The following is a 115,343-nucleotide window of genomic DNA, read 5'->3' on the forward strand; positions in this document are numbered from 1 at the left end:
ACTATGCATACAGACCATTGGATCAATAACGATCCCGACGCTCAACAAAAATTAGCACAGGGATTAACTGCTTATTTAGCCATGAGTGATGCTTACCAAAGCATAGCGTCTCGCGTGCATTTGATTAGAAAAGCACAATATACACTTGATTTGCAATACTATATTTGGGCCGATGACTTTATTGGCAATTTAATGTTAGAGGAATTATTAGCTGCTGCGGATCGTGGAGTGAAAGTTAGATTATTAATTGACGATCAAAATGGCACAAAAATAGATCGACAATTAAGTGCCTTGATTACACATCCCAATATTTCGATCAAATTTTATAACCCATATAAATTCAGAAATTTCAGAGTACTTGATTATATTATTCGCGCAAATCGTTAACCATCGTATGCACAACAAATTGATCATTGCAGATGGTGCTATTGCGGTAACTGGTGGACGTAATATTAGCAGTGAGTATTTTGATGCGAGTGAATCTTTCCAGTTTACCGACATGGATATTTTATTTTTAGGGAATGCTGTACTTAATGCCAACCGTGTATTTCAAAAATTTTGGAACTTTGAACTGAGCTATCCTGTTGAAACTTTTATCAATAAAGGTTCAAAACAAGATTTATTGGATTTACGTCAAACATTTGTGAAATTAGGTCAATCTAACCATCCAACAGATGCCAAAGTAAATTTAGAGCAAAAGGAATTGGCCAATGAATTAAATCAAAACAAAGTAGATTGGGCCTTTGCGGAATTTCTTGCTGACTCACCGAATAAAACGCTTGGGGAAGCTCAAGATGATGAACTCATTTATCATCAAATCCGCAATCATATGGGGGATCCAAAACAAGAGATGGATTTAATTGCTGCTTATTTTGTTCCTACAAAAAACGGTACAAGTTTTATTAATCAATTTCCTAAACAGAATGTAAACGTCAGGATTCTCACCAATTCATTTGTCGCCAATGATGTTGCTTTAGTGCATGCTTTTTATCAAAAATACCGTGTGGATTTACTCAAAAATGGCGTTCAACTTTATGAATTCAAACCGTATATTGAGCGTAAACGCCGTACATGGTATGAAGTTGTGACTGGAAATGTAATTCCTAAAAAAGGCAAAAATAAATCAAGTTTACATGCAAAATTTATCGATATTGATGACAAAGTTTTTATTGGTTCATTTAACTTAGACCCACGTTCATTTAACCTCAATACCGAAGTAGGCTTGGTGGTTAAATCTGATCCGCTTCAAGAACAAATTTCAAATTTACTTGATCGAACCTTAAACACGGTTGCCTACGAATTAAAACTGAATAATCAAGGTGAAATCATATGGTTAGATCATCGTCCAGATGGTAAAACTATCGAATATAAAACAGATCCTGAAACGACCCGTTTCCAAAGACTCATGATGCATAGTGTATCTTATTTACCTATCGAGTGGATGATGTAATCAATAACCCAAATGTAATTCTTTTGGACCTACTTTGTCATTACAAAATTGATTATTTCTGTTTGATTCGTTCATCTGCTCAATATTTTTAGGATAAGCTTATTTTTAATAACCAATTAAAACTCAGTTTTATAATCTCAAATTTTACACTCAAATAAACATAAACCTTTGTAATCTTTAATCAAGATCACTTGTTTATAGGCTGCTTTTTCCAAACTTTGGAAATGTTCTTCCACTGACATATAAAGTTGATTATTTTGCATAGCCTCTGCTGCAAAAACATGATCACAAACAAAATAAACTGCATCATCTTTCAATAATGCTTTTACTTGCTGATGGAACAACGATGCATAAGCTTTATGGCGTAACTCATGTAATGCCTGATGAATAATCACCACATCAAATTGTCCGAGGTCTTTGTACCAATCCACTTGTTTAAAATCTGCAATTCTATATTCTACTCGTTCTAACTCATTGGTTAGCAACTTACTTTTTGATAGCTCATGCATGGCTTGAGAAAAATCAACAGCGGTATAATTGATCTCATGGCAATGCTGCAATAAGTGTTTAGCAAGAAATCCTGGACCTGAACCAATTTCTAACACTTGGATATTGTGTTTCTCCAAGTTTTTAATTTTATGGACATAAAGGTCAAAAAAATCATAACGCCAAGGTCGTTTAACATTGACCTCATTTGCCCATTGCAATGCCGCTTGTGGATCTTTTAAATCTATAGGACTCGCGACTTCTAGTATTTCCGTGTTTTTTATTTGATTAATCAGATTATCCATAACAGTTCTATAGCCAAGTTATTGTTTGGTATGAGTGAAATCACTACCGTCAGCCCCTCTTAAAACACAATCAATAATTATATAAATAATGCAAAAATAATACCGAGAAATGCGATACAAATACTGAACATATATAGCTTTAAGGTCATAAAGTACATGGCTTGAGCATCATCATAGGTTTTATTACTCAATAATCGATAGACAACAACTAACATGACAATTAAAGAGATTAAGAGCGTTATAACAATCACCCAATCAGACAAACTTTCTAATGCAGGATGCTCAGGTGTCCCTTCGATTGCCCATCCCGCTAAAAAATTAAGAATAAACCCCATCATAATGCCTAATGACGTGATCATGGGTTGACGAAAGTCTTTGATATCACCTGTAAAACTCATATTAGATCCTTATAATAAATCGTTTTAATAAAGTTATTTGAATTAATACTTATTTTATAATCGGTGTTTCTTATAATATCAATAGATTCTGCATGAAGTTTCAAATCACATGAAAAATTAACGAGCTATTCAAAAGAACCAAATTTAAAAACATCAAATCAATAAGCAACTGTCTTTCTACAGGTCAAATGAATAAAATTCTGATTATTCAATGAAATTTTGCAATATTTTCAGTCACTATCAATCAGTCAAAATGATCATACCCTCGAATCCCTTCTAGAAATTAGTTTAGTACAGCAAAGAATTAAGCCACTAAAATGGACTAAAGGTAGTCAGCTTATTTGGTCTGATTTTAGTCATGTACGGACTTTTAAAATCAAGGGTTATAAATGGATACAATACCCAACAATGATGCCCTGAATAGAACATATAAACCTACTTAAAGTAAGCCAATTTCTTTAAATAAGTTCTGATATGCTTCAGCTTTTTTATCTAATGCAAGTGGATAAGCTCTTGAAGATGAAGGCATTCTATATAAAGTAATCTCTCGATCTGCAAATATTGCTTTAGATGAATGGCCTATTTGCGGTTTTTCAGTCATTTCAGGCATCGATAACATCAATGTATCTGTGGCTTTATCACCCGTGGTCATAATGTTGTGACAATTTGGCATTTGATCTAAAAGTTGTTTGATGTCTGTTGCGGTTTCTATTTGTAAAAACTTATCTGCTGCATTGCCTTTTAAACGGATGATTTGATACGACGTATCAAAAATAGCGATACCCTTTTCAATCAGAAAATCTTTAATCAATTGTTCTTTAAAATTTTTATTGGGTAAATCTAAAAAATAATCCTTATTATTAAAAAAAATCACGCCAAAAATCCGCCACATATCGTTTTGATAATTTGGATAATAAAAATCCATTTTCCAACGTTCTTTAGGTGGTGGAAAGCTTCCTAACATCAAAAGCTTGGCATTTTGAGGTAAAAAAGGTTTGAGCGGATGGGTTTCTATTGTTTGTTCAGAACTTGACATAAGCACACATTATTCAGGTTATCATAGGTATTGTGGACTTAAATCATTTTATTTCAATATCAAATTTAACGGTTTAATTTTTCAGGTTAATATTTTACTAAAATATTAGCCTACTGTTTTCTTTATATTCTTCCATTATAATAAAATTATGAATAAATATTATACGATTTAAATATGAAAATCCTTGTGTTTCAGTTGAGTTAGTATCGTGTTCATCCACATATGAATATTTAAATTTACTTGTTATTTTATTTAAAATATTCAACTTTATAGAAATACTTCTATTCACCTCATGTTTATATACCATGGATGAGTAGCTTCCGACATCTAAAAGTTTTTTATCAGAATAAACTCCGCCTCTTAAATTTGGAGATAGTAATGATTGCTTCAACACCATTAAAGAGTGAATAATTGAACTCTTACCAGATGAATTCGCACCATAAATTAATGTAATAGGAGCCAAATCAATATTTTGAAAATCAGCAAAAGCCTTAAAGTTTTCGATACCTATTTGTTTAAGCATTACTAAATATACCCTTTAATTAATTATAAAATTTAATACTATTTTCTAAAACCACACTTGCCATCTGCTCAAGATAATGATTATCCATATAATCATAAACCGCTAAAGCCAAGCCCAGTTCATTCACGACTGTTTTAAGCCCCTGATCATGAGAAATAATGGCTGTTGCATTGTTGGCAAGTGCTATCCCAATAATTTGAATATCAACTTTAACTTTTTGACGTGGATCTTGAGACTTTCTATTCTTTGGCAAATTGCGGTATTCGCGATAAACTTTGGCAGCACTTAATGCGGCTTTTGCATCAAAATCTAAATTTTTAAATTTAGAGTTTGGTTTAAGCAAACTCAAAGAACGTGCTTCATTGTCATCACCCGCAATAAACTCAGAAATTGCAGGCATCGGCAAAGCCATAGTGAAATTTTTACCTTGATTTAGGAAAGCAACGAGATTCTTATATTCAGCCTGATCTTTGTCTTTCATCAATAATGTAATTAAGGCATTTGTATCTAAGATAATCAATCTTGTCGCTCCTTCAACCACTCAGCTATCGGGTCATCGTGTGTAGACCAATTCGATGCACCTTTTGCTCTAAAGTCATCAATCCACTCTTCTAAGCTGATATCCTCAATGACATGGAACTTATTGATGATGTATTTCTTAAGTGTCAATTGATAAGAATTAGATTTCGATAAGTAGGTTGCTTCTCCTTCAAATCTTAAATTAGTGTCTTTATCAAAATATGGGAGTAGTTCTGTTAATAGCTTTTTAGTACATTCAGCAGGTACTTCATTACCATTATTCATAATAATCGTGATGTGATCTGATCGGTCTTTGCCCTTTTGCAAACGAGTTAAACGACCATCCAAAGATTCTTCTTGTTTGAATATTTCTTCACTTTCAAGCTCTGGGACGACATATAAAATTTCTTCAGGTTTATAAACTTCGCCATCTTTTAAAGTACCATATGAAATTTCAGCACGACGATAGCCATACTTACCCAGTTCTTTTTGTATACGAGCAATTTGTTTACGCTTGGCTACGGTATCTTTTATCACATTAGACATAGCTAATGATCTACTGTCGTTCGGGACTGTAACAGCTATCGTTGTAGAACCTTCTTTAATTGTATTAAAGCTCGCTTGTTTAATACCAACAATTTGACCGAATGCAGATAGCAAATTAGCAATACTGGAAATTTCTAGATCATGTAAATGTCCATCATGGATTTTTAAAACAAAATCAAGATTGCCAACTTGTTCTTGTTGAACGGTTGGATCAAATAGATCAAGACTTTGTTGGGCAACATTGCCCTTTTTACCCATTTTCGACATTACAAATTATATTAAAATTTAATAGTTTACATTATAGAACAAAAGAAAGATAACTTACATATTAATTCTATTTTACTTTTAAAACTAATCTTATGATTTGTCAACTGAAAAGCTATAGTTCTATAGATATAAATTAAAACTCTCAATTTTAAAATTACTGAATGCTTTTGGATTAAATTGAGTTGTGAAAATGACGCATTAAAAACAGCGATGATTCATTGAAATTTATTGAGAATACTCTGTGAAATTTCTTTGGCCCATAGCTGATAAATCTCTTGACTTGGATGAAATCCATCTTCAGCCATTTGCAAATTTAATGCTTTAAAATGAGCCAAATCAAATCGAATCAATTGATAATGTGGTTGTGTTTTTACAAATTGATGTAGTTGCTTATTCATCGCACTTGAATATTGCCCCAATAGCCATCCTAAAGGATTAGGAAGTGCTGGAAATAAATGCATCGGTGGAACACCTGTCACCACAACCTGTTTAGGTGAAAATCTAGACTCAATTTCGGCATAAAATTGTTGCTGTTGTAAAATCCATTTTTCCGGTGAGATTAATTTGGTCACATCATTTACCCCAACAGATGTAATGACAACATCAAAGGATTGATGATTCAGTTGTTTTGTTCTCTCTAAAACCTGTAAAGTGGTATCACCTGTTTTAGCTTCCAGTTGATAATGGATTTCAAAATCATGTTTTAATTCATTTAATAATGATCCCAGTAAAGCATTTGTCTGATCTTGTACTCCTACACCTGCCGCTGCTGAATCACCTAAAATTAAAATAGATAAAGCTGTGCCCTTGCCAATAGTACCTTGTCGTTGTCCACTCGCCTCTTCTAATCGTGGCGTATATTTTTTAACACGATACCCTTGAATAACAAGAGCTGGTATTAACAGCAATGTCGATAGTTTCAAAAACATAGTGTAGCCATAAATACTGATTTAAACTCTATTAATCAATTAAAACATGATGAATAGAGTTTCAAACTTTTTGATCTTTACATATTTCACGCTGTTCTATTGAATCCATATCTAGAAAGATCGATGTGTCAATAAAACAGCGTAAATAAAAATGTTTACACATTTGATTTTAAATAAGAATTAACCCAGTTTATTCACCAATTTTAAAGGCAAGATTTTCATCGCTAAACCCAGTGGTAACCACGGCCACTGTGGGACATATGCTTTAACAGGTTGTTTTTCAATTGCTTTAACCAAAAGATGTGAGCCAGTTTCTACATCGACTTCAAACGGTAATTTTTTTGCACCTTCATTAATTTCAGTACGAATATAACCTGGGAAAATCGTTGATACTTTGATTTTAGTATCGATCAATTCAGCACGGATTCCTTCTGCCAAAGCCGCCACACCTGCTTTACTTGCACCGTAAGCGGTTAAATGTTTTGGCATGCCACGGATAGCGCTCATGGATGAGATCACCACCAAATGACCAAATTTTTGCTCTCGGAATATTTCAACAGCAGCTTCACATTGTGCTAAAGCAGAAATAAAATTCGTTTCTACCGTCGCGCGATTAATTTCAAACTTACCATTACCAATACGACGACCGTCACCTACACCTGCATTGACAATGATTCGGTCAATCGTGCCAAATTCTTGTTTAAACTCACGAAAAACTTGAAAAACTTGTTCGTAATTGGTTACATCTAACACTTTAGGCAAAACTTTGACGCCATATTTAGACTCAAGCTCTTGTTTTAAATCCTCTAATCGTCCTAAACGACGTGCACACACAGCTAAATTATAGCCTTTTTGTGCAAATTCACGTGCCATACCCGCACCAATCCCCGAACTTGCACCCGTGATTAAAATTGTCTTTGCCATGCTATTTTCCCTTATATTTGTTTGATTATTAGATATCTTACAAAAGTCGAATTGTGATGAACATTTATTAATAGAGAGAGGATTTATATGATAAATCTCCCTCATCCTAACCTTTTCCCTGAGCTATATATGGCGTAAGAGAAGGGACTCTCAACATTAAGTTTCGATCACTTTTGACTTATGCAAGAAGTCTATTCTTCAGATATCAATCGTTAAATCCACGTGAGTAATTGTGGGTCTTCGGCTTTAATAAAATGATGTTCATTTAAACTGAGTAATTGTGGTTCATTTCCAACCAAACGTAAGGTCGTTAAACTTGCATTGGCAATTGCCCAGTTCAATGCAAAGGTCTTATTCGGACTCAGTTCCAATAATTTTCCAGCAGCTACGGAAATCACCCCACCAGAAGTAAAGACTACAGCATAACGTGGCTTAGTTTTTGCTAACTCATCGCATAAATTTTGTAATGCTGTCTCTACACGAAGTTTGAAATCTGGCCATGATTCATCATATTCATGGTGAAAATCACCACCTATCCAACGATCGATTGCGCCTTCAAAAATTTTGGCTAAATAAGCACGTGGGCTACTTTCTTTCGCCACATCTTGTTGCAGCAAATGAGGGTGATTAAATCGTGAATCATACTGCGCAAATACTTGTTGATGATTAAATTCATTCCAAGCAGGATCGGTAATGATCTGAGTTTCAGGAAAACTTTCAGCCAATGCAAATTGTGCCGTTTGCTGATGTCGTTGCATTGAACCAGCCACCACATAAGGTGCTTCTTTCAAAATTTTATTGAAATATTGCCCCAATAATTTGGCTTGTAATTCTCCATTTGGAGAAAGCTTGTCATAACTCTCTGCGCCAAAAGATGCTTGCCCATGACGTACCAAATAAATTGTGGTCATTTTCCTAAAATTTCCTTAAATTTTTCCATGTATTTATGTGCAATTTCATCGGCTTCTAATTTATGCACGCCTATCAATTTTAATGCACGAATATGTAAAGCATGAATCACAATCCAAAAGTCTTTAAATGCAGGATTATCCGTTTGTTTATGATAATAGCGATAATAGATTTGCTGTGCGATTACAGCCAAACGGAAAATTCCGAACACTTCATAAAATGTCCAATTTTCAGGTTGCAGCCCTGTTTTTTCTAAATAATAGTCAACGACTTCTTTACGTGTAAACATACCCTTTAAATGGGTGGGTTGACGACGTGTCGATTTGAAGATCTGATTGTCAGTATCTTCAACCCAATATGCCAAAGCTGAACCTAGATCCATCAGTGGATCACCGATCGTCGCCATTTCCCAATCCAAAACACCTATCACTTTTGCAGGCTGTTGTGGATCTAAAATCACATTATCAAAACGCCAATCATTATGGATAACACAACTGGTTGAATCAGCGGGAATATTTTCATGTAGCCATTTTCGAACGAACTTGAAACTTGGTACATTGATGGTATGCGCTTTCTCATAACGCTGATCCCAACCTTCCACTTGACGACGACAATAGCCATCGCCTTTACCGAGTTTTTCCAGTTCTGTACCGTGGTAAGGAACTTGATGTAATTCAATTAATTTATCAAGTACATTCACACACAATTCATGCACTTGCTTTTCATTGAAATTTAATTCAGGGGGTAATTTTGCACGAGGAATAATGCCTTCAATGCGTTTCATCACATAAAAGTCACAGCCGATCACGGACTCATCCTGACAAAGTGCAACCATCTCAGGAAGCACAGGATAATAAGGTGCAAGCCATTTTTGCACATTATATTCGCGTGTCATATCATGTGCCGATTTTGCTTTTGTTCCTTTCGGTGGACGACGTAAAATCAAATCTGCATTGTCATATTTTAAGCGATATGTCCAGTTTGATGCACCACCAGAATACTGTGTAACTTCAACTACACCTGAAATTTCCGATCCATTTTCAATAAGCCAATTTCCAACAGCACGAACGTCTAGCTCCTCGCCTTCACGTACATTTCCACCAATATCAATGACTGACATGTTATTTTCCTGAATCTTACGTATTCTAAAAATCAATGATGTTTCAACGAAATAATAGCATTTCGTTTTAAACTGTCTTAGATATTATCTCTATACTAAGACAGTTATTTTTCAATACTTAAACTGTTACTTTTTACGTGAATCATATCCACGTTTTTTCAATTCTAATTTAGCAATCATGCCTTTATGTACTTCATCAGGACCATCAGCTAAGCGTAAAGCACGTGCTTGAGCAAAAAATCCTGTTAATGGTGTATCCCTAGATACGCCCTCGCCGCCGTGAATTTGTATCGCCATATCGACCACCTTTTCTAAGACAGATGGTGCAACAACTTTAATTGCAGAAATTTCAGTCAGTGCCGCCATATTGCCTTGAGTATCCATCTTATAAGCTGCGTATAAAGTGAGTAATCTTGCTTGATCAATGGCAACCCGTGCTTCTGCCACACGTTCTAAATTTCCACCGAGTTTTAATATTTCTTTGCCAAAAGCTGTTCGGCTCATCCCGCGATCAATCATTAATTCCAAAGATTTTTCAGCAGCACCAATACAACGCATACAATGGTGAATACGACCAGGACCTAAACGACCTTGTGCAATTTCAAAACCTTGTCCTGCACCACCAATAAAGTTGTTTATAGGCACACGAACATCATTAAAACTGACCTCACCATGACCATGAGGAGCATCATAATCACCAAAGACTGGAAGCATACGCTCGATTTTAACCCCTTGTGTATCTACAGGGACGAGTACCATTGAATGTTGATGATGACGATCTTTGGTTGCATCGGGTGTATGTGCCATAAAAATAATAATTTTGGCATTTGGATCGCCTAAACCTGAAGACCACCATTTACGACCATTTAAAACAATTTCATCACCTTCAATGACCGCAGTGGCTTGCATATTGGTCGCATCGGAAGATGCAACAGCAGGCTCAGTCATACAGAAAACAGAACGGATTTTTCCTTCAAGTAAGGGTTTAAGCCATTGTTCTTTTTGAGTTTCTGTTCCATAGCGCCATAAGACTTCCATATTGCCACTGTCAGGTGCATTACAATTGAATACTGTTGGCGCAATTAAACTACGACCTGAAAGTTCTGCAATATGTGCATATTCCTGTACAGATAAACCTGCACCTAATACTGGATCTGGTAGGAACATATTCCAAAGCCCTGCCGCTTTTGCCTTGTTTTTTAATATTTCCAACTGTGCAGGCCATTGCCACTGCGTCCAATCACCACCTTGATTGAGATGATGAACTTCATTCCAAAACGCCGTTTCTACAGGTTCAATTTCGTTTTTTATAAATGTTTTGCTACGTTCAATAAAATCTTGTGCACGTGCTGACAGTTCAAACATGGTCATCTTCCTTTTAGTGCTGTACATAGATTTTTATCATGCTAAAAATCAATACATTTGTTTATCACGCTTTACAACACATTAACTGAAAAACTATTATGAACAAAATGGTTTAATTCAATAGCTAACTATGAATATAATTCATCATAAAACCAATATCGATGTGGCACTTTTTAACCATATTGATATTAATTTATACCCGCTTTTTATTGCGATTTATGAGCAGAAAAATATTTCTAAAGCCGCTCAAATACTTTGTATAAGCCAATCGGCAGCAAGTCATGCTTTACAACGTTTAAGACAACATTTGCAAGATGATTTATTTGTACGTGCAGGTTCAAAAATGTTGCCCACGCCTTTTGCCGAACAAATTTATCAACCGATTAAAAGTGCTTTATTTTCAATCCAAAACATTTCAAAACAGAAGCAGAAATTTGATCCGAGTCTGATTCAGACATTGAAAATTGCAGTCCATGATGAAATTGAACCCATTATTTTTCCTCAGTTGATTCGTCATTTTCAAAATTTAAAACTCGATATTCAATTTCTAAGCTCCAAGCTTGATCGTAAAAATGTAGTCGCTGATTTAGCTTCGCAACAAGTCGATTTTATTATTGATTTGGAACAAAATTATGGTGATAAAGTTCAATATCAAAGTCTTGTTGAAGACCATTTCGTGGTATGTACTCAGCAAAATAAAATGAATAGTGAGCTATATTTTTCTGCTTCTCATATCGGTGTTTCTTCAAGACGCACAGGTATGTTACTTGAAGACATTCATCTGAACCGTAAACAATTTAGTCGCCAGATTTTTTTAAGATGCCAACATTATTCAACAGCATTACAAGTTTTAGCCCAATATGGTGATGCCATGCTCACCATCCCTAAGCAGATCTTGCAACATATGAAGATTGATAAAAATGTACAGATCTATGAACATCCTATTGAATTACCAAGTTTAAATATGGGGATTTATTGGCATAAGGATTTACAAGATAATTCTCGAAATGAGTTTTTAAGATTAGAAATTATAAAAATCTTTACTTAGGCTATTTTATCGTGTTTTTAAAATTTTGCTTGAGAATTTGTCTATAAATTTCCCATGTTTAAAGCGCCATTGTAATTGGTATGCAGAAACGAAACTGCCAATAAAGACTGGAGATTTATCAATTGGAGATTTCACTTTAAAATAATTTTTTGCAACTGACCAATCATAGCTTGAAATATCCAAAGGATATTCCATAATCACGCCCGATAAAGCGTTTTCATAAACCCATGTTTGCGCTAATTTGTAGGATGAAAATACAGCCGAAGTATATGTCGCATTCTCAGCTTGAAATAAAAATACAGAAGTTCTTTTCATCGTTCTACTCCTGATTTATCATATTGTTTAATAAGATTTTTTGCCTAAAATCTAAAATTAAATCAGTCACTACAATTATGTATATTTCTCTTTTTTAAACATAATTTTATGTATTTGAAATACATTCATTATTATTTTAGCTACATTTGATATTTGCATTGTTTTTATTTAGTAAATATGAGCACATTGACACTTAGCTATATATTTATAAATGATATCTGCCCTTCTATAATTTTAAATATCAAATGACCAATTTCTATGCATATGAATAATATTATGATTTAAAATTACTCTAAATTCACCCAACCTTTGACTTGTGATGACTTTTCTTCTTTCCACGTTCGTTTAGAAAATAAATCTCCAAAGCTAATATCTAAATTCCAATTACTTAAAATGATTGCTGCATTATGATCTAAATGTATATAGCCTTCTTTCGTTCTGTTGGTATCAACATCACCATTATTTAACTTTACTTTTATCTCTTTGTATGGAATTAAAAATCTGATTACTCTTTCTGAATTAGAACTAATCTTTAATGAATCACCACTTAACTCTTCTTGATTTAAGTCTTCTTTAATTAAGTATTTAGGAAGCAATGTAAAATGCATCCAACAGCCTTCACCTTTATATAATCCACCAATATTAAGTTCGTACCATTTTTTTTCATATTTTTCATAAAATTCATCTTTTAGAATATCTTGCCACTCTTTAGGGTTGGATAGTGTGACATCAAAAGGTCCTACATTTTTTAAGGTTAAAACCACTAATAACCCATAATCTTTAGGGATAATATTTGTTATTCCATAAAAGTCTGCAAATTTTACTTTATCTTTTGAGTATCCAATATCAACTAAATCAAAAAAATATTGGCTAATCGCTTGGCTGTTTTTTTCTTTTAAGTTGTGTGATTTATTAGAGCTTTCTGTTTTTGCATGATCATCAACTTCAAAATCTTTAAGTAAATTTTGTTTTGTGAGCTCCGAATGATTTACATCTAATTTGTACCAAAAATCGCCATTAGGGTTATTTGTAATTAAAATTTTTTCAATATGAGGTAGCCTTAATAATCTATTAATTTCAAGCATTCTATTTTTCATTTCAATTGATAAAGGTGTTTTAAATACGCCAAAATCATCATTACTCACCTTGCCATTTATTTCAGCAGTAATAACATCATTATCAGTGGAAATTGCGATTGGAAAACGCGCCGTAGACATTGGAGGAGTATATATTCTTACGATTGGTACATATATATGTTTAATTTGAAAATCATCTGCATAACTCGTTATTGTTATTCCAAAAAATAAAAAGAAACTCAATAGTTTTTTATGCATAGGACTCAACCTTTATATAAGTTCTAATGATTTTATATAATTCATTAATATTACTTTTTTATAACTACTCTAAATTCACCCAACCTCTAACTAAAGAAGTTTTTTCTACTTTCCATGTTCGATCTGAAAATACACCACCAAAATTAATATCAAAGTTCCAATTACTATCGAGTACACCTGCTTGATAGTCTAATAAAACATAACCTTGTTTCGTTCTATTTCCATCAATTTCACCAGTATTTGAACGAAATTTAATATCCTGATAAGGTATTAAAAAACGTAATACTCTTATTGAATTAGATTTGATAACAAAATCGCCATGTAACACTTTTTCAGATTGAATTTCATCTTTAATCAAATACTTACTCTCTAAACCAAATCGAGTCGTCCAAGATATATCTTTATACAACCCGCCAAAAACGATTTCATACCAAGTATGATCTGTATTTACGTCCTCTCCAACTTTGGGAATTTCACCCCACTCTTTAGGATTGGTTATAGTGACATCAAAAGGTCCTACATTTTTTAAAGCTAAAATAACTTCTAAACCATTACTTTTAGGAAAAATATTAGTTGTTCCGTAAAAGTCTGCAAATTTCACTTTGTTTTTTGAAATACCATACAGAACTAAATCCATAATAAAATCATTAACTTTAATGGTATGCTGTGCTTTATTTCGTTCTTGCTGTGTATTAAAATTATTTATATTTTCATTCCTTTGTAGCCCTTGAATAAATTGACTTTTCATTATTTCAGGTTGATCAACATTCAATTGATACGAAAAACCTCTTTCTGGATTATTTGTAATTAAGTTCTTCTCAATATAAGGCATTCTCAATAGCTTATTTACATCAAGCATTTTTTGTTTCATTTCAGTATTCAATGGAACTTTAAATATTCCAAACTCATTACTTTGAATTTCAAATATACCTGATAGGTTGTCAGTGATTACATCATTATTGCTAGAAATCACTATAGAAGAAGAAGAACTTGATATATGATGACTTAAAATATAAGTATTAATAGTATATATATGTTTAATTTGAAAATTATCTGCATAATTCATTGTTGTTATTCCAAAAAATAAAAAAGAAATGAGTATTTTTTTTATTAAGTACTTAATTTTTTGATTTCCCATCTCACACCTGTTTTATTTTCAAAATATTGTCTAAAGCGCTCATAATAATAGGGAGGAATGATCGGCATTTGTCCAGGTATGGCTGTAGACATCAAATGACCATCGACTTTACGCTTCCAGTCATTTAAAGGTTCAGGCAAATGGATATCTACCGTTTGAGTATCAGCTTTAATATACATATTGTGTACTGCACCACCACCTTCAAAATATTCATCAGGAAAACCAAATAAATGTGCAATTTCATGCAAGAAAATAGCTGTAGCCTCCCTTGCATACTCAACCTTTTCTTTAGGTTTTTCCCCAATTTTTGTCGGTACTCCATTTATGACTCGATAGATTGCTTGAGCTTCTCTTGTTTCGCCTTTTAGTTCCACTTCCCCCCAATTGCTCGCATCTGCACGAGTAGTAGAAGGAAATAAATTGATCACTTTTGCATAAGGATGTTGAGGCTCATTAGCATGTTGTACTAGCATAGATACTTTTAAAATCACAGGAACAATACAGTTACAACCCGTTGTAACATTACAATCGCTTGGGCTTAAGTAATAACCTGCGTAATTGATTAATGCATTGATCTGTTTGTGCTTTTCTTGAATAAAATTTTGAGTTTCCTCTGTGACTTCTCGATCTAAGATTTTATATGGTTCTTTAGCTGATTTCTGATTCTCATATGGATATTCCTTTCCATCATCTAAATTTTTAACAACTTTGGGTATAAGAATAATTCTACGAGAACAAACTAAAACATTGTTTTTAGAGTCAAATTCAATATCTATATTTTGAAACCCATCAGAATAATTATAAAAAGGAACAACTTGCTTTTTACCATCTAATTCAATCATTTTTAATTGATTGAGGATTCCATCGTGTTGTTTTGGATCATATTCAACTGCATCATAAGACCCATCTGCTTTGGTTTTATAATAGCTTCCCGACAAACTATCAAACCCTTTGCCAATCTTTAAAAGCAGGAATTCTAGAACAGGTATGTCCTTGTCGTTTGGAAAAATCAGGTAACTGAACAGTAGGTAACTTATTGACAGGTGGCGTATTTACATCCTCACCTTTTGAGTTTGGGTAAGGCTCAGCAGGTGATTTTTGATCATTATATTGAAGATAGTTTGAATCTACAGACAGTGTTTGTTGTTGATTTACTTTACTTTCTAATCGTTGATTTTCAGGAGCAGTATTTTCACCAAAACGACTTTTTAAAGGACATAAGGGGTTGCCTGCATAAAAAGGCAAAATAGGAATTTTAAAATCAAGCTTCTCGCCTGATTTAAAAACATGCTGACCTGCGTGAACAACAAAGCGACCTGACATAATATAAGCTCTTTATTCTTTATCTATTATATGATTTAATAAATTTATAAATTATAACTAAACAATAACACATCTTATGACTTTACTTGTTGGATTGCAAATACAAGATTATATTTTCCTTGCCTCAGATCAGAGACTCACTGTTAAATGTGAAGCGTTCACTGGGCTGCCACCAGTGTTCTATATCGATGAATTTAAAAAATATAGGATATGGAATTATGGCGTAATGATTTCTTCAGGAAGCGTAATTTTTCTTGAATATTTTTACGGTTTGATCAAACGAAAAACCCATTACTCTGAAGATGCAATGCAAGATTTCAGTAAAATGGCGACAACTGCAAAGGAACTATGTTTAACTGGGCATGGAATTGGTTTTGATCAATCCACGGCGACTATTTTTCTAACTGCTCGCGTTAAAGGGAAATTTGAATTAATTCAACTCAATATAAGAGAAGATTGTTTCCAATACTTCGTCATTGAACCAATGCATATCGCACTTTCAATGTTTGCAGGTGTCCCAGATGATCCAACATATCAAGTTGTAGCCGATGCATTACGTCCAATCAGTGCATTCAAAGATTACCGAGGGTTTTATGAATACCATTTGCAACTGATCGATTTATTTTTTAAAAGACAATATTCTTTTGATGAATCGATTACTTCAAAATTTGATCTCATTGTTCAGAATACCAGAAAAGGTACTGGGTCCATTGTAGAAATAAATGAAAACGAGCCAATGTTATTGAGTCGTTCGTATTTGTCGAATCAATAAACGTTGATAAGCAAATAAATCTAATCACTTAGGCTATTTCATATACCTATTTGAACTATTCCGTTATTTCCCCTCGATTTATAGCGTATCTAAGAACAAAAAAAGAGGCCTATAAAGACCTCATTTCCGAGTAGAAAATGTTTAATCAATAAGCCAACTGAATTAACATTCTAAAAAATCCAGCAATAATGGCCAAAGTAACAAAACCACCAATCCAAAGTAAAATAAACCACTGAGTTTGAGAAAGCTTCATTGATTTATACCCTCCAAATTCAAAATTGAATAAATGAATATTATTGAATGGCTTAGGCTATTTTGTTGTATAACCTAAGCCATTGTCATATAAAACTTTATATGCTTATAAGACTGCAACAAATCATCACATTAATGATATCCATCATCACCTATACGGACTTTGTCACGAAAAACCCAGTAAGAGAGCGCTGTATAAATTAAGATAATTGGAATCAAAATCAATGCACCAATTAAAGTAAATAATTGACTGCTTTGTGGCGATGCAGCTTCCCAAATTGTAATTGACGGTGGAATAACATAAGGCCAAAGGCTAATCATAAAGCCGGTATAAGCTAAAAATACCAATGCCAATGTATAAAGAAATGGGCTCAATTCATAACGTTTTTTGCATGCACGAAGCACCAAAAAAGTAAAAATAACCACTAAAATTGGGACAGGACTAAAATACATCAATTGTTGAGGATTAAACCATCGTTCTGCAATTTGTGGATGTGCCAATGGTGTATAAATACTGACTGCTCCAAAAATTACAAATAAAGCAATGATCAATTTAGGCATCAATTGATACATACGATTTTGCAAATCCAATTCAGTTTTAAAAATTAACCAACCACAGCCAAGTGCTGCATAAAGTACAACAACCCCAACCCCTGTAAAAATCGTAAATGGTGAAAGCCAATCGAGTCCCCCGCCTGCATACATATGATTTTCAACTTTAATACCTTGGATATAAGCACCTAAAATCATCCCTTGGAAAAAACTTGCAAAGAATGATCCACCAATAAAGGCTTTATCCCATAAATGCTTGGTTCTATTGGCTTTAAAGCGGAATTCAAAAGCAACTCCGCGGAAAATAAGGGCAACCACCATTAAAATGATCGGCATATACAATGCAGATAAAACCGTGGCATAAACCATGGGGAATGCAGCATAAAGTGCAGCACCGCCTAAAACCATCCAAGTTTCATTACCATCCCAAACTGGTGCGACAGTATTCATCATCACATCGCGTTCATGTGAATCTTTAACGAATGGAAATAGGATACCTAAGCCTAAATCAAAACCATCGAGTACCACATAGATAAATACACCAATGGCAATAATTACAATCCAAATCAGAGATAAATCAATCATTATTTACGCTCCTGTTCATTGCCATTTTCAGGTTTATCCGTATCTACACTTTCTTCAACAGTCGTTAATGGACGTTTAGAGGCAAGGATGATGGCTTCTTCAGTATGAGCCACACCTTCTGGTGTTGAGTAAATAAACTGTGGTCCTTTATGCATAAGCTTCAACATATAATAAATGCCGATCCCAAAAACAACGCAATACACCACCACAAAAATGATTAAAGTAATACCGACTTGTTCTGCTGAAACTGGAGATAAAGCATCTTTGGTACGCATCACACCATATACAACCCACGGCTGACGTCCGACCTCAGTCGTAAACCAACCTGCAAGTAAGGCAATAAATCCAGATGGTCCCATGACAAAGGCAAAGCGGTGTAACCATTTATTTTCATAAATTTTACCGCCTTTGCGTAAAACCAAAGCCATAAATGCGAGCAAGATCATCAGTATGCCTAAGCCCACCATGATACGGAAACTCCAAAACACAACCAGTGAATTTGGACGATCTTCAGGTGCGAACTCTTTAAGCCCTTTAACTTCTCCATCCAAGGTATGCGTCATAATCAAGCTACCTAGATTAGGAATACCGATCGCATATTTGGTTTCTTCCGCTTCCATATCTGGAATACCAAACAAATATAAAGGCATACCTTCACCTTTATTGGTTTCCCAATGCCCTTCAATGGCAGCAAGTTTGGCAGGTTGATGCTTTAAAGTGTTCAGACCATGATTATCCCCAATCACGACTTGCAATGGTGCAAGTACCAAAATCATCCACATCGCCATTGAGAATGATGTTTTGACTAAAGCATCACGGCGACCTTTGAGTAAATGCCATGCCGCTGTCGCTGCAACCAATAAGGCTGAAACTAAAAATGCCGCAACAGCCATATGGGCTAAACGGTATGGAAATGATGGGTTGAATACAATTGCAAACCAGTCTTGCGGCACAATGATGCCATTTTCAATGCTAAAACCTTGGGGTGTCTGCATCCAGCTGTTTGAAGACAGAATCCAGAACATTGAAATACAGGTTCCCAGTGCGACCATTGCCGTTGCAAAAAAATGTGCTCGTGGCCCAACACGCCCCCAACCAAACAACATAATACCTAGGAAACCTGCTTCTAAGAAAAAGGCACTGAGTACTTCATAAGTAAGTAATGGCCCTGTAACAGAACCTGCTACACGTGAAAATTCACTCCAGTTTGTCCCAAACTGGTAGCTCATCACGACACCTGAAACGACCCCCATCCCAAAAGCAACGGCGAAAATTTTAACCCAGAATTTAAATAAGTCTTGATAAACAGGATTATTGGTTTTTAACCAACGCCATTCTAAAACAGCAAGAAAACTAGCTAAACCAATCGATATTGCAGGAAAAATAATATGAAAAGACACCGTGAATGCAAATTGTATCCGTGCCAATTCAAGTGCGGTAAATCCTAAACTCATAGCATCACCTTATCCATTTCAAAACCATAAAAAGCAGCATGGTTCAATTGAAAAGTATTAAAACGATTAAAGAAAGAATAGTGTTTAATACGTGTTCTTAGCATTGTTTCTAAAGCATAAACTTGTACAGAATTAGCTGTCTGTAGTTTATTTATTACGGTTTTATTCAACAAATTTTTAGGGTGAATCAGTTCAATACCCTGAATCCATTGATTTAAGAATAAATACATATTTAATCTCTACATAAGATAATGTTTATTCATAAATAATTTTTAACGCATATTTATGAGTGAAACTTAAAACTTATGCAAAGCTTGGCGGGGCTCGACCTTGAGGAATCAGATATAAGCGCTGAAGCTGAAAGTAAACATGCTGAGAATTTTCAATAAAAGCCAACAAGCGAACTTGAACACGAATCAAAGCTTCTTGAATGCCTAATTCAGGTGGCATGATGAGGTGACCATAAAAATTGCAATATGGACACTGGTGATTTGGATCATGTTGATGATAATTGTGTTTATTATTCAGTTCATTTGCGTTTATATGATGATCATGTGAATTGTGTTGTTCAGAAGAGATCAAAGAAGACTGCGGCGATAAAACTGGAGTGATAAGTTCACATACCGGAGCAATTTGATATTGCTGAGGCAATAACGGTTGTAGAAAAACCGCGAACTGTAAAAATACTGTTGCAAATGCAATCAGTAAACCACTTCGTCTTAACACAATTGATTGCTCATATTGAGAAAAAAGCAAAAAGTGAGTACTTCGCTTGTGAATTGATCTTCGACCAATTGATTAAAAACCAAGCTTAACGCTCAACTTTATTTGTTCCACTATAGTGCATTTTTATATTAATTTAAAGCACATTTAACGATTACTTCCAGATACTTGTTGCCCCACACCTTATTTTTGTTCAAAAGATGAAACGTCTATAGCGCAAGATATAAATATGAATGAATGCAGTAACTTATTAAAATTATCTTTTCGTGATTTTAAAATACCAACTCATCAAGATTTATTTTCAGTATAAATCGCTGATGACAAAACTTTGAGAATTTTCAAATTTGAAGCTTGTTCTTATGTCCAATCCTCTTTGCATCATTATCCATTTCCAATATTGTAAAACCATCCTAATAAATAGATTACTTTTCCACTAAAACCTTGGATATATCCCCGAGAGATTTTGATCACCCTAGAAAAATAATGAAGATAATCTAAACAAACAAGAAACGGGCTTAAAACTGCATAAAAAAGACAGATCATCAAGATCTGCCTTTAATTTAACGATTAAGTCAATAATAATGAGTGAGTTTTAAAATTATTTAAATACTTTAAAACGTATAGCATTATCAATAAATGATTTCTCACCTGCTGGCGCTTCAATTGAACCAAATACCAATTGCGCACGTAATTTCCAGTTTGAAGGAATCTCCCATTTTGCATGAACTTGGTCATCAATAATTGGGTTGTAATGTTGTAGTGACGCACCTACCCCGTTTTCAGCTAATGCAGTCCATACAGCAAATTGTGCGATCCCCGTTGAATGCTCAGCCCAAACTGGAAAGTTATCTGCATATAGGGCAAATTGTTCTTGTAAAGACTTCACAACATCCATATCTTCAAAGAATAAAACCGTACCGACACCTGCTGCAAAACTATTAATTTTACCTCTCGTCGCGGCAACAGCTTCATCCGTTGGTAAAAATTCTTTTAATTTATCAAAGACGATTTCCCAAAAAGCTGTATGTTCTGAACCAAATAATAAAACCGCACGTGAAGTTTGAGAATTAAAGGCTGAAGGTGCATGTACAATTGCATTTTCAATTATTTCGACTAATTCATCAGTACTTTGTTTAACATTTTTGCCTATTGCATAAATTGTGCGACGGTTTTCGATAAGTGCTTGAAACTGATTTGACATTTTCTCATTCCCTATTGTTATTCATAAAGTTAAGCACATAAATTATAAGGGATATTATTTTTGGAATTCATGATTTTTATCATACTTTTTGTAGATAAATATTGCTTTGCTGTATAAAGACAAATTTAAAGAATCAATCCCTTAAAATGAACTAAAACGAAAAAGGGACAGTTATTAACTGTCCCTTGGATAACACCTATAAATCAATCAAATCTTGCATTCAAAACTTTACTTGAAACCGTGCTTTTCCAAAGATCGCGCAGTACAGGTAAATAGAACTTCTCACCAAGTTCAACCAATTCCGCATCGATCAATGCATGTATTTCATGCATAAATAAATAATCTAATTCTACTGTGGTCAGTTGTTTCTGCTGTTTTGAGAATTCTTTACGTTTTGCTTGAGCCTTTTTAACCAATTGATCTGCATAGTTTTTGTCTTTATATTGGCTAATCGCTTGTAAGCGTAGCTCGATCACGCCCCAACCTGTAAGTAATTTCTTAAAGATTTCAAAATCTTGTGTATTGGATTCCCAAATCATTTTTTCCAAATCTTCATCATTTGGAAGTACTGGAAGCAATAACTCCATAACACTTGGAAATATTTTCTTGAAATTTAAAATAAATTTAACAGGATGCTCACTTGGGTAATCCTTAAATTGCACATTTTCCTGAACATCCGTTAAATAAATATCTAGCATAACCATCATCAACAATAAAACTCTAATGCATATTGTACGCACTTCGAATCGAGATACAAACTATTGCTGATGATTTATGTTCAATTGTTTAATGCTTTACTTTGAATAATACTGTTATTTTACGTTAGGATGAACCATTTTTGCAGGTTGAACCACTTCATCAAACTGCTCAGGTGTCACTAACTTCAATTCAACAGCAACTTCTTTTAAGGTTTTACCCTGTTTATAAGCTGTTTTCGCAACCTTAGCCGCATTTTCATAACCAATCACTGGATTTAAAGCCGTGACTAACATGAGTGAGTTATGTAAGAAATAATCAATTTTCTCACGATTTGGCTCAATACCTACCGCACAGTGTTCATCAAAACTATTACATGCATCGCCAAGTAGCTGTATAGATTGAACTAAATTATAAGCAATTACAGGCATATAAACGTTTAATTCAAAATTACCTGCTGCACCAGCAAAGTTAATGGTGGTGTCATTGCCCATCACTTGTGCAACCACCATGGTCATGGCTTCACATTGTGTCGGATTGACTTTTCCAGGCATGATACTCGAACCTGGTTCATTTTCAGGAATAGATAATTCACCAAGTCCACAGCGAGGGCCACTGGCTAACCAACGAATATCATTGGCTATTTTATTTAAACTTGCTGCCAAGGTTTTTAATGCACCTGAAGCGAATACGGCAGCATCACGACCTGCTAAAGCTTCAAATTTGTTTGGGTTAGTTATAAAAGGGAGACTCGTCAGTTGTGCCAATTGCTCAGCGGCTTTTTCTGCATAATCAGGGTGGGCATTTAGACCTGTACCAACTGCTGTACCACCTAGAGGAAGCTCATACAACCATACCAAAGCTTGTTGTAGGCGTTTTAAACCATGCTCGAGTTGCGATACATATCCACTGAATTCTTGCCCTAAGGTCAACGGCGTAGCATCTTGTAAATGGGTACGTCCAATCTTCACAATATCGTTAAATTCTTCAGATTTACGTTGCAATGTATCTCTTAAACGTTTTACCGCTGGAATCAGTAATTCGTTGATTTGCAATGCAGCAGCGACATGGATGGCTGTCGGAAATGAATCATTGGTCGATTGAGCACGATTAACATGATCATTGGGATGTACTGGCTTTTGTGAACCTAAAGGATTACCGAGTTTTTGGTTGGCAATATTGGCAATAACCTCATTGCAGTTCATATTGCTTTGCGTACCTGAACCTGTTTGCCAAACAACGAGTGGAAATTGTGAATCCCATTTCCCAGAAATCACTTCATCTGCAGCATCGACAATATATTTAGCCAGTTCTTGTGGGATTTGATTTAATTCTGCATTGGTGATTGCCGCCGCTTTTTTCACTAAGCCCATCGCACGAATCATCGGGCGTGGCATATGCTCAGTACCAATTTTAAAGTTTTCTACACTTCGCTGCGTCTGCGCACCCCACATCGCCTCGCTTGGTACTTTAACATCACCCATCGTGTCATGTTCAATACGTGTTTGCATAACAACCTCAATCTTATCTAAGTACTTGTATTAAAATCGTATAATCTACAAATCATGATGCATAGCCAACCCAAAAGCATGCTTTAAATATTCCAAGATAAATACATCTCGATCAATTTAAGTATCGGTCAATTGATGCTTCAAGCAATATTTGAATATCTAGCCGTTACTTTTCCATACTAAATCATGGATTGTATTTACACCATGCTAAACATTATCCATAAAAATGTAAATGATAATTATTTGCAATAATATAGACAAACGACTTAGCGATTATTTAAGGTGTTTTGGAAAAATCTCCATTCATCTTCAATCATTTGTTTGAGTGAGCGTTTTGGCTGCCACTGCAATATGTCAAATGCTTTGCTGCTATTGGATGCAACCTGATCAAGTGCTTGCATTTGATAAACTGCAACAATCTGTGGAATATCCGTTTCTGTTACTTCTTCAACAACTTTTATCAAATTCTTGATTGAGGATAAATGTCCTGCAATATTAAAACTTTCGCAAACGTTTTGCTGCCCTTGTAGCCAAAGTATACTGGCTTGCACGGCGTCACATACATCAAGCACATGTACAAAGCTGCGCTCTGTTGTTCCATCCTCAGTCTGTGCATGTTGTTGTAATTCAATCGCTTCACGTTGTTGTGCTGCAACTTGTAAGATCAATGGCACAATGTTTTTCGGCATGGGAACGACAAACTCACCCAGTACGCCATGCTCAAAAGCACCCACTACATTTGCAACGCGTAAAATCGCAATACGCCATTCACTATCGGTTCTAAAGGTATCTTGAATGATTTCTTCAATCATTTGTTGTGATTTGATATACGGGTTTGGATAAGAATAGTTAAAAGCGGTATTTTCATTCAGTTTGGTACTGGACTGCGCATAAACAGCTAAACTTGAAATATGCACTAAATTTCGCACACCTGTTCGTTGCATAGCGCGTAATAAGCTCATGATACAACTGACATTATCATTATAATATTCAAGGGGTTTAAGCACAGATTCTTCTATCGATTTAAACCCAGCACAGTGGATGACAGCATCAATCGAATATTGTTCAAACACTTTATTTAACGCAGGCGTGTTTCGAATATCAATTTTGACAAAAGGAATGTACATTCCCGTAATATATTCTAGGCGTTCTAAAGACTGTAAATTTGCATTGGCTAAGTTATCAACAATGACGACCTCTTGCCCTTGAGCAAGCAAGCTTAAAACCACATGCGAGCCTATAAAGCCTAAACCACCAGTCACTAAAATCATTGTATACTACCTATTTATTATCAAGTTTGAATGTTGCAAAAGTCGCCTTCCATTCTCCAAGTGAAATTTCAATGAGTACATTATTGCTAATCACCTCTGCGCCAAATTCGATCCATGCATGGCATGCTTTAGGTCTTGCGCAAGCTTTAAAAAGCAAAAATCAACATTTCCGTGTTTTCTTCTACCAAGACGGTGTACAAGTTGCGAATAGTTTGCAATGGATACCAGATGATCAACGCAACTTAACGACCGAGTGGCAAAAATTAGCAATCAAATTGCCTGTCTGTGTCAGCGCTGCTTTAGCGCGTGGGATCACGGATGAGGAGAATGCTAAGCGCCATCAAATTCACACTGCTAACCTGGCTCAAGGATTTGAACTTGTTGGTTTAGGTGAACTTGCAGACGCTGTTCAATCTACAGATCGCTTAATTCAATTCTAGGTTGTTATTTTTATTCAATTGTTGCATTTAAAAGGTAAATTGTGTGAAAACTGTACTCGTCATATTAACCCAAGCCAATTTGAATAGTTTAAATGTGCATGAGAGCCTTTCTGCAACCATGGTTTTAGCAACTTTTGGCTGTGAAGTCAAAGTGTTACTACAAGATGCAGCATTGAGTTTATTGCATGCAGAAGTGGCATTTGATGGCTTAAAACATGCCTTCAAAGTGGCATCAAACATGGTGGATAGCTTTGAGTTTTACGATTTATCCCCTGTTTTAGTAGAAAATAAGGATAAAAACTCAAATTTCGTTACGCAATCACAACAAGAACTCGCATTTATTGATTTAAATGCTGAATTTATTCAATCATTTGATCATGTGTTGTATTGGTAAAAGGCTCATTCAGGTAATCGTTCATGTCAGATAAAACACTGTATTTAATTCAATCTTCTTTTCAGCATACAGATGCTGTTTTAAACCAATTAGAAAGCATCTATTCAATACATGATTCTGTGGTTTTAATGGGTGATGCTGTTCTATTTGCTCAAGACCCACGTGTTTTAAATAAACAACGTGTTGCTGTATTGGAAAATGATGCAGAAATTTTAGTTGGATCTTTACCCGATCAAATACAAAAGCTCTCATATGATCAATTTGCAGACTGGGTTTTAGACTTTAAACGCTGTATTCGTTTAAACTAATACGATCTACTGTTTTGTAATTCCAATCTATTTTGATTTGATTGAAATCATTGGATGTAATCTATTCATTCATCATTTTATGAACAAAACATAAAGCGATGATTCAATTTGCTTAGGCTATTTTATGCATTTAGAGTTAGAAGAGTTGGAACTAGATCAAGACGGTCATTTACTTGATTACACCATTTGGAATGAAGATGTCGCACAAACTTTAGCCAAAACATTAGACTTAGAATTAACCGCATGGCATTTTGAAGTGTTACAAGCTGTGCGCCAATTCTATGCACAATTTGGGCATTCTCCTGCAACACGCCCATTGATTAAATTTTTAATGAAAACAGTGAGTCCTGAGATTAATAATGCTGTTTTACAAGAGAAATTTAATACAGGTTTAGTGGCTCGTCATTTAAGCCGTTTAGCGGGAGTTCCAAAACCTGCAAATTGCTTATAATCCACATTTGATTAAACTTGGATTTTCAAATAAGCCCTTTTAAATAAGCAGTAAATTAAAAATTTAGACTTTTTATCAGCGTTAAAAGTGAGTTTTCAAAGGATGCTTATCAACAACTAAATGGTTGTAACTTAATACAATTAAATCCTAAATACATTTGAATCACTATTTTGATTTTTATTTCCAAATCACTTCAATTGTTCATTTTATTTTTGTAGGATAATCATAGATTTTTATCGCAAATTTGATAGAAAGACGCAACGCTATTCAGCAACAATATAAATTTGAAAATATGTGATTCGTAGAGATCCTACAAAACCTCAAAACAAAAAAGAGTTTGATAATGAATACCACGACTTCCGAAATAACCGTTCATCAACAAGACCTATTGGTAATCTTGCAACGCCTTTTGAAGAAAAAGGATTTCACGCTTAAAAATTTAAAGCAAGAAGAATTTCAGACTTGCTTAGGACTGGCTTCATTGACCATTCCATCATCCCAAATACTCAATGAAAAAGATGTCAACCAAGCGCTGAAACACTGGTTAAATAGTACTGGAAGCATACTGTGGATTGATCATGTTGAATTACGTAGAACATTGATCGATTATGGATTTTTGCATAGAAATTTGGCTGGAAACGAATACCAAAGATTACAGCTTTTAGATAAACATCCTGCAAAAACCTATATAGATTTATTGTCGACTATGGATATTGATGTCACTGTGTTTAAAATCAAACAGCAGCTTGAACAGCAAAAATTGGAAAGAATGAATCAGCATATGAAAGGCGCTCATTAGCATTAATGCTAATAAGTTAAGCCTTTTTAAATCCTCCCTTGCGGGGCTATGCTCCTCACCTTTGAAAAAGGAGGGATGAGCAGCACAGCAGCGCAAGAGAATCTAAAATTTTTAAATTCTCAATATTTCCCCTCTTTTTCCTTGCACCATATACGGCTCACGATTAGGGGAGATTCTTAGATGAGTAACGACTAAATTACTCCTAACTGGCTGACATTACTCATTAGCATTACTATTGACTACAGGGGAATCTCACAAAAGCGGAGCGTTAAGAGTAGTTGTATAGGTTGGTTAAGTTGTATGTTGGGGAAACCCTCGCAGAGATACCGCCATACTTCGACAGGGAGCGTGTGGGGAGAGGTGCAAGACCTTTAGTCCTTGTCTGCATAGTTTGCAAAGCTATGTGCGGATACGACCGATATACGTGGCTCCGAAGCCAAAAGAATATGCGGTAAATCGGCAATACTTAAAGGATGCGTCATTTTTTTAAATGACCGCCTTTAGGGAGAGTATTGCCGAAACTCTCTCAACGTTCACCATCTGCCCCAAGCGAAGCGACGGCAGTGGTGATCTTGAGAGAGTAAGCGCATTGTTTTAAATTATTTTACTTTCTTGAGTAATTATACTTTCTGCAATAAATCTAAGTAATGGTATTTCTTTTATTAAGTATTTATCATGCTTAAAAGGTTCATATTTTTTCTTCTCTCCATCTTTACTATGTACCAATGAGTTTCTAGTGTAATAAATTCTTTTTGCTAAGGTTGATATTACATTTAATTCATCATTATTATTTAAATTAACTTTGTCACCTTCAGAAAAATATACTGTATTATTTTTATAAAAATCAATTAACTCAGGTTTGTAAGCAGTTATTTTATCTAAGATATCTTCTTTAATTTTAATATATTTTTTTAAACATAATTTAAGAGAATCGAACTCATTATAGTTTAAATCATCATCTATAATTTTTTTCATGTAAAAAGATTTTATTTTATCTACAGCACGCATGATATCTTTATCTTTTTTATAAGAAAAATTTTCTGAAGTAATGATATCTCTAAAACAACTAGTTATTTCCTCATCAGATATTTTATTAAAAAAATGTTCAATAACATGATAATAGCTTAGATATTGAATTACTAAATTATCACTGGAAATAGCAAGTATGTAATGACTTACTATATCCTCATTATAAAATTTTTTGGGAATATCCAAGTCTTGGATATCTTCTTCACGCATACTTCTAATTCGGTTAGATCCCAAAATTTCTTCTAAGAATCTTTGCGGTATAAGTGTTATGTCTAGATTATATGCTAGATGGAATTTATAAGATGTTTCATATTTATTGATATTATTTTCATTTAATGATTCTTTTTCAGTACTGATTTTTATTGAATATAAGCGAAGAGAATCACAGAGTAACTCATTGAAGTTATATAAACCATTTTCTAATTTTAGACTTTCATCTATCCAACTTCTTCTTCCCATTCTAATCAAGTGATTTATTTCTGTTTTATTAACAATAGAAATTAAATGAAGAAGAAAGGTAAAACTTACTTTTCCAAATGAGTATGATATTTCATTATTAGATATAGAAATATCACTTCTAAAAAATGGTATTTTACGATTTTCTTGTAAGGCAACAACTTCATAATTTTTCTTATCATATATTAATAATTCATCAACTTGTTTCATATTAGAAAGCTGTTGTACACATTCTTTGAACTCTTTCAAATTAAAGCAGAGTTGCTCATCATCTAAATCTTTAATGATTCTATTTGTTATTCCTACTTTTTTTACGGAGCAGGTATCATCTTCATAGTTTCCAATAAATTCAATTCTGAATAACTCTTCTAATTTCTTTAAAAGTTCATGATTATCACTTAACAACTTTAGCTCCTTATCTTGTTAGTAATTTTAAAATTAACATAATGCACGTTATACGAAATACTCTAGATAATTTGTTTTAAATCAAGGCATTGATATCCACTAAAAAGCTCCATTTGATTAAATGGTTTTTTAGTAGACTTTTCATGCAATGTGAGTATTTTTCAATCATATTTATTTGGGATTGTAAACTAAACCTAAAATTAACTACTTTAAAAAACAGTAGATATCTAGTCTTAATCTTCGCTATTTCTTTCTTCCAATTCATCTGTGAGGTCTTTGTTCTCAGAAGCGAGTTTAGCTAGAGTCAGCGGTTGCTCTATGGCTCCATATGCTGGTACAGATATGACTATTCCATCGCTTACTCTTGAAATCTGCGTTGCAGGAAATTTCTCTTTAATCGTTGTACTATAACCATCAAATACACTGTCTCTTACCACTCTTCGACCTGTTATCTCTCTAATGTTTTCTTTAGTGATTTTGAGCGAAAAAGCTTTACTTTCTTCATCATGATCAGTTTGCAATTTTAAATTAACATTATCAATTAATTGGGCAGTAATACTTTCTATTACTTGTAAATCTGCTGATGGAACTTTTTTCATAGTCTTTCTTGTAATTTAATTTCGTAAATTTATATTAGCATATTTTTAATTGAGTGGTTATGAGTAATTATGAGTGGTTATAAATTTACTTAAAAAGTGATGTTTTATTAAGGTGAAGATATGACTTCTCAAACCTCAATGCTACACGTTCGAATTGATAATCATACGAAGCTACAGGCACAGTAGGCTCTAAAATCAATGGGTATGTCTGTTTCTGATGCTGTACGAATCTTTTTAACTCGTGTTATGGCAGAACAAGCTATACCGTTCGATGTCCGTGTGCCGAATGCTAAAACTGTTTCTGCTCTTAATGAAGCAGATGAGCTGATCCAAGCGAAAAAAGCCCGTTTTGAAAATGTAGAAGACTTGTTTAATGACCTCGAAAAAAACAGCTAAATCTAAGCGTGCCGTTTTACCTCGATCATCGGACTATACCAAAGAGTTTCTAGCAGATTGGCAAAGGCTTTCTCGTAGCGGTCGCTATGACATGGTGAAGCTCAAGGAAGTCATGATGCTGTTAAGGAATGCTTAAATCCTTCTGTTACGAAGTATGCTCCTTGAATTTTCTAAAGGCGGTTAGCAAAAAACAACCTAAGAAATCTAAAAATCCCCTCCTATTTCAAAGGAAGGGATTTTTTAAATCAGTTACACAATCAATAAAATGTCTTAAACTTCTTGTTTTGATGTATTTAATAACTGATCAATCACACCAAACTTTTTAAACAAACTTGCACGGCGTTTTGGGTAAATATTGGCTTTATTCAAATCGCCTTGATAATGATCAAACACACGCTTATCCATGATTTTAAACCACCAAGAAGGAATCAATGCAGGTAATAGCATACTTGCATAACCACTCGGTAATTCAGGCGCTTCATCAAAGTGGCGCAATGCTTGGAATGGACGTGTCGGATAAGCATGATGATCTGAGTGACGTTGTAACTGATATAAAAATAAGTTCGTTACAATGTTGTTATTATTCCAACTATGCTCTGGCATGGTACGTTCATATTTACCATTTTCATTTTTTTGGCGTAATAAACCATAATGCTCAATGTAGTTAATAATTTCAAATAAACCAATACTATAAGCCGATTGAGTGACTAAATAAGGTAATATGCCTTTTCCAAATAAACCAATCATTGAAGCATGGAAAGTTGTACTCATTCCCCAACCTTGTAGTAATTCGTTGTCTTTTGACCAAAAGCCTAAACCTTTACGTTTTAAACGATTGGTTTCAATTTCTATTGCAGATTTGAATGAACCAATCACTGTGCGTGGCAAAAACTCATAGAACGTTTCACCCATTTTTGAAGAAGCTGGATCTTCTGGAGTTGCTGCACGTTTATGATGCCCATAAGGATGTTCAATACGGAAATGGTTATAACCTGAAGGGACTAATGCCAAATGTGAAAGGATATGGTCAATACGGTCATGTTTATGACTTAATTCATGTGCAGTATTAATGGCAATGCCGTTAATCGCTCCCATGGACATGCCTAATAAAACTTTGTCCAGTAACGACGTTTGTTTACGGCTCACTAAATAACATGCATAGACATTGGCAGCATATTGAATCGGGATAAATGATTTCACCAAACGCGCATAGTAAGGGTCTTGCTCGAGTAATTTTACATCTTCAGCCGTTGGATTATTTTTATCTTTGCCAATCAGTGAATCAATGGTTGGAATAATCACGTGCAAAACAATTGGACCACCCAGTGCAAAGACCTTTTTCAACGGTTTCGGTGCAACGTGATAGCCCGCTAAAATACCTAAACCAATCACAGGCAATGATGGACTAATCATCCATAAATATCTTTTTTTATCGAGCTGAAAACCTGACTTTTGCTTTACATCCTGAAGCTGTAATTCAGTCATTTGTACTGGAGCATTCATAACTTCACCTTTTAATGCCTTATTCTTACGTATATATTTGTTTATTCAGGCATTGAACAACAGTTGTGATCGTCCAAAAAAGCTATGTAAAAGTCTTTGGCACATTCAACCTAGAAATTGTCCTATTCGCACATGCTCTAACACGTTATGGGTTTTATAATCATCGCTATGGGATATTGAAATAAGTCTATGGATGCATTGAGTAAAATTTTTGATGATATTCATCTAAATCACTCTGAATATATCTATTTGCAGGCTCAAGGTACTTGGGCTTTTGAATACGCAGAACAATCCGCCGTCATTGCACATATTATTTTATATGGTCAAGCACATGTAAAAATTCATCATCAAAGTTTAAATCTAAATACTGGCGATATGTTGCTGATTCCTGCTGGACTACAACACCAAGTCATGGCAACAGCAAATCAAAAACTAGTTGAAGTATTAAGTATTCATTCACTCTTTAATGGTTTAAGACAAGATGCAATTGAATTTGGTCAAGGGGAAAGCGAAAAGACCTTAATCCTCACCGTAAGATGCCAACTCAATGCAATTATGGCCAAACCTTTGGTCAATGCTTTACCATCCTATTTGCATATCCAAAATGCATTGAGTGATGAAGCACCTGAGTGGTTACGCATTGGATTATATTTTGTTTCAGCAGAGACTCGTCGAACCATGGCGGGTAAAAACAAGATCATGGATCATGTAGTCAGTATCATGGTGATTGAGTGTGTCCGTGATTATATTGAACAAATGCAGCATCAGAACAATTGGCTCAATGCCTTAATTCATCCTGAGCTTTCCAATGCGCTTGCTGCCATTCACAGCCAACCCGAATTAGGCTGGACGGTTGAAGCTCTGGCTGAAACCTGTTGTATGTCACGTTCTAAATTTGCCAATTTATTTAATCAGATTGTTGGAGAAACACCTTTGGCTTATTTGCAACAGCATCGGCTTCGTTTAGCCAGCCAATTGCTGAAACAAGGTCAACTTTCTATTCAACAAATTGCCCATCAAGTCGGTTATTCTTCTGAAACAGCATTTAGCCAAGCTTTTAAAAAGCAATTTGAACTCAGTCCTAGTCAATATCGTAACCAATAAGCTGAACTTTGATGAGTATTCAATTACTTAACACATATTAAACGATGATAGTCTAATTCTTTTAATTTTCTTCATAATGATTAATGGATACGCGAAAATGTCATCTGCTATTGTTTGAGGCAGGAGGAATATATTCCGCAAGAGCTGTAATATACTGTTTTTGCGATATATTAGGTACTTGATAGTATCTGTGTCGAGTTGGCGACTCTTGCGCTGCTTTAATCACAGCTCAGGTTTTGCCCTTGCGTGGCAGTGCCACTCATCCCGAAAGCCTTGCGAGGTAGTTCCTCTCAGGTCGAGCCGAAGGCTTATTCCTAAATATAAACCTTACATGTAAGACTCTGTTAAAGATTTATTATTTTAAACATTTAGATCATACATATTGCTTCAAAAGTCTAACATCAGTTATTTAAGTATTATCATGACAAAATAGAAGCAAATGTGCTTACAACAAATACAGACTCACTAAAGCGGTTAAATACATTAATGACTAAAATTTATTTTCAAAGTTTAAATATCGACCATGCAAATCTACTGTTTGAATATTTACAAGATGATGCACTTTACCACTATATTCCAGATCAAAAGTACGCATCTATACAAGCACTTGAAGCAAGATATTCACGTTTAATTCAAGGTTCAGCCACTGCTGATGAAATTTGGATGAACTGGGTTATTTTCAATGATTCAGTACACAAACAACCGATCGGAACTTTACAAGCGACGCTTTTCCCTCAACAAAAAACTGTTCAAATTGGCTATGTTATTTTTAAACCATTTTGGGGCAAAGGCTACGCTTCCAAAGCTGTTGAATGGCTTGAAACACATTTAAAAGAAACGTTCCCTATTCAATATCTTGAAGCTTATGTCGATCCACAAAATACCGCTTCAATCAAAGTATTAGAGAAAAATCTTTTCAGTTTTATCAAGTTAGAAGACAATGATTTATATTATTCAAAACACATAAGTAATCAATAAATTGAAGTACCGATCTTAGAATGTATAACTGATTTTTATAGAATAATTTTATTGATGTTGCAAAGTCTATTTAGTGACGCGCCAATAAGTCTTCTAAATGGGCTTTCACATTTTCCCACTCAGCTTGGATAATACTATACATGACCGTATCTCGAATCGTGCCATCCTTACGTAAAGCATGACCACGAATAACACCATCCTTTTTAGCACCTAAACGTTCAATCGCTTTTTGGCTTTTAAAATTAAATTGATCTGTACGCAGCCCCACAGTATTGGCTTGAAGTTGTTCAAATGCGAATTTCAGTAATAGTAACTTACAGGTCGTATTTACATGCGTTCGCTGTACCGATTTTGCATACCATGTATAACCAATCTCAAAACGTTTTACTGCTAATAAAATATCGTGAAAACTGGTGGTTCCAATAACCTTCCCTGTACTTTCCTCAATCACAACAAAGGGATAACGACTTCCCTGCGCTTTTTGCTCTAAGGCTGTTTCGATATAATTTTTAACTTCTGAAAAATGTGGTGCCGAAGTAATTCTTAAATTCCACAACTCACCATCTTTACAGGCTTCCGCAAGCCCGTGTTCATGTGCATAGGATAAAGGAATAAGACGTACATTATTTTGTTTCAAATCTACATCTATAAATAATTGTTCTAATTCACTCATTTGAATATTCACTTTTTTAAAATATCGATATATTGGAAGTCATCAAATCACGGGGTTTAAAACTTAAATATCCTTCAACACTTAATATTCATTACACTTAACTTTTATGGCATTTAATGGTTTGATATTTTTGATAAAAATACCACCATATGATGAAGTCGTTATATCATTTCGGACAACATATACTTCATCCAATTGGATTTCGGCTTTGCCATTATAGAAACAACCATGTTTAAGTGCTTTATTGGGGAGTCTTAATGATTTTTGAAGTCTTTTGGAATCATCACTCACCAAAAACCGTGTATGTCCTAAGTAAGTCTGTCGAATATCTTGCTCTGAAAAAAGTATTCCAAGATTATTTTCATCATGATCAGAATCATAACCATACGAATATTCAACTGTTAATGGTACAGCTGATTGATAGCTATATGTCGTTAACGGCGGATTATCACGATCTCCTTTCTCATGCTCAGTTTCGACCAATTTTAAAGAAGTTGCGGAGCTATTCATCGCAACCAATAAACCGACAACTAAAATATAAAGTTTTTTCATCATTCGTTTCTCTTTTATTTCTCTCTTGTTTTGTATTCAATTTAAAAAATTAGATCGCCAAAGCCAAACACATTACGCCTGCAAGTCCTAAAACAAGACCAAGTATTGTTATATTATTCAGCTTCTCTTTAAAGATGAATAAGCCTGCAATCACACCAAACAGTACCACAAGAATATTCATCCCTGCAAAAACAATGGCAGGAGAATCTTTTAATAGAATATGAGCTTTTACATATAACGCGATATTGGCAAAATTTAAAAAACCTAACAATAAACCCGCAATGATATTTTTTATTTTCCATTGTGCTTTTTGAATAAGAAGATAAATGATTGAAACAATAAAAGCACAAATAAACATTAAAGTTAATATAACAGGAAATTGTAGCCCTAAACTGGTGGTGTATTTTAATAAAATATCGACGATGGCATAGCCAACCCACACGCTCAGTAGAAATAACATGCCTTTGCGGTTTAAAACCGTATTGGAAGAAGCTGATTGGGAAAAAATAAGACACAGCACAGCGGAAATACCCAGTACTACCCCGATTATTTTCAACTGACTAAACTGTTCTTGAAATAAGAAATAAGCAGCTAAAAGCGACAATACAACCGATAGTCGTTGTGCAATTTCAGTTTTTAGAATCCCTGCGGCCTGTAAAGACTTCGCCAAACACAAAAAAATACTGGGTAATAGCATCCCTAAAACAACAATCAACCACCACGGTGTCGCTGAAACCGAAATATGGGCTAAATTAGGGTTAAACCATAAATAACTTAAAATACTGGCAATCGCATAATTCCAAGCAATCATCTGTAATGCATCGAACCCTTTATTTTTGGCAAGTTTTAAAAGGATCGAGACCAATACACTACACAATGCTGCTGAAAATATAAGTTCCATTGTTATCTTCTTTCATCAATTGATTCATCAAGAAAAAGCCCACAAAAAGTGGGCTTCTCCTATATAGCACTGTATAAATAACCTTAATTATTATTTATAACGATCAACCATTTTCTCTAAAGAAATTGGACGGATCTTGTCAGCATTGCCCGCTGTACCAAACGACACATAGCGATCTACGCAAATTTGTTTCATTGCATCAACAGTTTTTGCAAAGAATTTACGAGGGTCGAATTCGCTTGGTTGTTCAGCCATCATACGACGCATCGCACCAGTAGACGCTAAACGTAAATCTGTATCAATGTTGATTTTACGCACACCATGCTTGATCGCTTCAACCAATTGCTCAACAGGAACACCATAAGTTTCTTTGATGTCGCCGCCGTATTGATTGATTACAGCTAACCATTCTTGTGGAACAGAGCTTGAACCATGCATAACAAGGTGTGTATTTGGAAGCGCCGCATGAATTTCTTTAATGCGGTCAATCGCCAAAATGTCACCTGTAGGTGGACGTGTAAATTTGTACGCACCGTGTGAAGTACCTACAGCGATTGCCAAGGCATCTACATTGGTATCTGCTACGAATTGACGTGCTTCTTCAACTGAAGTCAAAAGTTGAGAATGGTCAAGAACGCCTTCTGCGCCCACACCATCTTCTTCACCTGCCAAACCAGTTTCAAGGCTACCCAAGCAGCCAATTTCACCTTCTACAGAAACACCACATGCATGCGCCATTTCAACAGTACGGCGAGTTACATCTACGTTATATTCATACGTTGTCGGTGTTTTACCATCCGCACCTAGGGAACCATCCATCATTACAGATGAGAAACCAAGTTGGATAGAACGCTGACATACATCTGGATCTGTACCATGATCTTGATGCATTACCACTGGAATATGTGGCCATTCTTCAATTGCTGCCAAAATAAGATGACGTAAGAATGGAGCACCTGCATATTTACGCGCACCAGCAGAAGCTTGCACGATTACAGGTGAATTCGTTTCGTCTGCGGCTAACATGATTGCGCGCATTTGTTCTAAGTTGTTTACGTTAAACGCTGGAACGCCGTAGTTATGTTCACCGGCATGATCCAAGAGCTGGCGCAATGAAATAAGTGCCATAATATCCTCCCAGGTAATGCCCAATATTCTACATGGGGAATTATTTCAATTCAGCAACAATATTCACTATTTCATAAAAAATCCCTGCTTTCGCAGGGATTTTTAACAAATAACAACAAAGCTAAATCAATTATTGTGCTTTTGGAGCTTCCTCTGCTGTTGCAGGAGTTGCAACATCGGCAGGTGCATTGGCTTTTTCAGCAGGAACATCGGTATTCTTTTCATCCAAAACAGGCTTATCAATTGCGTCAATTGCTGCTTGTTGTTCAGGACTGACTGTTTCTGACTCAGTAGCAACACTTGAAGCTGGAGTCTGTTCAGATGCAGGTGCTTTGTCTTGTTTACTACACGCCGTTAAAGCTAAAGGTGCAAGAATAAGTGCAATCAGTGCAAATTTAAATTTCATCACATTTTTCCACAGCTGGTGATTTAATGCTCACGATTTTATTGCAGATATATTTCATTTTGATGACTTAATTGTGAATCGCTGAATAAAAAAGGCTGACACAGCTTCTAATGCAGATTAGTTAAGTATTTTTAAATCCTCCCCCTTGTGAAGCATACTCCTTACCTTTAAAAAGTAGGCAGCAGTTCCCCTCTTTCAAAAGAGGGGTTAGGGGAGATTCTTAAGTGAGTAATCACTCTCACTCTTAACTGATCAACTTAAACACTGTGGCAGCCTTTATAAAACAGTTCTTTACTTAAATACTCACAATGAATATTAAATAAACACAATTCTATTATGCACGCTCTAACAATACTGCAACTGCTGGAAGTGTTTTACCTTCTACAAATTCAAGGAATGCACCGCCACCCGTCGAGATATAACCAATTTTGTCAGCAACTTCATATTTATCAATAGCAGCCAAAGTATCACCACCACCTGCAATAGAGAATCCAGCTGATTCAGCAATCGCTAAAGATAAAGTTTTTGTGCCTTCACCGAATTGATCAACTTCAAATACGCCCACTGGGCCATTCCAAAGAATCGTTTTAGATGTTTTCAGGGTTTCAGCAAATGCTTTTGCTGTTTCTGGGCCAACATCTAAAATCATGTCGTTATCAGCAACATCTTCAACTTTTTTCACAGTTGCTTTTGCTTTTGCCAAAGAACCCAAGAAGTCAGAAAAATCAATTTCAGCAGCATCGGCAACTACAACATCTGTAGGAAGTGGTACAGATACTTTAGCAGCAATGGCTTTAGCCGTATCGATTAAATCATTTTCACACAATGATTTACCAACATTGAAGCCAGCAGCAGCCAAGAACGTATTGGCAATACCGCCACCAACAATTAATTGGTCACAAATATCAGAAAGTGAAGTTAATACATCAAGTTTTGTAGAAACTTTAGAACCTGCAACAATGGCAACCATTGGTTTTTCAGGTGTTTGTAATGCACGACCCAGTGCATCTAATTCCGCAGCCAATAATGGACCTGCAGCAGCAACTTTTGCTAAACGCGCCACACCTTCAGTTGAAGCTTCTGCACGGTGCGCAGTACCAAATGCATCCATCACAAATACATCGCAAAGCGCTGCATATTTTGCTGCAAGTTCAGGATTATTTTTCTTTTCACCAACGTTGAAACGACAGTTTTCAAGTAGAACAACTTGTCCTGCTGCAACGTCAACACCTTCTAAATAGTCTGTAAATAATTTTACTTCTTGTCCTAAAGCTTCCGTCAAATACGCTGCTACTGGCGCAAGTGACTGCTCTGGTTGTGGTTCACCTTCAACAGGACGACCAAGGTGAGAATAAACCATTACAGCTGCACCTTTTTCTAGTGCTAGCTTAATTGTTGGTAATGCTGCACGTAAGCGTGCATCACTTGTAATCACACCATTTTTAACAGGAACGTTTAAATCTTCACGAATAAGAACACGCTTGCCCGTTAAATCAAGGTCAGTCATACGCTGAAAATTCATGTATAGCTCTCTTTATAGATATTAAAAATCGCGTAGATTCTAAATGATTACGCAAAAAAAGGTTAGATACTTTTGTAGAAAAGCTGTAGAAATATTGAGATTTGATTATCATAGAGCTATCTTCGAAAATTTGTACGCTTATGTCTTTTCATCCAGATCCTAAAATTAATGGTTTAAATGTATTAGGTGAGCCTTTGGCAAGCTGTTGTTATTCACCTATTACAGGTTATTTCCGTAATGGTTTCTGTCATACAGCACCATCTGATATTGGTCAGCATACCGTTTGCGCTGAAATGACTTCTGAATTTCTCAATTATTCTCAAAAAGTGGGCAATGATTTAATTACCCCTTTGCCTGAGCATGGTTTTCCTGGTTTAGAACCTGGTGACTTTTGGTGTCTGTGTGTGACGCGTTGGGTGGAAGCTTATCAAAATGATATGGCGCCACGGGTTAAATTACAGGCATGCCACCAAGCCGTTTTGTCGTATGTCCCACTTGACATTCTTATGGAATATGCGGTTTAACTTTTCATGAATCATGTAAAAATTAATGGCTCAAAAATAGATTTTCCTGACATCATTTTGGCATCTTCGAGCCAAACCCGTAAAGATTTGATGAATCGTTTACGATTAGATTATCGTTGTATTTCCCCTGATATTGATGAATCGGTTCAGGGTGAAACACATGCAGACGATTTGGCTAAACGTTTGGCTTTTGAAAAGGCACAAGTGATTGCCCAAGAAAATCCAAACGCTATTGTGATTGGTTCAGACCAAGTGGCTTGGCGTGAACATGCGCCACAAGAATTTATTGGTAAACCGTTATCTGTAGAAAAAGCCATTCAACAGTTACAAGCCAATTCAGGAAAAAATGTCTTTTTTAGTACAGCGTTAAGTGTGCAACATTTGGCTTCTGGTTTTGAGCAAACCTTAGTTGAGCATTATCATGTTAAATTTCGTGATTTAAGCCTTGATGAAATTGAGCGTTATATCGAAATTGATCAACCCTTACATTGCGCAGGCAGTTTTAAGTGTGAAAGTTTAGGTATTAGTTTATTTGAACAAATGATTGGTCAGGATCAAACTACTTTAATGGGCATGCCAATGATTCAATTGTGTAATATTTTAAGAAAGTTAGGGAAGAACTTGCCTTAATTAATCACTACATAAGCACGGATGCTTTGTCCAAATTAAAATTTAAAGAATCTATTTATTAAGCGCAATAATTTTAGTCTCTTTTTTTCCATTACGTAAAATTTCTACTTTCACAAAACCTCTTTTAAGAAAATTAGTTGTTTCTATAAAACCTGTAACACTATGTATGATTTGACCATCTATTTTCAAAATAATGTCTTGTTCATAAATTATACCAAAAGCAGGAAATCCCTCTTTAATAACGATAGCTTTAACTCCTCCAGAAGATTGCTTAGCTATTTGTCTATCAAGGTCTGTTAATTCAGTTGGGTATATTCCAGTTCTAGAATTAAACCTTATCAAATAATTACTCATGTATTCTGTCCAACTGTATTCACGGACAAAAGATCCCATATAAGTACCATCCATGTTGTCTTTTGCTAATCTATTATTATAAATATCATTTTCTTTATTTGAGTTACTTGTTTGATGATTTATTGTCTGAACTGTTCTCTGTTCAGATATACTAGAGCCTTGATTATCATTGCTAAATAGAATGACTTCTGCACCTAGCTTTTTAGCTTTATTTTTCATTTGTTCCACGGCTTGGTTATAGCCGTAATCTCCTGTATTTATTTTAAAAACTTCTGACTTTATCGATACATAACCTTCTTCTAGTAATTCTTTAAAATTTTTATCAAAATCATCTGTTTTAATAACTCTGATTTTAGTGCCATACGTACGTTTTCCTTTATTTTTTAATATCTGATTATCCTGATCTTTTGCATTTAAGCTCGTAAAAAATGCATTTACATTGGTAACAGAACCCAATAAAGCCAAACAAAAGATAAAACGTATAATGTTCATTATGACCTTTTTTAAATTTTCTATCTGAAATATAAGAGAATTAATTTTCAACTAAATTTATATTTATTTGATTTACAAATCAACTTGCACCATTCACTTCCTCATAAGACAATATACCCAATATTGATTCAAATTTGCTTAGGCTACTTTCATGTCGCAACCTTTAGATGTTTTAGGCGGGATCACCGCTGAACAATTCCTCTCAGAATACTGGCAAAAAAAACCATTATTGGTTCGTAATGCATTACCTGAAATTGCCCATATTTTAGAACCCAATGATGTTATGGAATTGGCACTCGATGAAAATGTCACTGCACGTTTAATCAAACAAAAAGACAAAGATCCGAATCAATGGACAGTTAAAAATTCACCTCTCATCAAAGGTGACTTCCAAAAAATGCCAAAGCTTTGGACATTACTGGTTCAAGCTGTTGACCATTACGCTTTTGATTTAGCTGAACTTTGGAAAAAATTTCCATTTATTCCACAGTGGCGCCGTGACGATATTATGGTGTCTTATGCGCCTCAAGGCGGTTCTGTTGGAAAACATTTCGACTTCTATGATGTATTTCTAGTACAAGGTTATGGACACCGTCGTTGGCAATTGGGTCAAATGTGTGATGCAGATACAGACTTTATTGCAGGACAACCACTTAAATTACTTGCCGATATTGATGTACATTTTGATGAAGTATTAGCACCTGGTGACTTACTCTACGTACCACCAGGTTTGGCACATTACGGCGTTGCTGAAGATGAATGTCTCACCTTCTCTTTTGGCTTCCGTATGCCAAATGTGACTGATATGATGGATCGAGTTTGTGACAAATTCTCAGAAAATCAAAGTTTAAAAAATCCTTTGATCGATATTATTCGTGATCAAGTTTCACGTGCTGGCGAAGTGACGGAAAATGAATTAGCGTATTTAAAGGCAGAGATTTTGACTCAGCTACAAAATTCGATTGTCTTAGATGATGCAATAATGAGCTTAATGTCGGAGTCCAAGTATCCTGAAAATATTCCTGAAGCAGAAGAAATTGGCACAGGTGATTTAGAGGAAGCATTCGATCAGGGCTATTTAATTCAATTAGAGCCTGCTTCTCGTTTACTCTACTCAGATCAAGACGATCAAGTTTTATTTTGGGCGAATGGCGAAGCTATTTGTATTTCTGAACAATTTACGCCATTTTTACAACAAATTGCAGATGGTCAAAGTGTTGCTTTGAATCAAAATTTAGCAGATGAGGAAATTTTAGAAGACCTCAGTCTACTTTTAAATGAATCTATACTCATGCTTATTCCAACAGAACAATAAAATAGAGTTTAAAGTATAGTGCAATGAGTCTAAGCGAGATATTTAAGTTTAACTTTTAACTTGAAGATCGAGTTTAGACTCAGTTTAAAATTAAATAAAAGGAGTGGTATATGAATGATTTACGTTGTTATCAACAACTTCCTATCTGGCAGTTTACGACCATTCCTCAAGGCTTTATGCGCCCTCATAATACCCAGCAAGGTACATGGGCGAAATTAAATATTATTCAAGGCACCATTCATTTTGCAATGCTGAGTGAAACTGGCGAAATCCTTTCTGAACATGAGTTTAATACAGACTCTCAGCCTCCATTTATCCCGCCTCAAGCTTGGCATAAAATTGTATCTGCATCCGAGGATGTAGAATGCCAACTCAGTTTCTATTGTGAACCGAATATTTATTTTGAGAAAAAATACAAATTAACAGCGACACATTCTGAAATTTTAGCAGCAATACCGTATATTCCTAAAGGTACAGCATTGGATGTTGGCTGTGGTACAGGTCGAAATAGTTTATATCTAAATCAACATGGTTTTCAGGTAGATGCCTTTGACATAAATCCGCAAAGTATAAAAATATTAGATGATATTATTCAGGCTGAAAATTTACAAAATATTCAAACCGACATTCGCGATTTAAATACAGATCAGCATATAAACTCAACTTACAATTTTATCTTTTCAACCGTTGTCATGATGTTCTTACAACCCCAAACCATTCCTACGCTCATTCAAAATATGCAACAAGCAACGCATTTACATGGATTTAATCTGATTGTTTGCGCAATGGATACTGATGATTATCCTGTATTAAGTGATTTTCCTTTTAGTTTTAAGGAAAATGAACTGCTTGATTATTATCAAGGTTGGAAAATTTTAAAATATAATGAAAATGTAGGTGAATTGCACCGTGTCGATGAACATGGTCAGCGTATTAAACAACGCTTTGCGACTTTATTTGCACAAAAGCTCTAAAGGTATTTCCTATTTTTTAATAATTTTTTGAATAATCCATTGGATGCTTAAATGTTTATTGATGCTTTAAAATAGAATCTTTCTTATTTCTAACAAATCATCACTTGAGAAAAATACTTAAAATTGGCAACTTAGTCACCAAGATCGTATTCAGTTGGATCATTTATTCATATGGCAAGCCCTGCTCAAGCAATAAGAAGTAAGTTCTTAAATACATTTTTTTCAAGATATTCCGTTTGGTTTCTATGTCTGTTTATTTCAATCTATCTGACATGGATTATTTTCTTTTATGAAACACATATTATTTATTACTTCTTTTCAGATACTTTTCTGAACGTGATTTGGCTAGTGACCATCATACTGAGTATTGTAGGTATATATGACATTATCCAAAGCAAACATGCTATTTTAAGAAATTACCCAATTATGGGGCATTTCCGTTTTTTCTTTGAAAGCTTTCGTCCAGAAATTCGACAATATTTTATCGAATCTGATGAGGATGCTCTCCCTTTTTCACGCTCACAACGTAGTTTAGTTTACCAACGTGCAAAAAATGAAAATGCAGATAAACCTTTTGGTTCAATTATTGATGTTTATCAGGAAGATTATCGTTTTTTAACCCACTCTTTAGCACCGAAAACACCTGCTGATTACAATAGCTTTAGAATTAGTATTGGAAATGCGCAATGCTCACAGCCTTATAGTGCATCAATAATGAATATCTCAGCGATGAGCTTTGGTAGTCTAAGTGCGAATGCAATTCGTGCACTCAACAAAGGGGCTAAAATGGGCAAGTTTTACCATGATACAGGTGAAGGTAGTTTAAGCCCTTATCATCTTGAATATGGTGGTGATATTGTATGGGAGCTTGGCAGTGGTTATTTTGGATGTCGTACTTTAGATGGAAAATTTGACCCAGAAAAATTCCAAAAACAAGCCGTGCTGGATTCAATCAAAATGATTGAAATTAAACTGTCTCAAGGGGCTAAACCCGGACATGGCGGAATTTTACCTAAAGATAAAATCAGTGAAGAAATTGCACAAATTCGTGGTGTGCCACGTGATCGAGACTGTGTTTCCCCTGCGGCACATTCTGCTTTCAGCACACCAATTGAAATGATGTACTTCATCCAAAAACTACGTGAATTATCCAATGGCAAACCTGTAGGCTTTAAGCTTTGTATCGGACAACCGTGGCAATTCATGAGCATTGTAAAAGCCATGCTTGAAACAAAAATTGTTCCTGATTTTATAGTGGTTGATGGCTCTGAGGGTGGTACAGGCGCAGCACCGATCGAATTAATCGACCATATGGGAACACCACTACGTGAAGGCTTACTCTTTGTACACAACACCTTAGTGGGTGCGGGTTTACGTGATCAAATTAAAGTCGGAGCAAGTGGCAAAATTATCAGTGCTTTTGATATTGCCAGCATCATGGCAACTGGTGCAGATTGGGTCAATTGCGCACGTGGTTTCATGTTTGCAGTGGGTTGTATTCAAGCGCAAAGTTGTCATACCAACCAATGTCCAGTCGGTGTAGCAACACAGGATAAAGAACGCCAGAAAGCACTTGATGTACCTAACAAATCTGAACGAGTCTTTCATTTCCAAAGAAATACTTTAAAAGCTTTAGCGGAAATGATTGCAGCCGCAGGTTTACAGCACCCCGCTGAAATTAAAGCACACCATTTGGCACAACGTATTAATGACCGTGAAATTAAAACCTATGCTCAACTTCACTTTTGGATGAAAAATGGAGAATTATTAAATTGTGAAAACAAAGATGATGAAAATTTCTATTTTAGGATGTGGAATTTAGCATCTGCTGAAGCATTTTAAACAGCGTAAGACCATGAGAATAGTCAGTTCTCATGGTCTTATGACTAAACTTCTCGTTATAATCTTCCTAAAAATCAAAAAAATGGTTAATTCAAGTGCTTTTAATGTGGTAAATACGTTACCTAAAATATTATCTTTATTCAAAATCAATAAAATAGCCTCTAATTTAAACTAAGAGGTTTTACTTTTGGAAAAATATGAATTCATCCAAAATCTTAGAGATTGGTCAGATCAATACCCTTGGTTAGAAATGCTGACATCTTTAAGTTTGCTTATTATATTTGCATTGGCAGCGAATTTTATTGCCAAACAAGTGGTTGTGCGTGGAATTCGTAAGCTTATTTCCAAAATAAAATTTGCCAATAATGAAGTTTTCTCGCAACACAGCGTGATTCGCCGTATTGCCAATATCATCCCAGCCATTGTGATTATGAATGGTATTGTAACCGTTCCACATCTGTCTGAAAAAGTCATTTCAATGACTCAAATGTTGGCTCAAGCTTTCATTTTCTTAACCATTGCTTTGGCGATCAGTGAATTTTTAAGCGTCTTTAATATTATTTATCAACGCAATCCCAAATCTCGAAATAAGCCAATCAAAGGCTATTTACAGTTAGTTAAACTGATTATTTTTATTGTTTGCGGTTTGATGATTTTAGGAACATTCTTACAAAAAAATGTGTTCACGCTATTAGCAGGTTTTGGTGCTATGGCAGCCGTGTTAATGCTGGTTTTTCAAAACACCATTTTATCTTTAGTCGCTTCGGTACAAATTTCCTCTTATGACATGGTTCGTATTGGGGACTGGATTGAGATGCCGTCTTTAAATGCTGATGGTACTGTCATTGATATGTCATTACATACCGTCACCATTGAAAATTTTGATAAGACTTTTACCACCATTCCAACCAATAAATTAGTGACAGATACCTTTAAAAACTGGCGAGGTATGTCACAATCAGGTGTACGTCGAATTAAACGTTCCATTTACATCGATCAATCTAGTATTCAGTTCCTCTCTTTGCAAGCGCAAAGTCGTTTAAAGGAGTTTTTACTACTGGAAAATTACCTCGATCAAAAACAAGATGAATTAAAAAGTTTTAACCAACAATTGCAGCATGAGTCGGTATATAATCAAAGGAGATTAACCAATATTGGAACTTTCCGTGCTTATGTCGATGCTTATATCAAACAGCATCCAAGAATTTCCCAAAATAGCACTATTCTTGTTCGTCAATTACAGACCACAAGTGAAGGTTTACCTTTAGAAATCTATGCGTTTACCAATACAACAGTCTGGAATGATTACGAAGCGATTCAATCCGATATTTTTGACCATTTAATGGCAATTATTCCATTGTTTGGTTTAAGACTGTATCAGGCCCCTTCAGGTGCTGATATTCACGCAATGTTATCGCCCAAAATAAATGAAACTGATACGACAAGTTAAAAATTAAGAGGATTTTATGTTACTGCAATGGTTCGAAAAATTAGTAGATCCCTATCCATCTAAAGGTTTAAACGAACCATTGCCAACAAAATTTTTTCCTTTTGTTTGGCAAGCTGCTACAGGTGTAAAACGCTATTTAGTTATTCTGATCCTTTTTACAGCGGCAACTGCAACGTTCGAAGCATTATTCTTTTCCCAAATTGGGCATTTGGTTGATTGGTTAACACAGTCTAAACCTGATACTTTTTTGGCTGAACATAAAAATAACTTAATCATTCTTTCTAGTATATTGCTGGCCAATATTTTCTTTGCCAGCATGCAGTCTATTGTAAGACATCAAATTTTATATAGTAGTTTTCCAATGCGCCTACGTTGGCGTTTTCATAACCTACTATTACGACAAGGTTTAGATTTCTTCCACAATGATTTTGCAGGTCGTTTATCTGCCAAAGTTATGCAAACCTCCTTAGCTGTCCGTGAGTTTTGGGTCATTTTGGGTGATATGGTGACTTATGTAGTGATCTACTTCATCACGATTAGTGTAGTTTTGGGTTCAATCTCACCTATCCTGCTCTTGCCTTTATTCTTATGGCTCATTCTATTTGTTAGCGCTGCCTTATATTTTATTCCTAAATTGGGCAGAATTTCAAAAGAACAGGCAGATGCACGTTCAATTATGACGGGCCGTGTAACCGATGCTTATACCAATATTCAAACGGTAAAACTTTTTGCACATGCAGGCCGTGAAAGCCAATATGCTAAAGAATCAATGAAAGAATTCATGATTACCGTATTTAAGCAAATGCGCTTAGGCACGTCTTATGAATTTTGTATTAACTTACTGACAGCTGTTCTATTCTTTGGTGTATTGGGCACTGCTGTTTGGTTATGGCTACAAGGTCAGGCCGCGATCGGCGTGATTGCTGCAACCACAGCGATGATTTTGAAATTGAATAGCATGGCTGAGTTTATGATGTGGCAAACTTCAGCACTGTTTGAAAATGTCGGTACCATTCAAGATGGTATGCAAACCCTTGGACGCCCAATTAAAATTCAAGACAAACAAGATGCCAAACCTTTGGTGGTTTCAAAAGGTAATATTCAATTTAGAGATGTCAGCTTTGCCTATAATGATAAAAATGTGATTGATCACTTTAACTTAGACATTAAACCAGGCGAAAAAATTGGGATTGTGGGACGCTCAGGTGCGGGTAAATCTACACTGATTCAGCTACTTCTACACTTTTATGAAGTCAATCACGGTAAAATTATCATTGATGATCAAAATATTGAAGATGTAACCCAAGACAGCTTGCGTAGAAATATTGCCCTAGTCACACAAGATACGTCTTTATTACATCGTACTGTCGCTGAAAATATTAAATATGGTCGTCCTGATGCAACTGACGAAGAAATGTTAGAGGCTGTTCGTAAAGCCAAAGCAGATGAATTTATTCCGCAACTTTCAGATTTACGTGGACGTACAGGCTTTGACGCATACGTCGGTGAACGAGGCGTTAAATTGTCAGGCGGTCAAAGACAGCGTATTGCGATTGCTCGGGTATTTTTAAAAGATGCCCCTATCCTGATTTTAGATGAAGCAACCAGCGCCTTGGATTCAGAAGTTGAAGCTGCGATTCAATCGAGTTTAGATGAATTAATGCAAGGTAAAACCGTAATTGCAATTGCGCACCGTTTATCCACCATTGCACAAATGGATCGTTTAATTGTTTTAGATCAGGGACATATTGCTGAACAAGGGACACATGAGGAGTTGATTGCTCAACATGGTATCTATGCACAATTATGGCAACGACAAACAGGTGGGTTTTTGGTAGAACAGACGCACAAAGCAAAGCCTGATATTGAAACGATTTAATTAATTGAAACCATTTAGATAATGTATTGTGAATCGGTTGTGGTCTTAAAGACTGCAACCTTTTTTTTGTGATGAGGATTTCATTATTAAACAATTGGTTAAAGATACTTATTCTATGGTTTCAATATAAAGCTTGAATGTTTGATTCAATCTCAATGTTAGACTATTAAATAGAAATAACCTAGCCGCTGCATTGATCAGATTGATTTCCTTCCATTTCAAAATACTTTTTTAAATACATTAAATCTCCTATTAAACTTATTTTAATAGGAGATCATTGAATCAATAAAATGTTGAGAATTAAGTGATTTTAAATGCCAATGAAATGGCTTGGTCACTTTCCTCAGGCTCAGGCCATTTTTGAGATACGGTTTTTAACTTGGTATAAAAACGTGCTGCATCTGGACCATATAAATGCGACTCACCAAATTTAGAACGGCGCAAACCACCAAAGTTAAAATAACTTACAGGTAAAGGCACTGGTACATTCACACCAATCATACCTGACTCAATTTCCATAAAGAAACGGTGCGCTGTTTTTCCATCACGTGTAAAAATCACTGAACCATTGCCAAACTCATGGCTATTGGTGACCAAAATTGCTTCATCTAAAGTATTTACTCGTAAAATACCACGTGCTGGCCCAAATACTTCCTGCTTATAAAAATCCATATCTGTAGAAATATAATCGAATAAAGTCGGTCCAATGTAATAACCATTTTTATACTGTGGATGCTCATATGCGCGACCATCCAATAGCAACTCGGCACCATCTGCTACACATTGATCAATTGCTTTCAAAACAGATTGCTGTGATTGTGCTGAAATGACTGCACCAAAATCTGCTGTTGGGTCGTTATAAGCCCCTATTTTCAATGCCTTTGTTTTTTCAATAATGAGTGTACGTAATTGATTTGCAGTTTCTTCACCAACAGGAACAAGCAATGAAACAGCCATACAGCGTTGACTTGCTGAACCAAAACCTGCCGATACAAAAGCATTTGCAGCAGCTTCTAAATCTGCATCAGGCATCACCACCATATGGTTTTTGCCACCTGTGAATGAAGCAACTCGTTTATTGTGTGATGTGCCTTTTTGGTAGACATACTCACCAATATGCGTTGAACCAACAAAGCTTACCGCTGCAATATCTGGATGTTCTAAAATAGCATCTACAGCAACTTTATCGCCTTGGACAATATTGAATACATCGTCTGGAAGTCCTGCTTCTTTCCACAAATCTGCAAAGAATAATGCAGCTGAAGGTACTTTTTCTGAAGGCTTCCAAACAATACTATTTCCGACTGAAACTGCCATTGCCATCATCACAGCAGGAATCATAATTGGAAAATTAAACGGTGTAATACAACCGACAACACCTACAGGGACACGTACTGAAAACACATCAATATCACCTGCAACATTACGTGCATATTCACCTTTGGTGACTTGTGGTGCATTGCATGCAAACTCAATGCCTTCAATCGCACGACCAATTTCGCCTTTTGCATCTGCTATGGTTTTACCATGCTCACGGCCAATAATTTCTGCAAGCTCATCTGTCTTGGCAATCATCAATTCACGCAGTTTAAACAAAACTTGCAACCGTGTGGCATGTGAAGCCTTTGCCCATTTTTTCGCATTCGTAGATGTTGCAGCCTGAACAGCTTGATCAACTACAGCAACATCTGCATAAGCACAGCGCGCAATTTCTTCACCGGTAGATGGATTAAAAACTGGACCAGAATTTTGAGTCTGTGTAATGTGCTGCCCTGAAATAAAATGTCCGATCATATTATTCATGTTCATTTTCCTTATGAAGTTTGTGAAATTAAATTAAAAATGCTACTAAAATCTGTTTTCCCATGACCATTTTGGCTATGCGAACGATAAATATCTTTTGCGAGTTCACCCATGGTGACAGTCGCACTGACTTCAGAGGCTGCTGTCATAGAAAGCCCTAAATCTTTGAGCATTAAATCGGTCATAAAGCCTGCAACATATCCTTTGCTCGAAGGTACATTTTCTAAAACATCAGGAACGGGGTTGTATTTTTCAACACACCAATTCGCTCCCGAACTGTTTTGAATAATTTCTGAAATAACTTTCGGATCAAGCCCATGTTGTATTGCTAAATTCAAAGCTTCACTTGTACCAATCATATTGATGGCCAACAGCATGTTGTTACAGGCCTTTGCAATCTGCCCCGCCCCATGTTCGCCTGCATGAAAAATGTTTTTCCCCATTTTTTCAAGAATCGGTTTAGCACTTTCAAAGTGTTGAATAGAACCGCCTACCATAAAAGTTAATGTCCCTGCTTGGGCTGCCAAAATACCACCTGAGACAGGAGCATCAACAATATCAACGGCATAAGACTCTGCAGCCAATGCAACTTCACGGCTGACAGATGCAGCGATAGAAGAACAATCAATAATTAAGGTCTTAGGCTTTAACTGCTTTAAAATTCCTTCTGACCCTAAAAAGAAGTTTTTCATACTTTCAGAACTTGGCAACATGGTGACGATCACATCTGCATTTTCAACAAGTTGTTGCTGATCTTGAGCAACTGTACCACCATAACTTTTAAACTGTTCTAAAGCTGTTTGGGACAAATCTGAGCCAGTCACATTAAACTGTGCTTCAAGCAGATTTTTGGCCATAGGAAGTCCCATATTTCCGAGACCAATAAAGGAAATATTCATATCAATACCTGAGGTTAAATGTCGCTAAATTGAATGATTCTTGATTTAAATGTTTGAATTTAAAGAAGTTAACTTTAAGATTCCCCAACTTCTTTTTGTAGATATTGTTTACTCAACAAAGACTTTTCATCACGCTTCATAAACAAGGTACAAAAGATTGCAATCACAGCCATACTGCCTATATAAATGGTGATTAAATAAGGACTACCGTGACCGATACTGAGCAATTTAGTTGCGATCAAAGGTGCAATACCACCGCCCAACACACCTGCGAACTGTACTGAGATTGAAATACCGCTATAACGGATTTCCGCAGGGAACTGTCTTGCGAAAAGCTGTGATTGAGGTGCATACATGATTGGGAATACCACACCAATCGCCAATACAATTGCAGTCCAAACCAATACAGGATCTTTGGTATTTAACATGCTAAAGAATGGATAACAGTAAAGTGCGAGAATAAATAGTCCAAACATGAACATATTACGTTGCCCAACTTTGTCTGATAAATGTCCACATAACGGCGTCATGATCATGATTAAAAATGCACCACAAATCGTTGCAAATAAGATATCAGATCGTGGAATGCCCAATTGTGTCGTGGTATAAGCCAAGGCAAATGTTGAAGCGATATAGAACCATGCATTTTCAGCTGCACGTGCTACAATAATAGTAATTAACTCACGTGGATGGTTCTTAAATACTTGTAATGCAGGCACTTTAATTTCTTGCGCTTGGTCTTTCACTTTTTCAAAATCTGGAGACTCAGGCACTTTCACGCGAATGTACCAACCGACAGCCAACAGTAAAATACTGGCTAAGAATGGTAATCTCCAGCCCCAACTAAACAATGCTTGTTCAGGTAATAAAGACACCGCTCCCAGTGCCAAAGACGCGAGCATTAAACCACCACCGGCACTTGCCTGTGGTAAACTCCCCCAAAAACCTTTACCTCCTTCTGGTGCATGTTCAACTGCCATCAGAACTGCACCGCCCCATTCTCCACCCATAGCCATACCCTGAACAAAACGCAGAATGACTAAAAAGAAGGTTGCCCAATAACCTATACTTTCATATGTCGGTAATAAACCAATAAGAACCGTTGGAATCCCCATCATTACCAAGGTCAGTAATAACATTGACTTACGGCCAATTTTGTCACCAAAATGACCAAAAATAATGCCACCAAGTGGGCGACCAATAAAACCAACAGCATAGGTTGCAAAAGCTGCTAATACGCCTGTTAATGGATCAAGATTGGGAAAAAACAATTTATTGAAAATGAGTGCAGCCGCAGCGCCGTAGATAAAAAAGTCATACCATTCAATGGTCGTACCCACCATACTGGATATCCCTGCCAGTCGATGTGAAGACTTTCCTTTCTGAGGGTTCGATCCTTGTATCTTATCCATAATACACCTCTTCCATTTTTAGAATTTTAGTCACAAAATCATCCCTTTAAAAATCACTCCTGATTTTTAAATATAATGACTTAACTTTTTCCTTAATTAGCTAAGTAGATAGACGATAATAAACAAATTATATTTAAACCTAAACAACAAAGAATATATATAAATTACCTTTGGACTTAATTTGTATCATCCAAAAAAAACAGTCAACATACTTAATTACTTAAGTAGTTTTATAAATATTTTTTATTTTAAAAAACAAAAACTTATAAAAACAACAAGATTAAAATACTAAACAAAAATATACAGAATGGCTTAAGCACTTAATCTTATAGTTAATCTAAAAAATAAAGTACTTATAGTTCATAATAGATAGATAATAAATTTATAAATATTTTATACTTGTTATTTTATGCCATTTCATTATATTTATTCTTATATTAAGAATGGATACTTATTATGGATTATAATCTACTCGCTTTTGAATATTGCCCTGCACCAATCGTTGTACTCAGCTATAGACATATGGTTGAAATGAATCCAGCATTTGCTCATTTATTCGGCTACACACGCGAAGAACTGATCGACCATTCAATTGTAAAAATCTTTCCAAGTATCGAAGATTATGAAAAAGTAGGAAATGATGCGTTGCAAAGTTTGCTCAAAAAGCAAAGTCTGTTTTATTCAGACCAGCGCTTTATGCAGCATCGCAATGGAGAGTTATTTTGGACACATACACATGGCAGAACACTTAGCCCTGAAGATCCATTTAAATTGATGGTGTGGCATTTTGAGCGTAAAGACCAAGCGCCAAGCTCTAAACAAAAACTAACACAACGTGAGTCTGAAATTACCCAACTAATCGTAAACGGATTTACTTGCAAAGAAATTGCACGAAAACTCAATTTATCACATCGTACCGTAGAGGTTCATAAAGCCAACCTAATGAAAAAATTAGAAGTTCGTTCCAAAGCTGAGCTGACTTCTAAAATTATTATTCAAAAGAGTATGGGCACATTATTTGGGTGATTTAAAATTTGAGTGATTTCAATCAACATACAAGATGCATCATTAAACCTTTTGTAAAAGTCAAAAATGATCAAAAAATAGCAGTAAAATTAATATTTAGAATCCCTTCTCCCTCACGGATGAGGGGTATTTATCATATAAATCCTCTCCCTCTTGCACATAATAACGCGCATTCTTTATATAGGAACGGGAACTTCCTTTGTAAATAAGTGTACATCACAACCCGTCTTACAGAAGAAGTCTACTCTGTTTTTAAGTCTATTGATTGAAAATAAAATATTCAGTATTTTGAATAGGATGATGCAACATTTGTGCTCTAAAATCTGACATCAATGATGCAGATAACACTCTTTCTTGCTCATTCAGCATGTTGAATAGTTTTAAAAATTGACCATGACTAAAAACCATTAAATTTCTGTCAATAAAATCGAATTGAATCGCTAAAAGATGCTGTCTAAATGATAAAACACGTTGATAAAAAGTACGAAACGATTCTGCATCTGTCCCATCTAAATAATCAACATCTAAGCGACTCCAGTAGCGATCTACCCACGGTTTTCTTTCTTCTAATGTGGTGTTCTGGCAGCGTAAATCTGACAAATATGAAAATTCTTCAATTGCATATATTTTAGCAACTAACTGATCACGATCCAATAACGGTTGTGCTGTTTGTTGGGTTCTTTTAAATGCAGAAATATACACATGATCCGCACATGGTAATTGAGTGACCAGTTTTCTTGCTTGTTCATGCCCTAAATCAGTCAGTTCAATACTTGCATGTGATGCAGTTCGTCCATTTATATTACCCATGCTTTCTGCATGTCGAATCAAATAAATTGCCATAACACCCCTTTCATACTTGATCATGATTAATCATTGAATGAACTCCAATCTATTTGATTTTAAATAGAAATTTATTCATATATTTTGAGATACTGATTAAACTTTGCAAAATAATGCAATTTAAAAGCACAATAAATTAAGATAGCTTTACTCATTCTCATACTAGAACTTTCTTAAAACAATCATTTTTAAACAGTTATTTTTAAATAGTTATCTTTTAAAACTGCCATCTCTTTAAAACGATCATCCGCATAGACATAGATTCGCTCTAATTTTCATCATTATGTCGGTTACTTTTATTGAATCTGATAAATCCTCCACTATTCACATAAGCACACAGAACAACAAAGTTGTGATAAATTACACAACCTATAATATTGACAATACACATTTTCAATTTTAAAAATGCCCTTCCGTGGTTTAATTGGGCTTAATTACGTAGGAATAAAATGAATAAAAAACGCTTTTATCGCAGCATTTTCTTGGTGCTTTGTATTTTAATACTTGGCTTAACAGCATGCGCACAATTTAATGCACAAAGTACCACTCAGTTTGCGGTCAACCTTGAACGTAAAATTTCAGGATTAGAAAAGAAACAAATGATCCTTAGCACGGGTGAAAAAATAGTTTACCTTGAAGCAGGTGATCCAAAGCATGAAACTATTGTTTTGTTACATGGTTTTGGTGCAAATAAAGATAACTTTACCCGTTTTTCTCGGAAACTTACTGACAAATACCATGTCATCATTCCTGACAATGTAGGTTTTGGTGAATCGAGTAGAATTGATAATGCTCGATATGATTCAGACGCGCAAGCCACTCGCTTTCATCAGATGATGAGCCAATTACATTTACAACAGGTTCATTTAGGCGGAAGCTCAATGGGTGGGCATATTTCTATCGCATTTGCTGCAAAATACCCCAATCAAGTCAAAAGCTTATTGTTATTAGACTCTGGTGGTTTTTGGAGTGTTCCAAGAATGCCGATTTTTACAGATTTTGGTACTGGAAAGAACCCATTAATTATTGAAAATGAAGAAGATTATATAAAATTATATGATATCGTGATGACGAATCCACCGTTTGTTCCAAAACTGATGCTGAGAACATTTGCCCAAGACAGCATCAATAATGCCGGTTTGGAGCGTAAGATCTCCAGTCAGCTTGCTGCAGACCCAATTGAGGAACGTGCAAAAACTGTTAAACAACCAACATTGGTGATTTGGGGTAAAGAAGACAAACTACTCGATGTGAAAACCACGACAACTATTAAAGCATTGATGCCTCAGTCGCAAATCATCATTTTGGATGATACAGGGCATTTACCTATGCTCGAAGCACCAAATAAAGTGGCTCAGGATTATTTATTATTTTTGGCCAATTTAAAATAATGATGTTGAGTTTTAATGATCTATGAATTCAGTTCAAAACCTTGATGCTAATGACTCATGAATAGATCAAAATGCAAAAAAGACCTATAATCTTCTAAATATTTAGAAGTTGATAGGTCTGCTATTTATACAAATTATACAAAACTCTAAGCTGTACAGATCTCAGCTTTTGTTGAGCTAGCCTTTTGTAAGTTTAGTCTGCTGAAATATCTTCAAACAAGACTGAAGATAAATAACGCTCTCCTGCATCTGGAAGAACCACCACAATGGTTTTTCCTGCATTTTCAGGACGTGCAGCAAGTTGAGATGCAGCAGCCAATGCAGCACCACTAGAAATCCCAACAAAAATACCTTCTTTCACGGCACTTTGACGTGCAAAGTCAATGGCTTCTTGATTTCCAATAGCAATCACTTCATCAACTAAATCTAAATTTAAATTTTTTGGAATAAAGTTTGCACCAATGCCTTGAATTTTATGTGGTCCAGGTGTTAAAGCTTCGCCACGTTTAGTTTGACCAATAATTGGCGAATCAGCAGGCTCAACAGCAACAGAGTAAATCGGTTGATTCTTCACATTTTCAAAGTAGCTTGAAATACCTGAAATTGTGCCACCCGTACCGACGCCTGCAACCAAAATATCAACCTTACCCCCTGTCGCAGCCCAAATTTCAGGACCTGTAGTCGTTTCATGGATTTTAGGATTGGCTGGATTTTCAAATTGTTGCGGTAAATAATAAGTTTCAGGGTGTTCTGTCGCCAAACGAACAGCTTCTTCAACAGCCCCTTTCATACCTTTTGCTGGTTCCGTCAAAATAAGATGTGCACCCAATGCTTTTAGGACTTTACGGCGTTCGATACTCATACTTGCCGGCATAGTTAGGGTAATATCATACCCTTTTGCTGCTGCCACAAATGCCAGTGCAATACCAGTATTACCACTGGTCGGTTCTACAATGTGCATGCCTTTTTTAAGCAAACCTTTTTGTTCAGCATCTGCGATTAAAGCAGCGCCAATACGGTCTTTCACTGAAAATGCAGGGTTACGGCTTTCAATTTTTGCTAAAACGGTAGCACCATCTGTAATCAAACGGTTGATTCGAACCAATGGCGTATTGCCAATTGCTTCAGCATTATTACGATAAACGGCTATACCTAAATTTTCTGTTTGTGGGAAGTTTGGATCTGTCGCCATAGTCTTTCCTTGAATTTTAAGTGAATAATATTGTCCTTATCATAACGCTTTTTTATGAATGTTTGATATTCTCTAAAAGTATTTAGTTATACGTAAAAATGAAATGTTTATAGCCATAAATCATAAACTTAGTTTATGATTCAACTGTTTGACTGATTTGTCATCAAATCTGCTTGCATATCTATATAAGATTTAAAGCATAATAACCTTATTAAAAATATTTTGAGAATCACATGGCAACAAATGCTTATCAAAAATTTTATCGGCAATTCACTAAAAAAATTCTAGATAAAATTGTTTCCCCACAAATTTTGGGTGATACACAAGCACTTGAAAATTCAGTAAATAGTGATACGTCAAATGCTTTTCCGATATGCTATGTAATTCAAGACGATTCAACATCAAACAAAGTACTGATTGATAATGAAACGGAGAAAAGAAATTTAAGCCCTGCATTTGCGCCTTTAACGATGGGCGATGCGCAAGAAGATGATTCTTTCTTAACACTTGAAGCCAGTAAATCCAATGCTTCAGCCTATTATCCAGATAAACTAATTCGTTTAGTAGAATATCTACTTAAACACCCTGAAGCAGATGTTTTGTTGGTTCCTGTCACGATTTTATGGGGGCGTGCTCCTGAAAATGAGGATAGTTGGTATAAAGCGCTGATGGCAGATGCTTGGACTAAACCGACGGGTATTAAACAAGCCATTAATATCACTTTATATGGTCGTGAAAATTATATTGAATTTCATCAAGCTGTTTCTTTAAGAAGCTTGATTAATACTTCACTTGAAATTGCGCCAAACTTTGCACCGGCTCACTTTGTCGTAACTGAGTTAAATAAATCGTTTTATCAATATAAAGAAGCGATTTTAGGACCAGATTTGTCGGATCGTCGTAATGTGATTAACAAGTTGATGACGAGTGAAGCCATTAAACAAGCCATTCTGACAGAAAGTATTCATAAAAAAATCAGTGTTAATGCCGCGGAAAATTTGGCACGTGGTTATTTAGATGAAATTGTTTCAGATTTTTCTTATTCAACTTTACGCTTTGCTGAAATTGCGCTGACCAAGTTATGGACTCAACTCTACGATGGTATTGAGGTACATCATTTTGATACTGTTCGAGAGCTTGCGAAAGATTATGAGATTGTCTATACACCATGCCATCGTAGCCATATCGATTATTTATTATTGTCTTTTGTGATCTATAAACGTGGTTTGATGGTTCCACATATTGCAGCAGGGATTAATTTAAATATGCCTATCGTTGGGCAACTGATGCGTGGTGCAGGTGCTTATTTTATTCGTCGTAGTTTTAATGGAAATGCGCTTTATACGTCTGTATTTAAAGAATATATTTTTAGCTTACTCAACCGCAATACACCTTTAGAATATTTTATTGAAGGTGGTCGTTCTCGCACTGGATTATTGTTACCCGCTAAAAAAGGCATGCTTGCTATGACCATTCAGAGTCATTTACGTGGCAACAGTAAACCAATTGTGTTTATTCCAACGTATTTTGGTTATGAAAAACTTATGGAAGGTTCTTCGTATATCAAAGAGTTAGGCGGACAGAAAAAACAAGCTGAATCGCTATTTGGTTTATTAAAATCCATTCAAAAGATTGAAAAGGTTTTTGGGATTGTGCATGTCAACTTTGGTGAACCCGTATTTTTAGATGATATTTTAAATAAGAATCAAGCACCTAAGCATGTTGCATTACAAGATGAATTACCTGAATCTGTAAAAACATCAATCAATGAGGTTGCCAATGAAATCCTTGAAAATATTAACAAAGCCGTAGTGATCAATCCTGTAAGTTTAATTTCTTTGGTTTTATTAAATGCACCGACACATGCACTTTCAGAGCGTGAAGTATTGTTACGCTTAGAACAATTCCGTAATTTACTTAAATATCATCGTTATGATGATCGTATGAAAATTACAGCACTTTCAAACCATGAAATTATTCAATATGCCTTGAAACTCAAACAAGTTGAATTTATTGAGCATGATAATGAGCGTTGGATCAAAGTTGCAGATACTCAAGCTGCGCTGCTCAAATATTTTAGTAATAACATTATCCATACTTATATTTTGCCTGCTTTGATCGCCAGTGTATTGAAGAATCAATTAGAACAATCCAGTTTCATTATTGATAAAAATCAGTTAGTTGAACTGATTTCTGAGCATTATAATCATGTTCAAAAGCAATTTTATTTGAAATGGGACAGTTCAGAAGTTGATACAGAAATTGAGCAACTTTTAGAATATTTTGTTGCTGAGCGATTAATAACTATTGAAAATCAAAGCATTCATATTCATCAATCTGATGAAGCACTCAGTTTGCTGACCTCATTCGCACATTTATATGAAATGAATTTGCCACAAGAAGCCAAATAACTTTCTTGTTTCATCGCTGTATTAGAAAATATTTACATAATGTAAAAGACTGAAATATAATTCAGTCTTTTACAATTTAACTCCAATAAAACCATAATAGTTAAGCACTTGAGTAAAATTTTTGCTCTGCTTTAAACCTGTTTGATGATAGAGCGCTAATATTTGATTGGCACTGATTAAGTGAAAATCATGCTTTAAACGCTCAATCATGGTTTGGCTTTGTTTTTCTGAAAGCCCTGTTTTCAAAGCCATCGTTTTTAATGTTTTCAATTCTTGTTTCGTCTCAATTTGAGTTAAATCAACACTGATGCATATCCCTTCTGCTTTTAAACTCGCAACAATCTCTTGAAAAAAAATAGCTTTATTTTCAATAGGAACAAAATGTGAAACCAGTATCGCAAGTGCCGCATCAAACTGTTCAACCATTGAATTTAAAACAGCAGTATCAGCATGAATAAAGCTTACTCGCTCCGCTAAAGTGCCGTGCTGTTGAATATGATTTTGAGCTTTTTCAAGCATATTGATCGCAGGATCAATCGCAGTAAACGTCCATTTTGGAAATTGTTCAAGTAAATATTGCAATTCATAACCCGTCCCACAACCGACGATTAAAATATGGGCGTGTTCATTTAAATAAGTTTCTAAAAGTGCGTGAACTTGTAAATGAATCAGCTCATAGCCTAGGATTAATTTACGAATATGTTCATCATATCCATCAACAACCAAGGGATTATTAAAATCTTTTGCCATGATTTCAACCTTTAGCATTTGTATGAAATATTTTTAAATTAAATATATGAATGGCAGAGTTATTTATTACTTATTCTGAACGGTGTTTTACCCGAACCGCTTGCAAACAAAAATCAGCAATTTGTTTTACAAAATACTCTTTATAGCTCTGATCAAACATCTTGGTTTTTGCAATACTTAAAGGTTCAATCACCACAAATGTCATTGCGCCTACAATACACAGTGCTGTGGTATTCAAATCCTCAAAAATAAATTCACCTGAATGTCGCCCTTCCGTAAGTATTTTGATAATGCTTTCTTTAATCAATTGTTTACTTTGAAAACGTTCTAATTCAAATTTAGGATCGACTGGTTCAAAAAGTAAAGAATAAGATAAACGTGGACTGTTCATTGCTCTTTTGACAAACGTGGTCACCGCACGATTTAATTTTTCTATTGCTGTCTGTTCAGTATGCGCAATATCATTCAAAATATTCACTTCAATATGAATCGCAGCATTCAGCACTTCAATCAAAACCTGATTTTTATTTTCAAAATAACGATAAACCAAACCACTCGAAATTCCAGCTCTGTCTGCAATCGCTTGAATTTGTGCATCTTTGAACCCTCCTTGTGCAACTAACTCTCGTGCAGATTTTAAAATCATCTCACGATTTTGCTGCATTTTTTCTTCCATCACTGAGGATCTTTTATAATTCATAACGAGGCACATTTCCTTTTTGAAAATATAAACTAAAGTATGATTCTACCTTGCTTTTTTATTAAAGTAATCAAGCTTAAATAAATCACTCTGAATGACGAGTCATCTAACAATGATTCAATCTAAGCACGGATATAAGGTTAATTTTAATTGGATGTATTCATTGTGAATATGTTTTTCATTATGGGTTAATGCGGTTGAAAATTGATAATCACCGTTAAACCCTGTGGCTGACTTTGTTCAAATTTAAGCTGAAAATTTTGTTGTTCTAACAAGATTTGACTTAAAGCTAAACCTAAACCATAACCTTGCTGTAAAGAATCCTTACGCCAAAATCGTTTTGTCGCCAAAGCCAATTCTTGTTGATTTAAGCCCACACCAAAATCCTGAATATAAAGCTGTTGTCCTTGTTGAAAAATCTTGATTTTTTGTGGGTTTTGCTGATTCAAATTTTTCGAATGCTTAAAACTATTTTCAATAATATTTCGCAATACAATCATCATCGCTGTATATGACAAATCAATGACCGTCAATGAATCTATATCTAAATCAATTTGGCTATAAATTTCAGGATAATGCGGTTGTAATTGGGTCAAAACATCGTGCAATAATATTTTTAAATCGGTGGGTTCAATAGATAGACTTTGTTGATGCTCAGTCTGACTTAAAATGAGTAATTGTTCTAATAAGTTTTGATAACGTAAGATACTCTTTTCAGCATCTATAAGAATATGAATAATTTCAGTATTCTGACCATTTTCTTGCTGTTGTGAAGCAATCATTTTACTCAGTTGTACATTGGTTTTAATCGCTGTTAAAGGACTTCTCAACTCATGTGCCGCATACGCACTAAAATTCTTCTCATTGTCCAAACTTTCTTTTAAACGTGTCACCAATTCAATCATATTTTCAATAAAAGGCTGAATTTCATTGGGAATATTTTCAACTTTAAGATTGGATAAAAACTCTAGTCCATGGGCTTCATTCAATTGCTGTATATTTAATGATTGGGTGACTTTTTCAATCGGTTTAAACTCAGCTTTGACAATCCATAAAATTAAAATAATACAAAGAATCAAAGTTAAAATGAGTGGATATAAAATCGATTGAAGGATTTCTGTGAGCAATGAATTTCTGAGAATAATTTTTTCAGCAGCAACCACTTGTAATTGATCTTTTTTAAGTACAAAACTACGCCATTCTGTACCATTTTGAATCCATGTACTAAAACCCTCAGCTCGATTAGCCAAACCATCGGGTGCACCTTTGGTACGTGCCACAACTTGATGATTGATGATCACATCCGAACCAAAATACGTGACTTCACAAGCAATTAGATTTTGTTGACTCAACTCTGAAACCATCGGTTTTGCAGACTGAGCCAATTGCTCAGCAGGAATTTGACTGAGTAAACGAGCCACCATATGCGCAGAAGCAGACAGACGCTCATCAAGTGTTTCTGTCATTTTTTTTTCTAAATTAAAATATAGCCAAGCAAACGCGACCGCCCATACCAAAATAAAAGCACAGGTAATGCTCAGAACCAATCGCCATTTTAAACTATAATTTTTCATGATTTAAACATCACACATCTAACGCTACATGAAACAGATATCCAACACCTCGAACCGTTTGAATATACTGTGCTCCAATTTTTTGTCTTAAATGAAAAATATGAACATTCAATGCATTACTTTCAATATTGTCTTGAAAACCATAAACCTTATCGATCAGTGTTTCATTCTTTAATACTTGATTTGGGTACATCATAAAAATTTCGAGTAAAGTGTATTCACGTCTAGACAAATTCAGCACTTGATCTTGCAAGTACACCTGCTGAGTTGCTGTGTCTATTTTCAAATGACCTTGCTGAATCTGATTTGATGCAAAACCACGATGGCGTCTTGCCAAGGCGTGGATTCTGGCAATAAGTTCTGATAATTCAAAAGGTTTAGTCAGATAATCATCTGCACCATAATTTAATGCATCGACACACTGTTGGGTTTTATTGCGTGCAGTTAAAACTAAAACGGGTACAGAAATGTGTTGATCACGCCAATTTTTCAATAACAGCAAACCATCTTGATCAGGCAAACCCAAGTCCAAAAGACATAAATCCACCGCAGTATTTTTAACAAAATAATCTGCATCCTTGGCTGTGGTCACATGCTCAACTGAAAAATTCAGATGCTGTAGAGACAGACAAATACTTTTTGCAATATACGGATCATCTTCTACCAGTAAAATAAACATGCACACTCCCCAAACACTCAGTACACTATTCTACAAAGAAAAACCTAGATTAATGTTCTCTTAATCTGAAATTATGGATAATGACTTTAAATGGAACCAAGATTGGGAATTATGAAGCTGCAAAAATTGTTCAATGCGTTGTGCATTTCTGTTTTGGTATTCAATACAGTGAATACCGTTGCTTTAGCGAATGCCGATTTTTTACCTCCAGATCAAGCCTTTCAGCTGTCTGCCGAATCAATTTCAGCCAATAAAGCACAACTTAAATGGACGATTGCACCTCATTATTACCTATACCATGATCAATTTAAAGTCAGTGTAAATAACAAAAATATTGCGCTTAGCTTACCCAAAGGTCATATAAAAGATGATCCTACTTTCGGTAAAACTGAAGTTCATTATGATCAGGTCACTAGCCAAATTCAGGTCAAACCCAATTCAAACTATTTAGTCATGTATCAAGGCTGTTCAGCTGATGGTTTATGCTATCCCTTACAGCGTAAAACCATCCGTACCGATGCAGATGGGCTCTTTCCACAAAACAATACTACAACTAAAAATATACTCGCCAATAACGGCGCAGACTCAATACTTAAACCATCTACAGAAACACTTCCACAAAACACGTTGAATAAACAAAATTCCGATAGCGCAGCGGATTTAGCCACTACCACTACTCAACAGAAGAAAATTTTAACTGGAAATAACGTCGAAAGTTTAGAAAGTCCTGCAACAAGTGCAAGCAGCGAAGCCATTGTAAATCAGTCTACGGATTCAAGCACTGTCATTACAAATACAGTTAAAACTGATGCTAAAACTGCTAAAGACAATAATACTAGCAGCACAACGTCATTACAATGGAATGATGATCAATCTTTTTTTAAGTTATTATCAAAAGATTCATTAATTTTAAATTTATTGATCTTTTTCGGCTTAGGCATTTTACTGGCCTTTTTGCCCTGTTCATTGCCTCTAATTCCCATTCTTTCGGGCATCATTATTCAGCGTGCTAAAGGTTATAAAGCGGTTGCAATCGCACTAAGTTTTGTTGTGAGTATGGCTGTTGTCTATGCGATTATGGGAATTGTGGTTGCTGAAATTGGTTATAGTTTTCAACGCTGGTTTCAAAGCCCTTGGATCGTTTCACTATTTGCTATTCTTTTTGTAGTTTTAGCCTTCAACCTATTTGGTTTATACCAACTTAATCTACCTCAAGCACTGAGCCAAAAGCTGAGCAATCTACAAAATAATCAAAAAGCAGGTACGATTTTCGGTGCAATTGCAATGGGCGCATTGTCTGCACTGATCGTCGGCCCATGCATGAGTGCGCCATTGGCAGGTGCATTACTGTTTGTTTCACAATCACAAAGTGCTTTTCTAGGCGGTTTATATTTATTTATCCTCGGTTTAGGTATTGGTTTACCACTGTTTATAGCCAGTGTTTTCGGTTCAAAGTTACTGCCGAAACCAGGTAAATGGATGGATCGAATTAAAGTGAGTTTTGGCTTTGTCATGCTCATGGTTGCTTTATATTTTATCCGACCAATGCTGGCTTCTACATTGTATTACGCTATCTTCGCAATCTTATGCATTGCCCTCGCAATCTACCTGTTCTATGCATTACGTGACAGTGAGAAAGCGATTAATAAGGGAATTTTAATCATCATTGCATTGCTTAGCCTCACTGCCAGTATTTGGAATATCCAGCAAAGCTATTCTGCATATCAAATTCAGCATAGCCAAACAAAGCACCTTGCATGGCAAAAAGTCACCACTGCAAATGAGCTTGAAAATGCTTTAAATTCAGCAAAACAATTAGCTAAACCTATCATTATCGATGTTTATGCAGATTGGTGTGTGGCTTGCCAACCGATCGAAAAAGAAGTCTTTCCTCGTGTAGATGTACAAGATGCGTTAAAGAATTTCACTTTAATTCAGTTAGATTTAACCACTTATAATGAATCACAAGACCTCATTCTCAAACAACATGAAATTTTAGGCCCGCCTACCATGCTGTTTTTAAATGAAAATGGCCAAGAAATTCGTGAATTACGCTTTACAGGAACATTCACTGCCACGCAATTGATTCAACAAGTGGCGAAACTCCATCAAAAAACAACTCCGCCATGATTAGTACACAAGCCATCCATTTAGGCCCAATCATGCTGCCGTGGGGATTCATTATCCTCACCGTTGCAATTGGGACAGCCTTACTGCTTGGAAAATATTTTTGTCATCGCTTTACAGTCAGCAAAGTGCAATGGGTAATCTTTAAAGACAGTATCTGGACTGCAGTTTTGATTGGCTTGGTCTGTGCACGCATTGGATTTGTTGTTTTAAATTGGGATATTTATCTACAGCATCCGATTGAAATAATCAAAATACAAGACAAAGGCTTTGATCTTTTTTCGGGAATAATCAGTGCTTTTGTATGGATATTTTGGAAAAATCGCCAACTTAAACAATCATTCTAGATATTTTTATTAAGTATTTTTACGACGCTTTTACTTTTAGGTACTTATATTCATAAGCAAATAATTTTGCAATATCAACAATTCCCAAAGGTCAGTCTTCGTAATTTACAACAACAAAAAGTTGAACTGGTTCAGTTCATCGGTAAACCTACCGTGATTAACCTATGGGCAAGCTGGTGCCCACCATGTCGCCGTGAAATGCCTGTATTTCATCAAGCTCAAAAAAACTATCCCAATGTTCAATTTGTTTTTATTAATCAATCAGAAGATGCAGCGACAGTTGATACTTACTTACGACAACATACGTTAGATCTTAATTGGGTTTTACTGGATGCCAATGGCATCACAGGACAAAAAACTGGAATGTATGGATTACCCAGTACGTTATTTTTCAATGCTCAAGGACAACTCGTCGAATCACATATGGGAGAAATTACCCATGCAGCATTGGATCATTATGTTCAAAAAATGATATCTCACTAGGAATAATCATATGAAGCCATTGAAAACATTAGGTCTTTTTACCATCGGAGTACTGACAAATCAAATTGCTTTTGCAGCAGAAGCAGATCTTATAAAAACCAAACTTGAAAAAGAAGGCTACACTTTTGTTAAGCAAATTGAAGCACCTGAAGGCTTAATCGGTTGGACAGGTTATAAAGATGAATATCCTTCAACTGTTTTTATTGCTAAAGACCAAAAATACTACTTGGTTGGTGACTTGTTTGATCAAACGGGTAAGAATTTAACTGAGCAAGCGATTCATACCCATGTCAAAGGTGCTGTACTTGATGAAATCTGGAAGAGCCTCGAAAAATCAACGTGGATCCAAGATGGAAAAGCTGATGCTGAGAAAATCATCTATGTTTTCAATGATCCTAATTGTGGTTACTGTCATACTTTTTGGAAACAAGCGCGTCCTTTCGTAAACTCAGGGAAAGTTCAATTACGTCATATTATGGTTGGAGTAATTCGTCCGAGTAGTAAAGGTCAAGCTGCAAGTATTTTGAATAGTAGCAATCCTGTTGAGGTTTTTACTGAATATAATTTAGCCAATGGTAAATCTAAGTTAAAAGAAATGCAGTCTATTCCTCAAGATTTATCTGAAAAAATAGATTTCAATACCAAATTAATGGATAAATATGGTTTCTATGCGACACCTGCGCTGATTTGGAAAGACAGCAAAGGTGAGATTCAAAGCCAGCAAGGTGTACCAAAAGATCTAACAAAACTGCTAACGGAATAAGATATTGAAAATGTTTGGAAGATAGATTCGTCTATCTTCTTTATACAGCCAATAGCGCTCAATTTAAATACAAAATTTAGCCTTTCTTTTCATTACGATAAACACCAAATCCAAAATGATACGTCCATTGCGGGATATCATCCGCATATATAGCTAAAAATAATTTACAAGCATCTTCCACAGAAACCCCTTGTTCATCACACAATTCAGTAAGTTGTTTAGGATGTAAACTAAGCCAGGCATTTTCTGGTGTGACTTCACAATCAAATAAAACCTGTTTTTTTGCTTGCTCATAATTGCCTGTTTTCGGGTTAAACAGCATTGTATTCTCTGGATAATAATAAATGTTCAACTCATCCTGATAATCAAACGAGTACACCGTATGAAATTGATGTTCACGTAAGCAAGTATCTTTATAAATTTGCTCTGTCATCAAACATGCATTGACTTGATGATCAGAAAATAATTGCTCTCCAGAAGATGAAAAAAATCACTGTTAAATTGTTTAATCTGTTCATCATCGAAACTTGCAAATAAACAGTACTCAGGATCAAATCTAAGTCTTGCATCTATTACAAGTTCAACCTGTTCTGACCACGGTAATAATTTTGCTAAATCATGTGTTTTATAACGATTATTTTGAGAAGAATAACCTTCATAACCTGGTTGAGTAAAAACAGAAACTTTCTTTGATTGTGATCGATCCTGATTTTCACAATAACGGTAATTAAATTGTGGAATCACGATATTTGGATGTAGATGGTTTAGAAGATTGGCCCGCTGGATTGATCCAATACATTCAGGTTCACCATCGTGTAAATGGTTTAGACTGCAATCTTTTTATAAATCATATCGATGATAATAAATTAAAAAACCCGCTAAAAAGCGGGCTTTGGTATGACCAAATTAGCATTGATCATTAAAACAAACCACATATTTAGACCAGGGAAATCAAATAATACAGTATTGCTTTATCTACCTATTATTTATAGTTATTTCATTTTAATCTTGTCATTCTACGCCAGTTTTATGTCATTTCACGACACTAAGCGTGAAGTATATCACGCTATTTTGCGTTAAATGAACAAAATACCTCTTTGGTCATTCCAGATGCTTTAAGACTTTGCTTTTGACGCTCTAAAAAGTTATTTGCTATCACAAACATCATATTCGCTGTATCAAGTTGAATATTTTCTTTTGAAATCATGGATATTTTCTGATAAGCCTCTAAACGTGAACAAAAAGCTTGTTTCTGTTGCTTAGAGTCAGTTGTTGTATTTGGTTCATCTAATATCAATTTAGTTGCATTAACTTGGTCTGTATATTCTTGGATTTTTCTATTATATTCATCTTGCGTCAATTTCTGTGTCATTTGCTCTGCAAAACTCTGTGCAGATAGCAATATCACCAATATTCCCAACAACATTTTTTTCATATTGATTTCACATCACAAGTTGAATATTTGTGTTAACACGCCAATGCTTATAGAGCATCAGCTTTCCAAACATCCTCATAATCATCAGCATCGATCATAAATCTAAAGCCTTCTTCCAAAGATAAATATGGAATTGCATCTGGAAAAACCTCTTCAAGTTCTTTTACTGTAATCACTTCAAAGAAATCATGACCTTCTTCCAATTCTCCACCATAAATAAACCACGATACATTGTCAGCATCAGGTTTTTTACGTAAACCGACGATAGGTTCTTTGTTTAAAGTATGTTTTGCGATTGCAACTAAATCAGTTTCATTGACTTTAATATATTTAGAATCAAACTCTTCACAGACCAATTTCTGCTCTTCGACAAAATCTTGCAACATACATATTCTCAATCTATTGGATTTTCTGCGATTGTAAGCTGACACCTTTAGAATCACAATCAATTCAATCAACAATCTTTCAATAATCCATTTATTTTATTCAACTTGATTTTGTTTCAAATTCAAAATAAGATTAACTACTGTTCCTTTATTTTCATAATCTGAGCAAAATTATTTTGTATTCAAAATATTATGAAAATGAGCGCTTATTTTTATCCGCATTTAATTCATATACTACTTTTTTGTTACAACAACAATTAGGTGTTTCAATAGGATAAATCATTGTACATTTTTAATGGAATATTCAATTCAAATCCTAGCCAAATGGATTGTTTCCAAATGATTAAATAATATTAATTTTTCAATGAGTTATATATGATTGAATTACTCAGACGTTTAGCTTTACACCATCAAGGTTTAATGACATCCCCCTCTTTTGGAAATGGTTTGTCCGCAACTTTGCAATGCATAGAACATCTAGGTTATGTACAAGTCGATACAATCTCTGTGGTTGAACGTGCGCATCATCATATTTTATGGAGTCGTGTTGTAGATTATGAGCAAAATCATCTTAACTTATTAATACAACAAAAGAAAATTTTTGAATATTGGTATCATGCAGCTTCTTATTTGCCTATACAGGATTATCGATATGCCCTTCCACGCATGGCTAAAGTACGGGATGGTCAACATCAATATTTTAGCAGTGGTGACCAGCGCCTTATGAATGAAATCCTTGTTCAAGCGAAGGCTGAAGGAAAAATTCGCCTTCGTGATATAGGTAATGAAAATAAAACAAATACAGGCGGTTGGTGGAATAGTAGCCTTGCACGTCGTTCTATTGAACAACTGTTTATGCAGGGTGATTTGATGATCAGCGAACGCATAGGCATGGAAAAAATTTACAGTCCTACGGAGTCTTGCTTGCCTAATGGTCTAGATTTAAGCATGCCTACACTAGATGAATATGCTTTGTACTTATTCAATACTACGCTTAGAGCGCATGGCGTATTTACATTAAAACAGCTATTACACTTAAAAACTGGCAAAGATATTCGGGATGCGATGCATCGTGTTTTAAATCATCACCTTGAAGAAGGTGTGATTACAAGTTTAAAGGATATAGATGGACAAAATTATTATGTGAATAGTCACTCGTTAAACCAAATTTTAACACCTGAATCTAAAGTGAAAATCTTGTCGCCTTTCGATAACTTAGTCATTCATCGTGACCGTTTAAACGCTCTTTTTAAATTTGATTATCGCATTGAATGCTACGTCCCAGCGACTAAACGTATTTATGGATACTTTTGCCTTCCCATTTTATACGCTGATCAACTGGTCGGACGTATCGATTGTAAAGCGCATCGCTCTAAAAAGGTCTTTGAGATTTTAAGCCTTCATTTAGAAAATAACATTGTGGATCAAGCACATTTTTTTGATCAATTAAAAATTGAAATACACAAATTTGCTAAATTTAATCAATGTCCAAAACTGCATGAGAATACACTCACTATCTTAAATAACGTCAGTTTGGGATAAGCTTTGATGTAAGTTATTGAAAAATAGATCAGGCACAACGGAGTCTTAGCATTTACAATCAGATGCAAGGATTAACCCACTTCGTCTTGCACTTCGATTGAAATATATTTCAATCTTGTTCAGGTTTGACCTGAGAGGTACTACCTCGCAAGGCTTTCGGGATGAGTGGCTCTGCCACCCAAGTGCAAAACCTGAGCTGTGATTAAAGCAGCGCAAGAGTCGCCAACTCGACAGATACTATCAAGTACCTAATATATCGCAAAAACAGTATATTACAGCTCTTGCGGAATATATTCCTCATGCCTCGAACAATGCGACTGACGTTACCGCGTATCATATAGTTGGGAACAGTTTTATCTCGAACTCTAGTTAAATAAGTCATAAAAAAACCGACTGCTTTCAGTCGGTTTTAATATTAAATACAAAAGACCCAGTATTTGAGCGTAATCTACAAACTTGTACAGCTTGCATTTTCATAAATTACTTTACTAGAATTTATGATCAATATCTGAGCTAGCTTATTCAATCATAGAATTAACGAACAATGCCACGTTTCGATTCTAGTATCGAATCAATCAACAATTGTGCTTCTTCAACTTCTGGCAGAATCTCCTGACGGATTTTTTCAATTGCTTGTTCTGTCGTTAAACTCTCTTTATAGATCAATTTAAACGATTCTCTTAAGCCCTGAATCACTTTCTTAGACCAGCCTTTACGACGCATGCCTTCAACATTCATACCATAGGCATGTGCTGGGTTTCCAGACACCATCACATAGGCAGGAACGTCCTTAAGGATCAATGAAGCACCACCAATCATACTATATGAGTCAATTTTACAGAATTGGTGAATCCCAGAGTTACCACCAACAATGACAAAATCACCAATATGTACATGACCTGCAATTCCAACATTATTTGCAAAAATGTTGTTATCACCAATCACACAATCGTGTGCGATGTGTGTGTTTACCATAAGTAGATTATTACTGCCTACTTTGGTCAATCCTTGATCTTGAACTGTGCCACGATGCAAACTGCAATGTTCACGAATTTTATTATTGTCACCGACTTCTAACCAAGTTTCTTCACCTTGATATTTCAAGTCCTGACAAACTTCACCCACACTGGCGAATTGAAAAATTTCGTTATTTTGTCCAATACGTGTAAATCCACCAATCACAACATGAGAATGAAGCTTGGTACCTGCTCCAATAGTCACTTGCGGCCCGATAACTGAATAAGGACCAATTTGAACATCTGGTGCTATCACTGCAGATGAGTCAATAATAGCGGTTGGGTGTATTAGATGGTTATTGCTCATGCCTGCTCTAATTTCTGATGAGAAATGATAATTTCAGCGGTTGCTGCCACCATGCCGTCAACACTAGCAGTACATAAATACTTGTAAATGCCACGTTTTTGCATGAGTAATTCAGATTTTAGCACGAGTTGATCACCAGGCACGACTTGTTTTTTAAAACGTACCTTTTCAGCACCAGCAAATAAAAACAAAGAACCTGGTCTAGGCTTTTCATTGTTCATAATAAAGCCTAACACACCTGAAACTTGTGCCATCGCTTCAACGATTAAAACACCAGGCATAATAGGATAACCAGGGAAATGACCCTGCATAAACTCTTCATTAATTGAAACGTTTTTGTACCCGACAATTCCGTTCTCTGTAACTTCTGTTACACGATCCACAAGCAAAAACGGATAACGATGTGGTAAATACTCACGAATCGTTTGAGTTTGCATAGGTAATTCAGGAACCGTAAAAGGTAGAGATGTAGACTCAGTCATAATTATTTACGCGATTTTAAAGTTGATTCAATGGACTCAATTTGAGTCTGCATATGATCCATTTGTTTGACCAACTTGGTCAATGGCACATCTGCTAATTGTCTTAAACGAACAACCGTTCTTTTCCAATGGTTTGTTTCAAATTGTCCCGTACCTGAAGAATACGAACCTGCTTCAGAAATATTTTTTGTGACTATTGACATTCCTGTAATCGTCACATTATCTGTAATTTTTATGTGACCTACAATACCTACAGCACCTGCAAGAATACAGTTTTTGCCAATAATCGTGCTTCCCGCAATCCCGCACTTGGCAGCTATAGCTGTATTTTCACCAATCTGTACGTTATGTGCGATTTGCACAAGGTTATCAATAATGACACCATCTGAAATAATTGTATCATCCAAAGCGCCACGATCGACACTACAATTCGACCCAATACGTGCATCATTTCCAATGCGCACAGAACCCAATTGAGCGATCCGATTCCATTTGCCTTGATATGGTGCAAAGCCAAAACCTTCACCACCAATCACCGTATTGGCATGAATACGAACTCGATCACCAATCTTGCTCTGACCTGTCAATGTAACATGCGAATCAATAAAACAATCTTTACCAATTTCCACATCATCATCAATTTTAACATGTGACTGGATCACCGTATTTGCACCGACTACACAGTCTTCACCAATAACCACATAATGGCCGATATAAGCATCATCAGCGATAATTGCAGACGATGAAATTTGCGCAGTACTTTCGATACCACGTTTGTTCATTTTAATTTCAAACTTATGCGTTAAAATGGCAAATGCAAGATATGGATTGGCAACAACAATAAAGTTTTGATGATTATTTAGTTGTGCTTTGATTTCAGCTGTAACAATCAAAGCCCCTGCTTGAGAATTTTGAGCCGCATTCAAATGTTTATCGCCATTTACAAAAGCGATTTGATTTGCCTGAGCACGTTCTAAACTTGCAAGACCATTGAGGGCTAAATCGGGTTGACCAATTAGCTCACCTTGAACAAGTTGAGCTAATTCATCGAGATGGTAATAATTTGATCTCATTGATTATTTAATTGCATTAACCTTTTGGATCATTTTAGCAGTTAAATCGTTCTTTGCGTCATAAGCAAGTGCTGAATTTTTATTCAAAATATAATCTAAACCATTTTCTTGGCGCAATTGTTCAGCAGCTTGTTTCACACGAGTCTCAAAAGCCGCATTGGTACTTTGAATTGTACTTTGAACTTTGGCTTGAACGCCTTGTTGAATGGTTTGAAATTCATTCACTTTGGCTTGATACTGTGCATTGATTTGTTGCACATTTGCGCCCTGAGCTTGAGCTTTCTGTTTCAAAGCTTCGATGTCTTTAGTGATTTGTTCAAGCTTTGAAGTCTGCGGTTTAACTGACTGTTCAAGACTTGCATTTTGTTGTTTTAAATACGTGCTACTTTCAACAACCTTTTCTAAATCAACAACACCAAAACCAGCTGCTTGAGTTAATCCAGCAATACCAAGACCTAAGCCCAATACAACCATCTTCATTGTTTTCATACTTGTTCCTTATTTATCTGTTATTAAACCCAAGAAGGATCGTACTTAGAAAGTACGACCGATCTCAAATTGAATCTCTTTGGTTTGATCACCTGGTTTATCATTCAATGGGAATGCATAGCTTAATGAAAGTGGACCAATCATGGTAATCCATGTAAAGCCAACACCCACGCTATAACGTATATTGCTCATATCAAAATCGTAATTATCTTTACAGTATTGCTTCGCATCTACAGGAGTGGTTGAACCATCTAAGTAAAGCTCACCTGTTGCTGTACCACAATCCGTATCAAAGACTTGAGCACCTTCAGCAAAAATCACTGGACGGATTTGACGTGCCCAATCCCCTTTAAATGGAACAGGTAGCGCCAATTCTGTACCAAATTGGATTAAAGCATTACCACCGACTTCTTCAGGATCATAATCTTTGGTCTGTGTTGCATTATATGTCACACCTGGATATTTTGGTCCGAGTGTACTGTTGTCATAACCACGTACCGATCCAAAACCACCTGCATAAAAGTTCTTATAGAATGGTAGATCATTACCATAACCCAACTTACCATAGCCTCTTAATACAAAATCACGACCTAATGGGAAATAAGTTTGTGCATCATAAGTCACTTTTTGGTATTCAACATCACTGCCTGGCAATGCAATTTCTGCATTGACACGATGTGAAGTACCATTGGTTGGGAAAATTGGACGGTTTAAAGTATTGTAAGACCAACCTAAATTTAAGTTATACGTTAAGAACTTACCTTCAAATGCATTTTCATAAGTAACCAATGGAATGTTGGTATTGTTAGCTTCGTCCACACATTTATTCGCTAATGCATAATCATCAGGCAATATTGAAGGAGGAGTTTTTCCTAATGCTTTATCAATTGTTTCCTGTGACTTATAAACACCTGAGCAATAATCGGCAGTAGATTTTGCTTTACCACCATGCGCTAATAAATAATCACGTACATAAGTCGAAACATAAGCACCCGTAGTCACTTTAGTTTGGTCAATATTAAAACCTGCACTAATGTTTTGGTTCTCGTCAATTGGATAACCAAAAGTTAAACCACCACCAATACTGTCTGTTACATAGTTATTAACGTTATAGTCATCATTTAACTTTGTTTTACGATAGTACAAGTTATAACCACGACTTACACCATCAATGGTGAAGTAAGGGTCAGTCACACTCAGGTTATAATAATCTTGTGTTTCAGAACGTGATAAATCGATTGCTACACGGTTACCTGTACCCAAGAAGTTAGTTTGACTTAAACCTGCTTGGAATGTGATACCGCCATTCTGCGAATAACCGACTGCCAAAGTACTGGTACCTGAATGCTGCTCTTCAACTTCAACATTTAAATCCATTTGGTCAGGTGCATTAGGCACACGAACAGGTTTAACATCGACTTTACTGAAGAAACCAGTACGCTCTAAACGCACTTTCGATAAATCAATTTTTTCATTACTCGCTAAAGCACCTTCCATTTGGCGCATTTCACGACGTAATACTTCGTCTGCTGTCTTGGTATTTCCAGTAAAGTTAATTCGACGAACCGTAACTTGTTGTCCTGGATTGATATAATAATTTAAATCAACAGTACGTGTTTCATTATTGATTTCAGGAACCACGTTCACTTCGGTATAGTAATATCCAGCATTACCATATTTACGCAGTAAAAGTTGCTTAACTGCATTCACTTTTTCTTGTGAATAAGTTGTACCATCTTTATAAATTTGCAGTGCTTTTAGTTCATCAGGTTTATAAAGCGCATCACCTAAAAACTTAGATTCACCAAATTTAAACTGATCACCTTCTTTGATCGAAACTTCAATAAAGATATGTTTTTTATCTTCACTGATATTCAAATTTGAACTGTTTACATCAAAATTGATATAACCTTTGTTCAAATATAAAGCACGTAATGACTCTAAACTTGCTGCCATTTTTTCACGTGCATAACGATCATTACGGGAAATAACCGACAACCAACCACTTTCTTTTACTGCAAAAGCTTGTTTGATATCTGCATCTTCAAAGACAGTATTACCAATCACATTGATATCAAAAACTTTAGCAGGTTTACCTTCATTGAATTGAATATCTAAATCTACACGGTTATTTGGTCGTGCAACTTGTTCAACACTAATATCGGCATCATAACGACCTTGTTGAGCATATTGTTGCTCTAACTCTGTCTCTAACGTTTGTAATGCAGATTTCTTTAGAACTTCGCCTTCGGCCAAGCCCATTTTCTTTAAGCCTTCTTCCAAAGCTTCCTTCGGAATAAGCTTATTGCCTTTAAAATTAATTTTAGAAATAACTGGGCGTTCAACTACTTTAAAAACAAGGACATCATCCTGTTTAGATGCTTGGATATCATCAAATGAGTTTGAAGCATACAAAGCGCGGATTGAGTCAGCAATCGCAGCATCATTGACACGTTGACCACTGGTTATGGGTAAAAGTGCAACAACATTATTTTGTGTTAAACGAACCAAGCCATCTACACGGATATCTCGTGCAATAAACTCATCTGCAGCTTGTACTTGTTGTACAGCCGCCATAGCACTAACCAGTGCCAATGGCATAAATAAATGTGATTGCTGCATGCCTATTATTTTCCAGTAAGTTAATCCACTATTACGTTATAAACGCATAAAATCATTAAATATTGCCAGAAGCATCATGCTCCCGAGCAGTACCATACCAATTTTTAGCCCAACCAATTGTATTTGTTCAGAAACAGGTTTACCACGAATTGCTTCAATTATGTAATAAACCAAATGACCGCCATCCAACATCGGTATCGGCAATAAATTCAATATCCCTAAGCTCACACTCATCAGTGCCATGAATGAGATAAATGATTGCCAACCCATTTCAGCAGTTTTACCTGCGACTTTAGCAATCGTAATCGGCCCTGATAAATTATCCAAACCAATTAAACCACGAACCATTTTCACCATAGAATTCAAAATCATTGCTGAAATTTGACCTGTTTTTTCAACAGCAACACCAAATGCTTCAGCAGGATTATATTGAATCGTTTGCTTATATTCAGCAGGAATGGTTAGTTTGTCAGTCTGCGCTTGCACACCTAACATACCCGTCACATTCCCCATATTGTCTTGTTTACCTTGTGGCATGACTTGTAAATGTACAATTTGACCACTACGTAGCACATCAACATTGAGTAACTTTTCAGGTGATTTTTGTACCACATCTACCACATCAAACCAATCTTTCATTTTGACTTGATTGATTGCTAAGATTTGATCACCTTCTTTCATCCCTTGGCGGATAGCTGCACCATCACTCGTCAACTTATAAACCGTTGCAGGAATATGTGGACGATAAGGGGTAAACCCAAGCACATCAAATGGAGATTGACTTTGATCTTTTAAAAAGCTTTGTATCGGTAGCTCAAATGTTTTTAAATGACCATTTCGTTCAGCCTGAACCATGATTGAGCCCGTTTCACCAACTCGATCAACCAATGCATAATTCAGCTTCTCCCATGTATTGATTTGAGTCCCGTCCACTGCAACAATTTTATCGCCTTTCTGCATTTGCACCTGAGCTGCAGGAGAGTTCGGCAAAATGCTTCCTACACGTGTATTCAATTGCTCTTGTGAAGGTAAGAATAAAATCCAGAACAAGAAAACAGCAAAAATCAAATTAATCAAAGGCCCCGCAGCAACAATGGCGATGCGCTTCCAAGGTGGCTGACGATTAAAAGCATAAGTAACATCTTCTGCACTCACATTGCCTTCACGCTCATCCAACATTTTGACATAACCACCCAGTGGCAATGCCGAAAGCTGATATTGGATTCCTGATTTTTTTGAAGTCCATTTCAATAACGTTGGCCCAAAACCAATCGAATAAACAAGAACTTTTACACCAAGTTTGCGGGCAACCCAATAATGTCCAAACTCATGAATTGCAATCAAAGGACCAAGCAAGAATATGGCTGCAACGATGATAAATAAAACACTCATGATCAGCTTTCCAATTCGGTGATACGTTTAGATGCAACTTGACGTGCAAGTTGATCGATGTGCAAAATCTTTTCAATCGAATCTGCTGAACCATTTTGAACGTGATTAAGCGTATGTTCAACCACCTGTGGAATTTCGAGAAACGCAATCTGTTGTTGCAAGAAAGATGCCACAGCGATTTCGTTTGCAGCATTCAGAATAGTTGGCGCTAAACCACCAGCTTGCATTGCTTGCCTTGCGAGTTTCAAAGCTGGAAAACGAACCATATCTGGCGCTTGAAAATCAAGCTGTGAATGCACAAATAAATCTAAAGGAGGAACATGTGTTTCAATTCGCTCAGGCCACGCAAGTGCATGTGCAATTGGTGTACACATATCAGGATTACCCATTTGAGCCAAAGTTGAACCATCCACATATTGAACCATTGAATGAATAATACTTTGTGGATGCACAACCACTGTAACAAATTGTTCTTGAATTGAAAATAAATGACACGCTTCGATTAATTCTAAGCCTTTATTCATCAAAGTAGCTGAATCTACAGAAATTTTCTGTCCCATAGACCAGTTTGGATGCTTACAAGCCTGTGCTGGGGTAACCGCTTTTAATTGTTCTAAACTATGATTTAAAAATGGCCCACCCGATGCTGTTAACAGCACTTGTTTAACACCCTGTTTCGGTTGACCATTACTTTCAGTTTGCAGATAGTTTTGAGGAAGACATTGAAAAATAGCATTATGCTCTGAATCAACAGGAAGCAATAATGCATCATGCGCTTTCGCGGCTTGAAGCATGATGTCACCAGACATGACCAAAGCTTCTTTATTGGCAAGTAAAACCCGTTTACCGGCTTTCACTGCCGCCAAGGTTGGCAATAAACCTGCCGCACCAACAATGGCAGCCATAACCACATCCACTTCAGGATGTTCTGAAACCGCAATCAACCCTGCTTCATCAGTCAAAATTTCAATATCTGAAATATTTTGGGCTTTTAAAAGCTGTTGTAATTCATCAACTTTATCTGAAGGTACCACAACACATTTTGGCTGATACTGTTTGCATATTTCACTCAGTTCTTGAATCCTACTGTGTCCAGAGATTGCAAAAACTGAATATTGCTCAGGATGCTGTTCTAAAACTTTTAAAGTACTGCGTCCGATCGAACCTGTAACACCCAATATACAAACAGATTGTGACATCTATAAATCTACACCAATAAGTTTTAAAACGTACATTCCCGCTGCAAAAATTGGAGCTGCAGCAAGTAATGAATCAATGCGGTCAAGCACTCCACCATGTCCTGGTAAAATACGACCTGAGTCTTTAATCCCTGCACGACGTTTAATCATAGATTCAAACAAATCGCCAAGTACCGAGCTGAACACTGTTACAATAGACAGTACAAGGAAAAGAATATGTTGTGAAAGCGTTAAATGTAAATAAATGGATTGCACGATGATAATAACGATTGCAACCGTAATAATTCCACCGATTAAACCTTCAATCGATTTATTTGGACTGACATCAGGGGCTAATTTATGTTTACCAAATTTTCGCCCAACAAAATAAGCACCACTATCTGCACCCCAAACCAATAGGAACAGGTACATTAACCACCATGGATCTTGTTTCCATACATAGAGTATTGCAGTAATTGCAGCCCCAATAAGGACTAAGCCCACCACATTTAAAGTAACGTTATACCAACCATCATATTCAGGGTAGTTTTTAACCCAATAGATGCTGCAACCCCAAGTCAGAATTGAAGCACTCCAAAGAATGAGTGCCAAATCATTAAAATATAATGCTAAGCTAGAAAATAATGCGGTTAATACACCAAAACCTGCTGCTTTAATTTTATTCACATGGTCAGATTCTTTTGGCATGAGTTTAAACCACTCATAACCTGCTGCCCCAGCTGCGATAATCATTAACACTAACATTGGATATTGTGAATGCGTTGCAAACATACAAATCAAAACAACAGCAACCAATATCAATGCGGTTATAATCCGCTCTAACATTATAAATTCTCTATATACGCTTGTTGAATTTGTTCAGTGGTTTTCCCAAAACGTCGCTCACGCCCAGAAAAAATATTGAACGCATATTCTAATTCTTTGACTGTAAATTCTGGCCATAAAGTCTCAGTAAAATACAGTTCTGCATATGCTGCTTGCCACAGCAAGAAATTAGAAAGTCGATAATCCCCAGCTGTACGAATCAACAAATCTACAGGCGGTAAATCACCCAAACTTATTTGACGTGCAAACAATTCAGTATCAATTTGATTCACATCAATTTGTTCATCTTTAACTTGTTGCGCAATTTTACGAGCAGTATCTGCAATATCCCACATACCGCCATAACTGATTGCAATTGTTAAAGTCATGTTACTGAAATTAGCAGTCCTTTGTTCAGCATGCAACATTAATTCACGCAGTTCGGAAGAAAGCCGACTACGGTCCCCAATAAACCTTAAAGAGATTTCAAACTTTTCCATACGTGGAATTTGTTCGTGAATTGTCTCTTCTAACAATTTCATTAACAAATCAACCTCAAATTGAGGTCTATTCCAGTTTTCACTTGAAAAAGCAAATACGGTTAAAGCTTGAACGCCCACTTTTCGGCAATATTCTACAATTGGATCTAAGACATTTTTACCTTCACGGTGTCCATCACCTTTCTGTAGTTGCTTTTTTTTGGCAAAACGGTTGTTGCCATCCATAATGATGGCAACATGTTTTGGAAGATTTTTGTCTTCAGATGTGGTCATTGGAAATCTTAGACCTTCATCAATTCAGCTTCTTTTGCAGCAAGACGTTTTTCAACTTCAGCAACATATTTATCGGTGATTTTTTGGATTTCATCACCTGCACGGCGCTCATCATCTTCAGAAATTTCTTTTTCTTTCAACAATGCTTTGATGTCACCCAAAACATCACGGCGAATATTACGAATCGCAACTTTGGCATTTTCTGCTTCATTACGCGCAACTTTCTGCATATCACGACGTGTTTCTTCTGTTAATGCTGCCATCGGTACACGAATAGCGTCAGCAGTCACTGGGTTTAAACCCAAATCAGACTCACGAATCGCTTTATCAATTGCACCCACCATTGAGCGTTCAAATGGCTGTACCAACAATGTACGTGAGTCCTCAACACCAACGTTTGCCACTTGGTTCAACGGAACGTCAGAACCATAGTAAGGAACCATAACACCGTTTAGGATGGATGGATGCGCACGACCTGTACGAACCTTTGCAAAACCATGTTCCAACGAGTCAAGTGACTTGTTCATACGGTCTTCAGCATCTTTTTTAAGATCGTTAATCATATGATCTTCCTTACTTATTTATCTAAATGTATTGGGGTTTATACGTATTCCATAAATCAATGAAGTACCAATAAACCCGATCTAAAATTGCAGTAGTATAGAGAGCTTTGTGAGTCACGTACATTAGTTTGTAACGTGAGTTCCTTCTTTTTCGCCCATAACCACAGAAAGCAATGCGCCAGACTTATTCATATCGAATACTTGTAATGGAACATTGTGATCACGGCATAAGCAAATTGCTGTTAAATCCATTACGCCAAGCTTCTCATCTAACACTTCATCAAAGCTTAAGAAATCATATTTTACAGCATCATCATATTTACTTGGATCTTTATTATAAACACCATCTACTTTGGTTGCTTTTAAAATCAAATCCGCTTCAATTTCGATACCACGTAAACATGCTGCAGTATCTGTTGTAAAGAATGGGTTCCCTGTTCCTGCAACAAATACGCATACTTCACCTTGAGTTAAATGACGAATCGCATCACGGCTAGAATACGACTCAACCACAGCACCAATTGGAAGCGCAGACATCAAACGAGTTTTAATATTACGACGTACCAATGCATCACGTAATGCCAAACCATTCATCACTGTAGCAAGCATACCCATTTGGTCGCCAGTTACACGGCCAACCAAACCATCTTTTTGCAATTGGCTACCACGATATAAATTACCACCACCGACAACAATACCCACTTGCACACCCAATCCTACCAAATGCGCAATTGATAACGACATTTGATCTAAGACTTGAGCATCAATACCCATGTCTTTATTACCAGCAAGCGCTTCACCCGAAAGTTTCAGCAAAATACGTTCATAACGTGGTTTTTTAGAATCTAACATCACAAAACTCCAATACTTATATCTACAATTTTATTCGTATAAACCTAACTATAATCTGAAATACTTAAACTGATTTGATTTGAATCAATTTTGCATACAGATCGTATTCATCTGCATCGGTAATTTCAACTTCTAGTAAATCACCTGCTTTGATCAGTGATTTATCAATATCTTCAACAAAAACATTGCCATCAATTTCAGGCGCATCTGCATAAGAACGTGCAACCGCTACTGGGAACTCTTCTACAATATCATCCACCAGTACAGTCATGGTTTGACCAATACGTTTTTGCAATTTAGCCGCTGAAATCGCCTGCTGCACTTCCATAAAACGTTCATAACGTTGTTGTTTAATATCTTCAGGTACATGATCTGGCAAATTGTTTGCTGTCGCGCCTTCAACTGGTGAATAGGTAAAACATCCTACACGATCAAGTTGCGCTTCTTGCAACCAATCTAACAACATTTGAAAATCTTGTTCAGTTTCACCAGGGAAACCTACAACAAAAGTTGAACGAATGACCAAATCTGGACATTTTTCACGCCACAATTTCAAACGTTCTAAAGTATTTTCACTATGCGCTGGTCGCTTCATCAATTTTAAGATACGCGGACTGGCGTGTTGAAAAGGAATATCTAAATATGGCAGGATTTTACCTTGTGCCATAAGATCAATCACGGCATCGACATGCGGATAAGGATAGACATAATGTAGACGAACCCAAATACCGAGCTGACCGAGTGCTTCACACATGTCATAAAACTTGGTTTTAACGGGCTGTCCATTCCAAAAATCTAACTTATACTTGGTATCTAAACCATAAGCTGAAGTATCTTGAGAAATAACCAATACTTCTTTTACACCTGCTTTTTTCAAAGCTTGTGCTTCATTTAAAACCGAACCTACAGGACGTGAAACCAAATCACCACGCATACTTGGAATGATGCAGAATGTACAACGATGGTTGCAACCTTCTGATATTTTCAAATAAGCATAATGTTTCGGGGTCAAGCGAATACCCTGTTCAGGAACAAGGTCGATAAAAGGATTGTGCTTTGGTGGTTCTGGAACGTACTGATGTACTGCTTCCATCACTTCTTGATATGCTGCTGCACCTGTCACTTTTAAGACATTTGGGTGCATTTGACGAATTTTGTCTTCGTCTTTACCCAAACAGCCTGTGACAATCACACGACCATTTGCACTCATGGCCTCGCCAATCGCATCTAAAGACTCTTGCACTGCAGATTCAATAAAACCACAGGTATTCACAACAACTAAATCAGCACCATCATAATCTGATGCCACATCATAACCCTCAGTTTTTAACTGAGTTAAAATTCGTTCAGAATCTACCAATGCCTTAGGACAACCTAAAGAAACAAAACCGACTTTGGGGGACTTCATGAATCTGCGCTCCACTAGAATGCGCGTATTGTATGTCTTTTCTAAGGATAAAAACAGGTTAAAACGATACTCTTTGCACTACGCACCAAAATAATACAAAAAATTTATCAAATTATTTATATGCACCATTTTAAAACATCAATATGCTAACGTAATCGTTGTAATTCGTTTTAATGACCGATAAAGGGCGATTTCTGCGCAATTTTTATCATTCGTGTAAGAAAACTGAGCAAATAACAAAAGTTGGCGTGTATTTTGCTATATATCAACATTATTTATATCTATGAAATTTCCTTGGTAAGTTGGAAATATTCAGTGAGGTCAGATGCCATTGCGCTATTTTAAGACAGGAACGCTTTGCTAATGGATCAATACCCAACCATTGATTATAGACTACTTGTGGATAATTTAACCACAGCAATCCTTTTGGTCGATTGCAATTTAAATGTTTTTTATCTGAATTCATCTTGTGAAGCGCTATTTGATATCAGTTTATTACGTGCTGCAGGTCAGCCAGTCATGAATTTACTGCATGCACCAAATGACAGCTTTAATACTTTTGAAGCAATGAATAACACGCTTAAAACAGGTCAGGCTTACACGCGCCGTGAAGCGATCATTAATGTTAATTTTAAAGACAGCCATGTCGATTACTCTGTCTCTCAACTCAATACGGGCAAGCCTTATCACCCGCTACTTTTAATTGAGCTTAATCCAATTGATCGCATGTTGAAAATTTCCAAAGAAGAAAATCTAATTCAACAACACCAAGTCGCTCGCCAACTCATTCGTGGTGTAGCACATGAAATTAAAAATCCGCTCGGTGGTATCCGTGGAGCAACTCAACTGCTTGCTCGAAGCTTGAATGATCCTCAATATTCTGAATTTACTGACATTATCATCAGTGAAGTAGATCGTCTTCGTACTTTAGCAGATACCATGCTCGGCTCTCGCCAGCTACCAAGTTATGAACCTGTAAATGTCCACGAACCTTTGGAACGTGTACGCTCGCTCATTGTCAATCAAACCAAAAAGAAAATTAAGATTACTCGTGATTATGATCTGTCTTTACCCGACGTAAAAGCTGATCGTGATCAATTGATTCAAGTGATGTTGAATATTAGTGTCAATGCCATTCAAGCCATGACAGAAAATAAAGATTTTTTTGTAGAACATCAGCCTGAACTGATTTTGCGTACACGTATTCAACGACTTGTAACGATTAATGGCGTACTGAATAAATCTGCCATCCGAATTGATATTGAGGACAATGGTCCTGGTGTTCCAGAAGAAATTTTAGAATCTGTCTTCTACCCACTGGTTACTGGTCGTGCAAAAGGCACAGGTTTAGGGCTAAGTATTGCCCAAAATATCATGCATCAACATAACGGAATGATTGAATGCCAATCCGTTCCAGAAAAAACAATATTTAGCTTATATTTACCTTGGGAGTCTAACCATGTCGCATAATAAAATCTGGGTTATTGATGACGATCGTGCAATGCGTTGGGTCTTGGAAAAGACTTTCAAAGAAGAAGGCTTTGATGTGACCAGTTTTGAGGAGGCTCAGTCTGCACTTGATCAGCTTCCAAGCAATGCGCCTGATGTGATCCTAACCGACATTCGCATGCCAGGGATTGATGGTCTAACCTTCCTAAGTAAGGTAAAAACCAATTATCCAGACTTACCTGTCATCATTATGACCGCACATTCAGATTTAGAGTCTGCAGTTTCAAGTTATCAAACGGGTGCTTTTGAATATTTACCCAAACCTTTTGATATTGATGAAGCTTTGGCGCTGGTGAATCGTGCAATTTTGCATATTAATAAATTACAACAACAAGAATCAGCGAAAGCAGCGCCAATTCAATCAACTGAAATTATTGGTGAATCACCTGCAATGCAGGAAGTATTCCGAGCTATTGGTCGTTTATCACAATCTCATATTACTGTGCTGATTAATGGTGAATCTGGTACAGGTAAAGAGCTGGTTGCGCATGCCTTGCATCGCCACTCACCACGTAGCAGTAAACCTTTTATTGCATTGAATATGGCTGCGATTCCCAAAGACTTAATTGAAACAGAATTGTTCGGCCATGAGAAAGGTGCGTTTACAGGTGCAAATACGCAACGCCAAGGTCGCTTTGAGCAAGCCAATGGTGGCACACTATTCTTAGATGAAATTGGTGATATGCCATTTGAAACTCAAACACGTTTACTACGTGTCTTGGCAGATGGTGAGTTCTATCGTGTAGGTGGTCATATTCCTGTACGTGTAGATGTGCGTATTGTAGCAGCTACCCATCAAGATTTAGAAAAACTTGTGAATGATGGTCGCTTCCGTGAAGACTTATATCATCGATTGAACGTCATTCGCATCCATATTCCAAAACTGGCACATCGCTCTGAAGATATTCCGATGCTCGCACAACATTTCTTGGCACGTGCTGGCAAGGAACTGGGGGTAAGTCCGAAAATTTTACGCCCTGAAACACAAGAATATATTCAGCAACTGCCTTGGCCAGGAAATGTACGCCAACTCGAAAATACTTGTCGTTGGTTAACGGTCATGATCACAGGTCGTGATGTGTATCCTGAAGACTTACCTGCTGAGTTGAAGCAAATCCCAATTCAAAAACCAGATGATTTGACACAAATTCAATCAGGTGTTGATCGTATTGCCTTACATCATTGGGATGAATTATTAGGTCAATGGGCAATTCAAAAGCTTAAAAATGGCGAAATGAAAATTTTAGACATTGCAACACCAATGTTTGAACGTACATTAATTGTGGCCGCACTACAACAAACGCGTGGTCGAAAACGTCATGCTGCTGAATTGTTAGGTTGGGGACGAAATACCCTAACGCGCAAGCTTAAAGAATTAGGTATGGACTCTTCTGAAGATGATGAAGAGGACGATAAGTCCTTGGTAAGCTAATACAACTCAGTTAAGTTTAGTATGATTTAATAAGCCATACATTGCGTCTTGCTCTGTATGGCTTTTGATGATGAATAACTATTTGATAAGCTTATAATCATTCAATCAACATCAAATGGCAATTAGCGCACTCGATTGATCACTTTAGCCACACCATAAATTGAGTAATCATTCACATTTTAAACATTAAAATGCACTTTCGACCGTCCACTAATAAAAATTTAAAACATGAATAAATTTCATCTTTGATGCATTACGCCACAGCTCAACAAGATTGAGTAAAACTTCATCCATTCCAAACCAATCATTCACTAAATTGTTGTGTTTTTACGCGCTTAAAATTAACTTTGAATTCTCAAACAAGCCCCTAGTTTTAATCTTTATCATTTTTACTGATGTATATATGAGTAAAAATCCCAAATAAATGAAAGAAATTCACTCTTTTTGGTCAGGTTTCGCTAGTCCAAAAGCCCAAGTCGATGTAACATATTGCGTCTTTATAAATTACTGCGATAGGACTTTCATGCGCGAGTATGCTGTTTTTACTTCGGAATCTGTAAGCGAAGGTCATCCTGATAAAATGGCGGACCAAATCAGTGACGCTATTTTGGATGCAATCTTAAAAGAAGACCCTTATGCACGGGTTGCTTGTGAAACATTAGTAAAAACTGGTGCGGTAGTCCTTGCAGGTGAAATCACAACAACAGCCAACATTGACTTTGAAAATGTTGTTCGTCAAACCGTAAATGGTATTGGCTATCATCATACTGACCTAGGTTTTGATGGTTCGACGTGTGCTGTAATCAACATGATTGGCAAACAATCTCCTGAAATTGCACAAGGGGTTGATCGTCAAAAGCCAGAAGATCAAGGTGCAGGTGACCAAGGTTTAATGTTTGGTTATGCAAGCCGTGAAACAGATGTGCTGATGCCAGCACCTATTTCATACGCTCACCGCTTAATGGAAAAGCAAGCTGAATTACGCCGTAACGGAAGCCTTCCATGGTTACGTCCTGATGCAAAAAGCCAAGTGACTTTTGCTTATGAAAATGGCAAACCTGTTCGTTTAGATGCTGTCGTGCTTTCAACTCAACATGATTCTGAAATTTCTCAAAACAACTTAAAAGAAGCTGTGATTGAAGAAATCGTTAAAAAGATTATTCCTGCTGAAATGTTCCATGCTGGTACAAAGTTTCACATCAACCCAACAGGTTTGTTTGTGATTGGCGGTCCAGTAGGTGATTGTGGTTTAACGGGTCGTAAAATTATTGTAGATACATACGGTGGTATGGCACGTCATGGCGGTGGTGCTTTCTCTGGTAAAGACCCATCTAAAGTTGACCGTTCTGCTGCTTATGCAGGTCGTTATGTTGCAAAAAACATTGTAGCGGCTGGCCTTGCCGATAAATGTGAAATCCAAGTGTCTTATGCAATTGGTGTAGCTGAACCAACGTCTATTTCGATCAATACATTTAATACAGGTAAAGTATCTGATGAATTGATTATTCAATTGGTTCGTGAACACTTTGACCTACGTCCATATGGTATTACCCGTATGCTCGACCTTATTCAACCGATGTATAAGCAAACTGCTGCTTATGGACATTTTGGTCGTGAAGGTTCTGATCATGCATTTACTTGGGAAAAAACAGATAAAGTTGAAGCGCTTAAGGCTTCTGCTAATTTGTAATTTTTACAAGTGCTTAGATATAAAAAAACTCGCTTCAGCGAGTTTTTTTATGTCTTATTGGGATTGAATTTAAATGAACCCATCAACGGTATATTTTTTAAACTTTTTCTTTTAAATGGATCAATGGTCGGATTTAGAATCCTGCTGCAACACCTCTAACAATGAAATCTGAGCTGGTGTTTCAATATGATGATTTTTAATAAAAATGTGCCCCACTTTAAAACTGATCGCAACAACTAAACATGCAAGAATACAGAAAATCCATGCTGCATAAGGACTGCGAATATGTTGCGAGCCACATTTTGGGCAGACCTTATCCGTAGAAGCAACAACCTCATCGCAACAAGCGCAGTGATATTGTAAGATCATATAAATTCTCCTTTCTATAACGCTATTATTGTTTTTCTTTGTTACATTATGATTATATCCATTTACATAATGTAACTTTTAAACTCTTTTATTAGTTTACATCATCAAAGTATTTAAACAAGCCTTATTTTGAAATGTAACATTAAATCAGAAAAAACGGATATTTAACATAAAGTTAAATTAATCAAAACTTGATCACAGAAAAATTGATAGATTTCCTATAAATATTTTTTTAAACAAAAATTCACGTTATAATTTATAAAATGTTGAATTGTTGTGGAGTTTGTTTTGGTACAGCTTATCAAAAAAGGTGGCTTGCGAGAACGCGCTAATCGTAGTCGAAAATACTCTCACTCTGAAAATAATATGACGACTTTAGCCCCACATAAGTATGTAGTCACTGATCAGTCTCAGGCTGAGCATTCTCAACTTCAGGAAAAGCCTACTGCTCAAATCAGTTCAGACCGCTTAATGAGTCAAGAAAAGATTAAAACATTTTAAAAACATCAACCCATAAAAACACAGCAAATGCTAAGAAAAAAGTACCTGAAACAATATCAATATAACTTCCAGATTTTTGATAGAGCCTTTTAATCTTTGGAATAGACATAATCATCATTAACAAGCTAAACACCAAAAAAGTTTGAATTGGAATAATCACTGCCAATTGTGGTTTTATATTCATGCCCTGCGTAGAACTCAATGCCAAAGAAAACACACTACTAAAATAAATCACAATTTTAGGGTTAGCGAGATTGGTGAATAATCCCAATAAAAAATAATGCTTAGGCTGTTGTTCAATTATGCCATCTAAATTTGTAGTTTGTTTTAAATGCACTATTCCACCTTTCAACATGGCATAGCCCATTTTCGCGAGGAAAAATCCACCGATTAGCATCAATAGTTGTTGAATCCATGGCCATTGTTCCAGTAAAACTGTAAAACCCAGCAATGTCAGTGCAACCCATACCACAACACCTACAGAGATCCCTAAAATGATCTTTAAGGTATTGCTTCGTGTGGTTGAGGCAGCACTTTTTGCGACAAGTAATACGTCTGGTCCAGGGCTGAGTTGAGCAACAAAATGCAGTGCACAGATTGTCAGTAGCATCGACATAACTATAACTTACTTATTTCTAGAGACTTGATTATACCTATTGATCAATAACTCAGTGAATCACACAGCAAATTCTTCCAATTTTATCCAATAAAAAAAGCTGAATCTTCTGACTCAGCTTTTCCATATACATGATTTGATGCGTAATTATTTTTGATTTACATCTTTAAGTTCAATTTGCTTACGCTCAGGTTCAACCTCGTGGGCTTCTCCATCAATAATGGTTGAGTTTCGACCGTGACCACCCGCTTGTTGGTTCTGCATCTCTTGCATTTGGCGCATTAAATCTGCAAATGGGTTCTGTCCTTGAGCTCCGCCCATATCTCCCATATTGCCCATCATGCCACCCATCATATTATTCATCATGGCTTGTTGTTTTTTCGCCATGAATTTCATACCTGCGTTTTGAATCATTTTTTGCACAGGAGGTAAAAGAACCAACAATGCCAAAACATCTGTAATTAAACCCGGAATCATCAAAAGAATTCCAGCAAAAGCCAGTGCCATTTTTTTAGTCACAGAAGCATCTGCACCCATTTGCCCTGTCATTTGCATTTGTTGCAATTGCGGCATAATAGTTGCTGTACTTGAACGTACAATGCTCATACCAATCACAAAAGCAATGATGAACCAAAAGAATACATACCAACCACTGATAAATTGAGCAACCCCAATCCAAACAACGATTTCTAATATGATACCGATTAAAATAACGGGAAATAGTTTCATTAAAAACAATTCATCTCTAAGATAAAAATAATTTTCACTAAAAGTTTTATCAAGTGTACATAAAATTTTTAGCTTTCACTATTTATAAGGGCATTTAAAAAAATTTAAAGGGTAAACTTGAAGTTAAACTGGATTTATCCTCATTTTTGCCACTTAAGATCGGAAGTTTTATAAAAAAGATAAAGAGCAATCACAGTTCCAATTGGAAACAAAAACAAGAAAATAAGCGCAATGAATCGAGACGTATTCCGCCCCTTACGTGTACCCTGTGCTGACTGATCTGCTGCAACATAATGTAAATACAGCATCCAACCAAATATCGCAATGAGGATAAGATAAGCTGATAATGCCTCAAAATCGAATTTACTGAGCATTCCAATGCCTAACAACATTAGCCCCAACACATAAAGCATGAAAATCAAACGATGAATCCAGTAAACTTGCTTATTTTTAATCATGCGCTTTTGATTAAATCCCTCAAACTTAACTTTTTAAATGTCACGCTTTCCTCTAAATACCTTAATTCATTCATATTTATTAAGTCATCATACAACAGCCTGAAAATTATACTTACATTTCTTTTGTAGAATCATATAATTGAAATACTCTTGATGATAAGCAGCACTATGTCTTTAATTATTGGAATTGACCCCGGCTCACGTTTAACGGGTTATGGCATCATTAAAAAAGAAGGTCAAAAACTATCTTTTGTCGATGCAGGAACCATTCGAACTGAAACAACAGAAATGCCTGAACGCCTAAAACGGATTTTTGCTGGTGTGGATCGTATTGTCAAATTTCATGGCCCAACAGAAGCAGCTGTTGAACAAGTTTTTATGGCACAAAACCCTGATTCTGCGTTAAAACTTGGCCAAGCTCGTGGTGCTGCGATTGCTGCTTTGGTCAATTTAGATTTACAAGTTGCTGAATACACTGCTCGTCAAATCAAACAATCTGTTGTCGGTTATGGTGCTGCAGATAAAGAACAAGTACAAATGATGGTGATGAAATTACTCAATCTTTCAATCAAACCGCAATCAGATGCAGCCGATGCCTTGGCTGCAGCAATTTGTCATGCACATGCTTCAGGGAGTATGAGTAAACTTGCTGTACTCAACGCCTTGGGCGGTATGGCACGTGGACGTAGTCGCAATAGCAGTAGAAGACGTTGATTAATCATACATAATTCTGTAGATAAATTTACAATCAAACCATTAACATCTATTTTAATCCAAAATGTTAGGCTATAAAAATTAAAGATAATGAACAGTATCTTTACGAATCTCACGAATGCTCGGTTGTTTTGAATAAGTCGCGATAAGCATTTTACCTGAATTACGTAAATTCTTGTTTTGTTCAGGGTCTATTCGGATTAAAACCAATTCTTCTGGAATACGTGGATTATGACCTTCTCGGCAAATGATCAAATTTTGATTACGCTCAACAATGGTATAATTTGGAAATTCCTTTTGTAATTTTTCTTTGAAAGAAAGTGTTTTATCTTCCTTTTTACTGTCGCCTAACTGCGTATAAATAATCAGCAAAATACATGCTGCAAAAACAATAGCTACAACTAAATACTTATCAATCATTTTATTTCACTCGAATATACTTTTGCTGTTGTTCATTGTAATGATAAACACGCGTTTGATTTATGGGGATAATTTTAGCAGTATCTCCGATATAGATTTGCTGCGTACCCCAATAATGGATTTCAATATCATACAAACCATGATGTTCAGTGCTTAAAAATCGATAATCCGCATGTGTATTATAAATTTTATCACTTCCTGTAACTTCATTGTCATGAGCAATTTGTGCAACATCCAATTTTATCATCACAGGTTTTTCATCAAAAGGAACGATATAAAGCTGCTTACTAGAATACCCTTGTCGACTATAGGCTTGTTCTTCTACATAGCCTTTTACATTTGGGCCAATTTTTCGAATATTTTTAATAATCTTTTCAGTTGAATACGGTGAAAAATCAAAATCACCATTCATCCAACTTGTTTGATCTTGGCTTTGGCTAATTAACTCAAATTTCCCAACAGTATTTTTCTTAAATAGATAAATTTGAGTAAACGTTGCACATACACCACAGAAGTTAAGTACTTCATTGTTTTTATCTATTGAAACCTCTGTGGTGCTGATCAGGTAGCGTAATTCATTTTGAGCATTTCGATATATTTTGGCTGGACTAAACACAATAACAGCATCATTGTTTTCTGAAATTGCGGTACGTTCAGCATTTTTAATTCCCACATAATCCACATTATTATTATCTAATTGTTGAATTTTTACATATTGAATATCTTTTTGATATAAAGCCATCATGACCGTTTTAAATTCTAAATCTTGTAATATGATTTTTTCTTTGGATTTTTCGGCTGATTTTACTGCAATATTTTGTGTAGATACCGGATTACCAAAACTCGGCTGAACACTATTTAAACCAAGCAATAAACTAAACAGAATAACATTTGCGTTATATTTTTCTAGACTGTTTTTTATCATTTTATATTAATTCTCTTTATGATTTTAAAACGTATCACGAATCATTCTAAAATCATTAAAACTCGAGTCAGCTTCAATTTCAATCTGCTGAATGTATTCAACTTGTGCATGTAAAGGGCCAACATAGCTATGTTGTGTCATTGATACAATGGCTTGCTGTTCACCAATAATAACCGCTTCAACCTCTCCTGTTGTTAGATTTTTCACATAACCTTTTAGATCAAGTTGAATCGCCTCTTTTTCAAACCAACGACGATAGCCTACACCTTGCACTTTACCTTGAATGATCAGTTTGACAGCTTTCATATTATGCTACCTGTTAAATTCTTAGGTATTTGATGATTAACTACATAATATACTGCCTCAGACATATGCTGCGCCTGCAGACCTCTTTGCCCTTGTTGTGCAAGATAATCTCCTGCAAGAGCATGTAAAGTCACAATTTCATGCAAAGCAATTTTCTCTGCGAATTGTGCTTTTAAACTGGCGATCATTCCTGCGAGAACATCCCCCATACCACCCGTCCCCATTCCTGCATTCCCCGCAGTACAAATCCACAATTGATCATCCAGTATTAAACTACCCGCACCTTTAAGCACCCATTGTCCTGAATATTTGTTTTGCAATGCGTAAATGGATTGAATTCGATCACTCTCAATATCTTTAACACTGCAATTCAATAATTTAGCCGCCTCACCTGGATGCGGTGTTAAATAAGTATTCGCCATAAATGGCGTCGATTGCTCTGCTAAAAACCACAGTGCGTCAGCATCTAAAATCACGTGTAAGTGTGTGGCTGAATTGATCTGAGGAAACCATTTTAAAAACTGCTGTTCCGCCCAATCATCACGCCCCAGCCCCATACCAAAACTTACAGCATCGACTTGTTGCAGCAAAGTTTGAATATCTTGCTGAGTGAATACATTGATATCACGCAACATAATATTCGGAGAACGTGCCAAAATTGCAGTATGATGCTTTGCATGACAAACAATGGTCACTTTACCTGCGCCTGCACTAAAAGCAGATTCTGCTGCCATCATCACTGCACCGCCCATTTCCGCATGTCCTCCAATCATCAAGACATGTCCATAACTCCCTTTATGCCCAAAGGCTTGGCGCTGTGGTAATTCAATTTGATTCGATGACAATTGTGCAATTGGCTTTAATTCTGCATCCGTTGGAATAACTGAGATTACTTCAACCTGCCCTGAATATTCCTTCGCTTGTCCTGTAAACAACCCCGCTTTTAAGCCTAAAACTGTATAGGTTCGGTCTGCTTTGATTGCAATCGGTAAAGCTTGCCCTGTATTGGCATTTAAACCACTTGGAATATCGATGGCGATTTTAAGACCTGATTGTGCATTAAATGTTTCAATGATTTCTTGCCAAAACTGATCTAAATCTCGATTCAGGCCAATCCCGAATAAAGCATCAATATGACAATCAAATTGCGCCATAATCGGATGATTGGATGCAAATTTATGTTGAATATTTTGATTGAAAATTTGATGAATCGACAATTGATACTGTTTTGCCATTTCAACAGCTAAGTTTAAATCTCTGGACTCGCCCAACGGAGTTGCAAAAATTTCAACATGATAGCCGAATTGTTGTAAATACAGCGCTATGCAATAACCATCACCCGCATTATTTCCCGCACCACACCATACCGCTATTTTTCTAATTTTAGATTCAGAACGCTTAAATACATGATCGAGACGTTGTGCAATTGACCATGCTACCTGCTGCATCAAACCAAAAGCGCTATTTTGCTGAGCAAACCAACGACGTTCCCATGCTTGTATTTCGTGGCTGTGATAAACTTGTTGATACATCATCGTGCCCTCTTTTACTGTTTTTTAGCTCATTGATTTTACTATGCCAGCAACGTCATCTTCACCACATATCCCCTTGCAACAGATTGATTCACAGGAATTAAAGCTTTGGATCAAGCAACAAGCTTTGCAATTAGGTTTTGCTGATTGTGTCATTGCTCGCCCTGATGCTCAAGCTGAATTAGTGCGATTTAAAGAATATTTAAAACGTGGCTATCATGGTGATATGAAGTTTCTTGAAGAAAATTTAGAAAAAAGAGCCGATCCAACACTTTTAGTTCCAGGTACTAAAAGCATTATTTGTGTACGAATGAATTATTTAGTCGAAACACCCAAACCACGTTATGTACCCGATGAACCTAATTCGGCAATCATTGCACGGTACGCACGTGGGCGTGACTATCACAAAGTCATGCGTGGTCGTTTAAAAACCTTAGCCAGCAAGATTAAAGAAAAAGTAGGAGAATTTGAGTCACGTCCTTTTGCAGATTCAGCACCTATTTTCGAAAAGTCTTTGGCTGAAAATGCAGGCATGGGCTGGACAGGAAAACACACCTTACTCATTCACAAAAAATCAGGTTCTTTTTTTGTACTTGGTGAATTATTCACTTCGCTAGAATTGCCTTTTGATGAACCTACAACATCACATTGCGGATCGTGTACAGCCTGTATTGATATTTGCCCGACGCAAGCGATTATTGAACCCTATATGCTTGATGCTCGCAAATGTATCGCCTATTTAACCATTGAATATAAAGGCATCATCCCTGAAGAACTACGCCGTGGTATTGGCAATCGAGTCTTTGGCTGCGATGACTGCCAGTTGATTTGCCCTTGGAACAGTTTCGCTAAAAAAGCCACGATTGAAGATTTCAATCCTAGACATAATCTAGACCAAATGACGTTATTGGACTTATGGCACTGGGATGAAGCAACTTTTTTAACGTGTACCGAAGGTAGCCCAATACGGCGCACAGGTTACCAAAGTTTTATGCGAAATATTGCAATTGGGCTAGGAAATGCACCTTTTTCGCCTCAAATAATGCAAGCATTGCAACAAAATAAATCACGACATGATGAAGTTGTGCAAGTCCATATTGACTGGGCTATCGCAGAACAATACTGTAAACAACTGGAAAATTAAGCTTATTATTTTAATTTTCTTAATGAAGACTTGAATTTTCAGATATTTACAAAATTCTTATTTTTTCCGCTTTTTAATCGCAAATACAAAGAAGTTTCTAATTCAATGAATCATAATTTTGTAAGTAATTCACAGGAAAACTGTTCAATATTGCAACTATATCTATAATTTCTGTTTTCTATTTTATTGATCTTTTTAATCGTAAGATACCATCATATTTGGACTTTTTTGCCCTTTGGAATTGGCACGAATTATGTATTATAAACACCATTAGATAATGATTATCACGGATTAGACCAATGACTGTACGTAATGACTGGACTCGTGAAGAAATTCAGGTTTTATACAATCAACCCTTTCTTGATTTGGTATTTAAAGCGCAACAAACGCATCGTGAACATTTCGATGCCAATACGATTCAAGTCAGCACTTTACTTTCAATTAAAACAGGTAAATGCCCTGAAGATTGCAAATACTGTTCTCAGTCTGCACGTTATGACTCAAAACTTGAAGCTGAAAAACGTATTGCCGTTGAAAAAGTGATTAGTGAAGCAAAAGAAGCGCTTGCTTCAGGCTCTTCACGTTTTTGCATGGGTGCAGCATGGCGTAATCCACATGAAAGAGATATGCCTTATGTGATTGAAATGGTTCGTGAAGTCAAAGCATTAGGTTTAGAAACCTGTATGACTTTGGGTATGCTCAACCAGTCTCAAGCTGAACGTTTACATGAAGCAGGTTTAGATTATTACAATCATAACTTAGACACTTCTCGTGAATATTATTCACATATTATTAGCACACGTACTTTTGATGATCGCTTAAATACCTTGGATCATGTGCGTAATGCAGGTATGAAAGTGTGTAGTGGTGGTATTGTTGGTTTAGGTGAAAGCCGTAAAGACCGTATTGGTCTGCTGCATGAATTGGCCACTTTAGCCATTCATCCTGAGTCAGTGCCAATCAATATGCTGGTTCCTATTGAAGGTACGCCATTGGCCGATGTTGAAAAACTTGATGTTACCGAATGGATTCGCACCATTGCTGTAGCTCGCATTATCATGCCAAAAAGCTATATTCGCCTTTCAGCTGGACGTGAATCACTGTCAGATGCGGACCAAGCATTGGCATTTATGGCTGGTGCAAACTCCCTGTTTAGTGGTGAAAAACTGCTCACCACACCGAACGCAGGTGAAGGCAAAGATAAACAATTATTCAATAAACTGGGTTTAAAAGTTGAAAAAGCAAAACCTACGGTTGCTGAATTATCTATTGATGCAATGGCAAGCTAAAACACACAATAAATCCCTCTGATAAAAGAGGGATTTATATATAAATTTCTGATCCGTAAAATAGGTCTTTTACTTCGCTTGTTGACCGTTATCTTTAAAAATAAAAGACATAATTTCAACATATTTCTTTTCAATAAAATCAATAAGCAACTATAAAGAAGTCACTAAGATTCCATACTTTGAAGTCAAATACATTCCCTGACGAATAATATCCGTGCCATTGACATGATGTACTTTTAATTCTTGAGTAATAGCATCATATTGAAAAGCATCAAAACAGTCCTGATGCTGACAAAGCCAATTTAAAGTATCAGCAATATGCTCATCGACAATATAAGTTTCTGCAAGAAAATTTTTAGCCATGATAATAAAATTGAGAATAACAATCTCGTAATTGTATCTGAAATCAATTTCTGATCAAAAGCGAAGACATAAAAAATCAAAACAATGAAACGATTGAAATATTGAATCTCAAATTTTCAAACAAAAAACCACCATATTTTGTTGAATATGATGGCATTTTTATTTAATTACATCTGTCACATGATTAATTTAATGTATAGAATAAATTAATGATGCGCTCCACATTTACGGCATTCTTTAACCACGAAGTTATGCCCGATTTCATACTCATAACTATGAATACATAGTAGTTTTCTGATTTTGCTTAACATTCCTTAACTCCCTTAACATTCCTACTTGTTTTATTTCTTCCTGAAAAACGATAAAGAAAGCCTAATTAGACTTTTAAATATAATTATCACAATTTTTCATAAGATGAAATATATTTTCTTACATCTTTAGTCGTAGACAGATAAAGGCTTTTATAACAGATTTTTAGAGACTGATTTTCAAATCGTGATAATTCATTAAATTATTGGTTTTATTGCTTAAATTCAGTTTTTTGTATTAAAAAATGTTGCTTTTTAATCTTGATTTAATCTAACTTTTATATAGGATGAAATGATAGCTTTTTTTATTAACACACTTTTTAACTAGAAAGCTCTAATACACAATTTAACGTATCCATAAGATTATAAAGGGATTTAATATGCAAGGAAGAATGATGCAACACCCCCTCCTGATCAGTAGCATGATTGAACATGCTGCACGTTATCATGGAGATACTGCGATTATTTCAAAAAATACAGACGGTACGATTACTCAAACAGATTGGACACATATCACTGAAAACTCTAAACGTTTTGCCAATGCTTTACAGTCTCTTGGACTGGTTCAAGGCGATCGTATTGCAACAATCGCATGGAACAACCATCGACACCTTGAATCATGGTATGCCATCTCAGGAAGTGGGTTAATTTGCCACACCATTAACCCTCGCCTATTTCCAGAGCAACTAGTTTTTATTATTAATGATGCACAAGATCGTGTTGTATTATTTGATAAAACCTTCCTTCCTTTAATTCGTGCTGTGAAAGCCCATACACCAACTGTTGAACATTTTGTTTACCTTGGCGCTTTCGACCAAGACGTCGCAGATGCTGTACCAGATGTGAAATTCTATGATGCACTGATTGCCGAACATTCTGCGCAATACCAATGGCCTGCACTAGACGAAAACACTGCAAGTTCACTGTGTTATACCTCGGGTACAACAGGTAATCCTAAGGGTGCTTTATACAGCCACCGTTCAACAGTACTTCACACTTATGCCATTTGCTTACCAGACTCATTAAATTTATCTGCCAATGACATCATGTTACCTGTCGTCCCGATGTTCCATGTTAATGCATGGGGTACACCGTATGCAGCTGCAATGGTCGGTTGTACCTTTGTACTTCCTGGCCCTGGCTTAGACGGTGCAAGCTTGGTGCAAATGATTGATGATTATAAAGTCAGTATTGCACTTGGCGTACCAACCATTTGGCAAGGTTTGCTTGCAGCAGCCAAGCAAACGGGTAGTCCATTAAACAGTTTAAAACGCAATGTCGTCGGTGGTTCTGCTTGTCCACCTGCGATGATGAAAGCCTTTAGAGATGTTTATGATTGTGAAACAATTCATGCTTGGGGGATGACTGAAATGAGTCCTTTAGGTACAGGCAATCAACTCAAAGCAAAACATCAACAACTTTCAGCGGAAGAACAATTTAAAGTACGTTTATCTCAAGGTCGTCCACCTTTTGGTGTCGATCTACGTATTACCGATGAAGAAAATGGAACCAATGAAGTTTGTCGTGATGGGCATAGCACTGGTAATCTTCAAGTCAGAGGTCACTGGATTATCGAATCTTATTATGGAAAGTCAGATCACGCCTTAACTACAGATGGCTGGTTCGATACAGGTGATATTGCTTCAATAAATGAAGATGGATATTTATTATTAAGTGACCGTGCTAAAGATTTAATTAAATCAGGTGGTGAATGGATATCTTCTGTAGAATTGGAAAATATTGCCATGAATCACCCTGAAATTGCGATGGCTGCCGTGATTGCTGCAGATCACCCTAAATGGGATGAACGTCCAGTTGTGATCGCGATTAAACAACAAGGTTCAACAATTACAGAACAAGATTTATTAGACTACTATGCGGACAAAATCGCCAAATGGCAGATTCCAGATAAAGTTGTTTTTGTAGAGTCAATTCCTTTAACGGGTACAGGCAAAATGCTGAAGCGTGACCTACGTGAACAATATGGAAAAATATTGTTAACTGAATAAATAAACCATTTAATACTTACAAAAAAGCCTTTTAATGCTGAATTAAAAGGCTTTTTTATTTTCCCATAAAGCCAAGTGTTTAGCGTTTTAGAATCTCCAATGATAGAACAAATCGATTGCTTTCTCTAAAGACTGGCTCGCTTCCAAATATAAGCGTTTATTCATTTGATAACGTAAAGTGAGTTTATTGACTGGTGTAAAGACACCAACACCATAACGAATATATAAGTCTGGGGTAATATAACCCGTCAAGCTGACTTGAGTATCATCACCTGTGCCCTGTGCATCAAAAGACAAACCACTTAAACCAAAAGTACGTCCAATTTGATTGGTAAATGCACGTGTACCGCCCAATCCTAAACTAATTCCCGCTGCTGCAATGGTGTTATTCACATCAGATTTGAAGCCTTGTTCATTACTTAAGCCACTTGAACCTTCATTAATACGTCCTGTAATTAACGCATTCATTGCCTCTTGATCAGATAATCCAGCATCATTATACACTTGAATATTTGGACTCGATGCCGTACCAGTAATACGAACACCGACGATACTGCCTGAAATACTCTTGTTGGTGTCAATGTCTAATGTTGGATTGGCTAATGGACCATTAAAACGCGCAATTGCACGATTCAAATCTAAACGCTGACCATACGCTTCGATCGTTACTTTTTGACTCACACCAATCGCACCATTGGCACGCATGGCTGTTTCTAAACCACGTTGCGTGAGGTATAAACGACCAACCAATGGAATACGACTATTAAAGCCTTCAAAAATCACTTTATCACCAAGATTGACGGTAACATCTGCGCGTATATCCCACGGTTTAGCTGCACGTAGAATGGCGAGTTGGTTCTCTCCTTCTTTTACAATACGTACATCTGGTGAAACATTGACGACTGTTGCACTTGCTTCAGGCATTGAAATCAACGCACGAGGCACATCGACTTTACCTTTCACAGCAACACGCTTACTCATTGGCAATGCGTCTACTTCAATATCAGTATCAACCACTGCTGTGATCAAAGGGGCTTGACGAATCAATAATTTTTCACCATTTAACTTTAATTGCACACGTAGATCATTTTTCCAATCAATACTGCCATTGATTTTACCGACACCACGCCCACTGTTAAATGCACCATTAATCATCACAACATCTTGGCGAATTGAAGAATAAATTTGCACATTTGTTAAATTAACAGGCAGTGAAATCATACTGATTTCACCATTTTTCAACCGCATCTCACCATCAAATAAGGGCTGAGATAAGGTTCCATTAATCTTACCTGCAAGTGACAATGTCCCATCTAACTTACGTATATCTGCAATAAATGGTTTTAAAATCTGTAATTGAACTTCGTTAAAGGCAACTTCACCACGTATTGGTTTTGAGTCAACATAGGGGTTTACAATAACACTCGCATATCCTGTACCAATATTTGGTGCTTTTAAATCAACACGTAGTAGTAATCCATCTGCAATGCTTTTAGCAATAATACTGGCTTCATCATAGTTCATCGATGTCGAAACATCTTCAGGATTCTCTGCAGCAATCCCAATTTCACCGTTACGTGTGATTAACTTAGCATCCAGTTTAGGCTTTGCGCCTTGCGCCCATGATGCTTTTGCATAACCATTTAATTTACCAGTTAATGCTAAGCCTGCTGGCATAAATGCAGCAAAATCATTTAAATCTAGATTTTGAGTGAGGAATGAAACATTACCACTTTTCTTACTCACACGTATCGGCTGATCAAAACACAACTGACTTTGCTGACTCTGCCAACAATGCTGTCCCACATATAGCTCAGCTTTAGCAGAGGAATAAATAATCGGGGCATTCTTTTGTTGAAGTAAATGTGCACGAACCGAATCAAATTCACCTTTTTGAACTTGCCCTAACCAATCATTCTGAGCATTAAAGCCACCTGCCAATTGCATATAGAATTTTGAATAATAATTCCAACCCTGTAATTGCAATAAATGTGCTTTGCGCGTACCCGACAAAGTAATCGCCGCATGCTGAATTTCACGATCACCGCTACGCAATGTCTCCATCTGCGCAACCATTTTTGAAGGCACTGTTTCAGAGGTTGGCAATTCACCTTTCAAACTCAGTTTTTTAATACTAATATCATTAAAACTAAAACGATCAACCACTAAGTTTGCCGTCGCACTTAAACGTGGTTCTATTTGTAAATTTAAATAACCATATGCTTTACCACGCAATCCTGAATAAATCTCATATAAAGCAGGGGCATTGACCTTTAGGCGTAGGTTTTGCGCATTTCCTGCGGCTTGAACTTGATTATTGGCATAGGACAGGAATAAGTTATTTGCCTCAAATTGCTGAGGAACAAAGCCTTTTTGATCTGAATTTAGCATGATTGCCAAATTACCACGACCACGTAAAGGCTTATTATTAATCATTCCTGCAATATTAAGTTGTTGAATGTTAATTCTTTTCTGCTGATCAGACCAACGACCTTGAGTTTTAACATTTCCAGAAACTTCACCACGCACCGAAGATACAAAGTATTGTGGTTTAAAGCGAACCAATGAAGTGCTAATGTCCCAACTCAGGCCATTAGCCACATGCACTAGACCACTTGCAAATACTTTTCCAGCAACACCATCATGCCGTAACTCGGATATTTTGATCAATTCAGGTGTACCAGACACCCGTAGTTTTAATAAACCACTGCCTTGTTTCAATTGTGCCGCATTGAGTGTACCATCATAATTCACAGCAAAGCCTTTAAAGTCTCCACCTGCTTTTTGATCTGCAAAAATAACCGCAGCAGTACTTTTACCTGTCAATCGGATTGTCTCAGGATTGGCTTGATTGGCAATTCGTCCAGTTAAATCGATACGATCAAAAGAAATGAGCTGTTGATTTGGTTTTGCAAAACCATTTGCTTTAACTTGACCATTTAACAAATTTACTGGAGCACTCGCAAGCACAGATTGCGGATTAAAATCTTTCGCATTCAATAATGCTGTCCACTTCAATTGGCGTTTATCTGTCGGTAATTCAATTACTGCATGACCCGAAAGGTTGCCTCGATCTGCCAAATAATTAAAAGCTGGAATATGTAAGTCGTTGCCTTTTAAGTCTAGTTGCGCATTATATTTACCTGCTGGCAAACTCCCTTTTTCATGTTGCCGCACTACGGTTGCAACATGAATATTTTGTTGACCTTCAAGCAATGCTAAATTGACTTGACCTTGCTCACTACTTAACCACCCCACATATGGAACGGCTCGATCAATATTCTTCCAATTTACACCCAGTTGCATAGGTTCAGGCTTTTGATTTTTTTGTTGTGCCTGATCCAGTTTTACATTCCAAGTTTCATACTTATCAAAAGCAACATTTGCGGTTAAATGCATTCCTTGTTTAAGTGCGCCAACCGAGGAAATATTGGCATCTAATGACGGTGGTAAAAAGTCTTGAACAACTTGTGGAATAATTTTGTCTTTTGGATTAATCCGATCTAAACGACCTTTAATATCCCAATGCACATGATCTTGCCAACTCACCAGTCCCGCAGCATTTACTGCCCCACCCATCAATTGACCATTTACATTACTGATGTTCAGTTGGTTTACCAAGTCTGTATGTGCAAGACCTGTATATTGACCTTGTGGAATATTTTTCCCACTTATATCTGTATTGATTTCTAAGTTTAAACCTTTAATATCACCTTGGAATTTTGCGATACCATTCTTTGATAAAAGCGCTTGTTCTACTAACAAAGGCCAATGGTAATCTTTAAAATTTAAAGCACCATTCATAGGCACATTGGGACGCATTGGATGCAATACAGCCCAACCTGTTAATAAATCAGGGGTTCTAGTCGCTACACCTGCTTTAATCGTGTCTAAAGAACCACGTGCTTGCACATAGATATCTTGAATATTTAAACTTTTAAGAGATGGTAAACGAACGACCGCTTGTGCATTTAAAGGATATTTCCCTTTAAAATCCATATTGCCTTTCGCATTTTTAACAGACAAATAGCCCATATCCATGCTTGAATTTTCAAATTTTAATTCAGTACCAGACCACAATCCTTCTTCTAAATGCACATCATTAAAATTTACCTTGGCTGAATAGGTTTGAATTTGTAAATGATCTATATCTGCCTGATCTACCCGCAGAATAAAAGGCAATTTGATTTCACTAAATTTAAACGGTTCGTTACTTGGTGGGGTCTTTGTGATAATTCTTAAATTATTAACATCGGCATGACTTAAATGAATTTCTTTATCAAAAATAGCTCGCCAACCTAAAGAAACATCTGCTCGATCTATTTTAATATCTACAGGTTTTAGGGTGACTAGAATATTTTTGAGAATAATCCCTTGTAAAAGATTGCCACCTTCATATTGATAATGAATAATTTTTTGACTTGCAGCAACACGATCAAGTAAAAATTTACTGCCCTTGTCCGTGCTAAACATCACAGCTAATGCCGTCACCAATAAAACAACGATCAAAAACACTGACAGCAGAATATTGCGTAATAAATTACGTTTCTTTGGGCTCTGTTCAGGCTCTAATGAATTACTTTGTTGTTCATTCTGAACATCTTGATGTTCTGCATCAGTCATATTATTTCCAAAGTTCTCACTGATTTTAAATCATTCATTTATTCTATGGGGTACGGATATTAAAGTTGCGATCCAATATAGAAATGTAATCGAATCGGACGATCTGGATCTGATATTCCAGAAGCCAAGTCTAATCGAATTGGGCCAATCGGTGATTTCCAGCGTATACCTAGACCGATACTATATTCTGTATTATTACTAAAGTTTTTATTGTAGGCATTACCAACATCACTAAAAATAGCGGCACGCCAACCTTCTTTAAACTGATAGTTATATTCTACTGAGCCAACAGCTAAAGCTTGTCCTCCAACGTCATAACCATACTCCACTGGTGAAAGACTCTTATAATCAAAACCTCTCAGGCTTTGGTCACCACCTGCAAAGAATCTTAAATTATAAGGCACTTGTTGAAAATCTTTAGCGAAAATATACCCCACATCCAAACCACCAACAAATTGATGATTATCATTTTTCCCCAATGAATATAGCGCCTTCCATGTTGTATTGACGATCGCCATGTCTGTATCAGTCAATAATGATTCACTACCCATTTGAATTTTATACGATTGCTTAAAACCGCGGGTTGGATTCACTCGATTATCACTGGTGGTTTTGGTTGCTTCATATCCAAATAATAAGGATTCTTGCTCTTCGTTCGAACCTGGTATTAAAAAAGCATCGGGAATGTCATCCACATCCACCACACCATTTTGCGTAATTCGGTCTAAACGATAACGTACGCCAAAAATATGCTGCCATTCTTTACGAGATCCTTTGATCACACGGTCTACACCTGCAACAGCAGACTCAATGATCAAATCCAAATCATTACCAATTCCTCCACGATCTTCACGCTCATAACCAGCAACGAGGCTTATATAATCATTCAGTGGATGTTTATAAGGAATATTATATCGAGCATCAAAAGACTGACGAATTTGCGATAACTCGAAGTTTGCATCAAAAGAATGCCCTAAATGGTTGACGATGGCACGGCGATACTGACTCCGTAAACGAACACCTGTATCTGTTCCAAAACCAATACCTGTTTCTAAACTATTTAGACGATCTGCATTTAAAGTTACAATGACAGGAATTTTCTTTTCTTCACGTGCTTTATCTTTGAGTAAATCTTCTTCAGATTCTTTTTCTTTTTGCTGAGTTTGTAATTGTCTTAAATTCGGGTCTGTATCTGCTTGTTGAGTACCCGCAAACTGATTTTCATCGACAACTGTCTGCGTTACTTCTTTATCAGAATGTTTGGCATTTTCAACTTGTGTCTGCTCTGCAAATGAAGCAGCAGCGATACGCTCCTGATCAACCAATAATTGTAAATCCTCAGGTAACTCTAAAGGCTTTACAATTGGATCAGGTTTTACAGCATCCACTAAAGTATAGTTAAAATAACGTGAGTTGGTTAAGTTATTCGCCAAACCATTGACACGCCATGCGGTATAATCCGCATCATCTTTCCAAGGAACCATCGATTCAAGAACTTTCAGATCGATCGGAAGTGGTTTAGAAGGATCACTCATTCTAAATTCAACATGACCTAGCTTATAACGCTCACCCGTTTCATATTTTAAATTAATTTTAGCTTTATTCTGTGGTTGTTCAACTTTAACATCGTGTAAACGCCAGTGGCTGTCAAAAAAACCATTATCAACTGCAGCATCGGTAATACGTGATTTTGTGGTTTCATATAAACCGTGGTTAAAAATATCACCTATCTCCAAATCTGGTAAGACACGTATCACTTGGAATTGAGCGAGATTTGCTCCCGCACCACTGCCTTCTATATTTTGCTCTGCCACGATTACAGGTTCATTCGCAACAACACTTACTTTTAAGTGATTATCATCTAGTTTTGAAAATTTAAATTGTGCATTGTAATAGCCAACAGCTTGAGCAGCTTGTACAGTAAGTGTTCTCAATTGTGAAACAGAACCATTAAAATCTAAAAAAGCCTCTTGAGTAAAAGAAGATAATTTCGCTTTAATATTGTCAGTAAGGACTTTAGGCCCACCCTCAACTGTCACCATAATTTTGGGAATGGTCGCAACATTACTTTGCGGTTGAATGACTTTGTTCATCAGCCCTTTAAAGAAACCAACTTTAACCTCTTCAGACTTTGCTTCATTCAAGGTTGGATCTGTTAATGTCTTCGCTGTGTCATTTCTTTCTACTGAAATATCACGCTCTGAATGAATCGTTTGAATGAGTTGATCCACGTTGACAGGTGCTTGCGTAATTTCGGAGACTTCTTGTTGTGTAGCATCATGCACAACCACTTCGGGGGCTTGTGTTACACCATTCCTAAAATCAAGCGCTTCTTTCTTTGCTTCTTCTGCGACTCGGAAAATTTCATTTGCTAAAGATGGGTCAACGGGTGCAATCGGTAAATCTTCCAAATCATCAAATTGAATCGGTTTAAAGTCATCCTGAACCCCCAAGTTTTGCTCTTGCTGTTGAAGCATGGATAAACTATCGACCGATGTTGCCGCTTGGCTTTGTTCTATTTTTTCATCAATTTGGTCGATTTTTTCATTCGACAAACCTTGTTGCTTTGCTGCGGTTTCTAATTGCTCTTGCGTATTGGTAATTTCAGTGGTTTGATTTTCTTGTTTTATACTGCCCTGCGCTGGTTCAGCGTAACTTACAGGTACAGCAAAAACACTTAAAAAAACACTTGCGCATAAGAGTTTATTGATATGATAACTATCAAAGTGAAGATGCATACAATGTGCAAGTACAGATTTTTTAAATTTAATTTTTGCTGGCATACCAAGCTCTAATTATCTAAATATATTAAATGAAATTTACACTGAACAATGTATATTTCTAACACCCAAAACAATTGGTTTTAAACATGATTTAAGGTTAAAACATGATACATGATTTTGTATGATAGTTACTATTTCACCACATTTTTCATAAATAACTAAATGAAGTCATCTACAATGGAAAAAAATGAACACATTTTAGCTACACGGCGTTTTCTGCCGATGTTTCTTACTCAGTTCTTTGGTGCATTAAACGATAATGTGTATAAACAATCACTTTTACTCGTCATCACCTATGGATGGATTCAACAGCAAGCTGCAAGTATAAGTACACTCAACAACCTTGCTGCATTGTTATTTATTCTACCTTATTTCATCTTTTCTGCGACAGCAGGACAAATTGCAGATAAGTACGAACGTTCATTTTTAGTCCGAAGTATTAAAATACTCGAAATTATCATCATGCTGATTGCTTCGGCTGGTTTTTTATTGGGTAATTTATGGATTTTACTTTTTGCCTTATTTTTAATGGGAACCCACAGTACTTTCTTTGGCCCAATCAAATATGCAATTTTACCTGATATTTTAAAACCCAATGAATTGATGTCTGGAAATGCGCTATTTCAATCTGGAACATCCATTGCAATTTTAATTGGTATGATTTTAGGTGGCGCGGTGATTTCACTGTCACAAGGCAATATGGTCTGGATTTGCTTAACCATTACAGCAATTGCGGTGATTGGTTATCTATGTAGTCGCTTTGTCCTTAAACAACCCACGACCAATACTGATTTAGAAATTGACTGGAATTTTTTCCGTACCAGTTTTCAAACAATTCGCTATGCGAAAAGCTTACCTTTAATTTTTATCGTTCTTTTGGGTAACTCATGGTATTGGTTTTATGGCGCAACTTATCTCACGCAAATTCCTCAATTAACTCAGCAGAACTTACATGCCAATGAAAATGTAGTCAGCCTGCTTTTAACATTTTTTTCAGTCGGTATCGGTGTTGGTTCTTTACTGTGCCGTAAGATTGGTGGAACTGAAGTCAATATTAAGATGGTGCCGATTGGTGCAATCGGATTAACTGTATTTGCACTTTATTTAGCAGCAAGCTTGGCATTCGTTCCTGAACGTACAGGCGACTTAATTACAATTTCCGATATGTTTAGCTCAGGGGCTGTTTATTATCATGTCATGATTGCAGTCACTTTACTGGGAATTAGCGGTGGATTTTATATCGTCCCTTTGTACGCCATGATGCAAGCCTATGCACCTAAATCACATCGTGCACGTGTGGTTGCTGCCAATAATATCTTTAATGCAATATTCATGGTTTCCTCTGCGATTTTCTCTATAATCATCTTAAGTATTTTAAAAATAGATATTAAAATTCTATTTTGTATTACCGCTATACTCAGTGCGATTTTTAGTACGTGGTTATTACTTCGCTTAAAACCGCTGATTGCCACAACTCAAGCTTCTTTGGAGGACTAATATGCGTCAATATACTGGCATTGATAAACTGATCAATTCATTCGATCAAGCTTTAAGAAGTTTAGTACCAGGCGCGACGTCTGCACAAAGAATGAATCCTTCAAATGACACAGAAACCCAATTAGCCGTCAGTGAAGCGCGTCATGTTGCAGGTCTAATGCGGGTGAATCATAGTGGTGAAGTATGTGCGCAAGCGCTTTATCATGGGCAGGCTTTGACTGCAAAGCTGCCGAATGTACGCCGTGAAATGGAGTTTGCTGCGATTGAAGAGCAAGACCATTTGGCATGGTGTGAAGATCGCTTAAAAGAATTGGATAGTCATACCAGTTTATTAAACCCAGTTTGGTACGGGCTTTCTTTTGGTATGGGCGCACTGGCAGGTATTGCCGGTGATAAATACAGCTTAGGTTTTGTTGCAGAAACTGAACGTCAGGTAAGCCTGCATTTACAACATCATATTAGCCAACTGCCTGCACAAGATGAACGTTCTCGTAAAATACTGGTACAAATGAATGAAGATGAATTGCACCACCGTGATACAGCTTTAGAAGCAGGTGGCGTTGATTTACCGATTCCAGTCAAAATCACCATGACAGCTATTTCAAAATTGATGACCAAGACCAGTTATTATATTTAAAAGGCTTTTTCTCTCGCTACTTCTCACTTTTTGAAGTGAGAAGTATGCTCTGTAGGGAGAGAATTCAAACATTCTAGAATACGCAAGATTGCAGTCCATTCAGCTTTTATAGCAGTACAACTGTTTTTAAAACAATCTCTACTTTACTCATTTAATGTCTTTGAATATTATCAAGTCGATAAGTACTTGAATAAATAAATGATTGAATCAATAGCGCTACTCACTCAACCCAAACAATAATTTAGCATTGTGTGGTGCTGACTTTGTCGCCTCTACAGGCAATAAAGAGGGATTGAATGGATAAGCTGCACCATCAAACCTTAACATTACTTGTCCATGCTTTCGGCTATAAACCAACAACTGTTTCCAACCATTACTGACATAAGTTGTTGAATAAACTGGGCTATCAACCAAAGTTGTTTTACTCAAAAATTCAAATGTTTGATTGGGTTTTCCTTTAAAGATGAGCATCGTACAACCACCTGAACCACACCAATCCAGACCATTTAAAAGTACTAAAGCCTCTTGTTGTCCATCACCATTCAGGTCATCAAAAGCCACCTCATAAGTAGATGAATCTTTTGTATAAGCGTGAACACTTTGTTTTAAATTGCTATCACGTTGTTGCGAAGATTGATTGTTAACTTCAGTGTTTGATATAACTTCTGTGTTTAATAGTTGAATTGATTGTTCAGGCAACTGTGTACACGCATTCAATAAAAGCGCAGTGCTCAACAATACCCATGATTTCAAATACATCACTATACCTTTCTAATTTTCAAATTCTTATAAAACGATAACAGGAAATTGATGCTCAGGATGATTAAATAACATATCTTGCCAAATATCATACATTGGAATCTTAACATCCAAAGCCAATGGTAATTTTTTAGGATTAAATTGCATTTGCGTTAAATCACGCCCCCAAGCTATCAAATCAACGTCTAAAGAGATATTGTGTGAAGGACGGACACGACCAGAATCTGCTTCCATCTTTTTTAATAAAGTGATGATTTCATCAACAGAGAATTGGCTTTTAAGCAAACACGCTGCATTCCAGTAATCTGCCCCTATGCCATCACGACATGGAATAATATAAATTTTTGAAAAAGTCGCTTCACCCAAACTCAAAATTTGAGCAAATGTTTTTTGAAAATTATATTGAGGAGCGCTATTACTCGCCAGAGCTAGGGCGAATATCGTTTCGGTGGCGTTCAAGGCGAATTCCTACAGAATTTGCTTGCGGGATAATGGCAGGCTTACGGATAGTAATCATAATCGATTCAACTGATGGATAGGTAGCGAAAAGCGCATTTAAAACCAGTTTAGCCGCATGTTCGATCAATTTCGGGGCAGCATCTTGAATGACTTTACTCGAAATCTCACAAATTTCCGCATAATTCAAAGTATCTTCAAGCTCATCTGAATTAGATGCCTTTTCTAAACAGGTCTGAATCGTCAAATCAAGCATTAAAGGCTGAATAATTTGGCGTTCCCAATTGAAACAGCCCACCACTGTATCCACTTTTAAACCTTCAATGATAATTGCGTCCATAATGATTTCCTATAAATCCCCCTAAATCCCCCTTTGGAAAAGGGGGACTCACCCATCTGTAATATTTTTAGGAATACTCCTCCCTTTTAAAAGGGAGGTTGGGAGGGATTAATTAACAAATAAATTTAAGCTTCCTTCTTGTATCAAAGAAAGGAAACCCATATCAGTGCTTCAATAACGAAGCTGGATCTAAATTTTGTACCATTTGCAAACGTTGATCTGCATAAATATCGGTATATGGCGCAAGTACACGCATGAAACGGTCAAAATACAACATTTGCTTAAATAACAATGCAAAATCACGTGGGAATCGGATACCGTGACGCTCACCCACTGCAACCATATCCATCATAATATCGTTTAAATCAGCAGGATTTGAGGTCATGATTTTTTGTGGATCTGCCAATAAAACACCACTAAATAGGCGCTCCAAATCATCCGCTAATACTTGCGTATCAATCTGTTTACTGGTCATGCCCATACCCAACATATTTTGAGCCATGAGCCCGTAATCCGTCTTTTGAAGTGCATCCATAAATGCCATACATGATTGCCATACTTCAGGTTTAAGCTGCCCTACGATACCAAAATCGATAAAACCAATTCGCCCATCTTCAAGCAACATCAGGTTGCCTGCATGCAAATCTGCATGAAATGATTTACACAGCATTAAGCTACCAAACCATGTATTCATTGCGGTAATTAAAACTTGTGATGGATCTTTTGCAACTTTACGAACCACATCAAAATCGGTTAATGGCACACCATACAAGCGTTGCATGGTCAATACACGGCGAGTTGAGTACTGGTGATAAACCTTTGGCGCAGTCGCAGCATGATTTTGAGAAACATTAAGATAATTCACAAAATCATCAAGGTTTTGTGCTTCTTCAATAAAATCAACTTCACGAACCATACGTGTTTTAATTTCTTCAACAATATCTGCCAAGGAAGCAAATTTAACTTTTGGAACCGCTTTTTCTAAAAGCTTAGTTGCCCAATGCAAAACATTTAAATCCGTATAGAGAATGGTTTCTACACCTGGTTTTTGCACTTTAATTACAACGTCTTCGCCCGACACCAATTTCGCAGCATGAACTTGTGCAATAGAAGCTGAAGCAAGTGGTTTCTCATCAATCGATGCAAAAATTTCACTTAAATCTCGCCCTGCAAACTCTTGCGCTAAGACACCTTGTACATAACTGAATGGCAATGACGGTGTTTGATCTAGACAACCTTGAAATTCTTCAACATATTCACGAGGAAATAAAGAAGGCGTACTGGCAATAAATTGCCCTAACTTAATATAAGTTGAACCCAAAGATTCAAACGTTTCACGCATGAGTTTTGCGTTACTTGGTTTTTCGGTGGCATATTTAATGCCTGCTTTCGCTGCGATGACAGCAGTTTCCCCAACTCGGGCAACTGAGCGCAGTCCATCTAACCAGATATTGTTTTTCATAATGTCTAAGTAGAAATAAATTGAGACAAGTGTAGCAAATTAATCAGCCTTTGCAGTAGAGCTTGCCTGACAGTTTGCGCAATCTATCTCTTTTTCAAAGGCTAAAATTCGTTGTTTCATTGTTAACCCATCCCATAGCAGCAATTTTTGCTTGAGTGGTGTCTGTGCTAAACCTAAATATAAAAGTGCATGATGTGCTTGCAAACTGGCCATCACATTTGGTGTTGTTGCTAAAACGCCTGAATCAGCACAACGAAAGCTTTCATTGATGTGTTGCTCTTTGGGAAATAAACATTCATAACAGGCTGAATTTCCTTCGACCATAAACAACTGACCTTGAAAACCAATTGCAGATGCACTAATCAACGGTACATTGAACTGGGTACACACCTGATTGACCAAATAACGTGTGGTGAAATTATCACAACCGTCAAGGACTAAATCTTGTTGAGCAATCAATGATTGCGCATTTAACTCATCCAGTTGATGAATATGACTTTCTACTTGGATAAATGGATTGATCTGTTGTAAACGCTTTGCGAGCATTTCAGATTTATAAAAGCCAACATCTTGTTGTGTATAGGCAATTTGGCGTTGTAGATTACTGATTTCAATGGTATCTGCATCTATAAGCGTGATTTTCCCAACACCTGCACGTGCCAATAACTCAGCCGTAGTACAGCCTATCCCACCACAACCTACAATCAAAATATTGGCGAGTTTCAGCTTTTCCTGCGCATCAATGTCCCAACCATCCAATAGAATTTGACGTGAATAAAGATGCATTTCAGATTCGGTGAGTTCTAGATCATTTTCGAGCATGAGAGAAGAGATTTTTCAATTTTGATCAGTATAATGTAAAACACTCAAATTGAATGTTTACATGATTATATTTTGAGTATTTAACCGAGTATGAGCAGTTAAAATTGAATGATAAAATAACCAGCTTGATCATTTCTGTATAATTCCCACAAAAATCTGCATTGTCGATATTTTTCCCACAATTTGATCAAATGTTGAAATTTTTAACAAACCATTCTACATTAAATCAGAAAACTTTTTCAGATTGGATTTAAACATGGAACTTGATCGTTACGACAAACAAATTCTTGAGATTTTAACGCATGAAGATATCAACCTAAATGAACTGTCGGAACGTATTAACCTTTCTGTAAGCTCGGTACACCGTAGAATCAAGCACTTGATTGAAACCAATATCATGACCAATTTAAAACGTGATATTAATTTTGAGAAGCTAGGATTTAAACTTCACGTTATCTTGCAAGTTTCGTTAAGTAAACACGACACTGATACTTTTGCTAAATTTTTAGAAGAGCTTGAAAGTATTCCAGAAGTGATTAATGCCTTCTTAGTGACTGGGCAAACAGCTGATTTTTTAGTTGAAGTGGTTGCAAAAGATATGGAAAACTACAGTGAAATTTTGCTGAAACGTATTGGTAAAATTGACCATGTCGTCGCACTGCATTCCAGCTTTGTGATTAAAGAATACAATCATGTTTTTAATTGTACTGGACTGCTTAATCGCGTTTAGTTTTATGTCCACTGTATTTATTATCCAATGAATAGTGAATACGCTTTTTAAAGCCGTTTAATCTACTGAATATCCAAGTTATGCATAAAATAAAAAACGCACCCATTGGTGCGTTTTTTAACTCAAAGATGAATTAAGCATCTAACTCGGCAAGAACTTCATCCGTAAATTCAACATTGGTATAAACGTTTTGAACATCGTCCAAATCTTCAAACATATCAATCATTTTTAAGATAAGTTTAGCTTGATCAGGATCTGCAATTAACGCTTTGGTTGATGGGCTCATTACAACTTCAGCATTGTCAGATTTTAAACCTGCCGCAGTTAAAGCATCTTGAACTTCACCAAAAGATTCTGGTGTAGTGATCACTAAAATTTCGTCTTCACCCACTTCAATATCTTCTGCACCTGCTTCTAAAGCAACGTCCATGATTTTATCTTCTAAAGAAACATCTTCAAAAGTAATTTCACCACGTTTAGTAAATAGGTATGCAACAGAACCAGCTGTACCCAAGTTACCATTGGTTTTTGAGAAACAATGACGTACATCAGGCACAGTACGGTTTAAATTATCAGTCATTGTTTCTACAAGAACTGCAACACCACCTACACCATAACCTTCATAAGTGACTTCTTTTAAATCATCGTTATCTTCACCGCCAGCACCACGCTGAATAGCACGGTTAATGGTGTCACGTGTCATATTTACTGAAAGTGCTTTTTCAACAACTGCACGTAAACGAGGGTTACTTGCAACATCTGGACCGCCAAGTTTGGCAGCAGTAACAAGCTCACGAATATATTTAGTAAAAACCTTACCACGACTCGCATCTTGTTTTGCTTTACGATGCTTAATATTGGCCCACTTGGAATGACCCGCCATGCGAAATATGCTCCTGTAGATTGGCCTTATGCCATATCAAATTGTGGCAATTCTATCATAAGCACTTTTTTATGAGAAAGTGCTTATTTTTTAGATTTTATCTAAATTACGCTTTTTTTGGTTCAGGAATGACGATATCCAGCCCTGTATGCTCTTTATATAATCGTTTAATTTCAGCTAAATCTTGATCTAGATCTGACGGATAGATTTTACCGAAAATCCCCCCCTGCTTGGTTTTTGAATTTGCATACATCAAAATGATCGGTACATTGGCTGCTTTAGCAATATGCCAAAATCCTGTACGAATCGGTTTACGAGCTTCGCCACGTTCAGCACGTGTTGCCTCTGGTGCAATGACTAAATTAAATTCATCATTACTTTGAAACAACTCAACCATTTGCGTCACGATATCTTGATTGGATTTACGATCAACTGCAATCCCACCAACTTTCTCAAGAATTGGCTTCATGGGCCCTTTGAATAATTCTTTTTTGATCAATGTATGAATTTTTAAATCAAAAATTTGGAAAATCGCAAGGGACAGCACCGCATCCATCATTGACGTATGTTCAAAACCGATAATCACTTGTTTTTTTTCTAATACATTGGGTTTTACTTCATATGTCCAACCTGACAATTTAAAAGCCAATTCCCCCAATAACTTTTTCATATTCTACCTAGTGTCATAAAAATAATTTGCGAATTGTCCGAGCATCTGCAAAAAAATACAATTGCTATTCAGTTCTTTTTTTACATTTGTATATTTATTTTACCAAAACAGGACTTGGTCTAAGCCATAATAATTCTAAAACAGCAAAAACTGGCATTTTATCCTTTT

The 115,343-nt window shown here is 36.2% G+C and carries 116 protein-coding genes and 2 pseudogenes; 40 read left to right on the top strand and 78 right to left on the bottom strand.

Features of this window, described 5'->3' with window-relative positions; genetic code table 11:
- The first annotated feature begins 3 nt into the window (after positions 1-3).
- A pseudogene (locus D7V20_RS00005) lies at positions 4-1,450 on the top strand (phospholipase D family protein).
- A 137-nt stretch (positions 1,451-1,587) separates the two neighbouring features.
- Here D7V20_RS00005 and D7V20_RS00010 read toward each other — a convergent pair.
- Both D7V20_RS00010 and D7V20_RS00015 read right to left on the bottom strand, forming a co-directional pair.
- The gene (locus tag D7V20_RS00010; protein WP_120382317.1) at positions 1,588-2,241 is read right to left on the bottom strand and encodes a class I SAM-dependent methyltransferase; all 654 of its coding nucleotides are present in this window, start codon (positions 2,239-2,241) and stop codon (positions 1,588-1,590) included.
- 77 nt (positions 2,242-2,318) lie between these two features.
- On the bottom strand, positions 2,319-2,639 hold the full coding sequence (locus D7V20_RS00015) for a hypothetical protein (protein ID WP_120382318.1): 321 nt from the start codon (positions 2,637-2,639) through the stop codon (positions 2,319-2,321).
- 279 nt (positions 2,640-2,918) lie between these two features.
- On the opposite strand from D7V20_RS00015, the pseudogene D7V20_RS20065 reads away from it, so the two are divergent.
- A pseudogene (locus D7V20_RS20065) lies at positions 2,919-3,059 on the top strand (pyridoxamine 5'-phosphate oxidase family protein); the annotation flags it as partial.
- A 19-nt stretch (positions 3,060-3,078) separates the two neighbouring features.
- On the opposite strand, the gene D7V20_RS00025 reads toward D7V20_RS20065, so the two are convergent.
- The 9 genes from D7V20_RS00025 to D7V20_RS00065 all read right to left on the bottom strand — a co-directional run bounded on the left by D7V20_RS00025 (position 3,079) and on the right by D7V20_RS00065 (position 10,777).
- Entirely contained in the window at positions 3,079-3,675 is a 597-nt protein-coding gene (locus D7V20_RS00025; RefSeq protein WP_120382319.1) for a uracil-DNA glycosylase family protein, read from the bottom strand.
- A gap of 97 nt (positions 3,676-3,772) precedes the next feature.
- Positions 3,773-4,198: an AAA family ATPase gene (locus D7V20_RS00030; protein ID WP_120382320.1), complete on the bottom strand. Its 426-nt coding sequence runs from the start codon at positions 4,196-4,198 to the stop codon at positions 3,773-3,775.
- A 19-nt stretch (positions 4,199-4,217) separates the two neighbouring features.
- Positions 4,218-4,718: a type II toxin-antitoxin system VapC family toxin gene (locus D7V20_RS00035; protein ID WP_120382321.1), complete on the bottom strand. Its 501-nt coding sequence runs from the start codon at positions 4,716-4,718 to the stop codon at positions 4,218-4,220.
- Positions 4,715-5,530, bottom strand: a complete 816-nt coding sequence (locus tag D7V20_RS00040; protein ID WP_120382322.1) for a hypothetical protein — start codon at positions 5,528-5,530, stop codon at positions 4,715-4,717. Before D7V20_RS00040 ends, D7V20_RS00035 begins: the two co-directional genes overlap by 4 nt.
- 215 nt (positions 5,531-5,745) lie before the next feature.
- Positions 5,746-6,459, bottom strand: a complete 714-nt coding sequence (locus D7V20_RS00045) for an SGNH/GDSL hydrolase family protein (RefSeq protein ID WP_120382323.1) — start codon at positions 6,457-6,459, stop codon at positions 5,746-5,748.
- Positions 6,460-6,639: 180 nt separating this feature from the next.
- Complete coding sequence (locus D7V20_RS00050; protein WP_120382324.1) at positions 6,640-7,383, bottom strand: SDR family oxidoreductase; 744 nt, start codon at positions 7,381-7,383, stop codon at positions 6,640-6,642.
- Positions 7,384-7,595: 212 nt separating this feature from the next.
- The gene (locus D7V20_RS00055) at positions 7,596-8,294 is read right to left on the bottom strand and encodes a histidine phosphatase family protein (RefSeq protein WP_120382325.1); all 699 of its coding nucleotides are present in this window, start codon (positions 8,292-8,294) and stop codon (positions 7,596-7,598) included.
- Positions 8,291-9,412: a phosphotransferase family protein gene (locus tag D7V20_RS00060; protein ID WP_120382326.1), complete on the bottom strand. Its 1,122-nt coding sequence runs from the start codon at positions 9,410-9,412 to the stop codon at positions 8,291-8,293. The genes D7V20_RS00055 and D7V20_RS00060 overlap by 4 nt, the downstream gene beginning before the upstream one ends.
- Positions 9,413-9,538: 126 nt before the next feature.
- Positions 9,539-10,777, bottom strand: a complete 1,239-nt coding sequence (locus tag D7V20_RS00065; protein ID WP_120382327.1) for an acyl-CoA dehydrogenase family protein — start codon at positions 10,775-10,777, stop codon at positions 9,539-9,541.
- 130 nt (positions 10,778-10,907) lie between these two features.
- Here D7V20_RS00065 and D7V20_RS00070 point away from each other — a divergent pair, with 130 nt between their 5' ends.
- A complete protein-coding gene (locus D7V20_RS00070) occupies positions 10,908-11,825 on the top strand; it encodes a LysR family transcriptional regulator (RefSeq protein WP_120382328.1) in 918 nt (305 codons plus the stop codon).
- A 6-nt stretch (positions 11,826-11,831) separates the two neighbouring features.
- Here D7V20_RS00070 and D7V20_RS00075 read toward each other — a convergent pair whose 3' ends face one another.
- The 5 genes from D7V20_RS00075 to D7V20_RS00095 form a co-directional block, all read right to left on the bottom strand.
- Positions 11,832-12,140, bottom strand: coding sequence for a DUF7710 domain-containing protein (locus D7V20_RS00075; RefSeq protein WP_120382329.1), 309 nt, complete (start codon positions 12,138-12,140; stop codon positions 11,832-11,834).
- A 287-nt stretch (positions 12,141-12,427) separates the two neighbouring features.
- Positions 12,428-13,474, bottom strand: a complete 1,047-nt coding sequence (locus D7V20_RS00080) for a hypothetical protein (protein WP_120382330.1) — start codon at positions 13,472-13,474, stop codon at positions 12,428-12,430.
- Between the two features lie 64 nt (positions 13,475-13,538).
- A complete protein-coding gene (locus D7V20_RS00085) occupies positions 13,539-14,612 on the bottom strand; it encodes a hypothetical protein (RefSeq protein ID WP_171407716.1) in 1,074 nt (357 codons plus the stop codon).
- The gene (locus D7V20_RS00090) at positions 14,585-15,550 is read right to left on the bottom strand and encodes a hypothetical protein (protein ID WP_120382332.1); all 966 of its coding nucleotides are present in this window, start codon (positions 15,548-15,550) and stop codon (positions 14,585-14,587) included. The genes D7V20_RS00085 and D7V20_RS00090 overlap by 28 nt, the downstream gene beginning before the upstream one ends.
- A gap of 4 nt (positions 15,551-15,554) precedes the next feature.
- Complete coding sequence (locus tag D7V20_RS00095; protein WP_120382333.1) at positions 15,555-15,935, bottom strand: hypothetical protein; 381 nt, start codon at positions 15,933-15,935, stop codon at positions 15,555-15,557.
- A gap of 76 nt (positions 15,936-16,011) precedes the next feature.
- Here D7V20_RS00095 and D7V20_RS00100 point away from each other — a divergent pair, with 76 nt between their 5' ends.
- Positions 16,012-16,707 carry a hypothetical protein gene (locus D7V20_RS00100; RefSeq protein ID WP_147395788.1) on the top strand — a complete coding sequence of 232 codons (696 nt, stop codon included), beginning with the start codon at positions 16,012-16,014 and terminating at the stop codon, positions 16,705-16,707.
- A 145-nt stretch (positions 16,708-16,852) separates the two neighbouring features.
- Here the strand turns inward: D7V20_RS00100 and D7V20_RS00105 are convergent, their stop codons facing one another.
- From D7V20_RS00105 to galE, 9 genes are all read right to left on the bottom strand, one after another.
- Positions 16,853-16,960, bottom strand: coding sequence for a DUF2474 domain-containing protein (locus D7V20_RS00105; protein ID WP_120382335.1), 108 nt, complete (start codon positions 16,958-16,960; stop codon positions 16,853-16,855).
- Positions 16,961-17,091: 131 nt separating this feature from the next.
- The gene (gene cydB, locus D7V20_RS00110; protein ID WP_120382336.1) at positions 17,092-18,096 is read right to left on the bottom strand and encodes a cytochrome d ubiquinol oxidase subunit II; all 1,005 of its coding nucleotides are present in this window, start codon (positions 18,094-18,096) and stop codon (positions 17,092-17,094) included.
- On the bottom strand, positions 18,096-19,550 hold the full coding sequence (locus tag D7V20_RS00115) for a cytochrome ubiquinol oxidase subunit I (RefSeq protein WP_120382337.1): 1,455 nt from the start codon (positions 19,548-19,550) through the stop codon (positions 18,096-18,098). Before D7V20_RS00115 ends, cydB begins: the two co-directional genes overlap by 1 nt.
- Positions 19,547-19,780, bottom strand: coding sequence for a hypothetical protein (locus D7V20_RS00120; RefSeq protein ID WP_120382338.1), 234 nt, complete (start codon positions 19,778-19,780; stop codon positions 19,547-19,549). The genes D7V20_RS00115 and D7V20_RS00120 overlap by 4 nt, the downstream gene beginning before the upstream one ends.
- Before the next feature lie 73 nt (positions 19,781-19,853).
- Complete coding sequence (locus tag D7V20_RS00125) at positions 19,854-20,276, bottom strand: DUF2946 domain-containing protein (RefSeq protein ID WP_120382339.1); 423 nt, start codon at positions 20,274-20,276, stop codon at positions 19,854-19,856.
- A 595-nt stretch (positions 20,277-20,871) separates the two neighbouring features.
- Entirely contained in the window at positions 20,872-21,474 is a 603-nt protein-coding gene (locus tag D7V20_RS00130) for a nitroreductase family protein (RefSeq protein WP_120382340.1), read from the bottom strand.
- A gap of 203 nt (positions 21,475-21,677) precedes the next feature.
- A complete protein-coding gene (locus D7V20_RS00135; protein ID WP_120382563.1) occupies positions 21,678-22,172 on the bottom strand; it encodes a hypothetical protein in 495 nt (164 codons plus the stop codon).
- A 114-nt stretch (positions 22,173-22,286) separates the two neighbouring features.
- Positions 22,287-23,681 carry a class II fumarate hydratase gene (gene fumC, locus D7V20_RS00140; protein WP_120382341.1) on the bottom strand — a complete coding sequence of 465 codons (1,395 nt, stop codon included), beginning with the start codon at positions 23,679-23,681 and terminating at the stop codon, positions 22,287-22,289.
- Positions 23,682-23,947: 266 nt separating this feature from the next.
- Positions 23,948-24,952 (bottom strand): UDP-glucose 4-epimerase GalE, encoded by a 1,005-nt coding sequence (galE, locus tag D7V20_RS00145; RefSeq protein WP_120382342.1) that lies wholly within the window; start codon positions 24,950-24,952, stop codon positions 23,948-23,950.
- Between the two features lie 71 nt (positions 24,953-25,023).
- On the opposite strand from galE, the gene tusD reads away from it, so the two are divergent.
- From tusD to D7V20_RS00170, 5 genes are all read left to right on the top strand, one after another.
- The gene (gene tusD, locus D7V20_RS00150; protein WP_120382343.1) at positions 25,024-25,392 is read left to right on the top strand and encodes a sulfurtransferase complex subunit TusD; all 369 of its coding nucleotides are present in this window, start codon (positions 25,024-25,026) and stop codon (positions 25,390-25,392) included.
- A 43-nt stretch (positions 25,393-25,435) separates the two neighbouring features.
- Positions 25,436-25,786, top strand: a complete 351-nt coding sequence (locus D7V20_RS00155) for a hypothetical protein (protein ID WP_120382344.1) — start codon at positions 25,436-25,438, stop codon at positions 25,784-25,786.
- A 23-nt stretch (positions 25,787-25,809) separates the two neighbouring features.
- On the top strand, positions 25,810-26,094 hold the full coding sequence (locus D7V20_RS00160; protein ID WP_120382345.1) for a hypothetical protein: 285 nt from the start codon (positions 25,810-25,812) through the stop codon (positions 26,092-26,094).
- A gap of 124 nt (positions 26,095-26,218) precedes the next feature.
- The gene (locus tag D7V20_RS00165) at positions 26,219-26,545 is read left to right on the top strand and encodes a TusE/DsrC/DsvC family sulfur relay protein (RefSeq protein ID WP_120382346.1); all 327 of its coding nucleotides are present in this window, start codon (positions 26,219-26,221) and stop codon (positions 26,543-26,545) included.
- Positions 26,546-26,888: 343 nt separating this feature from the next.
- Positions 26,889-27,344: a DUF2087 domain-containing protein gene (locus D7V20_RS00170; RefSeq protein WP_120382347.1), complete on the top strand. Its 456-nt coding sequence runs from the start codon at positions 26,889-26,891 to the stop codon at positions 27,342-27,344.
- A 594-nt stretch (positions 27,345-27,938) separates the two neighbouring features.
- Here the strand turns inward: D7V20_RS00170 and D7V20_RS00175 are convergent.
- Together D7V20_RS00175 and D7V20_RS00180 are read right to left on the bottom strand one after the other, a co-directional pair.
- A complete protein-coding gene (locus D7V20_RS00175) occupies positions 27,939-29,234 on the bottom strand; it encodes a hypothetical protein (RefSeq protein ID WP_120382348.1) in 1,296 nt (431 codons plus the stop codon).
- 233 nt (positions 29,235-29,467) lie between these two features.
- A complete protein-coding gene (locus tag D7V20_RS00180; RefSeq protein ID WP_120382349.1) occupies positions 29,468-29,833 on the bottom strand; it encodes a hypothetical protein in 366 nt (121 codons plus the stop codon).
- 198 nt (positions 29,834-30,031) lie between these two features.
- On the opposite strand from D7V20_RS00180, the gene D7V20_RS00185 reads away from it, so the two are divergent.
- Positions 30,032-30,229, top strand: a complete 198-nt coding sequence (locus D7V20_RS00185; RefSeq protein ID WP_235831576.1) for a type II toxin-antitoxin system RelB/DinJ family antitoxin — start codon at positions 30,032-30,034, stop codon at positions 30,227-30,229.
- Positions 30,207-30,365, top strand: coding sequence for a type II toxin-antitoxin system RelE/ParE family toxin (locus tag D7V20_RS00190; RefSeq protein WP_235831577.1), 159 nt, complete (start codon positions 30,207-30,209; stop codon positions 30,363-30,365). Before D7V20_RS00185 ends, D7V20_RS00190 begins: the two co-directional genes overlap by 23 nt.
- Positions 30,366-30,499: 134 nt before the next feature.
- Here the strand turns inward: D7V20_RS00190 and D7V20_RS00195 are convergent, their stop codons facing one another.
- Positions 30,500-31,732, bottom strand: coding sequence for an alkane 1-monooxygenase (locus D7V20_RS00195; RefSeq protein ID WP_120382350.1), 1,233 nt, complete (start codon positions 31,730-31,732; stop codon positions 30,500-30,502).
- Positions 31,733-31,921: 189 nt separating this feature from the next.
- On the opposite strand from D7V20_RS00195, the gene D7V20_RS00200 reads away from it, so the two are divergent.
- Both D7V20_RS00200 and D7V20_RS00205 read left to right on the top strand, forming a co-directional pair.
- On the top strand, positions 31,922-32,836 hold the full coding sequence (locus D7V20_RS00200; RefSeq protein WP_120382351.1) for an AraC family transcriptional regulator: 915 nt from the start codon (positions 31,922-31,924) through the stop codon (positions 32,834-32,836).
- A gap of 486 nt (positions 32,837-33,322) precedes the next feature.
- The gene (locus D7V20_RS00205; protein WP_120382352.1) at positions 33,323-33,814 is read left to right on the top strand and encodes a GNAT family N-acetyltransferase; all 492 of its coding nucleotides are present in this window, start codon (positions 33,323-33,325) and stop codon (positions 33,812-33,814) included.
- Positions 33,815-33,884: 70 nt separating this feature from the next.
- Here the strand turns inward: D7V20_RS00205 and D7V20_RS00210 are convergent, their stop codons facing one another.
- From D7V20_RS00210 to D7V20_RS00235, 6 genes are all read right to left on the bottom strand, one after another.
- Positions 33,885-34,487: a GNAT family N-acetyltransferase gene (locus D7V20_RS00210; protein ID WP_120382353.1), complete on the bottom strand. Its 603-nt coding sequence runs from the start codon at positions 34,485-34,487 to the stop codon at positions 33,885-33,887.
- 81 nt (positions 34,488-34,568) lie between these two features.
- Positions 34,569-35,042, bottom strand: a complete 474-nt coding sequence (locus D7V20_RS00215; protein ID WP_120382354.1) for a hypothetical protein — start codon at positions 35,040-35,042, stop codon at positions 34,569-34,571.
- A 46-nt stretch (positions 35,043-35,088) separates the two neighbouring features.
- Positions 35,089-35,940, bottom strand: coding sequence for a DMT family transporter (locus tag D7V20_RS00220; RefSeq protein WP_120382355.1), 852 nt, complete (start codon positions 35,938-35,940; stop codon positions 35,089-35,091).
- A gap of 90 nt (positions 35,941-36,030) precedes the next feature.
- The gene (fba, locus tag D7V20_RS00225) at positions 36,031-37,068 is read right to left on the bottom strand and encodes a class II fructose-bisphosphate aldolase (protein ID WP_010111512.1); all 1,038 of its coding nucleotides are present in this window, start codon (positions 37,066-37,068) and stop codon (positions 36,031-36,033) included.
- Between the two features lie 130 nt (positions 37,069-37,198).
- The gene (locus tag D7V20_RS00230; protein WP_120382356.1) at positions 37,199-37,474 is read right to left on the bottom strand and encodes a hypothetical protein; all 276 of its coding nucleotides are present in this window, start codon (positions 37,472-37,474) and stop codon (positions 37,199-37,201) included.
- A 334-nt stretch (positions 37,475-37,808) separates the two neighbouring features.
- The gene (locus D7V20_RS00235) at positions 37,809-38,996 is read right to left on the bottom strand and encodes a phosphoglycerate kinase (protein ID WP_120382357.1); all 1,188 of its coding nucleotides are present in this window, start codon (positions 38,994-38,996) and stop codon (positions 37,809-37,811) included.
- Positions 38,997-39,136: 140 nt separating this feature from the next.
- On the opposite strand from D7V20_RS00235, the gene D7V20_RS00240 reads away from it, so the two are divergent.
- Positions 39,137-39,520: a DUF2237 family protein gene (locus D7V20_RS00240; RefSeq protein WP_120382358.1), complete on the top strand. Its 384-nt coding sequence runs from the start codon at positions 39,137-39,139 to the stop codon at positions 39,518-39,520.
- A 6-nt stretch (positions 39,521-39,526) separates the two neighbouring features.
- Complete coding sequence (locus tag D7V20_RS00245) at positions 39,527-40,150, top strand: Maf family protein (protein WP_407923912.1); 624 nt, start codon at positions 39,527-39,529, stop codon at positions 40,148-40,150.
- A 51-nt stretch (positions 40,151-40,201) separates the two neighbouring features.
- Here the strand turns inward: D7V20_RS00245 and D7V20_RS00250 are convergent, their stop codons facing one another.
- Positions 40,202-40,996, bottom strand: a complete 795-nt coding sequence (locus tag D7V20_RS00250) for a PDZ domain-containing protein (RefSeq protein ID WP_120382359.1) — start codon at positions 40,994-40,996, stop codon at positions 40,202-40,204.
- A 151-nt stretch (positions 40,997-41,147) separates the two neighbouring features.
- Here D7V20_RS00250 and D7V20_RS00255 point away from each other — a divergent pair, with 151 nt between their 5' ends.
- The 5 genes from D7V20_RS00255 to D7V20_RS00275 all read left to right on the top strand — a co-directional run bounded on the left by D7V20_RS00255 (position 41,148) and on the right by D7V20_RS00275 (position 48,456).
- Positions 41,148-42,311, top strand: a complete 1,164-nt coding sequence (locus D7V20_RS00255; protein WP_120382360.1) for a ribosomal protein uL16 3-hydroxylase — start codon at positions 41,148-41,150, stop codon at positions 42,309-42,311.
- Positions 42,312-42,421: 110 nt separating this feature from the next.
- Complete coding sequence (tehB, locus tag D7V20_RS00260; RefSeq protein ID WP_120382361.1) at positions 42,422-43,285, top strand: SAM-dependent methyltransferase TehB; 864 nt, start codon at positions 42,422-42,424, stop codon at positions 43,283-43,285.
- A 171-nt stretch (positions 43,286-43,456) separates the two neighbouring features.
- Positions 43,457-45,127: an FMN-binding glutamate synthase family protein gene (locus D7V20_RS00265; protein WP_120382362.1), complete on the top strand. Its 1,671-nt coding sequence runs from the start codon at positions 43,457-43,459 to the stop codon at positions 45,125-45,127.
- Between the two features lie 187 nt (positions 45,128-45,314).
- Positions 45,315-46,577 carry a mechanosensitive ion channel family protein gene (locus D7V20_RS00270; RefSeq protein ID WP_120382363.1) on the top strand — a complete coding sequence of 421 codons (1,263 nt, stop codon included), beginning with the start codon at positions 45,315-45,317 and terminating at the stop codon, positions 46,575-46,577.
- Between the two features lie 16 nt (positions 46,578-46,593).
- Positions 46,594-48,456, top strand: coding sequence for an ABC transporter ATP-binding protein (locus D7V20_RS00275; protein WP_120382364.1), 1,863 nt, complete (start codon positions 46,594-46,596; stop codon positions 48,454-48,456).
- A gap of 300 nt (positions 48,457-48,756) precedes the next feature.
- On the opposite strand, the gene D7V20_RS00280 is transcribed toward D7V20_RS00275, so the two are convergent.
- From D7V20_RS00280 to D7V20_RS00290, 3 genes are all read right to left on the bottom strand, one after another.
- The gene (locus D7V20_RS00280; protein WP_120382365.1) at positions 48,757-50,259 is read right to left on the bottom strand and encodes a CoA-acylating methylmalonate-semialdehyde dehydrogenase; all 1,503 of its coding nucleotides are present in this window, start codon (positions 50,257-50,259) and stop codon (positions 48,757-48,759) included.
- An 11-nt stretch (positions 50,260-50,270) separates the two neighbouring features.
- Positions 50,271-51,158 (bottom strand): 3-hydroxyisobutyrate dehydrogenase, encoded by an 888-nt coding sequence (mmsB, locus tag D7V20_RS00285; RefSeq protein ID WP_120382366.1) that lies wholly within the window; start codon positions 51,156-51,158, stop codon positions 50,271-50,273.
- A gap of 74 nt (positions 51,159-51,232) precedes the next feature.
- Positions 51,233-52,570: an MFS transporter gene (locus D7V20_RS00290; protein ID WP_120382367.1), complete on the bottom strand. Its 1,338-nt coding sequence runs from the start codon at positions 52,568-52,570 to the stop codon at positions 51,233-51,235.
- Positions 52,571-53,026: 456 nt separating this feature from the next.
- On the opposite strand from D7V20_RS00290, the gene D7V20_RS00295 reads away from it, so the two are divergent.
- Positions 53,027-53,596 carry a LuxR C-terminal-related transcriptional regulator gene (locus tag D7V20_RS00295; protein ID WP_120382368.1) on the top strand — a complete coding sequence of 190 codons (570 nt, stop codon included), beginning with the start codon at positions 53,027-53,029 and terminating at the stop codon, positions 53,594-53,596.
- Between the two features lie 258 nt (positions 53,597-53,854).
- Here D7V20_RS00295 and D7V20_RS00300 read toward each other — a convergent pair whose 3' ends face one another.
- Positions 53,855-54,439 carry a histidine phosphatase family protein gene (locus D7V20_RS00300; protein ID WP_120382369.1) on the bottom strand — a complete coding sequence of 195 codons (585 nt, stop codon included), beginning with the start codon at positions 54,437-54,439 and terminating at the stop codon, positions 53,855-53,857.
- 449 nt (positions 54,440-54,888) lie between these two features.
- Between D7V20_RS00300 and D7V20_RS00305 the strand changes: the two genes are divergently transcribed.
- Entirely contained in the window at positions 54,889-55,830 is a 942-nt protein-coding gene (locus D7V20_RS00305) for an alpha/beta fold hydrolase (protein WP_120382370.1), read from the top strand.
- Between the two features lie 193 nt (positions 55,831-56,023).
- Here the strand turns inward: D7V20_RS00305 and cysK are convergent, their stop codons facing one another.
- Positions 56,024-57,022, bottom strand: coding sequence for a cysteine synthase A (cysK, locus tag D7V20_RS00310; protein ID WP_120382371.1), 999 nt, complete (start codon positions 57,020-57,022; stop codon positions 56,024-56,026).
- Positions 57,023-57,255: 233 nt separating this feature from the next.
- Between cysK and plsB the strand changes: the two genes are divergently transcribed.
- Positions 57,256-59,433 carry a glycerol-3-phosphate 1-O-acyltransferase PlsB gene (gene plsB, locus D7V20_RS00315; RefSeq protein WP_120382372.1) on the top strand — a complete coding sequence of 726 codons (2,178 nt, stop codon included), beginning with the start codon at positions 57,256-57,258 and terminating at the stop codon, positions 59,431-59,433.
- A gap of 69 nt (positions 59,434-59,502) precedes the next feature.
- Here the strand turns inward: plsB and D7V20_RS00320 are convergent, their stop codons facing one another.
- The 4 genes from D7V20_RS00320 to D7V20_RS00335 form a co-directional block, all read right to left on the bottom strand.
- On the bottom strand, positions 59,503-60,183 hold the full coding sequence (locus tag D7V20_RS00320) for a class I SAM-dependent methyltransferase (protein WP_120382373.1): 681 nt from the start codon (positions 60,181-60,183) through the stop codon (positions 59,503-59,505).
- A 70-nt stretch (positions 60,184-60,253) separates the two neighbouring features.
- Positions 60,254-60,883, bottom strand: coding sequence for a TetR/AcrR family transcriptional regulator (locus D7V20_RS00325; protein WP_213072499.1), 630 nt, complete (start codon positions 60,881-60,883; stop codon positions 60,254-60,256).
- Between the two features lie 188 nt (positions 60,884-61,071).
- Positions 61,072-62,457, bottom strand: coding sequence for a sensor histidine kinase (locus D7V20_RS00330; RefSeq protein ID WP_171407717.1), 1,386 nt, complete (start codon positions 62,455-62,457; stop codon positions 61,072-61,074).
- Between the two features lie 10 nt (positions 62,458-62,467).
- The gene (locus D7V20_RS00335; RefSeq protein WP_120382375.1) at positions 62,468-63,136 is read right to left on the bottom strand and encodes a response regulator; all 669 of its coding nucleotides are present in this window, start codon (positions 63,134-63,136) and stop codon (positions 62,468-62,470) included.
- 90 nt (positions 63,137-63,226) lie between these two features.
- Here D7V20_RS00335 and dsbD point away from each other — a divergent pair, with 90 nt between their 5' ends.
- From dsbD to dsbG, 4 genes are all read left to right on the top strand, one after another.
- Entirely contained in the window at positions 63,227-65,266 is a 2,040-nt protein-coding gene (dsbD, locus tag D7V20_RS00340) for a protein-disulfide reductase DsbD (RefSeq protein ID WP_120382376.1), read from the top strand.
- Positions 65,263-65,610 carry a prolipoprotein diacylglyceryl transferase family protein gene (locus D7V20_RS20360; protein ID WP_328588401.1) on the top strand — a complete coding sequence of 116 codons (348 nt, stop codon included), beginning with the start codon at positions 65,263-65,265 and terminating at the stop codon, positions 65,608-65,610. The genes dsbD and D7V20_RS20360 overlap by 4 nt, the downstream gene beginning before the upstream one ends.
- Before the next feature lie 66 nt (positions 65,611-65,676).
- The gene (locus D7V20_RS20365) at positions 65,677-66,093 is read left to right on the top strand and encodes a TlpA family protein disulfide reductase (protein WP_328588402.1); all 417 of its coding nucleotides are present in this window, start codon (positions 65,677-65,679) and stop codon (positions 66,091-66,093) included.
- A gap of 10 nt (positions 66,094-66,103) precedes the next feature.
- On the top strand, positions 66,104-66,856 hold the full coding sequence (dsbG, locus tag D7V20_RS00350; RefSeq protein WP_120382377.1) for a thiol:disulfide interchange protein DsbG: 753 nt from the start codon (positions 66,104-66,106) through the stop codon (positions 66,854-66,856).
- 76 nt (positions 66,857-66,932) lie between these two features.
- Here the strand turns inward: dsbG and D7V20_RS00355 are convergent, their stop codons facing one another.
- Positions 66,933-67,289, bottom strand: coding sequence for a hypothetical protein (locus D7V20_RS00355; protein WP_120382378.1), 357 nt, complete (start codon positions 67,287-67,289; stop codon positions 66,933-66,935).
- Positions 67,289-67,600 carry a hypothetical protein gene (locus tag D7V20_RS00360; protein WP_120382379.1) on the bottom strand — a complete coding sequence of 104 codons (312 nt, stop codon included), beginning with the start codon at positions 67,598-67,600 and terminating at the stop codon, positions 67,289-67,291. The genes D7V20_RS00355 and D7V20_RS00360 overlap by 1 nt, the downstream gene beginning before the upstream one ends.
- Here D7V20_RS00360 and D7V20_RS19755 point away from each other — a divergent pair.
- On the top strand, positions 67,591-67,779 hold the full coding sequence (locus D7V20_RS19755; RefSeq protein ID WP_147395789.1) for a hypothetical protein: 189 nt from the start codon (positions 67,591-67,593) through the stop codon (positions 67,777-67,779). The genes D7V20_RS00360 and D7V20_RS19755 overlap by 10 nt on opposite strands.
- A 143-nt stretch (positions 67,780-67,922) precedes the next feature.
- On the opposite strand, the gene D7V20_RS00365 is transcribed toward D7V20_RS19755, so the two are convergent.
- Positions 67,923-68,291 (bottom strand): hypothetical protein, encoded by a 369-nt coding sequence (locus D7V20_RS00365; RefSeq protein WP_120382380.1) that lies wholly within the window; start codon positions 68,289-68,291, stop codon positions 67,923-67,925.
- A gap of 47 nt (positions 68,292-68,338) precedes the next feature.
- Positions 68,339-68,677, bottom strand: a complete 339-nt coding sequence (locus D7V20_RS00370; RefSeq protein ID WP_120382381.1) for an immunity protein Imm33 domain-containing protein — start codon at positions 68,675-68,677, stop codon at positions 68,339-68,341.
- A 375-nt stretch (positions 68,678-69,052) separates the two neighbouring features.
- Here D7V20_RS00370 and D7V20_RS00375 point away from each other — a divergent pair, with 375 nt between their 5' ends.
- Positions 69,053-70,219, top strand: coding sequence for a winged helix-turn-helix domain-containing protein (locus D7V20_RS00375; protein ID WP_120382382.1), 1,167 nt, complete (start codon positions 69,053-69,055; stop codon positions 70,217-70,219).
- Between the two features lie 534 nt (positions 70,220-70,753).
- Here the strand turns inward: D7V20_RS00375 and lpxA are convergent.
- From lpxA to rimO, 12 genes are all read right to left on the bottom strand, one after another.
- Positions 70,754-71,542 (bottom strand): acyl-ACP--UDP-N-acetylglucosamine O-acyltransferase, encoded by a 789-nt coding sequence (gene lpxA, locus D7V20_RS00380; protein WP_120382383.1) that lies wholly within the window; start codon positions 71,540-71,542, stop codon positions 70,754-70,756.
- Positions 71,539-72,024, bottom strand: coding sequence for a 3-hydroxyacyl-ACP dehydratase FabZ (gene fabZ, locus D7V20_RS00385; protein ID WP_010111473.1), 486 nt, complete (start codon positions 72,022-72,024; stop codon positions 71,539-71,541). Before fabZ ends, lpxA begins: the two co-directional genes overlap by 4 nt.
- Before the next feature lie 2 nt (positions 72,025-72,026).
- Positions 72,027-73,097, bottom strand: a complete 1,071-nt coding sequence (lpxD, locus tag D7V20_RS00390; protein WP_120382384.1) for a UDP-3-O-(3-hydroxymyristoyl)glucosamine N-acyltransferase — start codon at positions 73,095-73,097, stop codon at positions 72,027-72,029.
- A 3-nt stretch (positions 73,098-73,100) separates the two neighbouring features.
- On the bottom strand, positions 73,101-73,586 hold the full coding sequence (locus D7V20_RS00395) for an OmpH family outer membrane protein (RefSeq protein WP_120382385.1): 486 nt from the start codon (positions 73,584-73,586) through the stop codon (positions 73,101-73,103).
- Between the two features lie 45 nt (positions 73,587-73,631).
- The gene (gene bamA, locus D7V20_RS00400) at positions 73,632-76,208 is read right to left on the bottom strand and encodes an outer membrane protein assembly factor BamA (protein ID WP_120382386.1); all 2,577 of its coding nucleotides are present in this window, start codon (positions 76,206-76,208) and stop codon (positions 73,632-73,634) included.
- A gap of 36 nt (positions 76,209-76,244) precedes the next feature.
- Positions 76,245-77,600 (bottom strand): RIP metalloprotease RseP, encoded by a 1,356-nt coding sequence (gene rseP / locus D7V20_RS00405; protein ID WP_120382387.1) that lies wholly within the window; start codon positions 77,598-77,600, stop codon positions 76,245-76,247.
- A 2-nt stretch (positions 77,601-77,602) separates the two neighbouring features.
- Positions 77,603-78,799: a 1-deoxy-D-xylulose-5-phosphate reductoisomerase gene (gene ispC / locus D7V20_RS00410; RefSeq protein ID WP_120382388.1), complete on the bottom strand. Its 1,197-nt coding sequence runs from the start codon at positions 78,797-78,799 to the stop codon at positions 77,603-77,605.
- Complete coding sequence (locus D7V20_RS00415; RefSeq protein ID WP_120382389.1) at positions 78,800-79,624, bottom strand: phosphatidate cytidylyltransferase; 825 nt, start codon at positions 79,622-79,624, stop codon at positions 78,800-78,802.
- On the bottom strand, positions 79,624-80,376 hold the full coding sequence (gene uppS / locus D7V20_RS00420; RefSeq protein ID WP_120382390.1) for a polyprenyl diphosphate synthase: 753 nt from the start codon (positions 80,374-80,376) through the stop codon (positions 79,624-79,626). The genes D7V20_RS00415 and uppS overlap by 1 nt, the downstream gene beginning before the upstream one ends.
- Positions 80,377-80,384: 8 nt before the next feature.
- Complete coding sequence (gene frr, locus D7V20_RS00425; protein ID WP_010111463.1) at positions 80,385-80,939, bottom strand: ribosome recycling factor; 555 nt, start codon at positions 80,937-80,939, stop codon at positions 80,385-80,387.
- A gap of 123 nt (positions 80,940-81,062) precedes the next feature.
- Entirely contained in the window at positions 81,063-81,791 is a 729-nt protein-coding gene (gene pyrH, locus D7V20_RS00430) for a UMP kinase (protein ID WP_010111462.1), read from the bottom strand.
- Positions 81,792-81,855: 64 nt separating this feature from the next.
- Positions 81,856-83,199, bottom strand: a complete 1,344-nt coding sequence (gene rimO, locus D7V20_RS00435) for a 30S ribosomal protein S12 methylthiotransferase RimO (RefSeq protein WP_120382391.1) — start codon at positions 83,197-83,199, stop codon at positions 81,856-81,858.
- A gap of 363 nt (positions 83,200-83,562) precedes the next feature.
- Between rimO and glnL the strand changes: the two genes are divergently transcribed.
- The 3 genes from glnL to metK all read left to right on the top strand — a co-directional run bounded on the left by glnL (position 83,563) and on the right by metK (position 87,830).
- On the top strand, positions 83,563-84,669 hold the full coding sequence (gene glnL / locus D7V20_RS00440; RefSeq protein ID WP_120382392.1) for a nitrogen regulation protein NR(II): 1,107 nt from the start codon (positions 83,563-83,565) through the stop codon (positions 84,667-84,669).
- Positions 84,659-86,140 (top strand): nitrogen regulation protein NR(I), encoded by a 1,482-nt coding sequence (gene glnG / locus D7V20_RS00445; protein WP_120382393.1) that lies wholly within the window; start codon positions 84,659-84,661, stop codon positions 86,138-86,140. The genes glnL and glnG overlap by 11 nt, the downstream gene beginning before the upstream one ends.
- A 523-nt stretch (positions 86,141-86,663) precedes the next feature.
- Positions 86,664-87,830 carry a methionine adenosyltransferase gene (metK, locus tag D7V20_RS00450; RefSeq protein ID WP_120382394.1) on the top strand — a complete coding sequence of 389 codons (1,167 nt, stop codon included), beginning with the start codon at positions 86,664-86,666 and terminating at the stop codon, positions 87,828-87,830.
- A 120-nt stretch (positions 87,831-87,950) separates the two neighbouring features.
- Here metK and D7V20_RS00455 read toward each other — a convergent pair whose 3' ends face one another.
- Complete coding sequence (locus D7V20_RS00455) at positions 87,951-88,199, bottom strand: hypothetical protein (RefSeq protein ID WP_120382395.1); 249 nt, start codon at positions 88,197-88,199, stop codon at positions 87,951-87,953.
- Between the two features lie 288 nt (positions 88,200-88,487).
- Here D7V20_RS00455 and D7V20_RS00460 point away from each other — a divergent pair, with 288 nt between their 5' ends.
- A complete protein-coding gene (locus tag D7V20_RS00460; protein WP_120382566.1) occupies positions 88,488-88,700 on the top strand; it encodes a hypothetical protein in 213 nt (70 codons plus the stop codon).
- On the opposite strand, the gene D7V20_RS00465 is transcribed toward D7V20_RS00460, so the two are convergent.
- From D7V20_RS00465 to D7V20_RS00475, 3 genes are all read right to left on the bottom strand, one after another.
- Complete coding sequence (locus D7V20_RS00465) at positions 88,687-89,316, bottom strand: LysE family transporter (protein ID WP_120382396.1); 630 nt, start codon at positions 89,314-89,316, stop codon at positions 88,687-88,689. The two genes, D7V20_RS00460 and D7V20_RS00465, sit on opposite strands and share 14 nt — an antisense overlap.
- Positions 89,317-89,463: 147 nt before the next feature.
- Positions 89,464-90,045, bottom strand: coding sequence for an FxsA family protein (locus D7V20_RS00470; RefSeq protein ID WP_120382397.1), 582 nt, complete (start codon positions 90,043-90,045; stop codon positions 89,464-89,466).
- Positions 90,046-90,185: 140 nt separating this feature from the next.
- Positions 90,186-90,503 carry a hypothetical protein gene (locus tag D7V20_RS00475; protein ID WP_120382398.1) on the bottom strand — a complete coding sequence of 106 codons (318 nt, stop codon included), beginning with the start codon at positions 90,501-90,503 and terminating at the stop codon, positions 90,186-90,188.
- A gap of 168 nt (positions 90,504-90,671) precedes the next feature.
- Here D7V20_RS00475 and ruvC point away from each other — a divergent pair, with 168 nt between their 5' ends.
- Positions 90,672-91,217, top strand: coding sequence for a crossover junction endodeoxyribonuclease RuvC (ruvC, locus tag D7V20_RS00480; protein WP_120382399.1), 546 nt, complete (start codon positions 90,672-90,674; stop codon positions 91,215-91,217).
- A gap of 81 nt (positions 91,218-91,298) precedes the next feature.
- On the opposite strand, the gene D7V20_RS00485 is transcribed toward ruvC, so the two are convergent.
- From D7V20_RS00485 to D7V20_RS00500, 4 genes are read right to left on the bottom strand one after another with little or no spacing between them, the layout of a single operon-like run.
- The gene (locus tag D7V20_RS00485) at positions 91,299-91,637 is read right to left on the bottom strand and encodes a hypothetical protein (RefSeq protein WP_120382400.1); all 339 of its coding nucleotides are present in this window, start codon (positions 91,635-91,637) and stop codon (positions 91,299-91,301) included.
- 1 nt (position 91,638) lies between these two features.
- Positions 91,639-92,562: a hypothetical protein gene (locus D7V20_RS00490; protein ID WP_235831578.1), complete on the bottom strand. Its 924-nt coding sequence runs from the start codon at positions 92,560-92,562 to the stop codon at positions 91,639-91,641.
- Between the two features lie 24 nt (positions 92,563-92,586).
- Entirely contained in the window at positions 92,587-92,868 is a 282-nt protein-coding gene (locus D7V20_RS00495) for an acylphosphatase (protein WP_120382401.1), read from the bottom strand.
- The gene (locus tag D7V20_RS00500) at positions 92,865-94,400 is read right to left on the bottom strand and encodes an NAD(P)H-hydrate dehydratase (RefSeq protein WP_120382568.1); all 1,536 of its coding nucleotides are present in this window, start codon (positions 94,398-94,400) and stop codon (positions 92,865-92,867) included. Before D7V20_RS00500 ends, D7V20_RS00495 begins: the two co-directional genes overlap by 4 nt.
- 43 nt (positions 94,401-94,443) lie before the next feature.
- Here D7V20_RS00500 and queG point away from each other — a divergent pair, with 43 nt between their 5' ends.
- Together queG and bioB are read left to right on the top strand one after the other, a co-directional pair.
- On the top strand, positions 94,444-95,544 hold the full coding sequence (gene queG / locus D7V20_RS00505; protein ID WP_120382402.1) for a tRNA epoxyqueuosine(34) reductase QueG: 1,101 nt from the start codon (positions 94,444-94,446) through the stop codon (positions 95,542-95,544).
- A gap of 299 nt (positions 95,545-95,843) precedes the next feature.
- A complete protein-coding gene (bioB, locus tag D7V20_RS00510) occupies positions 95,844-96,833 on the top strand; it encodes a biotin synthase BioB (protein ID WP_120382403.1) in 990 nt (329 codons plus the stop codon).
- 150 nt (positions 96,834-96,983) lie between these two features.
- Here the strand turns inward: bioB and D7V20_RS00515 are convergent, their stop codons facing one another.
- Positions 96,984-97,196 carry a hypothetical protein gene (locus tag D7V20_RS00515; protein ID WP_120382404.1) on the bottom strand — a complete coding sequence of 71 codons (213 nt, stop codon included), beginning with the start codon at positions 97,194-97,196 and terminating at the stop codon, positions 96,984-96,986.
- Positions 97,197-97,884: 688 nt separating this feature from the next.
- On the opposite strand from D7V20_RS00515, the gene D7V20_RS00520 reads away from it, so the two are divergent.
- A complete protein-coding gene (locus D7V20_RS00520) occupies positions 97,885-99,513 on the top strand; it encodes a long-chain-fatty-acid--CoA ligase (RefSeq protein ID WP_120382405.1) in 1,629 nt (542 codons plus the stop codon).
- Between the two features lie 87 nt (positions 99,514-99,600).
- On the opposite strand, the gene D7V20_RS00525 is transcribed toward D7V20_RS00520, so the two are convergent.
- Positions 99,601-104,136 carry a translocation/assembly module TamB domain-containing protein gene (locus tag D7V20_RS00525; RefSeq protein WP_120382406.1) on the bottom strand — a complete coding sequence of 1,512 codons (4,536 nt, stop codon included), beginning with the start codon at positions 104,134-104,136 and terminating at the stop codon, positions 99,601-99,603.
- Positions 104,137-104,195: 59 nt separating this feature from the next.
- A complete protein-coding gene (locus D7V20_RS00530) occupies positions 104,196-106,919 on the bottom strand; it encodes a BamA/TamA family outer membrane protein (protein ID WP_120382407.1) in 2,724 nt (907 codons plus the stop codon).
- A 177-nt stretch (positions 106,920-107,096) separates the two neighbouring features.
- On the opposite strand from D7V20_RS00530, the gene D7V20_RS00535 reads away from it, so the two are divergent.
- The gene (locus D7V20_RS00535) at positions 107,097-108,416 is read left to right on the top strand and encodes an MFS transporter (RefSeq protein ID WP_120382408.1); all 1,320 of its coding nucleotides are present in this window, start codon (positions 107,097-107,099) and stop codon (positions 108,414-108,416) included.
- 1 nt (position 108,417) lies between these two features.
- Entirely contained in the window at positions 108,418-109,053 is a 636-nt protein-coding gene (gene coq7, locus D7V20_RS00540) for a 2-polyprenyl-3-methyl-6-methoxy-1,4-benzoquinone monooxygenase (RefSeq protein ID WP_120382409.1), read from the top strand.
- Between the two features lie 216 nt (positions 109,054-109,269).
- Here coq7 and D7V20_RS00545 read toward each other — a convergent pair whose 3' ends face one another.
- The 5 genes from D7V20_RS00545 to D7V20_RS00565 form a co-directional block, all read right to left on the bottom strand.
- Positions 109,270-109,812: a hypothetical protein gene (locus D7V20_RS00545; RefSeq protein ID WP_120382410.1), complete on the bottom strand. Its 543-nt coding sequence runs from the start codon at positions 109,810-109,812 to the stop codon at positions 109,270-109,272.
- Positions 109,813-109,839: 27 nt separating this feature from the next.
- Positions 109,840-110,271, bottom strand: coding sequence for a 2-amino-4-hydroxy-6-hydroxymethyldihydropteridine diphosphokinase (locus D7V20_RS00550; protein ID WP_120382411.1), 432 nt, complete (start codon positions 110,269-110,271; stop codon positions 109,840-109,842).
- Positions 110,228-110,608: a dihydroneopterin aldolase gene (folB, locus tag D7V20_RS00555; RefSeq protein WP_120382412.1), complete on the bottom strand. Its 381-nt coding sequence runs from the start codon at positions 110,606-110,608 to the stop codon at positions 110,228-110,230. Before folB ends, D7V20_RS00550 begins: the two co-directional genes overlap by 44 nt.
- Positions 110,609-110,771: 163 nt before the next feature.
- A complete protein-coding gene (locus tag D7V20_RS00560; protein WP_120382413.1) occupies positions 110,772-112,070 on the bottom strand; it encodes an ABC1 kinase family protein in 1,299 nt (432 codons plus the stop codon).
- Between the two features lie 39 nt (positions 112,071-112,109).
- Positions 112,110-112,892 carry a HesA/MoeB/ThiF family protein gene (locus D7V20_RS00565; RefSeq protein ID WP_120382414.1) on the bottom strand — a complete coding sequence of 261 codons (783 nt, stop codon included), beginning with the start codon at positions 112,890-112,892 and terminating at the stop codon, positions 112,110-112,112.
- A 256-nt stretch (positions 112,893-113,148) separates the two neighbouring features.
- On the opposite strand from D7V20_RS00565, the gene D7V20_RS00570 reads away from it, so the two are divergent.
- The gene (locus D7V20_RS00570; RefSeq protein WP_120382415.1) at positions 113,149-113,622 is read left to right on the top strand and encodes an Lrp/AsnC family transcriptional regulator; all 474 of its coding nucleotides are present in this window, start codon (positions 113,149-113,151) and stop codon (positions 113,620-113,622) included.
- A 133-nt stretch (positions 113,623-113,755) separates the two neighbouring features.
- Here the strand turns inward: D7V20_RS00570 and D7V20_RS00575 are convergent, their stop codons facing one another.
- Both D7V20_RS00575 and D7V20_RS00580 read right to left on the bottom strand, forming a co-directional pair.
- A complete protein-coding gene (locus D7V20_RS00575; RefSeq protein ID WP_120382416.1) occupies positions 113,756-114,505 on the bottom strand; it encodes a YebC/PmpR family DNA-binding transcriptional regulator in 750 nt (249 codons plus the stop codon).
- 106 nt (positions 114,506-114,611) lie between these two features.
- Positions 114,612-115,175 (bottom strand): 1-acyl-sn-glycerol-3-phosphate acyltransferase, encoded by a 564-nt coding sequence (locus D7V20_RS00580; protein WP_120382417.1) that lies wholly within the window; start codon positions 115,173-115,175, stop codon positions 114,612-114,614.
- Between the last annotated feature and the right edge of the window lie 168 nt (positions 115,176-115,343).

This window comes from Acinetobacter rongchengensis (assembly GCF_003611475.1).
Taxonomy (GTDB): Bacteria; Pseudomonadota; Gammaproteobacteria; order Pseudomonadales; family Moraxellaceae; genus Acinetobacter; species Acinetobacter rongchengensis.

Coding starts and splice junctions, on each gene's coding strand:
- D7V20_RS00010 (WP_120382317.1), bottom strand. CDS start 2,241: ATGGATAATCTGATTAATCAAATAAAAAACACGGAAATACTAGAAGTC.
- D7V20_RS00015 (WP_120382318.1), bottom strand. CDS start 2,639: ATGAGTTTTACAGGTGATATCAAAGACTTTCGTCAACCCATGATCACG.
- D7V20_RS00025 (WP_120382319.1), bottom strand. CDS start 3,675: ATGTCAAGTTCTGAACAAACAATAGAAACCCATCCGCTCAAACCTTTT.
- D7V20_RS00030 (WP_120382320.1), bottom strand. CDS start 4,198: ATGCTTAAACAAATAGGTATCGAAAACTTTAAGGCTTTTGCTGATTTT.
- D7V20_RS00040 (WP_120382322.1), bottom strand. CDS start 5,530: ATGTCGAAAATGGGTAAAAAGGGCAATGTTGCCCAACAAAGTCTTGAT.
- D7V20_RS00045 (WP_120382323.1), bottom strand. CDS start 6,459: ATGTTTTTGAAACTATCGACATTGCTGTTAATACCAGCTCTTGTTATT.
- D7V20_RS00050 (WP_120382324.1), bottom strand. CDS start 7,383: ATGGCAAAGACAATTTTAATCACGGGTGCAAGTTCGGGGATTGGTGCG.
- D7V20_RS00055 (WP_120382325.1), bottom strand. CDS start 8,294: ATGACCACAATTTATTTGGTACGTCATGGGCAAGCATCTTTTGGCGCA.
- D7V20_RS00060 (WP_120382326.1), bottom strand. CDS start 9,412: ATGTCAGTCATTGATATTGGTGGAAATGTACGTGAAGGCGAGGAGCTA.
- D7V20_RS00065 (WP_120382327.1), bottom strand. CDS start 10,777: ATGTTTGAACTGTCAGCACGTGCACAAGATTTTATTGAACGTAGCAAA.
- D7V20_RS00070 (WP_120382328.1), top strand. CDS start 10,908: ATGAATATAATTCATCATAAAACCAATATCGATGTGGCACTTTTTAAC.
- D7V20_RS00075 (WP_120382329.1), bottom strand. CDS start 12,140: ATGAAAAGAACTTCTGTATTTTTATTTCAAGCTGAGAATGCGACATAT.
- D7V20_RS00080 (WP_120382330.1), bottom strand. CDS start 13,474: ATGCATAAAAAACTATTGAGTTTCTTTTTATTTTTTGGAATAACAATA.
- D7V20_RS00085 (WP_171407716.1), bottom strand. CDS start 14,612: ATGGGAAATCAAAAAATTAAGTACTTAATAAAAAAAATACTCATTTCT.
- D7V20_RS00095 (WP_120382333.1), bottom strand. CDS start 15,935: ATGTCAGGTCGCTTTGTTGTTCACGCAGGTCAGCATGTTTTTAAATCA.
- D7V20_RS00100 (WP_147395788.1), top strand. CDS start 16,012: ATGACTTTACTTGTTGGATTGCAAATACAAGATTATATTTTCCTTGCC.
- D7V20_RS00105 (WP_120382335.1), bottom strand. CDS start 16,960: ATGAAGCTTTCTCAAACTCAGTGGTTTATTTTACTTTGGATTGGTGGT.
- cydB (WP_120382336.1), bottom strand. CDS start 18,096: ATGATTGATTTATCTCTGATTTGGATTGTAATTATTGCCATTGGTGTA.
- D7V20_RS00115 (WP_120382337.1), bottom strand. CDS start 19,550: ATGAGTTTAGGATTTACCGCACTTGAATTGGCACGGATACAATTTGCA.
- D7V20_RS00120 (WP_120382338.1), bottom strand. CDS start 19,780: ATGTATTTATTCTTAAATCAATGGATTCAGGGTATTGAACTGATTCAC.
- D7V20_RS00130 (WP_120382340.1), bottom strand. CDS start 21,474: ATGTCAAATCAGTTTCAAGCACTTATCGAAAACCGTCGCACAATTTAT.
- D7V20_RS00135 (WP_120382563.1), bottom strand. CDS start 22,172: ATGCTAGATATTTATTTAACGGATGTTCAGGAAAATGTGCAATTTAAG.
- fumC (WP_120382341.1), bottom strand. CDS start 23,681: ATGCAAACACGTATTGAACATGACACGATGGGTGATGTTAAAGTACCA.
- galE (WP_120382342.1), bottom strand. CDS start 24,952: ATGATTTTAGTGACTGGTGGTTTAGGCTTTATAGGCTCGCATGTGGTT.
- tusD (WP_120382343.1), top strand. CDS start 25,024: ATGAGTACATTATTGCTAATCACCTCTGCGCCAAATTCGATCCATGCA.
- D7V20_RS00160 (WP_120382345.1), top strand. CDS start 25,810: ATGTCAGATAAAACACTGTATTTAATTCAATCTTCTTTTCAGCATACA.
- D7V20_RS00165 (WP_120382346.1), top strand. CDS start 26,219: ATGCATTTAGAGTTAGAAGAGTTGGAACTAGATCAAGACGGTCATTTA.
- D7V20_RS00170 (WP_120382347.1), top strand. CDS start 26,889: ATGAATACCACGACTTCCGAAATAACCGTTCATCAACAAGACCTATTG.
- D7V20_RS00180 (WP_120382349.1), bottom strand. CDS start 29,833: ATGAAAAAAGTTCCATCAGCAGATTTACAAGTAATAGAAAGTATTACT.
- D7V20_RS00185 (WP_235831576.1), top strand. CDS start 30,032: ATGGGTATGTCTGTTTCTGATGCTGTACGAATCTTTTTAACTCGTGTT.
- D7V20_RS00190 (WP_235831577.1), top strand. CDS start 30,207: ATGACCTCGAAAAAAACAGCTAAATCTAAGCGTGCCGTTTTACCTCGA.
- D7V20_RS00195 (WP_120382350.1), bottom strand. CDS start 31,732: ATGAATGCTCCAGTACAAATGACTGAATTACAGCTTCAGGATGTAAAG.
- D7V20_RS00200 (WP_120382351.1), top strand. CDS start 31,922: ATGGATGCATTGAGTAAAATTTTTGATGATATTCATCTAAATCACTCT.
- D7V20_RS00205 (WP_120382352.1), top strand. CDS start 33,323: ATGACTAAAATTTATTTTCAAAGTTTAAATATCGACCATGCAAATCTA.
- D7V20_RS00210 (WP_120382353.1), bottom strand. CDS start 34,487: ATGAGTGAATTAGAACAATTATTTATAGATGTAGATTTGAAACAAAAT.
- D7V20_RS00215 (WP_120382354.1), bottom strand. CDS start 35,042: ATGATGAAAAAACTTTATATTTTAGTTGTCGGTTTATTGGTTGCGATG.
- D7V20_RS00220 (WP_120382355.1), bottom strand. CDS start 35,940: ATGGAACTTATATTTTCAGCAGCATTGTGTAGTGTATTGGTCTCGATC.
- fba (WP_010111512.1), bottom strand. CDS start 37,068: ATGGCACTTATTTCATTGCGCCAGCTCTTGGATCATGCCGGTGAACAT.
- D7V20_RS00230 (WP_120382356.1), bottom strand. CDS start 37,474: ATGAAATTTAAATTTGCACTGATTGCACTTATTCTTGCACCTTTAGCT.
- D7V20_RS00235 (WP_120382357.1), bottom strand. CDS start 38,996: ATGAATTTTCAGCGTATGACTGACCTTGATTTAACGGGCAAGCGTGTT.
- D7V20_RS00240 (WP_120382358.1), top strand. CDS start 39,137: ATGTCTTTTCATCCAGATCCTAAAATTAATGGTTTAAATGTATTAGGT.
- D7V20_RS00245 (WP_407923912.1), top strand. CDS start 39,527: ATGAATCATGTAAAAATTAATGGCTCAAAAATAGATTTTCCTGACATC.
- D7V20_RS00250 (WP_120382359.1), bottom strand. CDS start 40,996: ATGAACATTATACGTTTTATCTTTTGTTTGGCTTTATTGGGTTCTGTT.
- D7V20_RS00255 (WP_120382360.1), top strand. CDS start 41,148: ATGTCGCAACCTTTAGATGTTTTAGGCGGGATCACCGCTGAACAATTC.
- tehB (WP_120382361.1), top strand. CDS start 42,422: ATGAATGATTTACGTTGTTATCAACAACTTCCTATCTGGCAGTTTACG.
- D7V20_RS00265 (WP_120382362.1), top strand. CDS start 43,457: ATGGCAAGCCCTGCTCAAGCAATAAGAAGTAAGTTCTTAAATACATTT.
- D7V20_RS00275 (WP_120382364.1), top strand. CDS start 46,594: ATGTTACTGCAATGGTTCGAAAAATTAGTAGATCCCTATCCATCTAAA.
- D7V20_RS00280 (WP_120382365.1), bottom strand. CDS start 50,259: ATGAATAATATGATCGGACATTTTATTTCAGGGCAGCACATTACACAG.
- mmsB (WP_120382366.1), bottom strand. CDS start 51,158: ATGAATATTTCCTTTATTGGTCTCGGAAATATGGGACTTCCTATGGCC.
- D7V20_RS00290 (WP_120382367.1), bottom strand. CDS start 52,570: ATGGATAAGATACAAGGATCGAACCCTCAGAAAGGAAAGTCTTCACAT.
- D7V20_RS00295 (WP_120382368.1), top strand. CDS start 53,027: ATGGATTATAATCTACTCGCTTTTGAATATTGCCCTGCACCAATCGTT.
- D7V20_RS00300 (WP_120382369.1), bottom strand. CDS start 54,439: ATGGCAATTTATTTGATTCGACATGCAGAAAGCATGGGTAATATAAAT.
- D7V20_RS00305 (WP_120382370.1), top strand. CDS start 54,889: ATGAATAAAAAACGCTTTTATCGCAGCATTTTCTTGGTGCTTTGTATT.
- cysK (WP_120382371.1), bottom strand. CDS start 57,022: ATGGCGACAGATCCAAACTTCCCACAAACAGAAAATTTAGGTATAGCC.
- plsB (WP_120382372.1), top strand. CDS start 57,256: ATGGCAACAAATGCTTATCAAAAATTTTATCGGCAATTCACTAAAAAA.
- D7V20_RS00320 (WP_120382373.1), bottom strand. CDS start 60,183: ATGGCAAAAGATTTTAATAATCCCTTGGTTGTTGATGGATATGATGAA.
- D7V20_RS00325 (WP_213072499.1), bottom strand. CDS start 60,883: ATGAATTATAAAAGATCCTCAGTGATGGAAGAAAAAATGCAGCAAAAT.
- D7V20_RS00330 (WP_171407717.1), bottom strand. CDS start 62,457: ATGAAAAATTATAGTTTAAAATGGCGATTGGTTCTGAGCATTACCTGT.
- D7V20_RS00335 (WP_120382375.1), bottom strand. CDS start 63,136: ATGTTTATTTTACTGGTAGAAGATGATCCGTATATTGCAAAAAGTATT.
- dsbD (WP_120382376.1), top strand. CDS start 63,227: ATGGAACCAAGATTGGGAATTATGAAGCTGCAAAAATTGTTCAATGCG.
- D7V20_RS20360 (WP_328588401.1), top strand. CDS start 65,263: ATGATTAGTACACAAGCCATCCATTTAGGCCCAATCATGCTGCCGTGG.
- dsbG (WP_120382377.1), top strand. CDS start 66,104: ATGAAGCCATTGAAAACATTAGGTCTTTTTACCATCGGAGTACTGACA.
- D7V20_RS00355 (WP_120382378.1), bottom strand. CDS start 67,289: ATGACAGAGCAAATTTATAAAGATACTTGCTTACGTGAACATCAATTT.
- D7V20_RS00365 (WP_120382380.1), bottom strand. CDS start 68,291: ATGAAAAAAATGTTGTTGGGAATATTGGTGATATTGCTATCTGCACAG.
- D7V20_RS00370 (WP_120382381.1), bottom strand. CDS start 68,677: ATGTTGCAAGATTTTGTCGAAGAGCAGAAATTGGTCTGTGAAGAGTTT.
- D7V20_RS00375 (WP_120382382.1), top strand. CDS start 69,053: ATGATTGAATTACTCAGACGTTTAGCTTTACACCATCAAGGTTTAATG.
- lpxA (WP_120382383.1), bottom strand. CDS start 71,542: ATGAGCAATAACCATCTAATACACCCAACCGCTATTATTGACTCATCT.
- fabZ (WP_010111473.1), bottom strand. CDS start 72,024: ATGACTGAGTCTACATCTCTACCTTTTACGGTTCCTGAATTACCTATG.
- lpxD (WP_120382384.1), bottom strand. CDS start 73,097: ATGAGATCAAATTATTACCATCTCGATGAATTAGCTCAACTTGTTCAA.
- D7V20_RS00395 (WP_120382385.1), bottom strand. CDS start 73,586: ATGAAAACAATGAAGATGGTTGTATTGGGCTTAGGTCTTGGTATTGCT.
- bamA (WP_120382386.1), bottom strand. CDS start 76,208: ATGCAGCAATCACATTTATTTATGCCATTGGCACTGGTTAGTGCTATG.
- rseP (WP_120382387.1), bottom strand. CDS start 77,600: ATGAGTGTTTTATTTATCATCGTTGCAGCCATATTCTTGCTTGGTCCT.
- ispC (WP_120382388.1), bottom strand. CDS start 78,799: ATGTCACAATCTGTTTGTATATTGGGTGTTACAGGTTCGATCGGACGC.
- D7V20_RS00415 (WP_120382389.1), bottom strand. CDS start 79,624: ATGTTAGAGCGGATTATAACCGCATTGATATTGGTTGCTGTTGTTTTG.
- uppS (WP_120382390.1), bottom strand. CDS start 80,376: ATGACCACATCTGAAGACAAAAATCTTCCAAAACATGTTGCCATCATT.
- frr (WP_010111463.1), bottom strand. CDS start 80,939: ATGATTAACGATCTTAAAAAAGATGCTGAAGACCGTATGAACAAGTCA.
- pyrH (WP_010111462.1), bottom strand. CDS start 81,791: ATGTTAGATTCTAAAAAACCACGTTATGAACGTATTTTGCTGAAACTT.
- rimO (WP_120382391.1), bottom strand. CDS start 83,199: ATGAAGTCCCCCAAAGTCGGTTTTGTTTCTTTAGGTTGTCCTAAGGCA.
- glnL (WP_120382392.1), top strand. CDS start 83,563: ATGGATCAATACCCAACCATTGATTATAGACTACTTGTGGATAATTTA.
- glnG (WP_120382393.1), top strand. CDS start 84,659: ATGTCGCATAATAAAATCTGGGTTATTGATGACGATCGTGCAATGCGT.
- metK (WP_120382394.1), top strand. CDS start 86,664: ATGCGCGAGTATGCTGTTTTTACTTCGGAATCTGTAAGCGAAGGTCAT.
- D7V20_RS00455 (WP_120382395.1), bottom strand. CDS start 88,199: ATGATCTTACAATATCACTGCGCTTGTTGCGATGAGGTTGTTGCTTCT.
- D7V20_RS00465 (WP_120382396.1), bottom strand. CDS start 89,316: ATGTCGATGCTACTGACAATCTGTGCACTGCATTTTGTTGCTCAACTC.
- D7V20_RS00470 (WP_120382397.1), bottom strand. CDS start 90,045: ATGAAACTATTTCCCGTTATTTTAATCGGTATCATATTAGAAATCGTT.
- D7V20_RS00475 (WP_120382398.1), bottom strand. CDS start 90,503: ATGATTAAAAATAAGCAAGTTTACTGGATTCATCGTTTGATTTTCATG.
- ruvC (WP_120382399.1), top strand. CDS start 90,672: ATGTCTTTAATTATTGGAATTGACCCCGGCTCACGTTTAACGGGTTAT.
- D7V20_RS00485 (WP_120382400.1), bottom strand. CDS start 91,637: ATGATTGATAAGTATTTAGTTGTAGCTATTGTTTTTGCAGCATGTATT.
- D7V20_RS00490 (WP_235831578.1), bottom strand. CDS start 92,562: ATGATAAAAAACAGTCTAGAAAAATATAACGCAAATGTTATTCTGTTT.
- D7V20_RS00495 (WP_120382401.1), bottom strand. CDS start 92,868: ATGAAAGCTGTCAAACTGATCATTCAAGGTAAAGTGCAAGGTGTAGGC.
- D7V20_RS00500 (WP_120382568.1), bottom strand. CDS start 94,400: ATGTATCAACAAGTTTATCACAGCCACGAAATACAAGCATGGGAACGT.
- queG (WP_120382402.1), top strand. CDS start 94,444: ATGCCAGCAACGTCATCTTCACCACATATCCCCTTGCAACAGATTGAT.
- bioB (WP_120382403.1), top strand. CDS start 95,844: ATGACTGTACGTAATGACTGGACTCGTGAAGAAATTCAGGTTTTATAC.
- D7V20_RS00515 (WP_120382404.1), bottom strand. CDS start 97,196: ATGGCTAAAAATTTTCTTGCAGAAACTTATATTGTCGATGAGCATATT.
- D7V20_RS00520 (WP_120382405.1), top strand. CDS start 97,885: ATGCAAGGAAGAATGATGCAACACCCCCTCCTGATCAGTAGCATGATT.
- D7V20_RS00525 (WP_120382406.1), bottom strand. CDS start 104,136: ATGACTGATGCAGAACATCAAGATGTTCAGAATGAACAACAAAGTAAT.
- D7V20_RS00530 (WP_120382407.1), bottom strand. CDS start 106,919: ATGCCAGCAAAAATTAAATTTAAAAAATCTGTACTTGCACATTGTATG.
- D7V20_RS00535 (WP_120382408.1), top strand. CDS start 107,097: ATGGAAAAAAATGAACACATTTTAGCTACACGGCGTTTTCTGCCGATG.
- coq7 (WP_120382409.1), top strand. CDS start 108,418: ATGCGTCAATATACTGGCATTGATAAACTGATCAATTCATTCGATCAA.
- D7V20_RS00545 (WP_120382410.1), bottom strand. CDS start 109,812: ATGTATTTGAAATCATGGGTATTGTTGAGCACTGCGCTTTTATTGAAT.
- folB (WP_120382412.1), bottom strand. CDS start 110,608: ATGGACGCAATTATCATTGAAGGTTTAAAAGTGGATACAGTGGTGGGC.
- D7V20_RS00560 (WP_120382413.1), bottom strand. CDS start 112,070: ATGAAAAACAATATCTGGTTAGATGGACTGCGCTCAGTTGCCCGAGTT.
- D7V20_RS00565 (WP_120382414.1), bottom strand. CDS start 112,892: ATGCTCGAAAATGATCTAGAACTCACCGAATCTGAAATGCATCTTTAT.
- D7V20_RS00570 (WP_120382415.1), top strand. CDS start 113,149: ATGGAACTTGATCGTTACGACAAACAAATTCTTGAGATTTTAACGCAT.
- D7V20_RS00575 (WP_120382416.1), bottom strand. CDS start 114,505: ATGGCGGGTCATTCCAAGTGGGCCAATATTAAGCATCGTAAAGCAAAA.
- D7V20_RS00580 (WP_120382417.1), bottom strand. CDS start 115,175: ATGAAAAAGTTATTGGGGGAATTGGCTTTTAAATTGTCAGGTTGGACA.